Genomic DNA, 115343 nt, shown 5'->3' on the forward strand with positions numbered 1-115343 from the left:
GCAGTGGAACCAAGGGGTCTTCGGCGGCGACGTCTTCGCGATGCCCCAGGGGTCCGGCCCGATGGGCTACTACTACCGCAAGGACCTCTTCGAGCGCTGGGACGTCGAAGTCCCGCGCACCTGGGACGAGTTCCGACAAGCCGCCGTCAAGATCAAGAAGCGCGGCGGCGGTTCCCACATCACGTCGTTCCCGCCGAGGAACGCCATGTGGTACGCGGCTTTCCCATGGCAGCGCGGTGCGCAGTGGATACGGTCCGAGGGCGACACCTGGCTGGTGGACATCAACAGCAAGGTCTCGCTCGAAGTCGCCGACTACTGGGACGGGTTGATACGGGACGGCCTGGTCAAGGTCATGCCCGACACCCAGAGCGGCTGGTACCGGGCCCTGCAGACGGGCCAGTTGGCCAGCTGGCCCGGAGCCCAGTGGGGCGACGCCCTGCTGCGCGGCAACACCCCTGAGACGAAGGGGAAGTGGCGTGTGACGACGCTCCCGCAGTGGGAGGAGGGCGAGTCCGCCTCCGCCAACTGGGGCGGTTCCTCCACGGCGATTCTCCAGGGCACCCGGCATCCCGCCGAGGCCATCGAGTTCGCGCACTGGCTCAACACCGACCCCGAGAGCATCGACCTGCTCGTCGCCGCGGGATACGGCTGGCCGGCCGCGCGCATCGATCTGGAGAATTCCGCGCTGGGCAAGGCGGACCCCTTCTTCGGCGGCCAGCGCTACAACGAGGTCTTCCAGGAGTCGGACAAGCATGTGGACACGTCCTGGAAGTGGGCGCCGACCACCATTCAGTCCTTCGAGCACGTCAAGGACGCCTTCGGCCGGGCGACGGCGGGGCACGGCACGCTCGTCGAGGCCCTCAACGATGTGCAGGGCCGGGTCCTGGACGACATGAAGGCCAAGGGACTCAAGGCGAGGAGCGCGTGATGCCGACGTCTTCCGACTCCACCGCAGCGGCCGCCGGGCCCGGCGCAGGCACCGGCCCGTCCGGCCCGTCCGGCGCCTCCGGCACGTCGCGCTCCGCAACCGGCGCACGGGCCTCCCGCCCCCGCCGCTCCTCCCGGCCCGACTCCGCCGCCTGGTTCTTCCTCGGCCCGTTCCTGGCGCTCTTCGTCTTCGCCTTCGTCCTGCCGATCGTCTACGCCGTGTACCAGAGTCTGCTGACGGTGGAGCGGCACGGGCCGCTCGGCCTCGGCGAACCCACGGTCGGCTTCGGGGGTCTGGAGAACTACGCACTCGCGCTCCAGCAGACCGACTTCATCGAAAGCTTCGGCCGGGTGCTGCTCTTCGGCGTCGTCCAGGTGCCGGTCATGCTGGTGCTGGCTCTCGTGCTGGCGCTGCTGCTCGACCAGCTCTCCCACCGCTGGGCAGGTCTGCTGCGGGCGTCCTACTTCCTCCCCTACGGCATCCCCGGTGTCATCGCCACGATTCTGTGGGGGTTCCTGTACGTCCCGGGCATCAGCCCCGTCACCGAGGCGCTCGGTGCGTCGTCGCCGGACTTCCTCGGCTACGACAACGTGCTGTGGTCGATCGCGAACATCGTCGTCTGGGAGTTCGCCGGCTACAACATGCTGATCATCGTCGCGCAGCTGAAATCCATTCCGCAGGAGCTGTACGAGGCTGCGAGGATCGACGGCGCCGGTCCCTGGCAGACGGCCCTGCGGATCAAGATTCCGATGGTGCGGCCGGCCCTGGTGCTCACCTGCGTCTTCTCCATCATCGGCACGATGCAGCTCTTCGCGGAGCCCCTCGTCATCCAGGTGCTCTCGCCGGCGGTTTCCAGCAGCTTCACTCCCAACCTCAGTGCCTACAACGACGCCTTCGCCAATGCCAACGTCTACCTGGCGGCCGCCAAGGCGGTACTGCTCGCCCTCGTCGCCTGCGCGTTGTCGTTCGGCTTCCTCACCCTCGTCACCCGCAAGGACAGGAGAAGGCGATGAGCGCGACCACAACTCCCGCCGGCCCCGGGCCCGAGAGCACCACCACGGGCGACGGGCCCGGCCCGGCCGCGGTGAACGCGCCCGCGGGTCCGCGCCGCATGCCCTCGCCCGGACGCATCCTGATGATCCTGGCGCTCGCCGCCGCCACCGGCTACTTCCTGCTGCCCGTCTACTGGCTCATCGTCGCCGCGACGAAGACCACCGGGAAGCTGTACGGCAGCAACGGGCTGTGGTTCGACAGCCCGCAACTGCTGGAGAACATCGGCAAGATCCTCACCTACGACGACCACATCTACCTCCAGTGGGTGCTCAACTCGCTGCTCTACGCGGGAGTCGGGGCGCTGCTGGCGACGGTGCTGGCGGCCGCGGCGGGCTTCGCGCTGGCCAAGTACCGCTTCCGCGGGCGGGAGGCGGTCTTCAGGTCCGTGCTCGCGGGCGTACTGCTGCCGCACACCGCGCTCGCCCTGCCCCTGTACCTGCTGTTCAACCAGATCGGGCTGACGAACACCTACTGGGCGGTGCTCATCCCCGGCGTCGTCAGTCCCTTCGGCGTCTATCTCTGCCGGATCTACGCCGAGTCGGCCGTCGACGACACCCTGCTGGAAGCGGCACGCGTGGACGGAGCGCGCGAGGGGCGGATCTTCTTCCAGCTCGTGCTGCGCCTGATGTCGCCGGCGCTGGTCACCGTCTTCCTCTTCCAGTTCGTCGGCATCTGGAACAACTACTTCCTGCCGCTGGTGATGCTCTCCGACGACCGGAAGTACCCGATCACGCTGGGTCTGACCACATGGCAGACCGCTGCGGAACGGCTTCCCGAACTGCTGCAGTACACGATCGGCGGCGCCTTCCTCTCGGTGATTCCGCTGGCCGCGGCCATGCTGGTCCTCCAGCGCTACTGGCGGACCGGTCTCACCGAGGGGAGCGTGAAGGGCTGACCACCACCACGCACGACAGGCCCGGGCCCGCCCGGTCCGCACCTGACGGACCGGGCGGCGCGCCGGGCACGCTCAACCGCACCATCTGGAGCACCACTTGAAGATCACCCGAGTCGAAACCTTCGCCGTGCTGCCGCGCTGGCTCTTCTGCCGCATCGAGACCGACGACGGCCTCGTCGGCTGGGGCGAGCCCGTCGTGGAGGGCCGGGCGGACACCGTACGCACCGCCGTCCACGAGCTCGCCGACCAGTTCCTGATCGGCGCGGACCCCTCCCGCATCGAGGACTTGTGGCAGGTCATGACGAAGGGCTCCTTCTACCGTGGCGGCCCCGTCCTCTCCAGTGCGGTCGCAGGCATCGACCAGGCGCTGTGGGACATCGCGGGCAAGGCGCTCGGCGCCCCCGTGCACCGGCTGCTGGGCGGCCCGGTGCGCGAGCGCGCCCGCGCCTACTGCTGGGTGGGCGGCGACGAGCCGGCGGCCGTGCGGGAGCAGGTCGCCGCACAGGTCGAGGCCGGGTTCACCGCGGTGAAGATGAACGCCTCCGGGCGGATGAGCCGCCTGCCCACCGTCTCGGAGCTGAACGACGTCGCGGCGCGGGCGGAGGCCGCGCGCGAAGTCCTCGGGCCCGAACGGGACTTCGCGATCGACTTCCACGGCCGATTCTCGACGGCCGGGGCGGTCAGGGCCGCCGGCGTGCTCGAACCGTACGCGCCCATGTTCGTCGAGGAGCCCGTGCTGCCCGAGTACACGCATCTGATCGGGCGGGTGACCGGCTCGACGGCGCTGCCCGTCGCCACGGGTGAGCGGCTCTTCTCCCGCACGGACGTGCTGCCCGCGCTCCAGGCGGGGATCGCCGTGCTCCAGCCGGACCTCTCCCACGCCGGCGGCATCTCGGAGTGCCGCCGCATCGCGGCGCTCGCCGAGACCTTCGACGTGGCCGTCGCACCGCACTGCCCGCTGGGGCCGCTGGCTCTCGCCGCGTCCCTCCAACTCGCTTTCTGCACACCGAACTTCCTCATCCAGGAGCAGTCCATCGGCATCCACTACAACGCGGACGCCGAACTCCTCGACTACGTCGCCGACCGGTCCGTCTTCCGCTTCGACGAGGGCCATCTGCTGCGGCCGACGGCCCCGGGGCTCGGCGTGGAGATCGACGAGCAGGCCGTGCGGGACGCGGACGGCAGCGCGAAGAGCTGGCACAACCCGCTCTGGCGGTACGGGGACGGCGCGTTCGCCGAGTGGTGACCCGCGCCGCTTCTCCCGGGACCGGGCCGGGCAGAACGGACGGACGCCCGGGCGGCATGGCCCGGGCGGCATGGCCCGGGCGGCATGGCCCGGGCGGCGGCTCCGGCGCGCGAGGTGTCACCCTCGTCCGGAGCGAGGAGTCACCCTCGTCCGGAGCCGCCGGCCTGCCGCAGCGTCAGCATCCCGTCCCGACCGGTCTCGACCCGCACTCCGAACTGACCGCTCACCCTGTCGAGGACGGCACGCAGCCACTCGGCGTCCTCGGGCGCCGCCCGCGACAGCCGCATGCGCCGTGCCCGGAAGGGCGCCATGCGCAGGACCGTCAGTCTGCCCGTGTCGGCCTCGACCGAGGCCAGATAGAGCAGCCGCAGATCGTCGCGGTACTCCTCGTGGCCCTCGACGCCTTCGTAGTCGTCGATGAAGTCGCCGCAGCCGTAGAGCACGAGCTTGCCCCGGTAGAGCTCGATGGGCCGAGGGTGGTGCGAGGAGTGTCCGTGGACGATGTCCACGCCGCCGCCGTCGATGAGTGCGCGTGCGAAGACGGTCTGGTTCCGGGGCACGTCGTATCCCCAGTTCGAGCCCCAGTGGACGGAGGCGACCACGATGTCGCCCGGACGTCTCGACTCCCGCATGCTGCCGGAGATGAGGGCGGCCGCGTTGCGGGTGGTCAGGTCCAGGAGGTTCACGCCGGAGCGGTTCGGGAGTGCGGCCCAGTCCAGGGGGATGCCGCTGGAGGGCGTCCCCATCGACAGGACGACCACGCGCCGTCTCCCTCCGTCGAGCGGCACCACTGCCGGCTCGCGCGCCCCTGCCGTGTCCCGGCCCGCGCCCGCGGTGCGCAGGCCCGCTCCGGCGAGTGAGTCCAGGGTCTCCTCGAGGCCGGACCGTCCGAAGTCCAGCACATGGTTGTTCGCGAGCACGCACACATCGGGCCGCGCGGCGGTGAGGCAGCCGAGGTTGGCGGGGTTCATCCGGTAGTGGACGCCCTTGAAGCGGTCGAAGTCGTCGTGCCGTGTCACGCTCGTCTCGAGGTTGATCACACGGACGTCGGGCGCGGCCTCGTCCAGCACGTCCAGGGCGTCCCCCCAGGGCCAGGAGAAGCCGACCGGGGCGGGGATGCTCCCGTTGACCGCCTCCGCCAGCTCGACGTAGGCCCGCGCGTCCCGCATGAATCCCTCGCGCAGCTCAGGGGCGCCCGGGTGCGGAAGGATCTGGTCGACGCCGCGACCGGGCATGACGTCACCGCACAGGGACAAAGTGACCGATTCGCCGCTCATCACCGCAATATTTCATGCCGGGACGAGCAGGGCCGCGAGCTCCGCCCCGTGGTCCCGGCCGCGCACGGTCCCCGCGGAGATGCCGGCGCTGTACAGGCACGACGGCGTCTACCGCGGAGGGGACGGGCACGGCACACCCCGGCGCGGGCAGGCGAGGACCGCCCGTACGAGGAAGCGGCCGTGAGCCGTGTAGTAGCCGACGTAAGCGTCCGCTCCGCGGCGGAGCGCGTCGCGGGCGCGGTTCATGTGCCGCGGGACCTGGAGCGCGGTGTCCCGCGGCGGGGACTCCGTGAGTTCTTTCTCCAGCCAGTCCGCCGCGCCCGTGGCCTCCGTGAAGGTGCCGTCCATCATCGAACGCGGCTTGCGGAACCACATGTTCAGCTCGATCGGCGGCGTAGGGGACTCCGGATCGCGGGCCTCCCCGTCGCTCGGTCTCTCGTGGCCGGTGTAGCTGAAGGCATGCCAGTGGGTGTTCATCGTCCGTGTCCTCCGGGGCCCGCGCTCCTCCGGGGCCGCACGTGGGGCCCGCGGTGCGCGCATCGTGCTCCCCCGGCGCGGCCGCGCTCCCGTCGACCCGCCCGCGCGCGGCCGGGCGGTCACGCGATGGAGTGGAGGCGGGGGACGCACTCGCGTGACCGACGGGCGGGCGGGCAGACTGGCAGGGCCGGTGGCCGGCCTGGCGGGGAGGCCGGCCTGCGGATTAGTCAGCTGCGGCTAAAGACCGACTGCCGCCGCACGCCACGTCCTAGCGTGACGAGCCCGATCCACCACCAGAGGATTCAGATGATGCGTGCCGGTCGACCCCGTGTAGCCCTCACTGCCCTGCTCGTGGCGAGTTCACTGTCCCTGGCCGGATGCGGCATGGACAACGGCGGCTCGGCTTCCACGAAACCCGCCGGCGAGGCCGCGGCCGGCGACGAGAAGACGGACGACGAGAAGAAGGCACCGGAGAAGGACGCACCGGAAGGTGTCGCCCCGGGTGAGAAGAACCCGAACGGCACCCCGGCGGAGCTGCAGTTCACGAGCCGGACGATCGACGGGAAGGCCTTCAAGGGCGCCTCGCTGGCGGACAAGCCCGCCGTGCTGTGGTTCTGGGCGCCGTGGTGCGGGACGTGCCAGGGGCAGGCGGCGCAGACGGCGAAGCTCGCCGAGAAGTACAAGGGCAAGGTCAACTTCATCGGTGTGGCCGGCCTCGACAAGACCGAACCCATCAAGGGCTTCGTGAAGACGCAGAAGGTCGGCAACTTCCCGCACCTGAACGACCAGAAGGGCGCCGTCTGGAAGAAGTTCGGGATCACGCAGCAGAGTTCGTACGTCATGCTCGACAAGAACGGCAAGGCCGTCGAGCAGAACGCGGCGACCACCCCCGGCCAGCTGACCGAGCAGGTCGCCGGGCTCGCCGGCTGACCGGCCGGGAAGGCCCATGGACGACCTGCCCCTCGCGCTGGCGCTGACCGCGGGCATGCTCGCCGCGGTCAACCCCTGCGGCTTCGCGCTGCTGCCCGCGTATCTGTCGCTGCTGGTGCTCGGTGAGGACTCCCCCTCGCGGGGCGCCGCCGTGGGGCGGGCCCTGGCGGCGACCGCCGCGATGACGCTGGGATTCGCGGCGGTCTTCGGGCTGTTCGGCCTGGTCGTCGCCCCTCTGGCGGGCCAGGTGCAGCAGCATCTGCCCTGGTTCACCGTGGTGTTCGGGCTGCTCCTCGCGTGCGCCGGGGTGTGGCTCCTGGCCGGGCGGCAGCTTCCCGCGCTCCTGCCCCGCATCCGCCGCGCGCCCGGAGTCACCCGCTCCGTGCCGTCGATGGCGCTGTTCGGAGGGGCGTACGCCGTCGCCTCCCTCGGCTGCACGATCGCGCCGTTCCTCGCGGCCGTCGTCTCGGCGTTCCAGAGCGGCTCGACGGCAGGCGGTCTGCTGCTGTTCGGTGCGTACACGGCCGGGATGGGTGCGGTGGTCGGCACGGCCGCGCTCGCCGTGGCCCTGGCGCGGACCTCCGCACTCGGCCGTCTGCGGCGCATGGGCGCCGCCGCCTCCCGCGTGGGCGGGGGCCTGCTCGTACTCGCGGGCGCCTACACGGCGTACTACGGCTGGTACGAGATCCGGTCCCTGAGCGGAGGCGCGACGAGCGATCCCGTCATCGAGACGGCGAGCACGGTGCAGCGGACGATCTCGGCGGGCCTGGAGTGGACGGGACTCCCGGTCGTGGCGGCCGCCTTCGTGGTGCTGCTGACGGTCGCGGTGGTGCGGGTGAGGGGCCGGGGCCGTCGGTCCGCGGTGGAGAGCCGGCGCGAGGGGGAGGCCGACCGGGAGCACGTCGCCGGGTGAGGCGGGCGGCGGTTTCCGCCACGGCGGGCCCGTCGCCGCACTCCACGTGCGTCGCCCCCGCTTCCCGGCCCGGCCGGGCACCGACGGCAGCCCGGCCCGGCACCGACGGCACTTCCCCGACGTTGCGCACCCGAACAAGGGGGCCGATGTCGAGACGTCCGCGCCCCGGCACCAGACTGTGCAGGACAGCGCTGTCTCCCCTCCCCCGTCCGGGTCTGCCGCCCGGCACCTCGCGGGAGAGGTGCGGCGCCCAGGCGTACGCGTTCTGCCGCGAACGCCGCAGAGCGCGGCGGCCCGCCGCGGACCGCCAGCGGAGAGCCCTCGACCACGGAGAGAGTCAATGAACGATTTCGGCACGGGCTTCGAGAAGACCGTCGGCATGGAGTTCCCCGAGATCACGGCCGACAGGACCGTCGTCACCTGTGAGATCACCCCTGAACTCCTCCAGGCCTACGGCATCGTCCACGGCGGCGTGTACTGCTCGCTGGTCGAGACGGCTGCCAGCATCGGCGCCGCGGTCTGGTACGGCGACCGGGGCAACGTCGTGGGCGTCGCGAACCACACCAACTTCCTGCGGGCCATACGCTCCGGCACGGTCACGGCCACGGCGACGCCGATCCACCGCGGCCGCACCCAGCAGCTGTGGCTCGTCACCGTCACGGACGACGCGGGCCGCGACATCGCACGCGGTGAGGTGCGTCTGACCAACCTGCCCTCGGACGGTGGCGGTTCGCAGGGCACCGGAGCCGAGGAGGAGCCGCAGCGGCAGCCCGAGGGCGCCTGACGGCGCGAGCGGGGGCGGGAGTTCGCGCCCCCGTCCTCCCCCGGACCGCCTGCCCGGCCTCGTCGTGACGTGCCGGGCGGGCGGGCGGGCGGTGGAGGAACGGTCAGGCGTGCAGCAGCTCGCCCGGCACCGCATCCGGATCGTTGCGCACCTCCGCCGGGTTGGACTCCCGCAGGGCCCAGGTGCAGCAGAAGGTGACCAGGCCCATGGCCGCCACGAAGACCGACACCAGCGTGGTCGAGCCGGTCTCGGCTATGAGGGCGGTCATGACGAGCGGCGTCGCGCCGCTGACCGTGATGGCCGCAAGCTGGTAGGCCAGGGAGGCGCCGGAGAAGCGGATCTTGGGCGCGAACATCTCCCCGATGTAGGCGGCGGCCGGCCCGTATGTCATGGACTGGAAGATGCTGCCCACGGCCAGCGCGACGAAGAACAGCAGAAGGCTCTTGGTGTCGACGAGCCAGAAGTAGGGGAAGGCCCACACGATCAGCGCGGCCGAACCGACGAGGATCATGGGACGGCGGCCCATGCGGTCGGACGCGGCGCCCGACCAGAGGATCACGCCCGCCCCGAGCAGCGAGGAGAGCAGCGAGACCGAGAGCAGCGACTCGTGGCTCATGCCCAGTTCCTCGGTCGCGTAGCTGAGGACGCCCGCGATGCTGATGTAGAAGAGGCAGTTGGTCGCGGCGAGCATCCCGCAGGCGAGGAGGATCTTGCGCCAGTCCTTGCGGACGGCCTCACTGAGCGGAGCACGGGCGACCTTCTCCTGCTTGCTCCTGGAGGCCTCCTGCAGCGCGCGGAACTCCGGGCTGTCCTCGACCTTCGTCTGGATGTACAGCACCACCGGGAAGAGCAGCGCGGAGAAGAAGAACGGGATGCGCCAGCCCCAGGTCATGAACGCCGACTCCGACATGACGGCGGTCGACGCCAGGAAGGCCACGTTGCCGAGGATGACGCCGAAGGGCACGCCCATCTGCCCGAAGGTGCCGGCGAATCCCCTGCGTTTCGGGCTCGTCGACTCCGTCAGCAGCAGCACGATGCCGCCCCACTGCCCTCCGCACGCCAGCCCCTGGATGAAGCGGAGGGTCACCAGGAGTATCGGCGCGAGTATCCCGATGCTCCCGGCACTTGGCAGGCATCCGATCAGGAAGGTCGCCAGGCCCATGCCCAGCAGGCAGGCGACGACCATGGGCTTGCGGCCGTAGCGGTCACCGAAGTGTCCCGCGAGGATGCCGCCCAGCGGCCGCGCGATGAAGCCCGCCCAGAAGGTGCTGAAGGAGAGCAGCGTTCCCGTGAGCGGCGAGCTGGAGGGGAAGAAGACGTGGGGGAAGACCAGCGCGGCCGCCGTGCCGTAGAGGAAGAAGTCGTACCACTCGATCGAGCTGCCGATCAGCCCCGCGGCGAGCAGCTTGCGATGGCCCTCGGGTTGGGTTCCGGGCTGCGCCGCCGCTGCCGCATCCTCGCTCGGTTCCGCCGTTTCAGTCATGGCTCTCCCTTGGCGGTGGACTGCAACTGATCGCCGTAAGCTGACGTCATGTTCAACTTCTGGGCGAAGCTTCGGTGAAGGCCATTGCGGTGTCAACAGCCGGGACACGACCGTCTGCGCTGCGAGGACGCCCATCGAGGACGCAGCGGCGCCCCGACGACCGTGCGGCGGCGGGCCGTTGGGCAGCGGGTCGGAGCCGGCGACTCCGGCCGCTGCGCGGCGGGAGGTGCGGATGACGCCTCACCGTCACGCAACCGGGCGGGGCCGGCGACAACTTGGGGGCAGCAGCGAGTCGGGGGCCGGCAGCGGGCGGATGACAGTGGCGAGTTGAGCCGGCCGGCTCAGGAATGCCCGGGGAACCTCAGGCCGTTGGCCCAGATCCTGGTCACCGTGTAGACGACCTTCTCGAAGTCGACCGGCTCCTGAGCACCCCCGGTCGCGGCGAAGAGCCCGAAGGCGACGCGGCTGACCATGCTCGACAACGCCCGCGAGGCCAGCATCGGATCGAGGTCGGCATCGGCGAAGCCACGCTTTTGCAGATCGGCGATGCCGCGGGCGTTGCGGTGGATGAACGCCTCACTGCGGCGCCGGCGCAACTCGCGGAAGACGGGGTCGATGTTGGCCACCTGCTCCAGCAGCGCCATCAGCTTCGCGTTGCGACGGTAGGCCTCCAGATAGGCCCGGTTGCTCGCTTCGAGGACGGCGTAGGGGTCGTCGGTGTCCGGCACCCGGTCCATGCCGGGGTGCAGCATGTCCTGCTGGGCGACCTCGAGGACCGCGGCGAAGATCTCTTCCTTGTTCTTGAAGTACGTGTAGAAGGAGCCCGTCGAGCACTTGGCCTCTTTGGTGATGTCCGTCAGGCGGGCATCCAGGTAGCCGGAGCGTTCGAAGACCTTGCGTGCGGCGGCTATCAGTTCCGACCTCCGGCGGGCGCCGCGCTCGGTGGCGGGCGTCTCGCGCAACAGGGCCGGGTTCACCATCGACGGCAGCGGCGGACCGTCCCAGTCGTCGAACGCGGTGAATGCCATGGGCAACTTATACCTGAACTCGGCTTCACCTCCAACTTCGTTCCAGCCGACCGCCGCGGCCTCCCGCGGGCCGCCACCGATGGCGGCTGACCTGCCCTTCCCCATCCGGCAAAGCGGCATCCCCACGGCCGTGACACCCACCAATACCTGCCAGTAGCCTTCTTGCCGGACCACCCAGCGGGCAGGAGAACAGCCGTGCCAGAAAAGACCAGTTGCGCAGAGGCCTTCTTCGAGCAGGTGGCGGAGGACCGGTACGTGCCGACCGAGAACACCCGCGGCCCCTGGTCCGCGGACAGCCAGCACGCCGGGCCGCCAGCGGCACTGCTGGGCCGCGCCGTGCGGACGCGTCCGGGCGCCCGCGAGGACATGCGGCTGGCCCGGATCACCTTCGAGATCACAAGTCCCGTGCCGCTGAAGCCTTTGACGGTGACCACGCAGGTGCTGCGCGAGGGACGCAGCGTGGAACTGGTCGAGGCCTCGCTCACGCCCGAGGGCGGCAAGGAGGTCATGCGCGCACGGGCGCTGCGCATCCGCACCGAACCCGGCTCGGTTCCCCAGGAGACCCCGGGGCCGGAGGTGCCCGGACCCGCGAGCGGGCAGCCCGAGCCGTTCTTCCCCGTCCCGTGGGACGTCGGCTACCACACGGCCATGGAGTCCCGCTTCGCGCACGGCTCTTTCCTCGGGAACGGGCCCGCGGCCTGCTGGCTGCGGATGCGAATCCCCCTGGTGGACGGCGAGAAGACGGCGCCGCTGGATCGCGTGCTGGTGGCGGCGGACTCCGGCAACGGCGTGAGCAACGTGCTGGACTTCTCCCAACACCTCTTCGTCAATCCCGACTTGACCGTGCATCTGCACCGTCACCCGGCCGGGGAATGGGTCTGCGTCGACGCACGTACGAGCATCGACGCGGCCGGCGTCGGCATGACGGAATCCGCACTCCACGACGAGCAGGGACCGATCGGCCGGGGCGTGCAGAGCCTCTTCGTCGCCTCCCGGCCCTGAAGCCCCTCCCCCGCCGCCGGCCGCAGTCCGTTCGTCGTACACCGCTGCCCGCCTGCGGGCAGCGGGCTCGCGCATGCCACCGGCGGACCGCCGCCGCCGTGCCGGACAATGCGGGTATGCGGATCTCGGCGAGAGCGGACTATGCGGTGCGTGCCGCGCTGGAACTGGCGGCCGCGGGTGACGAACACCCCGTCAAGGCCGAGAAGATCGCGGAGGCCCAGGGCGTCCCCCGCAAGTTCCTCGAGGGCATCCTCAACGACATGCGCAGAGGCGGACTCGTCGTCAGCCGCCGCGGCGGCCGGGGCGGCTACAACCTGGGCGCTCCCGCCGAGACGATCACCATCGCCGATGTGATCCGCGTCGTGGACGGGCCGCTGGTCTCCGTGCGCGGTGAGCGCCCGCCCGCACTCTCCTACACCGGCCCGGCCGAGTCGCTGCTGCCCCTGTGGATCGCGGTGCGCGCCAACGTGCGCGCGATCCTCGGCGAGGTCACGCTCGCCGACGTCGCGCGCTCCGAGCTTCCCGAGCGCGTCAGCAGGCTCGCGGAAAAGCCCGAGTCGTGGACCAACCCCTGAGCCTGCGCGACGTTCCGACCGTGCACGACTCCTGATCGTGTCCGCGTGACGAGACACCCTTGACCCTCTCTCGGACCGTCGGGCAGATTTCTCTACCTAAGCGGTAGGAATACTAGGGATCTCGAAGATCGGGGCAGCATGCGTACGCTCATCCTGTTGGCACTGGCGGGCCTGGGTGCCCAACTGGTCGACGGCAGCCTGGGAATGGCCTATGGCGTCACGTCGACGACATTGCTGCTCGCCGTGGGTACCAACCCGGCGGCCGCGTCGGCCACGGTGCACCTGGCCGAGATCGGCACAACACTCGTCTCCGGTGCCTCGCACTGGCGCTTCGGCAACGTCGACTGGCGCGTCGTGGCGAAGATCGGTGTGCCCGGCGCGGTGGGCGCGTTCGCCGGTGCCACGGTGCTCTCCAGCCTCTCCACCGCCGTCGCCGAGCCCGTCATGTCGCTCATCCTGCTCGCGCTGGGCGTCTACCTGCTCGGGCGTTTCACCTTCGTCGGCTTCTCCTCCCGCAATCTGGGCAAGCCGCTGCGCAAGCGTTTCCTCTCCCCACTGGGCCTGGTCGCCGGATTCGTCGACGCCACCGGCGGAGGCGGCTGGGGGCCGGTCGGCACTCCGGCCATCCTCGCCAGCGGACGGCTGGAGCCGCGCAAGGTGATCGGCTCCATCGACACCAGCGAGTTCCTCGTCACCGTCGCGGCGAGCATCGGCTTCCTGGCGGGGCTCGGCTCCGGGGGCGTCAACTGGTCATGGGCGGCGGCCCTTCTGGTGGGCGGTGTGATAGCTGCACCGCTCGCGGCATGGCTGGTACGGCATGTTCCGCCGCGCGTCCTCGGGTCCGCCGTCGGCGGCATCATCGTCCTCACCAACGTCCGCACTCTGCTGAACGGCGACTGGGTGAGCGCCGGCGGCACGGTGAAGACGGCCGTGTACGTGGTGCTGTACGCGCTCTGGGCCGCAGCACTCGCCCACTCGGTGCGGGAGCACCGCCGCAACGTCGCACGTGAGCGGGACGACGAAGAAGAAGCAGCAGCAGCGACGGACGCCACCGCGAAGGAGGGCGCGCCCTCGGCGTGACCCGCGGAGCCGGTGCCCGGGTCGGCCGGCCCGGGCACCGGCGTCACCGCACACCGGCCCGGCCGTGTGCCCGAGCGGCTGAGGGGCTCGCAGGCCAAGGCGAGTTGGGGTTCGAATCCCGCCACGGTCTCCATGTGATGCCTCAGGTTCCATGCGGTGTCTCAGGACATCGGAAACCCCGGTGGGCGGACGGGCCCGGGCGGGCCTTTTCGGTGACCGTCCGGGCGAGGTGTGCACCGATCGGGTGACCGGGAGGAATACATCCGGCGGCCCCCGCGGCTTCCCCGGCATGACGACGAACGAACGCTCAAGGCACACCAGGCGGTTCGGCCGGATCGGTCTGTGGAGCACCGCACTGGCCTCCGCGAGTCCGTCGCGGCGCACGGAGATCGAGGAAGCGGCGGCGGAACTCGAGGAGTTGGGCTACGGCACCCTCTGGATCGGCGGCAGTCCCGGCGTGGACCGGGCCGAGCCCCTCCTGGCGGCGACCTCACGCATCACCGTCGGCACCAGCATCATGAGTATCTGGCAGCACAGGGCGGAGGACGTCGCGGCGCAGCATGCCCGGCTCAACTCGGCGCACGGCGGGCGCTTCGTGCTCGGTCTGGGCGTCAGCCACGCCGAGGCGGCGCAGGACGACACCACACGGGAGGAGCTGCGCCGGCGCCCGTACAGCGCGATGCGCGGATATCTCGACGAACTGGACGCCGCGCCGCAGCCCGTGCCGCCGCAGGAGCGCGCTCTCGCCGCCCTGGGTCCGAGGATGCTGGAGCTCTCGCGGGACCGTGCACTGGGGGCGCTGCCGTACCTGGTGACAGCCGAGCACACCGCCCGGGCCCGCGAGGTCCTCGGTGCGGACGCGCTGCTCGCCCCCGAGCTCAAGGTCGTCCTCGGCTCCGATGAGGAGCGGGCCCGCGCCACTGCCCGTGACTACCTCAGGCGCTACCTGGCTTTGGCCAACTACCGCAACAGCTGGCTGCGGATGGGCTTCGGCGAGGACGACCTCGCGGACGGCGGCAGCGACCGCCTGCTGGACGCGGTGTACGCCTTCGGCGACGCGGACGCCGTGCGGGAGCGGGTCGGCTCGTTCCTCGACGCCGGCGCAGATCATGTGGCGCTGCAGGTCGTCACCGAGGACTTGTCGAGCGTGCTGCCGCTCCCCCAGTGGCGCGCGCTCGCGGAGGCGCTGCTGCCGGGCTGACGTCCCGTCGCGTCCACGGGCGGCGGGCGGCTTCTGGCCGCGGCGTGTGAGCTGTCCGCGTCGCGGTCGGCAGGGCACTGGTCGCGTCGGCACGACGGGCAGAGCGCGTGCGCATACGAAGGGAACGCTCCGGGCAGAGCCCCGTCTCGCTCCGAGTGGGGCCGCTCAAGGAGGCGCAGTCGGGGGCCGGTTGACCCCGCATGTCCGTCCCCTGGACGCTTGCCCTATGAGCGACGGACCGGCCGCGAAGGTGCCCGGGCGCGTTCCGCGGGTGTGGGGAGCACGCGAGGAGGAGATCCGGGGGACGTACCCGTGCGACAGTCTGCTCGCCGAGCCGAAGGAGCACTGGTTCCGCGCCGTCACGGTCGCCGCGGACCGCGCCACCGTCTTCCGCTGGCTCTGCCAGCTCAGCATCGCTCCCTACAGCTACGACCTGCTGGACAACTCCGGCCGCCGCAGCCCGCGCCGGCTCACGCCCGGCGCCGGGAACCTCAGGACGGGGCAGCGGGTGATGACCATATTCCGGCTCGCGTCCTTCGCCGAGGACGAGCACATGACGCTGCTGATGGACGACCCCGGAGGGCTGCGGCTCTTCGGTGCCTTCGCCGTCACCTACGCGGTGACCGGCGAACGGGAGGGCGCCACCAGGCTGTTGGCGAAGCTGGTGGTGGGCGACGAGGAAGGCGTGCTCGGACGGATGCGCCGGCCCCTCCTGGCGTGGGGCGACCTGCTCATGATGCGCAGGCAGCTGCTGACGCTGAAGGAGCTGGCGGAGGGGCGCTGACCGCGGTCGGGCGCCGCACCGGACGCCCGGGCGCCGCACGGTGCGCCGCGCCGGTGCGTGCCGGTGCCCCTGGTCCGCGGCTCAGTCGCCCGACGTCCCGCCTTCCGCATCGCCCTTGAGGCCGCTCTTCGCGTCGTCCTTGAGGCCGTCGTTCGCGTCGCCCTTGAGGCCGCCCTTCACGCCGGCCGGGGATGCCAGGATCGAGTGCCGGCGGCCGTAGAAGAGGTAGATCAGCAGGCCCAGCACCAGCCACACCCCGAAACGCAGCCAGGTGAAGACGTCGAGGTTGGCCATCAGATACAGGCACGCGGCAGCCGTGATCACAGGCAGCACCGGCGAGAACGGCACGCGGAAGGGCCGATCGATGCCGGGGTTGCGGCGGCGCAGCACGGGCACCGCCAGTGCCACGATGAGGAAGCCGGACAGGGCGCCGATGCTGACCATGTCCGCGAGTTCGGCGATCGGGACGAACCCGGCGAGGAGCATGATCAGTACGGCGATCGCGATCGTCATCCGGTGCGGGGTGCGCCACCGCGGATGCACTTCGGAGAACTGGCGCGGCAGCAGACCGTCGCGGCTCATCGCGAAGCCGATGCGGCCGAGGGTGACGAGTTCCACCATCATCACCGACGTCAGGCCGGTGATGGCGCCCAGCCCCACGAGCGCCCCGACCCAGGGCGCCCCGGCCGACTGGAACGCCGCCGCGATGGGCGCGCCCTCGTCGATCTTCCGGTAGTCGACGACGGCGGTGAGCACCAGCGCCACCGCGACATAGAGCACGGTGCAGATCGCGAGGCTGCCGAGCAGCCCCCGGGGAAGGTCCCGCTTGGGCTCCTTGGTCTCCTCGCCGAGGTTGGCCAGCGCCTCGAACCCGGTGTAGGCGAAGAAGACGACAGCCGCGGCCGTCAGGACGCCCCCGAACCCGAAGGCGGACTGCTCCAGACCCGCCACGGCCTGGATCAGCGGCTGGTCGACGATGCCGGCGGCGGACTCGGCGGGCTGGGCCGGGGGTACGAACGGGACGAGGTTGGCTCCGCGGGCGAAGAAGAGGCCGGCGACGACGATCAGCACGCACACGGAGACCTTGATCACGACAAGTGCGTTCGTGAGCCGCGAGGACTCGCGGATGCCCGCGACCGCGACGGCGGTGAGGACCGCGATGATCAGCACCGCGCCTATGTTGACCGTGGCCTGCTCGCCGAACCACTCCGCCGGCAGGTCCAGCAGGTTGGCGACGTAGCCGGACCAGCTGCGGGAGACGACCGCGGCACCGAGCGCGAATTCGAGCAGCAGGTCCCAGCCGATGATCCAGGCGAACACTTCTCCCATGGCGGAGAAGGCGTACGTGTAGGCGCTGCCCGCGGTCGGCACCGCGGAGGCGAGCTCGGCGTAGCACAGCGCCGCCAGGGCCGCGACCACGCCCGCGACCACGAAGGAGATGACGACCGCGGGGCCCGCGTGCTGTTTCGCCTCGACCCCGACGAGCGTGAAGATGCCGGTGCCGATGATGACTCCGACTCCGAACCCCGCCAGGGACATCGCGGACAGCCGGCGTTTCAGAGTGTTCTGCCGGGTTCGGTCGAGGACGTGCTCGACGGGCATCTTGCGGAGGACGTTCATGAGGGGACTCGCTCTGTGGGGTGCAGGGGCCGTCGTGCCGGTGACCGGGACAGCGCGGTCGGCCGACCGTCAACCCTGTCATGCGCCGCTTCCCCTCGTGAACCCGGGAGCGATCACGCAGTGCCCGGCCTCACACGACGACGGATGCGCCCAGAGCCGCGGGCGGTACAGCGGACCGGAGACGTCGAGTTGAGCACACATACTCATGCCCGAGGGCCGCCGCGTACGGAAGAGTGCCGGGACGTGAGGGCCAGCCGAGTCCTCCGCCACCGCAGTGCTGCGGCAAACAGGCAGCCCCGTCACGGGGGGCGGGGCTGCCACTCACGCGGGCGGCCCGCACCGTCTTCGTACGGGCTTCGAAGTCCGGGCCTTCCCGCCTGCCTCAGAAGCGTCCGACCGCGACGAACACACAGAGCGCCAGGATGACGAGATTCGCGGCGACGTTCACGGCTTCCCGCCAACCGCGTCCGGCGGCACGGTCGGCTCGCAGCAGTGAGCCGTGGCTCGTCACAGCTCCCACCATCACGAGCGCCAGGCCCACCGCGGCCAACGGCGTCAGCTGCGGAGCCACGCCCGTCAGGCGGGGCAGCAACAGGCCTGCCACGGCGAGCAGTTCGCACACGGCCGTCGTCTTGATCACGGCGGGCGGGAACGGCGCCACGCCGGTCTGTCCCGTGGCGATCAGCCGGTCCTTTCTCATGCTGACCTTCAGGGACCCGGACACGAGGAAGAGGACTGCCAGCAGGATCTGCGCGGTCCACAGGGCGGCATTCATGGTGAGGCTCCAGGTCGGGAATCAGACGTCACCCACCACGACGGGACGGCGTACCGGGATGTGACATCCGCGGGCCGCGACGCCGGCGCCGGGCCCTGAGCCCCGGGCGGGTTCCGTCAGTCGCGCCGCTTCCCCGAACCGGCGCTTGCGGTGCCGGACTCGGCGTTGCCGGTCTTCTCCCGTGCCGTCTGCCTCTCCCTCAGCAGATCCGCCGTGTGCAGGCACCAGTCCCGGTGGCCCTCTTCGAACGCGAGGCCGCGCATGCAGGTCAGATACGGTCCGATCCGTGCGCCGCGGCGCAGGAACGCCTCCTCGTCCGCACCGCCGCGCATCCGCCGCAGCAGCTCGCCGAAGAGCTCGATCCTCCCTTCGGCCGCGGCTGCGCGCTCTTCGAGCTGATCGATGACGGGCCCCGCCTCGACGCGGTCGACCGCCTGGACCTTCACGAGCAGATCGTCGCGGATGAACGAGGGCTTCGACGCGGCGGAGACGAAGCCCTCCAGTTCTGCCAGACCTGCGTCGGAGACCCGGAAGAGGCGCTTGTTGGGCCGGGTCTCCTGGACCACCTGCCGCCCCGTGACCAGCCCCTCCTTCTCCAGCTTGGCCAGCTCCGCGTACAGCTGCTGCGGCAGTGCGTGCCAGAAGTTCGCGACGCCGACGCCGAACGCCTTGGCCAACTGGTATCCGCTGTACTCCCCGTCCAGCAGGGCCGCCAGCACCGCGTGCCTCAGGGCCATCGGTCCGCCCCCTTCCCGCTCGTCGTCCGCTCGTGCATCATACTCAAGGAATTGATTAGTCAGATCCTTGAGTAAGTCAGAAAGCCGCAATCCTGCGTACGCAAGTTGTGCGAACGAGCAGGAGGAGCCGGGGAGGGCCATGGATACCGCCGCACGCTTCCGCGCCGCCGTCGAGACGCGCGACCGGACCGCGCTGGAGGACCTGTTCACCGAAGACATCCGCTTCTACAGCCCGGTGAAGTTCACGCCCTTCGAGGGCAGGCCGATGGTGATGGGGCTTTTCGACGTCCTGCTGCGCACCTTCGAGGACTTCCGCTACGTCGGAGAGTTCGAGGGCACGGCGGAGACGGGCACCGAAGGCGCCGATGCCCCCGCGGCGGTCCTCGTCTTCCGCGCCACCGTGCAGGGCAAGCAGATCCACGGCATCGACATGCTCCACTTCGACGAGGCCGGCCGCGTAAAGGAGTTCACCGTCATGGTCCGGCCGCAGTCCGCCGTGCAGGCACTCGGTGAGGCGGTGCTCGCGGGGCTGGTCGCCGACGGTCTCGTCCCCAAGCCCGCGTGACGGGGCCCCGGTCCGGGGCCGGCACCTCTTCACCGTGAGGCGGGAGGCGCTCACCGAGAAGGCCGAGAAGGCCCGGACGGCACCACGCAGGGAGATGCGGGCGTCGCGGTCGTGGGCGACGAGGCCGGTGACCATGAGGGGCAGCAGAGCGACCGTGCTTGCGACGGCGCCGCCGGGAGCGGGACGGGGTCCTCGGACCGCGTCAGGGCCAGCCCCCGCCCCGGCCGCCCCGCTTCACCCCTTGCGCCCCTGCGGGGTGAAGTTCATCAGCCACGACACCGTGCGGCTGATGTCCGTGGAGGTGAGGATGCCGACGGCTCTTCCTCCCTCCACCACCACGATCCGGTTGCGCGGACCGGGCTCCATGCGCGGCACGAGGTCGGCCAGCGGGTCCTGCGGGGCCACGACGGTGACGTCCGTGAGCGGCACCATCACCTCGTCCACCGGCACTTCCTCGGCGCGGTCCCACGGCACCTTCCTGGCGTCGTCAAGCGTCAGCAGCCCCGCGGGGACGCCGCCGTCCTGGACGACGGGGAACGCGGAGTGCCGGTAGCGGAAGGACGGACCGGAGAGGAAGTCGGCCACCGACAGCCCGGACGGCGCGGTGACCGGGTCGCGTGTCATGGCGTCCTGCACCGGGACACCGGACAGCACGCTCCGCAGCTGTGCCTGCCGCCCCTCGGCGGTCGCGGCCGCGATGACGAACCAGCCGACGATCGCCAGCCACAGCCCGCCGAAGAAGCCGCTGCTGAGGAAGAAGACGACCCCCGCCGCCACGAGGAGCCAGCCGAACACCCGCCCTGCCGCCGTCGCCCCGACGGTCGCCTTCAGCCGGTCCCCGGTGCGCCACCACAGGAAGGCGCGCAGCAGCCGTCCTCCGTCGAGGGGAGCGGCGGGAATGGTGTTGAAGACGGCGAGGAGCACGTTGATGGCGCCCAGCCAGGCCACCGACTCCACCACGAGCCCGGGAGCGGAGCCGAGGTGGAGCAGCCAGGCCAGCAGCACGAAGAGGCCGCCCAGCACCAGGCTGACGAGCGGCCCGATGCCGGCGATGCGCAGTTCCGCGGCGGGGTCGGCCGCCTCCGACTTCAGGCGGGCCGCGCCGCCGAGCAGCCACAGGACGATGTCGTCCACGTCTACGCCGTTGCGGCGGGCCACGACGGCGTGGGCGAGTTCGTGAGCGAGGAGCGAGGCGAAGAAGACGACCGCCGCGAGCAACCCGGCGGCCCAGTACGCGGCCACGGGACTGTTCGGATACGCAGCGGCGAGGCGCCCCCGGGCCAGGCCGAAGGCGATGAGGCCGAAGATGAGCAGCACGCTCCAGTGGACACCGATCCGGACACCGGCGATCCGTCCCAGTACGAAGGTCGCCCGCACGTCTTTCTCCCCTGCTCGAAGACTCTCCGAACAGACAGCCGTTCCACCTCGGCGGCCGCCTTGAACCGCCGATGGGCCGTCGGTGTGGCGCTGCCGCGGCGGCGGTGTGCCGCGGGTGTGCCGTTCCGGAACCGAAGCCCTTATCGGAGGGCTCGTCGCCCGTCCCACCCGCCGGCTCGCTGCCTGAGCGGGCCCGCCCGTGGGTATCCGCACCACAGCTACGGCTGAAGCGATGTGGCCGTGCTCCATCGTCCGCGGCCCCGGACGGCGCCGACCATGTGTGCGGGTGGCGAGGAGCCGTTGCGGCGGCCCGCGACCGCCCCGGCCGAAACCTTCAGCACCGACGACGGCCCGGCGATGCCGGACCGGCTCCGTTGCACGGCCCCCGCCGCCCAGGACGAGGAGAGAACGCATGGCAGCGATCACCTTCGAAGAGCTCCAAGTGCCCGTACCAGGGGGCCACTTGACCGTGCTGCGCTGGCCGGCGACCGTACGGCGGCCCGAGGATGCCGGTCCCGCACCCACCATTCTGGCCCTGCACGGGATCACCTCGAACGCCCTGTCGTGGGCGGGCGTCGCGCATCACCTCGCGGGCCGCGTCACGCTCGTCGCTCCCGACCTGCGCGGCCGCGCGGGGAGCAACAGCCTGCCCGGCCCGTACGGGATCGCGGTCCACGCCGACGACGCCGTGGCGCTCTGCCGCGCGCTCGGCCTGGAGAAGGTCGTCCTCGCGGGTCATTCGATGGGCGCGTTCGTCGCGGCGGTCGCCGCCGTGCGGCACCCGGAGTGCTTCCGTTCGCTCCTCCTCGTCGACGGCGGAGTCGGCTTCCCGGTGCCGGACGGTCTGACGCCCGACCAACTGGTCACCGCCGTGATCGGCCCCGCGATGGAGCGGCTGAAGACGACGTTCCCCGACCGCGACGCCTACCGCGCCTTCTGGCGCGGCCATCCCGCGTTCGCCTCCTCCTGGGAGCCGTGGACCGAGGCCCACATCCAGCGCGATCTGGTGGGCACGGAGCCGGAGTTGCGCTCCTCGTGCCGGATCGACGCCGTGCGCACGGACGGCGCGGACGCGCTCGGTGAAGCGACCACGGCAGCGGTGCACCGCCTCACCCTTCCCACCGAGATGCTCTGGGCGGAGCGCGGTCTCCTCGACGAACCCCAAGGCCTCTACGACGACGGGCGGTTGAAAGCGGCCGGCATCGGCGACACGATGATCCGTACGCGCATGGTTCCCGGCACGAACCACTACACCCTGCTGCTGGGCGACGAGGGCGCCGGCACGGTCGCCGGCAGCCTCCTCGCGGCGACAGAAGCGCCACGGGCGGAGCGCTCGTAGGGGCTCGTAGGCAGCTCCGGGAACGGAAAGCGGGGTGCGATGAGCGAGATCGTGTTGATGTCGGATCCCAGGGTCGCGGCCGTCGCCGTCGAGGAGTGCGGCGAGCCTCTGGCAGACTGCCGCCGCGCGCTCCGCGTCGACGGACGCCGCTCCGACTCCGAGGGCAACTGGGCACATCTGCGGGCAGGGGTGCTCGAACGGCTCGTCCGTGCACAGGAGTTGCTCCCGGACGACTGGCAGTGGCTTCTGGTGGAGGGGCATCGCCCTCCCGCCCTGCAACGGAGCATCTTCGACGGGTATGCGGCTTCGCTGCGGAAGCTGCGTCCCGAAGCACCGGAGGCCGCCCTCAGGAAGGCGACGACGCGCTGGGTCGCCCCGATGGAGACCGCCGGTCATGTCGCCGGGGCCGCCGTCGATCTCACCGTCTGCACCCGGGACGGAACCGAAGTCGACATGGGCTGCCCCGAGGCGGCCACGCCGGAGGAGAGCGGCGGCGCCTGCTACACGCAGGCACCGGGCCTCCCCGCGCATGCGCGGCGAAACCGTGCGGTGATGATCGAGGCCCTCGAAGCGGTGGGCATGGTCAACTACCCCACCGAATGGTGGCATTGGTCGTACGGTGACCGGTACTGGGCTTTCGTGACAGAGGCTTCTGGTGCTTTCTACGGTCCGTGCGACCTCGGCTGAGAAGCTCGACCGCGCCGGGACGGCGGGCACCCGCACCGGTGAGGACGCGAACACGTCCGGCACGTGCGGCAGTCAGGGCAGCAGGCTGTGTTCCGATTTCACCCCCGGCAGCCCGGGGGAACGGGCGATTTCCTGCTCGGCCGCATCGATGATCGCCAGAATGGCCGCGGACGCCTCGGCCGGCCGCCCGCCCGCGACGGCTTCCGCGAGTGCCCGGTGGGCCGGGAGCGAGGCCTCGACGGCGCCCGGCGTCAGAGAACTCACGGCGAAGCTGTGTGCCAGGGCGACTTCGAGCGCGCGCCCCAGCGAGCCGAGGAGCCGGTTGCCGCTGGCGTCCAGCAGCGCCCGGTGGAAGGCCATGTCGGCCTCGACGAACTCCTCGGAGCCCGGGTGCGCGGCGGCGGCCTCCATCGCGTCCAGCGCCTCCGACATGGCACGTATGTGTCCGGGGCCGGCACGCCCTGCCGCGAGCCGGGCGGCCTCGGGTTCGACGGCACGCCGCAGTTCGCCGGTGTCGCGCAGCAACTGCACCGGCCCACAGGCCTGTTGCCATTGCAGCAGGTCGCGGTCGAGATGATCCCAGTGGCTGCTGGGCAGTACGTGCGTGCCGGTGCGGGGGCGGGTGCGCAGCATCCCCTTGGCGGCGAGGACCTTGACCGCCTCGCGCAGCGCGCCACGGCTCACGCCGAGTTCGGCGGCGAGCGTGTCCTCGACGGGCAGCGGCCGGTCCGGGGCGAGCTGACCTTTCACGATGCGCCGGCCGAGCTCGTCGACGACTCTCTGGTGCTTGGTCCGGTACCGCTCCACGATCTTTGTTCACCCCCTGGACGCGTCCACCGAATCATTCGATGATTGCCGCCACATTACCCGCCGCCCCCCCCGACCGGCACGAAAGAGACGTTCCCCATGACGCACACCGACGACCGAAGCGGCACCGGCAGCTCTGCCGCAGGCCCCTTCCCTCTGAACACCCGCAACCTCCCGCCACCCGAAGTGCGCGAGATGCCGCCGCCTCCACGCAAGACGTGGAAGATCATCGGGCCAGGCATCGTCGGCGCGGGTGTGGGGCTGGCCTCCGGCGAGTTCATCCTCTGGCCGTACATCGCCTCGCAGGTCGGCCTCGTCTTCCTGTGGGGTGCCGTCGTCGGCGTCGTCACCCAGTGGTTCCTGAACATGGAGATCGAGCGCTACACGCTCGCCACCGGTGAGACCGCGATGACGGGCTTCAACCGGTACTGGCGGCACTGGGGCGCGGTGATGGCGCTGCTGACGTATGCGTCGAACCTCTGGCCGGGCTGGGTCACCAGTTCCGCCACGATGGCCTCGTACGTCTTCGGCGGCAATCCCGCCTACATAGCGATCGCCCTGCTGCTGGCCATCGGCGCGATCCTCACGCTCGCCCCGGTCGTCTACACCGCTCTGGAAGGCCTGCTGTTCGTGAAGGTCGCGGTGATCGGCGGCTTCTTCGCCCTGGCGGTCATCTTCGCCGTGAAGGCGTCCAGCTGGGCGGACCTGCCGCAGGGCGCCACCCACGTCGGCCAGTTCCCCACCGACCTCGGCGTGGCCGTGCTCATGGGCGCAGTCGCCTACGCGGGAGCGGGCGGCGGACAGAACCTCTGCCAGAGCAACTGGATCCGCGACAAGGGCTTCGGCATGGGCCACTACGTGCCGCGGCTGGTCAGCCCCGTGACGGGCAAGAGCGAGGAGGACGCCGCAGCCACCACCGGGTACGTCTTCGTTCCCGACGAGGAGAACATGGCGCGGTGGAAGCGCTGGTGGCGGTTCGCGAACATGGAGCAGGCCGTGACCTTCGGCGCGGTCACCGTGCTGACGATCGTGCTCTCCTCGCTCCTCGCCCACTCCACGCTCTTCGGAACGGAGGGCCTGGCCAACGACATCAGCTTCCTGCAGAAGGAGGGCGAAGCCCTCCAGGCTCAGGTCGGCGACTGGTTCGGCGTCCTGTTCTGGCTGATCGGCGCGTTCTCGCTGTTCACCGCGGCGACGGGCATCGTCGACTACACCAGCAGGCTCGCCTCCGACGTCCTGAAGTCGACCTACATGCGCAACTCCCGGCTCTCCGAGAGCCGGCTGTACTTCTACCTGGTGTGGGCGATCGTCGCCGTCGGCATCTTCGTCCTGCTGACGGTGACCGACCAGCCGCTGGTGCTGCTGGTGATCTCCGCCTGCGTGGCCGGAATGATGATGTTCGTATACGCCGGTCTGCTGCTCTACATGAACCGCAAGGCACTGCCGGGGCCACTCAAGGTGCGCGGTGTCCGTGTCGCCGCGCTCATCTGGGTCATCGTGCTCTTCGGTGTGCTGTCGGTCCTGACGGTGCGGCAGCAGATCATGGACATCTTCGGCTGACGCGTCGCCCGGGCCGCCTGGGCGGCCGGCCAGGTGGCCGGCGGCCCGGGCGGGCGGGGCGCACGGACGGCGAACCCCCGGGTGTCCTTCTCCCGGGGGTGTCGATGACCGGGTGGGCCGAGGGCCGGGCACGGCCCGCGGCCCGGAGCCCGGACCCGGACCCGGACCCGGAACCTCGGTGTCCCAACCTCCGCGAATGCTCGCGCAGTTCACCGCAAGCGCTGAGGCCGCGTCACCTGTGGGCCTACAGTGACCCGCATGTCAGACGCCTCGTTCCCCGCCGACGCCGATGTGGCGGGGATCGGCACGCGGATGCTTCACCTGCGTGTGCAACGCGGCCTGACGCAGACGGAGTTGGCGGGCGACCGGTTCACCCGGGCATATGTGTCGTCGATCGAGGGCGGCAAGCGCACCCCCTCACCGGCAGCGGCCGCGTATTTCGCCGTCCGGCTCGGCACCGACCTCGAAGACCTCTGTTTCGGCTACCCCCCGGGCAGGCGCCGCGCCTTACGGGCCGAGGCCGCCGAGGCACGCGTCGCCCTGTCCGGCGGCGACACGGAACTGGCGTCCTCGGTCTACGAGGCTCTGGCCGCGGAGGCGGAGAGGCATCGGGACCGGACGCTGCGGGCGCTCGGCCGGTACGGGCTCGGGCTCGTGGCCCGCCACCGGGGAGACCCCGCCGCGGGCGGCGCACTGTTCGACGAGGCCTACGCACTGCTGCACGACCAGGCTCTCGCCGAGCGGCTTCCGGCGCTGATGGGCCGCCTGTGGGCTCTGTTCGCCGCCGGGTCCATCGATGACGCGCTCACACTCGTCGAGGAACACCTGCGCGAGGCCGTACGGACCTGCGAACCGACGGCGGAGTTCGCCCTCCTCGCGGCGTGCGGCCTCCCCCATGTGGAGCGTGGCGACCTGAGGCGCGCCGGGGCCGTCACCGACGCGGCGCTGGAGCGTGCCGCGGACGTGAGCGCGCCAGATGTCCTCGCCCAGGGCTACTACCACATCAACCGGGTTCTCGTGGCGCAGGGAAGGTACGACGAGGCGGAACAGACGATCGTGCGTGCCACGGCCCTGTACGAGCAACTGCGTCTGCGCACGGAAGTGGGCACGTGCCGGTTCGCCCACGGTTTCCTCACCGCGCGCCGTGGCCGGCTCGCGGAGGCCGAAGGGCAGTTGCGCGAGGCCCGGGGCATCCTGCGCGGGACCGGCGCCGTCCAGCGACGCATCAACGCCACCGCGGAACTGGCAGACGTCGTACGGAAGTCGGGGCGGCCCGGGGAGGCCGCCGAACTCGTCGGCGAATGCCGCTCCGCCCTGGCGCCCAGCCGCCAGGATCCCGAGCAGGCCGCCGAACTGGACCGCATCGAGGCACGGATCGCCGTCGACCGGGGTGACGCCGCTGCCGCCGAGGCCCTCTTCCGCTCCGCCATCGAGCGCTACCTGGAGGTGGGTGCCACGCTCGAAGCCATCGGGACGTGCCGGCTTCTCGGCGACCAGCTGCTGCGGAGGGGGCGCACGCAAGAGGCAGCCGCGGTCTACCGGCGCGGACTGGCGGCCCTGGAAGGCGTGTGAGAACGGCTGCTTCGGGCCCTGCCGTCCCGGGGCCGCCGCTCACCGGCCACTTGGCCGGAACGTCAACTTCCTTACCGCACACGGCTCTTGACGCCCTCTGTGGCGGCCTCCACACTTCTCGGCAGCAGGGTAACAGCTTCCATAACCCTTGTTGACAACTGCGGTGCGCCCCCTGTCCCGGCGCTGTGTCCTCGACCCCGCTCGACGAGGAGCAGCGGAGCCCGAGGCGACGGCGCGCCGGGTCAACTCGACGGAAAGCAACTTCAGTTGTTGCCCCGTGTACCACCTGACCAGTCGCACACCTGCGTGCCGCCCCACGCCCTGCCCAGGGCAGAGCACGCAGCAGCCCGGTCCGCACACGTCCGAGATCCGGTTCAGGAAAGGTCTGGTGCACTTCCATGCGAACTGTCACGCGCCGTCTGAGCGCACTCGTCCCGGCTGTCACGCTGCTGGCGGGCATGCAGATGGCCGGCTCCCCCGCCCACAGTGCGACACCCCCCTCCGCCGACGTCCGGCTGGCCGCCTCCGGGACAGCGATCCCGGGCAGCTGGATCGTCACCCTCAAGGACGGCACCCGATCGACGAGTTCCGTCGCGGATGAACTGACCAAGCGCGGCGACGGCCGTCTCTCGCACGTCTACGGTGACGTGCTGAACGGCTTCTCCGCGAAGATGACCAAGGCGCAGGCGCAGAAGCTGGCCGCCGACCCCCGGGTCGCTCTCGTGGAGCAGGACTCCAAGGTCACGGTCAGCGACACCCAGCCCGACGCCACGTGGGGCATCGACCGGATCGACCAGCGGGACCTTCCGCTGAGCGGCACGTACACCTACAACACGACGGCTTCGGGCGTGAACGTCTACGTCATCGACACCGGAGTGCGCACCTCGCACAGCGAGTTCGGCGGCCGGGCGTCCATCGGCACCGACACCGTCGGCGACGGCCAGAACGGAAACGACTGCAACGGGCACGGCACTCACGTCGCGGGCACCGCCGCCGGTGCCACGTACGGCGTGGCGAAGGACGCCTCCGTCGTCGGCGTCCGCGTCCTGAACTGCAACGGTTCCGGCAGCACCTCCGGTGTGATCGCGGGCGTCGACTGGGTCACCGCCAACGCCGCCAAGCCCGCCGTCGCGAACATGAGCCTCGGCGGCGGCGCCAGCGACACACTCGACGCCGCCGTGCGCAACTCCGTCGCCTCCGGCGTCACTTATGCCCTCGCAGCCGGCAACGGCAACTTCCTCGGCATGCCCCAGGACGCATGCACCGTCAGCCCCGCCCGTGTGACCGAGGCGATCACGGTCGGCGCCACGGACAGCTCGGACACCCGCGCGTACTTCTCCAACTACGGCACCTGCGTCGACCTGTTCGCCCCCGGCGTGGACGTGACGTCCGCATGGAAGGACAGCGACACCTCCACGAACACCATCAGCGGCACCTCCATGGCCTCGCCGCACACGGCCGGCGTCGCCGCCCTCTACCTGGCCGACCACCCGGACGCCTCCCCCGCCGAGGTCCGGGACGCCCTCGTGGACAACGCCACGAACGACAAGGTCCAGGACCCGATGGCCGGTTCGCCGAACAAGCTCCTGCACAGCTTGTTCTGACCCGGCAGGTCCGGTGGCGGGAAGCCTCCCGCCTCCTCGCCCCGGGCCGACAGCTCCGGCCCGGCGCCGCGCAGCCTGAGCTGTGCCCGCCGGGCCGGGACCCACGCACGACGGCTCGCATCGCCAGACCCGTCGGGCGCGCCCCTCCGCGCCCGACGGGGCCACCCCCTGCTCCCGACCCAGGAGTTGCCATGCGACTTCGTACACTCCGAAAACGATCCTCGCCCTGCCTTCGGCGGGCGGTAGCCCCAACCTGCGCCGCCCTCCTGGCGCTCGCACTCGCGGCGCCGCTGACCGCCACCACAACCGCCAGTGCCTCTCCCCCGGACCGGCCGTCGAGCGCGACAGTCGACGAGGACATCAGGCAGTACGAGATCCACGGACCGTCCACCCCCGCCGACCGCAGCGCGCTCGCCGCCACCGGGGTCCCGGTGGACGAGGTCCGCGACCACTCCGTCGTCGTCAGTGCCGACCCGGCGCAGGCCCGCAGCCTGCGCAAGCTCGGACACACGCTGAAGAAGCTGAGCGGGCCCCCGGCGCGCACCGGCGAACAGGCCCGCAAGCCAGGGGACTTCCCGCCCTCCGACTCCGGCTACCACAACTACGCCGAGGCGATGGCGGAGATCGACCAGCGCATCGCGCAGCATCCGTCCATCATGAGCAAGCAGGTCATCGGCAAGTCCTACGAGGGCCGGGACATCATCGCCGTCAAGATCAGCGACAACGTCGGCACCGACGAGGACGAGCCCGAAGTCCTCTTCACCCACCACCAGCACGCCCGCGAGCACCTCACCGTCGAGATGGCGCTGTACCTGCTGCGCGAGTTCGGCGAGGACTACGCGACGGACTCCCGGATCGCCGACGCCGTCAACGGCCGCGAGATCTGGATCGTGCCCGACCTCAACCCGGACGGTGGCGAGTACGACATCGAATCCGGCTCGTACCGCAGCTGGCGAAAGAACCGGCAGCCCAACTCCGGCTCCAGCTCGGTGGGTACGGACCTGAACCGCAACTGGGCCTACAAGTTCGGCTGCTGCGGCGGCTCTTCGGGCAGCCCGAGCTCCGAGACCTACCGGGGGCCGGCCGCCGAGTCCGCGCCCGAGGTGCAGGTCGTCGCCGACTTCGCACGCTCCCGGGTGGTCGGCGGCGAGCAGCAGATCAGGGCGGCCATCGACTTCCACACCTACAGCGAACTGGTGCTGTGGCCCTACGGGTACACCTACGACGACACCGCCGAAGGTCTCACCCAGGACGACCGCGACGCCTTCGCCGCCGTCGGCGAGAAGATGGCCGCCAGCAACGGCTACACCCCCGAGCAGTCCAGCGACCTCTACATCACGGACGGGTCGGTCGACGACTGGCTGTGGGGCGACCAGAAGATCTTCGGCTACACCTACGAGATGTATCCGAAGAGCTTCCTGGAGGGCGGCTTCTACCCGCCCGACGACGTCATCGAGCGCGAGACGAGCCGCAACCGGGACGCGGTGCTCCAGCTGATCGAGAACGCCGACTGCATGTACCGCTCCATCGGCAAGGAAGCGGAGTACTGCGCGGAGGCGTGACGACCGGAGGGCGGGGAGGCGGGGGCGCGAAGCGCCGCTCCCCACTTTCCCGCCCGACTCCGGACCTCACGGTGCTGCTCCCACCGGTACCGCTTCCGCTCCTCCGGCCGCCCTGGCGCGCGCCGAACTGGTCGGAAGCAGGGCGCGCTGCGCCGGGCGGCCTGCGGATGATCTGCCAGGAGGAGGGACTGGACGATGTGGCGTGAGAATGGGATGCAATGCAAGTCGGGGCTGCCGCACGTGAGTTGCGGCAGCCCCGCACGTCACGGACGGATCAGTCGAACGCGGCGACCGCCATCCCGATGAATCCGGCCCAGGCCGTCGGCGTGACAGCGAGGACCGGCCCGGCGGCGACCTTCGAGTCCCGGATGTGCACCCCGGCTGCGGTGGCTGCGACCTCCACGCACTCCCCGCCGCCACCATCGCTGTAACTGCTCTTGAACCAGGCCGACTCCGGAACGACCGACCCAGGATTCTTGATGCTCATCCCACTCCCAGCAGATCTTCGATGAAAGCCAGGGACTCGCACGGGGTGAGCCCCTGTGACCGCAGGATGCTATAGCGCGATTCCAGCTCATGGACCTTCCGATGGCCCGTGTACATCCGACTGTCCTCCTGCACCTCGGTGTACGCAATCCGCTCACCCTCGGCGGTCTCGATCAAGGTGAACGGTCCGCCCATCGCTGCGTGGTCCTCCCGGTCGGTGGGCATGACCTGGACCTCCACATTGCGCTGCTGCCCCATCAGCAGAATCTGCTCCAACTGCCCCCGCAGTACGCCACGGCCGCCCATCGGTTTCCGGAGTACCACTTCCTCGATCATGAAGCTCAGCAGTGGTGCCGGCTTGCGGGTGAAGATGTCCTGACGGGCCATCCGCGCCGCCAGCCGCTGATCGATGACCTCCTCGTCCAGCATGGGCCGACGCATCCGGAAGACGGCTCCGGCGTACTCGGCGGTCTGCAACAACCCCGGAACGGCATGGTTCGCATACACGCACAGGCCGATCGCCTTGGCCTCCAGCCGCGCCATGTCCCGGAAGAACGCCGGATATTGGGCTCGCGCGACTTCTTCCTTGAGCGCCCTGAGCACGCCCCCGGCCCCCAACACCTCGTCCGCGCTGTCGATGAACCGCGGGGGCGGAATGCGCCGTCCCTGCTCGAACGACGCGATCGACTGCGGCGCATAGCCCGTCCGCTTCCCGAACTCCGGCCGGTCCAGGCCTGCCTGGGTACGCAACAACTTCAACTGCCGCCCGAACGCCACCAATACGCCCATGCCCGGCTCATCCTCGAGCCCCGTACCGGCGTCTCGCGACCCACCCTGACCCTGTGTCATGTGCACCCCCGCTGCGTCGACGAGCACTCCCCGGTGCCAACGCCGCCCCCACCAGGTCCGTCACGCCACCGACCGCGTACAACGACCGCGCCGGCGCGTACAACGGCCCCTTGCGCTCACCAATGCACGGCCGCGTGTGAGAGCGCCCCATCAGGGTTCGTGGGTGGGCCCAGCCTGTCCGGTGGGTGGTGAAGTGAACGCGCTGGGCGCCTGCCACGCAGGGAAGCTCTCCCTACGGACGCGATTCGGGAGGGTCGACCGACGGGCGGAAGAACAGCCATTGACCCTGGGTCCCGAACGTCTGCCGGTGGTATCCGATCTCCTCGGCGATCCGATCCGCGTCCTTGTCTCGCAGCTTCGTGTATTTATGCGGGTTCAAGCCGATGTGGCCGCGCCGGCTGGGAGTCCCCGAACGCAGGTCCGTAAGAAAGACCTCTACCTGCTCCTCGTAGGAGTGCTTCCGCATCTTCCAGCCCTCCAAGAAGGTGAAGAAGAGCGACAGGACGAACATGACGCCTACGGCGCCAAGCACCCACCAACCCCAACCGCCGAACTCACCCCCCGGCGGTGCTGCGATCACCACTGCGTTCCCCAAAGATGATGGCACGTGACCCCCAAGATGGACTCGACTCCTTCGCAGCTGCATCCACTGCACCGTCACACTCCCGCGCCAGCGTCATCCGAACGTTTCCCTGATGTCCTCCCGGATCTGCTGAGCAGCCTGAAGTTCCTTCTCCGGGGGCGGCTCGGGAGGGGCAGTGAAGGAGACGCCGGCGGCGAACACCGTTGCCAGTTCGAGGAATTCGTCGCCGTGGTCCAAGTCCTCTGTCGCGAAGGAAATGGAAACGGCTTCGGGACTGTGAGGGAAGGCAAGCTGGAAAGTGACTGTACGCACTTGCGACAGCGTGTCTTCCTCAATGCCGAACACCATCCCCGGGACGCTCATTTCGTGACCGGCGACGATGACGGCTGCCACTCCCGCAGGGAGCTCCACCAGTCCCTGGTGCGTGCCCTTGGGAGGAGGGTCCTGAGATTCAAGGACGCTGAGCGGGTACAGGTGCGGGTCGCTTGGAGGACGTGGCACCACTGCGATCTGGCAGACGCCGGAGACCAGTTCATCGTCATCAGTGCGCAGCAGGAATGAACTGAAGTGCACGACTCCGTCGTCGGCGAGCTTGGCGAGTGAGGCTTCGAAACTGAGGGCGGTGACTGCCACTTGCTCGGGCGTTGCGGAAGGATGGAGCTCGGAAAGATCGGCAACGACCTGATCGAACCGCTCCTCCGGGGGCTGTGCGAAGTCGACCGGGCGAAACCCCTCGGGTATCCGGTACCAGAGAGGGATGGACTCGGGGGCGAGTCCGGCGCTTTCCGTGGGAGCAGCCGTCACAGGGCCCTCGCAATGGAAGAGATCTTACTCAACGGACCCCCTGCTGCCATTCCTCCGCCCACAAGAGCGTTGTTCGCAAGGGTACCCTTAGTTGCGGCATCCGCTGTGCTGTCGCTGGAATCCCACAGAGTCGCCGCTGTAGGTGCGCCGAGCCCTCCCGTCACCACAGCCTGGGTGACATCGGCAGCGGTACCAGCCGCTGCACGGGAGGCACCCATCGCAGCTGCTCCCTTCTCCACCGTGAGCTGGAACACCGGATTCAATGGGTCCGCCGCTTTGGAATACTCCTTGAAGTGAGCGGCACCATTCCGTACCGCATGCACCACACGGGAAGCACCGGTGGCCCCCTTCGCGGCTTCGCCCGCCTCCACGATCCCTCGGACGTTCTTCATCCCCGTGCCCACCAGCTTCGCGGCGTTGGCACCACGGCCGGTGGCAATTGCCGCCTTGGCGCCTTTGACAGCGGGGCCCACACCCGGAACGGCCCCCAGCACGTCTCCGCCAAGGGTGGCCCACTCGCCCATGTTCTTGGATGTGGGCGGCCACATGTCCTTGCCGCTCTTGGCGTACTGGTAGGCATGCTGTCCAGCCGCGGCCAGGCTCAGGCCGATCGCAACCGGCGCGAGGACCGGCACGAAGATGGCGGCAATGCCTGCGATCGTGGCCGCGACCGTAAGCACATCGCCGCCGTGCTTGTCCCACCAGTCCGAGACCTTGGACCAGAACCCTCCGTCCGGGGCGTGGTCCTCGGCGTGCTTGCGTATCTGGTCCGCATGATCCTGAGCGGTATCGGAGTGGCTGCGCTCCAACTTCTCCGCCGCGTCGATGAGTTCCTGGAGTTCCGTCTGGGCACGGTCCAATCGGCTCCACGCCGACTGGACTTCGCTGTTGGCGGCATCAAGACGATGCTGTGCGCTGTCGAGTTCACCCTTGCTACTGAAGCTCTGCCCGGCAAGCTGGAGGTCGGGGTTCTTCCGCGCCGCGTCGTACTTCGACTGCGCAGCCTTCATCTGTTGCCGCGCCTTCTTCGCGTCCGCCTCGTAGTGCGCCGCCTTCGTCTTCATCCCGTCGAGCGAGTCGCTCCAGGACTGGATCTCCTTACTGGCTCCTTGCAGGGAATCCTTCGCGTCCGCAAGGTACTTGGGGAGATCGGCGATCTTGTCGACGAAGTTCTCCTGGGCCTTGCCCTTCCAGTGCGAGCTTTCTTTCGTCAAGGAATCCAGCAGGTCATGGGTTTCCTTGAGGGTCTTGGCCGTCCCCTTGAGGTGCGTCGCGAGATTGGTCGCCAAACGCGGGTGTCCCGGTGTGGGGTTCCAACCCAATCCGCTCCAGTCGTCCGCCATTATCGCCCCCGTGTAGATTGCGTAAGACTCTTGTGGATCTCTGATTCAGTTTTCTCGTAGTTCTTCAGAATCGCATCGATACCCTCCTCCAGGATCTCAATGCGCTTCTTCGTCTCGTTCAGCCCGTGCTCCCAGTCGTCCTCGAAGTCATCGCAGGCACTGTCGAGCGAACGCTTGCCCAGGTTTTTGGGTCCTGTGTCCTTCATGCGTCGCAAGGACTCCTCAAGCCGGTCCTTGCTCTCGGCCAACTTCTTCTTGAGTTGGCGCAGTTCAGACAGATCAACTTGAAAGTCAGCTTGTGCCACACTTCTCCCCGTTCCGTGTGCTTTAGAGTTTCTTACACCCCGGTGGCACCTCGGTGGCCCTCATTCCCGGAGTCATCGCGAATCTTTTTGCTCATCACTGAAATCCTCCGATCGGAGGAAGAGCCAATTCCCCTTGGTCCCGAACGTCTGCCGGTAGTATCCGGCTTCATCGGCAATCCGATCCGCGTCTTCGTCCGTCAGTTTGGTGTACTTGACCGGATTCATACGGATGTGGCCGCGAACAGTGACAGCCCCGCTTCGAAGATCCTTGAGGAAGACCTCCACCTGGTCCTCGTAGGAAAGCTTTCGAATCTTCCAGCCCTCAAAGAACTTGACAAAGACCGCCACGATCCACAGGGCGCCGACGGCGCCGAGAGCCCACCAACCCCAACCGCCGAATTCACCCCCCGCTACTGCGATCACCACTGCTGTCTCCACGGACGGTGCCATGCGAACTCCCAAGGCAGAGGACTGGACGACCCAGGACGCAGGAACGGTCGAGCAGCTCAGAAGAGGGCGTCATCGCGCCCTCGTACATGGCCGCGCGGCCGGCCCCGTTCGCGCAGCGTCATACAGCATGTCGGCGACCGAACCCCCGTCCCCGTGGTCGCGGCTGCAACTTCATCAATCTCAGCCAACTCTGACCGTATCCCAGTCCCTTGGGAACCTGCACGACCGGGGCAGCGCTTCGCCTGAGGGCAGGCGAGGGTGGACCGTGCGGCCGGAGAAGTCGGCAGAGGAAGGGCGTCGGGACCGTGCGGCTCAGTCGAGCTCGCCGACCGCCATCGCGAGGAACCCGGCCCAGGCCTCGGGAGCTACGGCGAGCACGGGTCCGGCCGGGATCTTCGAGTCCCGGACGCACACCGACTCGGGGACAGCGGCGATCTCCACGCACTCGCCGCCGTTGCCTGTGCTGTAACTGCTTTTGAACCAGGCCGACTCGGGCACGATCGGTCCACTGAGTTGAACAGTCATCTCTCCCCCAGCAGCTTCTCGATGAACAGCGACGACTCACGCGGGGTGAGTGCCTGTGACCGAAGAATGCCATAACAGGCTTCGAGTTCCCGGACCCGTGACCGTGCGGTGTACAGACGACTGTCGCCTTGCACCTCTGCGTAGCCGATCCGGTGGCCCTGGGCCGAATCGATCAATGTGAACGGGCCGCTCAGGGCGGCGTGTTCTTCGCGGTCGATCGGCATGACCTGGATCTCTACGTTGCGCTCCTGGCCAATCAGCAGAAGTTGCTCCCACTGCTCACGCAGCACCTGGGCAGCCCCCGATCGGTCGGCGCAGCGCAACTTCCTCGATGATGAAACTCAACAGCGGGGCGGGACGTCGACGATAGACCTCGTGCCGAGCCATACGAGCTGCCAGTCGTTGCTCGATCACGTCATCTTCAAGCAGCGGCCGCTGCAGGCGGAAGCCTGCACGCGCGTATTCCTCGGTCTGCAACAGGCCCGGAATCGCATAGAGGGCGTACACACAGACTGACTCCGCTTGCGCCTCCAACCGCGCCGCGTCCCGGAAGAACGCCGGGTACTGGGCCCGCGCGACCTCCTCCTTCAGTGCGGCAACACGCCCCCGGCGCCGAGCACTTCGTCCGCGCGGTCGATGAAGCGGGGCGGGGGAATCCGCCTGCCCTGCTCGAAGGAGGCGACCGACTGCGGCGCGTAACCCGTGCGCCTGCCGAACTCCGCCCGGTCCAGGCCCGCTCGGGTCCTCAGGAGCTTCAACTGCCGTCCGACGGCGACCACTCCCCCGCCCAACGCCGTGCCGCCCGCCGCCGTCACGCCGCCCACCACGTACAACGCCCCGCACCTGCGCGTACAACAGCCGGCTCGCAGCGCGTCACCACTGGTCACGCTACGCCACCGGCGAGAGCGTTACGGCCATGACCGATGAGACAGTCCCGTCATTCCGTGCAGCACAAGTCCCGGCCCTCGTGGGCCACTTCACGATGCGGTTCAGTTCCACGCCGCGCGGTGCGAGGCTCGCCCGCCGGCTGGCCGGGAACCGGCTGGAGACGTGGGGCATCCCGTACGACAGCACCGCGCACGACGAGCTCGTACTCGTCGTCGACGAACTCGCGGCCAACGCGGTCCAGCACGGCCGGGTCTCCGGGGGTGACTTCCGTCTGACGCTGACGGCGCTCGGGAGCACGGTGCGCGTCGAAGTCACCGACGCCCGCGCCGAGAGCGTGCCGGTGACGGCCGTTCCCTCCGGGGACCGCGAGGGCGGCAGAGGGCTGTTGCTCGTTGCCGCGCTCGCTGCCCGCTGGGGCTGGCGTCCGCGCCGCGAAGGGCCGGGAAAGACCGTATGGGCGGAGTACGGCCTACGAGACATCGAACTGCCGTCCCTCGACCTGCCGGAGTTGGCGGGTGACGAATTCGAGGACACCCTGCGAGGCATGGGCTCGTGACGACGGCAGTGCAAACCGCTGCCCAGTCCGAGGGGGCCGGGCCGCATCGTGAGCGGCCCGGCCCCGGTTCTCTTTGCTCAGACCCCCGCCGCCTGCGGGCGCGCGCCGGAGCCTGCGGACGAACCCGCGTCCTCCAGCGCCCGGAGGATGTTCTCCACGCTCTGCTTCGCGTCGCCGAAGAGCATGCTGGTGTTCTCGCGGAAGAACAGCGGGTTCTGGACTCCCGCGTATCCGGAGGCCATTGACCGCTTGAAGACGATGACGTTCTCCGCCTCCCAGGCGTGCAGCACCGGCATGCCCGCGATCGGGCTGGTGGGGTCCTCGGCCGCGGCCGGGTTGACGGTGTCGTTGGCGCCGATCACCAACACGACGGACGTGTGCTCGAAGTCGTCGTTGATCTCGTCCAGTTCGAGCACGACGTCGTAGGGCACCTTCGCCTCGGCCAGCAGGACGTTCATGTGTCCCGGCAGGCGACCGGCGACCGGGTGGATGCCGAAGCGGACCTCGACGCCGCGTTCGCGCAGCGTGCGGGTCAACTCCGCCACGGGGTGCTGGGCCTGGGCGACGGCCATGCCGTATCCGGGCGTGATGATCACGGAGCTTGCGGCGCCGAGGAGTTCGGCGGCCTCCTCCGCGCTCGTCTCGCGGTGCTCGCCCTGCTCGGCGTCCTCGCCGGCGGGCGCCTCGATGCCGAACCCGCCTGCGATCACCGAGATGAACGAGCGGTTCATGCCCTTGCACATGATGTACGACAGGTACGCACCGGAGGAGCCGACGAGCGCACCGGTGACGATGAGGAGGTTGCTGTTGAGGAGGAAACCGGCGGCGGCCGCGGCCCATCCCGAGTAGCTGTTGAGCATCGAGACCACGACCGGCATGTCGCCGCCGCCGATGGCGGCGACGAGGTGCAGGCCGAGGGCGAGCGCCAGCACGGTCACGGCGATCATCAGGCCCAGGCTCGGGGCGATGGTGAACCAGACCGTCAGGACCAGGAACCCGGCGAGCGCACCGAGGTTGAGCACGTTCTTTCCCGGCAGCATCAGCGGCTGGGACTTGATGCGTGCGGACAGCTTGAGGAACGCGACGACCGAGCCGGTGAAGGTGACGGCGCCGATGAAGATTCCGATGAACACCTCGGCGTGGTGGATTCCGAGCAGTTCGGCGGGGACGACGTGCTGGGCGTCGCCCTTCGCCTCGACCTCGAAGTAGCTGTTCCAGCCGACCAGCACCGCGGCGACGCCGACGAAGCTGTGCAGGATCGCGATGAGTTCGGGCATCTCGGTCATCGCCACGAGACGCGCGCGCCACAAGCCCGCCGCGGCGCCGATCGCCATGGCGACCAGGATCAGGATGGTGGCGGTGGCGGAGATCTCCCGCGCGGCGAGAACCACGGTGGCGAGCAGCGCCATCGCCATGCCGGCGATCCCGAAGCCGATCCCGGCACGTGCCGTGCGGTGCTGCGAGAGCCCGGCCAGGCTGAGGATGAACAGAAGGGCCGCTACGAGATCCGCGGCCTGTGCAGACGTGGTGGCAGTCATGGGGCCTCAGCCTTTCGAGAACATGCCGAGCATGCGGCGGGTCACGGAGAAGCCTCCGAAGATGTTGATGCTGGTGAGCAGGATCGCCACGAACGACAGGACCGTGACGACCGGCCCGACGTGGCCGATCTGCAGCAGCGCCCCGACGACGACGATGCCGGAGATGGCGTTGGTCACCGACATCAGCGGTGTGTGCAGGGCGTGGTGGACCTTGCCGATGACGTAGAAGCCGATGACCACGGCCAGGGCGAACACGGTGAAGTTCTCGGCAAGTTGCCTCGGCGAGAAGGCGATCAGCGCGAACACGGCGGCCATTCCGGCGCCGACGAGGCCGTACCGTGCCGAAGGTGTCAGCCGCGGCTTCTTCTCCTCCTCGGCCGGTTTCGTCTCCTCGGCCGGCTTGGCGGCCGGAGCCGCGGACACCTGCACCGGCGGGGGCGGCCAGGTCTTCTCGCCGTCCCGCACGACGGTGACGGACCGCTGCACGACGTCGCCGAAGTCCAGCGTCAGCTGCCCGTCCTTCTCCGGCGTGAGCAGCTTCAGCAGGTTGACGAGGTTGGTTCCGTAGAGCTGCGACGCCTGGGTGGGCAGGCGCCCGGCAAGGTCGGTGTAGCCGATGATCGTGACGCCGTTGTCGGTGACGACGGCCTTGCCGGCGACCGAACCGTCGACGTTGCCGCCCTGGGAGGCGGCCATGTCGACGATGACGCTGCCGCGCTTCATGCTCGCCACGTCCTCCGCGGTGATGAGCCGCGGTGCCGGCTTGCCGGGGATCAGCGCCGTGGTGACGATGATGTCGACCTCGGCGGCCTGTTCGCTGTAGATCTCCGCGGCACGCCGGTTGTACGCGTCGGAGGTCTGCTTGGCGTATCCGTCGGTCGACGCCTCCTGCTCGACGTCGACGGCGAGGTACTCACCGCCGAGCGAGCGGACCTGGTCGGCGACCTCCGGGCGCGGGTCGGTGGCCCGCACGACGGCGCCGAGGCTGCTGGCCGCGCCGATCGCGGCGAGGCCCGCCACGCCCGCGCCGGCCACGAGCACCCTTGCCGGGGGGACCTTGCCCGCCGCGGTGACCTGCCCGGTGAAGAACCGCCCGAAGACGTGCGCCGCCTCGATGACGGCCCGGTATCCGGCGATGTTGGCCATGGAGCTGAGCACGTCCATGGACTGCGCCCGCGAGATCCGCGGCACCGCGTCCATGGACAACGCGGTCAGGGACCGCTGCGCGAGGTCGTCCAGGAGCTCCGGGTTGAGGCCGGGTGCGAGCATGCCGATGAGCGTCGCGTCGTCCCGCAGCCGCCCGATCTCCTGCCGCGAGGGTTCGTTGATCTTCAGGACGACGTCCGCCTGCCAGGCGTCGCCGATGGTCGCGCCCGCTTCGGTGTACTGCTCGTCGGAGAACCCCGAGGCCGCGCCGGCTCCCGCTTCGACGACGGTTTCATAGCCGAGTTTCGCGATCTTCCGGACGCTGTCGGGTGTGGCCGCGACCCGGGTCTCTCCGGCTTTCGACTCGGCGGGGACGCCGATCTGCTGCGGATGTGAATCTGACATCGATCTCCCTTTGCGGGGTGTTGGGCGGCTGCGCCGTCCGTTGCGCTGCGGGGCCGGACGGCAGCGAGGGGACTGCTGCGGGGCTGCTTATTTAATGCCAGGGTGACGGGCCCTGTGCAGGGACTTTGCCGATGTGAGTTCTCCGTGGCCCACCCGCGGTGGCGGGTGCTCGTCCGGCTCGGCCTCGGGTGGAAGGGCGAACGGACGGCAGCGGAGCAGCGGCTGATATGAGGATGCGCGTTGCCGCGGCGCGTAAACGGAGCCTGTCACGGGGTGGACCACCCACGGGACGCAGGGGGGAAAGCCGCCCGCCGGAGAGAAATCCGCGGGCGCCGGCCGGGAAGGGACCGACGCCGGCGGGCGCAAGATCTGTGTCCGAGGGGGGACTTGAACCCCCACGCCCGATAAAGGGCACTAGCACCTCAAGCTAGCGCGTCTGCCATTCCGCCACCCGGACAAGGGTCGTCGCCCGGCTCTGCCGTGGCGACGCGGACAACCATACCAAGCTCCGGCAGCGGTCTTCACCTCGGTGATCCCCGGTGAGCGGGCGGCCCGACCGGGGTGGTGCCGGTCCGCCCGCCGCGGCGGCAGGCCCGCCCGCAGTCCGGTGAGGGCCTGGGGTGCGGCGCCGCGGCGGCGGGGCCGGGTGCCCGCCGGGTGGGCGGGCCCGGGTGTGGGGCTGTGAGGACCTGTCGGTGTCCGGGGTGGGAGTGAACAGGGTGAGGGTGTGGTGCCCATCGTTCTTCTCCGCTCTCGTTGCACATACGGGGCGGGTCGCTGAAGCCGGCGTGAACTTATTACTGGACAGTAGCCAGTTGGCGCGTGCCTTTACACCCGCCCCCGCCCAGATATGCGGAACGTCACGTCGTCCCGCGCAGCTCACGCCGGCCCGGTCAGCTCACGCCAGCCGGTCGAGCACGAGCCGCGCCGTCCCGGTCGGGGTCTCGCCGACCCGCACACCCGCCGCCTCCAGCGCCTCCTTCTTCGCCTGGGCGGTGCCCGACGAACCGGAGACGATGGCGCCCGCGTGCCCCATGGTCTTGCCCTCGGGAGCGGTGAAGCCCGCGACGTAACCGATGACGGGCTTCGTGACGTTCTCCTTGATGAAGTCCGCCGCACGCTCCTCCGCGTCGCCGCCGATCTCGCCGATCATCACGATCAGGTCCGTCTCCGGGTCCTCCTCGAAGGCCGCGAGGCAGTCGATGTGCGTGGTGCCGATGACGGGGTCGCCGCCGATGCCGACACAGCTGGAGAAGCCGATCTCCCGCAGTTCGTACATGAGTTGGTAGGTGAGCGTTCCGGACTTGGAGACCAGGCCGATACGGCCGGGCTCCGGTGCGATGTCGGCGGGGATGATGCCCGCGTTGGACTGCCCGGGGCTGATGAGACCGGGACAGTTGGGGCCGATGATGCGCGTGCCGCGCTCCTGCGCGTATGCGCGGAAGGCGACCGCGTCGTGGACAGGGATGCCCTCGGTGATGGCGACGGCGAGCGGGATGCCCGCGTCCGCCGCCTCCACAACGGCCGCCTGGGAGAAGGCAGGTGGCACGAAGAGGACCGACACGTCGGCGCCCGTCGCCTCCCGCGCCTCCGCGACCGAGCCGAAGACGGGCACGGAACGCCCGTCCACGTCGACGTCCTGACCGGCCTTGCGGGGATTCACGCCGCCGACGATGTCGGTGCCGGACGCGAGCATGCGGCGCGTGTGCTTCATGCCCTCCGAGCCGGTCATGCCCTGGACGATGACCTTGCTCTCCTTGCTGAGGAAGATCGCCATGGTCTCCCGCCTCCCTACGCGGCCGCAGCCGCGGCCGTGGCCAGCTCGGCGGCCCGCTGCGCGGCGCCGTCCATGGTGGTCCGCTGCTCCAGCAGCGGATGGGGGTTCGCCTCGAGGATCTCGCGTCCGCGCACGGCGTTGTTGCCGTCGAGCCGTACGACGAGCGGCTTGGTCAGCCGTATCTGCCCGAGGGCCTGGGTGATGCCGTCGGCCACCGCGTCGCACGCGGTGATGCCGCCGAAGACGTTGACGAGGATGGACTTCACGGACGGATCGCCGAGGACGACGGACAGGCCGTCGGCCATGACCTGCGCGGAGGCGCCGCCTCCGATGTCGAGGAAGTTCGCGGGCCTCGCACCGCAGCCGGCGACGACGTCGAGGGTCGACATCACGAGCCCCGCGCCGTTGCCGATGACTCCGACCTCGCCGTCCAGCTTGACGTAGTTGAGGCCCTTCTCGGCGGCCTGCGCCTCCAGCGCGTCCTGGCCGCCGGCCTCGCCACTGTGGCCCTGCTCGCCCCAACGTGCCTGCCGGAAGCGGGCGTTGTCGTCGAGGGTGACCTTGCCGTCGAGCGCGACGATCTCGCCGTCGGCCGTGCGGACAAGGGGGTTGACCTCCACGAGGAGCGCGTCCTCGGACTGGAGGATCTGCCACAGCTTGCGCAGCACGGGCGCCACGTTCACCGGCAGTGCCGCGGCCGCCACGATCTCCGCGGCCTTCTCGTCGGTCACGCCCTCCGCAGGATCGACGGGGACCCGTGCAACGGCCTCGGGCCTCGCCTCGGCCACTTCCTCGATCTCCATGCCGCCCTCGGCGGACGCGATGGCGATGAAGCATCCCTGTGCACGGTCCAGGACGAAGGAGACGTAGTACTCCTTCTCGACCTTCAACGGCTGGGCGAGCATCACCTTGTGCACGGTGTGGCCCTTGATGTCCATGCCCAGGATCTGACGTGCCGTGATCTCCGCGGCGGCGGCGTCGGCCGCGAGCTTCACGCCGCCGGCCTTGCCCCTTCCTCCGGTTTTGACCTGCGCCTTGACCACGACGCCGTGCTGATCGGCGTCGAGCTTCACCGCCGCTTCGCGGGCCGCGCTGCCCGTCTCCGCGACCGCCGCTTCCGGTACCAAAACGCCGTAGTGCTCGAAGAGTTCCCTCGCCTGGTGCTCGAAAAGGTCCACATGTGCTCCCTGGTCGATCTTCGAAACGATCGGTGCACGCCCCCTGGACATCGCTCTCTCGATGCGGGATAACAAGGTTCATACAGTATTCGTCGACTGTATGCAATCTGCTCTGACCGGAGCTCGCACCCGACGAAGGGACTCGTGATCCATGCCCGACGACAGCCAGGAAAGCCGCGGGAGCCCGGACCTGATATCCGGCGGACACCTGGTCACCAAGGCGCTGAAGGCGGAGGGCGTGGAGGTCATCCACACGCTTTGCGGCGGCACGGCCGGAAGGCCGAGTACAGCGAGGAGCGGGAGCGGGTCGGCAACACCCTCGGCGACGTTCCCTGCGAGGAGTTCGCACGGCTCGGCGGCCACGGCGAAGTGGTGCGCGAGCCCTCCGAGCTCAGGCCGGCGCCGGAGCGCGCACGCGAATCCGGCGAGCCCTCGCTGGTCAACGTGGTGGATCGACCCCGGTGCGTACGCCCCCGGAACCATGAACCAGACGATGTACAAGTGAGGTGACTGCGGTGACCGATGTGACGGATATCAGTCATGCCACCGGCCCGACAACGGTGACGGAGAAGGCACTCGACGGGATTCGGATACTGGACATGACACACGTCCAGTCCGGGCCCTCTGCCACTCAGCTCCTCGCCTGGCTCGGCGCCGACGTGATCAAACTCGAGGCGACCTCGGGCGACATCACCCGCAAGCAGCTGCGGGACCTGCCGGACGCCGACTCGCTCTACTTCACGATGCTCAACTGCAACAAGCGCAGCATCACGCTCAACACCAAGAGCGACCGCGGCAAAGAGCTGCTGACGGAGCTCATCCGGCGCAGCGACGTCCTCGTGGAGAACTTCGGCCCCGGAGCGGTGGACCGGATGGGCTTCACCTGGGACCGCATCAAGCAGATCAACCCGAAGCTGATCTACGCGTCCATCAAGGGCTTCGGTGAGGGCCCGTACACCAGCTTCAAGGCGTACGAGGTCGTCGCCCAGGCGATGGGCGGCTCGATGTCGACGACCGGGTTCGAGGACGGGCCGCCGCTGGCGACCGGGGCGCAGATCGGCGACTCGGGCACCGGCGTGCACACCGTCGCCGCGATCCTCGCCGCGCTGCTCCAGCGCGAGCGCACGGGCCGGGGACAGCGCGTCAACGTGGCCATGCAGCACTCGGTGCTCAACCTGTGCCGTGTGAAGCTGCGCGACCAGCAGCGGCTCGCACACGGTCCGCTCGGCGAGTACCCGAACGAGGACTTCGGTGACGAGGTGCCGCGTTCGGGCAACGCCTCCGGCGGCGGACAGCCCGGCTGGGCGGTCAAGTGCGCGCCGGGCGGCCCCAACGACTACGTGTACGTGATCGTGCAGCCCGTCGGCTGGGAGCCGCTGACGAAGCTCATCGGCCGTCCCGAACTCGCCGAGGATCCGGACTGGAACACCCCGGAGGCACGGCTCCCGAAGCTGAACAAGATGTTCCAGATGATCGAGGAGTGGTCGTCCACGCTGCCCAAGTGGGAGGTGCTGGGCGCCCTCAACGCCCACAACATCCCCTGCGGGCCGATCCTCTCGACGAAGGAGATCGTCGAGGACGAGTCCCTGGCCGCCAACGGGATGATCGTCGAGGTCGATCACCCCGAGCGCGGTTCGTTCACCACCGTGGGCTCCCCGATGAAGCTCTCCGACTCCCCGGTGGAAATCACCTCCTCGCCGCTGCTGGGCGAACACAACGAGGAGGTCTACATAGGCGAGCTGGGCCTGAACGAGGAAGAACTGGCGCTGCTCAAGACGAACGGAGTGATCTGACCGATGGCGCAGGGTAAGAACGACGGCCTCGCCACGCCGGACAAGGAAGCGGTACGGGCGGTACTGGATGCCGCCCGCGCCGAGGGGCGCACGTCGCTGACAGCTCCTGAGGGCAAGCGCGTAGCGGACGCCTACGGCATCCCGGTGCCGGACGAGGGACTGGCGGAATCCGCCGACGAGGCGGTGCAGCTGGCCGACAGGCTCGGCTTCCCCGTCGTCATGAAGATCGTCTCGCCGGACATCCTGCACAAGACCGACGCGGGCGGCGTACGCGTCGGGGTGTCCTCCTCCGCCGAGGTGCGCAGCGCCTACACGGAGATCGTCGGCAACGCCCGCAAGTACGACGCGAACGCGAACGTGCTCGGCGTGCAGGTGCAGCAGATGGCGAAGCCCGGGCAGGAGGTGCTGGTCGGCACTGTCACCGACCCCACCTTCGGCAAGGTCGTCGCCTTCGGTCTGGGCGGTGTGCTGGTGGAGGTCCTCAAGGACGTCACCTTCCGCCTGGCGCCGGCGTCCCGCGAGGACGCGGAGTCGATGCTCGACGGCATCGGGGCCTCCGAGGTCCTCAAGGGAGTACGCGGCAGTGACCCGGTCGACCGCGAGGCGCTGACGCAGGTGATCACCTCCGTCTCGCAACTCGCCCACGACTTCCCGGAGTTGGTGGAGGTCGACCTGAACCCGGTCTTCGCCTCGCCCGACGGCGCGATGGCGGCGGACATCCGCATCCTCCTCTCCGAGGGGCAGCCCGCGGAGCGGCGGCGCTACTCGCCGGAGGAGATCCGCACCTCGATGAAGCGGCTCATGCAGCCGTCGTCGGTCGCGGTGATCGGCGCCTCCAACGAGCAGGGCAAGATCGGCAATTCGGTCATGCGCAACCTCGTCGACGGCGGTTTCCCCGGGGAGATCCACCCCGTCAACCCCAAGGCCGACGAGATCCTGGGTCGCAAGGCGTACAAGTCGGTCGCCGACATCCCCGGCGACGTCGACGTGGCGGTCTTCGCCGTGCCGGCGAAGTTCGTGCCGGACACCCTGGAGGCCGTCGGCGCGAAGGGGATTCCCAACGCCGTGCTGATTCCGTCCGGTTTCGCCGAGACGGGTGAAGTGGAGCTCCAGGAGAAGATCGTCGCCATCGGCGAGAAGCACGGTGTGCGGCTGCTGGGCCCGAACATCTACGGCTACTACTCGACGTGGCACGACCTGTGCGCCACGTTCTGCACGCCGTACGACGTCAAGGGCGGTGTGGCGCTCACCTCCCAGTCCGGCGGCATCGGCATGGCCATCCTCGGCTTCGCGCGCAGCACCAGCACCGGTGTCTCCGCGATCGTGGGGCTCGGCAACAAGTCCGACCTCGACGAGGACGATCTGCTCACCTACTTCGCGGACGACCCGAACACGAAGTGCATCGCGATGCACCTCGAAGACCTCAAGGACGGGCGGGCGTTCGTCGAAGCGGCACGGGCGACCGTGCCGAAGAAACCGGTCGTCGTGCTCAAGGCGGGCCGCACCAGTGCGGGCGCCAAGGCCGCGGGCTCGCACACGGGCGCGCTCGCGGGCGACGACGCCGTCTACGACGACGTCCTGCGGCAGGCCGGCGTCATCAGGGCGCCGGGCCTGAACGAAATGCTGGAGTACGCGCGGGCGTTGCCCGTGCTGCCCACCCCCCAGGGCGACAACACCGTGATCATCACCGGCGCCGGCGGTTCGGGCGTGCTGCTCTCGGACGCCATCGTCGACAACGGAATGTCGCTCATGGAGATCCCGCCGGACCTGGACAAGGCCTTCCGTGCCTTCATCCCGCCGTTCGGCGCCGCGGGCAACCCGGTGGACATCACCGGCGGTGAGCCGCCCTCCACGTACGAGGCCACGATCCGGCTCGGACTGGAGGACCCCCGCATCCACTCTCTCGTGCTCGGCTATTGGCACACGATCGTCACTCCGCCGATGGTGTTCGCGGAGCTGACGGCCAGGGTCGTGGCCGAGGCGCGGGAGAAGGGCATCGAGAAGCCGGTGGTGGCGTCCCTCGCGGGCGACACCGAGGTCGAGGAGGCGAGCCAGTACCTCTTCGAGCGCGGCGTGGTCGCCTACCCGTACACGACGGAGAAGCCGGTCGCGGTGCTGGGCGCCAAGTACCGGTGGGCCCGGGCGGCGGGCCTGCTGCGGTGACACCGCACGTGACACCACGTGTGACACCGCGCAGGGGACGACAAGAGCGACACAACTGACGAGCCGCAGATGCCGTGGGCTTCCCACGTGAGGGCGGATCCACCTCCCTCCGCCGCTACGGCGGGAAGCCCCGGCAGGGCTCCGGCGGAACCGCGGCCGCCGGAGTCCCCACACCCGCAGGACGAGCTGAAAGGCAGGACGCAGCACCAGAGCAAGAGATCGGGACAGGGGGCGCTGGCCAGACTCTCTCCACGCAAGGGGTGCAGAACATGACAACAACGGAAGCACCGTCGGCCCTCCCATACAGGGAGGTGACCGACAAGAACGGTCGGACCTACCGGATAGGCGAGACCGACATCGACATCATGGGGCGGCACCGCCGTTGGATGGTCATCCTCCCGTGGGTCGGAATGATGGGCATCTCCTCGGCGGAGTACGCGTTCGCGTCGGCCGAGGAAACGCTCCACACCGCGCACGGCTGGAACAGTGCGCACATCTTCTGGATGATGGGAATCTGGGTCCTCTTCCAGGGAGGCGTGGCCTTCCCGGTCGGCAAGCTGCGCGAGTCGGGCCGCTTCCCCGCACGGCAGGCGATGATGTGGGGTGCCCTGGGCACCTTCATCGGCTATCTGGCGCTCGCCTACTCGCCGAACGTCATCATGGCCTACATCGGCTTCAGTGTCTTCAGTGGCATGGGCGCCGGTGCGGTCTACGCGACCTGTGTGAACATGGTCGGCAAGTGGTATCCGGAACGGAAGGGCGGCAAGACCGGCTTCGTCAACGGCGGTTTCGCCTACGGCTCGGTGCCGTTCGTGTTCATCTTCACCGGCTTCATGGACGTCGGCAACTTCCGCTGGGTGCTGATCACTGTCGGCATCTTCCTGGCAGCCGTGGTCGCCGTCGCCGGCTCCTTCTTCAAGGACCCGCCGAAGAACTGGTGGCCTCCGCACGTCGACCCGCTCAAGGAGCCGGACGACCCGCGCGCACGCCGCGCGCTGAAGATGAACCCGCCCGCGGTGAAGCAGTACTCCGCCAAGGAAGCGTTCCAGACCGGACGGGTGCCGCTGATGTGGTTCTGTCTGCTGTGCACGTCCGGTGTGAACATCTTCGGTATCGCCTTCCAGGTGCCCTTCGGCAACGAGATGGGTTTCGCGGGCGGCATCGTCGCCACGGCCATGTCGCTGAAGGCCATCGTCAACGGCACCGGGCGTGGCGTCATCGGGTGGCTGTCCGACCGGTACGGCCGCAAGCAGTGCCTGATCTTCGTCTGCGCTGTGCTGGGGCTGTCGCAGTTCGGCATCCTGCTGTCCGGTGAGGCGAAGTCGATGCCGCTGTTCCTGCTCTGCTCGATGATCTCCGGCTTCGGCGGCGGCGCGATCTTCCCGATGTTCGCGGCGATGACGGCGGACTACTTCGGTGAGAACAACAACGCCACCAACTACGGCATGGTCTACAGCTCCAAGCTGCTGTCCGGCATAGCCGGCGCGGGCCTGGGCTCGATGGTCGTGAGCTCGTGGGGCTACGGCGGCGCGTTCTGGCTCGCCGGCGGCACGTCGCTGTTCGCCGGCGTCGTGGCGCTGTTCCTGACCCAGCCGGGACGGCCCAAGAAGTCAGTGATCACGCCCAATCCGCAGCCGATCGGCGGTGAGTGAGGAAGAGGAAACGGAGGACGACAGATCCGGCAGCTGCCGGGCCGCCCGCATCCCGCGGGTGGCCCGGCAGTTGTTCGTTCTCGCGTCCGTCCGTGCGCCCGCCGCTTTCGCCTTCATCTGGCTCAACACCCGTGCGGGCAGAGCGTCTTCGCAGAACGGCAGCCCGCAAGCGGACCGGTCCCGGGCAAGACGGTGGGACGGCCGTTCACCAGGTCTGCCACCCGTACTGGCGGGGGGCGTACGGGTGCGGAGAGTGGACGGTCCGTGTGGCGTTCGTGACGATGCGTGAGTACGAGATCTGCGAGGTACGGAAGCACGAGAGGACGGCCGGGCATGACGGACGGCACGGACGGTGCGGGCTGGGCGAACGTCACCGGGGCGGGCGGCGCGCCGATCGGCTGCGAACCCGAAACGTCGGACAGCTTGAAGGCGTTCGGCGAAGTCCTCAAGGCCTTCCGCAAACGGAAGGGGCTGACGCAGGAGGAGTTCGCGCCACGCGTGTGCTACGGACCCCAGACAGTCGCCTCGGTCGAACAGGGACGGCGGTTCCCGCAGCCGGAGTTCGTGGAACGCGCGGAGGAGGTGCTGGACGCGTTCGGGGCACTGCGCGGCGCGGCGCGGCACCTCTCGCGTCAGCCGGGACTGGCGAGCTGGTTCCGGCAATGGGCACGGCTCGAAGCCGAGGCGATCACGCTCAACACCTACGAATGCCGCCTGATTCCAGGGCTGTTGCAGACGGAAGCGTATGCGCGGACGCTGTACGCCAATCACCTTCCCCCGCTTAATGACGAGCAGATCGAGGCCCTGTGGGCAGCACGGGCAGATCGGCAACGCCTATTGAGAGAGCGGCCGAACACGGCCTACAGCTTCATCCTGGAAGAGCATCTATTTCTTCGCCACACGGGCGGAACGGCGGTAACACGGGAACTCATCGACCACGTACTGGAGATCGCGGAACTGCGCAACGTGGAGATCCAGCTGATGCCCGTCCAGCGGGAGAACCACGCGGGGCTGCACGGTCCAATGCAGCTGCTGGAGACTCCGGAACATAAGTGCTTCGGCTACAGCGAGGGGCAGGAGACCGGCCACTTCGTCTCCGACCCGAAAGTGGTCAGCATTCACCAGATGCGGTATGCCAGGATGCGCTCGCAGGCACTCCCCCTTGAAGACTCCCTGAGCCTGCTGACGCGAATGCGAGGAGCACTATGAGCGCCAGCGAACTGGTTTGGTTCAAGAGCAGCTACAGCAGCAGCTCCAGCGGCGACTGCGTCGAAGTCGCCCTCTCCTGGCACAAGTCCAGCTACAGCAGCCCCTCCGGCGACGACTGCGTGGAAGTCGCCTCCTGCCCGGACACCGTCCACGTGCGCGACTCCAAGAACGCCCAGGGCCCGCAGCTCGCCCTCTCCCCCACCGCCTGGGCGGGCTTCGTCTCGTACGCGTCCCGGGCCTGAGCCCCAGGACGGACGTTCAGCGACAACGGCGCCGGGCCGCTTCCCTCCCCCGCATGCGCGTGGGAGGGAAGCGGCCCGGCGCCGTCGCACGTGTCAGCGTGAACTGCCGCGCAGCGAGCGCAGATGGGACGCCGAGCGGCGGGCCGTCCTGAGGGAGTCCTCCGGCTGGTCGTGCTCCACCAGCCAGTTGTGCTTCTTCCCGCCGGGCGTGCGGCCGACCTTCGTCAGGAAGCGCCGGTAGTCGATGTCGCCGTCGCCGACGTCCACCATCCGGTAGCCGTCGTCGGACGTCTCGTCGTGCTCGCCGTCCTTGACGTGGAAGAGCGGGTAGCGCTCCGGCTGCGCGAGGACGTAGTCGACGGGCTCGAAGGGCGCAGGGGTGCCGTCCGGGCGGACGCTGAAGCGGTACTGGCCGGCGTACGCCCAGTAGATGTCCATCTCCAGGTACACCAGCTCCGGGTCGGTCTCGGCGAGCAGCACGTCGTACAGGCGCACGTCGGGGCGGTCCTCGGCGAAGCCGAACTCCATCTGGTGGTTGTGCTGGTAGAACTTCAGTCCGCGTTTGCGGGCGGCGGCCCCGTACCGGTTGAAGTCCTCCGCCGCGCGCTTCCACGCGTCGACGGTGCGGCCGTACCGGTCCGGGCTGGCGGCGGTGCCGACATGGGGCAGACCGAGCGCGGCGGCGTCGTCGAGGACCTTCTCCAGCTGGGTGTCGAAGGTGTAGTCGTCCGGGTTGCCGGAGTAGTAGCCGACATGGCTGCCGATGCCGCGCAGCCCGTACTCCCGCAGCAGCTTGCGCAGTTCGGCGAGGGAGATGTCCCCGGTCCCCTGGCTGTAGCCGGCGAACTCGACCTGTTCGTAGCTGTAGCGGGACAGTTCCTCGAAGACGGCGGCGAAACCGAGCGAGGCGACCTTGTCGCGCAGGGTGTAGAGCTGGATACCCAGTCGGCCCTTGGGCACCAGCGGGCCGCAGCGGCCGTGCGCCGCCGCCTCGGTTCCGTCGGCGGCGTGTGCCGTGCCGGCGGCGCTGCCCAGCAGGGAGGCCGCGGCGGCGCCTGCGGCGACACCGAGGAAGCCGCGGCGGCGCAGTCGCATGGACAGTTCGGGGTCGGGGGTGTTCGTCGTACGTCTCATGTGGGCTCTCCCAGAGCGAGGTTGACGAGCAGGGACTTGACGTCGGTGGCGGGCAGCGGACCGGCACCCTCCGCCACGCCGGGGCGTGAGCAGATGAAGACGGGCCCTTCGTCGCTGCGTCCGGGAAGCCGGCCGTGGCTGCCGCGCACCGGTGAGGGGTCGAGGGGCACGACCGCCATGCGGTAGCGCATGCCGGTCTTCTTGCGGGCGAGTGCGGTCGCGGCGCGCACTCGCACGTACGGGTCGAGCGGGTCCATGAACAGCTCGGCCGGGTCGTAGCCCGGCTTGCGGTGGATCTCGACCAGCCGGGCGAAGTCGGGGGCGCGGGCGTCGTCGAGCCAGTAGTAGTAGGTGAACCAGGCGCGGGGCTCCGCGACGGCGACGAGCTCACCGGAGCGGGGATGGTCCAGGTGGTGCGCCTTCTTGCCGCGCTCGTCGAGGAGTTCGGCGACGCCCTCCAGGGACTCGACCACCTCGCGGGCCGCCTCCAGGTCGGCGGCGGGGTCGCGGACGTAGATGTGGGCGAGCTGATGGTCGACGACGGCGAAGGCACGCGAAGTGGTGGGGTCCAGGTACTCCATGCCGTCCTGGGTGTGCACTTCGAGCAGGCCCGCGCGGCGCAGCGCACGGTTGATGTCGACGGTGCGGTCGACGCGCGTGATGCCGTACTCGGAGAGCGCGACGACGGTGCGTCCCTCGGCGTCCGCGTCGTCCAGCAACGGGGCGAGCACGGCGTCGAGTTCGGCGGCGGCGCGGTGGGAGCGGGGGTCGTCGGGACCGTAGCGCTGAAGGTCGTAGTCGAGGTGCGGGACGTAGCACAGGGCGAGATCGGGCCGGCGGGTGCGCAGCAGGTACCGGGTCGCGTCGGTGATCCAGCGGGAGGAGACGAGGTCCGCGCCGGGGCCCCAGAAGTGGAAGAGGGGGAACGTGCCGAGTTCGCCGGTGAGTTCGTCGTGGAGTTCCGGCGGCCGGGTGTAGCAGTCGGGTTCCTTGCGTCCGTCGGCGTAGTAGACGGGGCGCGGGGTGACCGTCCAGTCGGTGCCCGCTCCCATGGCGTACCACCAGCAGACGTTGGCGACGGTGTAGCCGGGGTGCCGGGCGCGGGCGGCGTCCCACAGTCTCTCCCCGGAGACGAGGGCGTTGTGCTGGCGCCACAGCAGCACCTCGCCCAGTTCGCGGAAGTACCAGCCGTTGCCGACGATTCCGTGCTCCTGCGGGGTGAGGCCCGTGAGGAACGTGGACTGCGCGGCGCAGGTGACGGCCGGCAGCACCGTGCCCAGCGGCCGGTAGCTGCCTTCACCGGCCATCGCCTTCAACCGCGGCATGTGGGCGAGGAGTTGCGGGGTCAGGCCGACGACGTCCAGGACGAGCAGCGGAGTCGGTGCCTGTGAGGACCCCCGGGGGCGGGAGGAGGACGGCGGGCCTTGCCGGGGCTCTTTCACGGCAGCTCCTTCAGGCCGAGGGCGGTCAGCATCTCCCGGGCCACGTCGAGTTCGGCCGCGATCCCGTCGGCCAGCTGGGCGCGGCTGCGCGGCCGCAGACCGTGCGGGAGGGCCTGCCAGGTGTAGGTCTCCACCTCGAGGTGGTGTGTCAGCGGCGCGGCCCCGCCGACGAGCCGGGCCAGCGCCGCCTCCAGCACGCCGAGGGTGGAGGTCAGCGGCGGCTGCGGCGGCGCGTGGAGCGGTACGTGGAAGTGCGAGCGCCAGGGGACGGATCCGGGCAGGGCCCCGGCGCGCAGGGCCTCGCCGAGGTCGTCGGTGCCGCGGACCCCGGCGGGGGTGAGGGCGCGCGTCTGGTGGAGGAAGCGGGGTTCGTCGAATGCCGCGAGGGCGGCCAGAGCCCCGTCGACCGCGGGGCGTTCGGCGTGGAGCGCGGCGGAGAGCTGGCTCTTCACGACGGGCACGTGCGCTGCGCTCAGGGCGTCCAGCGCGCGGCCGGGGTCCTCGAACTGGGTGGCCAGATGGCAGGTGTCGACGCACACGCCGATGCGGTGCGCGGGAGGGGCGTCCGCGCCGGCGAGCACCTCCAGCGCGTCGGCCGTGGTCTCCACGGTGCAGCCCGGCTCGGGTTCCAGGCCGACGCGGATGCTGCGTCCGGTCGTCTCCTCCAGCGCGTCGAGGCGTGCGGCGAGCACGCCGAGGGCGGAGAGCGCAGCGCGGCGCCGCTCGGGTGTGAACCCTTCGCGCCAGGCCAGCGGCAGGGTCGAGACGGTGCCTGCGTCGGCGTCCTCGGGGAGCAACGCAGTCAGGAGCCGGGCCAGTTCGGTGGTGTGCTCCAGCCGTTCGGGTTCGGTCCAGTCGGGCCTGTAGACGCGGTACTTGACCCGTTCGGCGCCGAACCCCTGGTAGGGGAATCCGTTGAGGGTGACGACTTCGAGGCCGCGGTGGTCGAGTTCGGCGCGCAGCGCTCTGACGGCCGCGGGGTCGGCGGTGAGTCTGCGTACGGCGTCGCGGGCCAGCCACAGGCCGATGCCGAGGCGGTCGCGGTGCAGGCGGCGGCGCACGGGTTCGGCGTGTTCGCGCAGCTGGTCCATCACGCCGTCGAGATCCTCGGCGGCGTGCACGTTGGTGCAGTAGGCGAGGTGGACGGTCGAGCCGTCGGGGTGTTTGAAGCGCATGGCAGTCCGCCTCTCAATTCCCGCCGCGAAGAATGGAGTTGCCTTCGTGCGTGGCCGGTCCGGAGCCGGAGGCCGCCTCGAGGTCGAGCCGGCCGCTCTGCCCGTAGAAGGCGACGGGGTTGCGCCACAGCACCTTGTCGACCTCGTCGTCGCTGAAGCCGGCGTCGAGCATGGCGTCGCCCACGGCGCGGGTCTTGAGCGGGTCGCTGCGGCCCCAGTCGGCGGCGGAGTTGACCAGGACGCGGTCCGTGCCGTGCAGTCGCAGCAGCCGCACCATGCGGATCTCGTCCATCTTGGTGTCGGGGTAGATGGAGAAGCCCAACCAGCAGCCGGACGAGGCCGCTTCGTCCACCGTCGCCTCGTTCAGGTGGTCGAGCACGACACGCTCCGGCGGCAGGGCGGACTCGCCGAGCACGTCGAGCGTGCGCCGCAGTCCCGCGGCCTTGTCGCGGTGCGGGGTGTGCACGAGGGCGGGCAGGCCGTGGTCGGCGGCGAGTTGGAGCTGTGCGGCCAGCGCGGTGTCCTCGGCGGACGTCATCGAGTCGTAGCCGATCTCGCCCACGGCGACGACGCCGTCCTTGACGAGGTAGCGGGGCAGTTCGTCGAGGACGGGCACGCAGCGGGGGTCGCCGGCCTCCTTGGGGTTGAGGGCGATGGTGCAGTGGTGGGCGATGCCGTGCTGGGCGGCCCGGAAGGGCTCCCAGCCCAGGAGGGAGTCGAAGTAGTCGTAGAAGGACTGGGGCGAAGTGCGGGGCTGGCCCAGCCAGAAGGACGGTTCGACGAGGGCGCGCACGCCCGCCTCGTACATGGCGGTGTAGTCGTCGGTGGTCCGCGAGGTCATATGGATGTGCGGGTCGAAGATGCGCATCAGATCTCCTCGGGCGGGTGCGCGGGGGCGGGGTCCTCCGGTGCTCCGGCGGTGGCGGGCGGGCCGTCGCCCGGCGGGCCCGTCAGGGCGAGGGCGCGGTGCAGGTCCGCCGGTACGGGGCGGCCGGCGGCGGTGCGTTCATGGGCGAAGTCGCTGAGCATCCGGGCCAGTTCGGCGTCGCCGCGTGCTCGGCGTGCCAGGCCGGCGACCGCGTCGAGGGGGACCGAGGTGAACAGGCACTTCAGCACCGCGTGCCGCCAGCCGTGGGGGTCGAGATGTGCTGCCGCGTACGGGCCGACGGCGGCGGCGACGAGGGTGGTGTCGTTGGCGCGCAGCGCGTCCTCGACCAGCGGCAGCGCCTCCGGCGCGGCACCCGCGGGCAGAAGGGGCAACGCGCGCAGCACGGCGGCGCGTTCGGCGGCCGTGCCCTGCCGGTACAGACGGGTGAGGGTGTCCGTGCCGGCGTCCGCCGCGTGCAGGAGGAGGACGCGGGCGTCGCCTGCGGCGGTGCGTCCGCAGTGGCGTCCCGCGGAGGAGAAGTGCAGCTCCCAGGTGGCGTTCCCGGGTGCGCGCCCCGCCTCGGCCGGTGCCTCGGCTGCGTCGGCGAGCGCCTCTGCCAGCCAGGCGCGGCCGGTGGCGTCCAGTTGGTGCTCCAGCCGCTCCCGGATGTCCTGGAGCGTGGGGTGTTCGTGCGCGTCGGGAAGCCGGGGTGGAGCGGGGGGAGGGGGGTCGTGAGGGATGCGGGCGTTCAGCATGGTGCGGCTCCTCTCTCCGTCTCGGGCAGGGGCCGTTCCGCCGCTCCCCCGGGGCCGGCCGGGCCGCCGCCGCGGGCCGCCCGGGCCTCGGCCTGCCGGAGGAAGCGGATGGCGTCGCGGGCGCAGTCGGGCCCGGCGTGCGAGTGGCGGGGCAGTTCGACGGTGACGAGCCCCCCGTAGCGCGCCTCGCGCAGCGCGGCGAGGACCGGCGGCACGTCCAACTCGCCTTCACCGAACGGGAGATGTTCGTGGACACCCCGCCGCATGTCCTCGATCTGCACATGCCTCAGCCAGGGCGCCGCGGCCCGGACGCACTCGTGCGGCGGCTCGGGCTCCAGGCACAGGCAGTGCCCGACGTCCAGGGTCACACCGAGGCCTTCGGGCTCGCCGAGGCTGGAGCGCAGCCGGTGGAATGCCGCCAAGTCGTCCAGCAGATGCCCCGGTTCGGGCTCGACCGCCAGTGCCACGCCCGCGGCCTGCGCTGCCGCGAGCAGCGCGCCGACGCCGTCCACGAAGCGGGGCCAGCCGGTGTGCGCGTCCACGCCGTCCGGCAGTGTGCCGCTGAAGAAGTGCAGGGCGTGCGCGCCGAGATCGGCGGCGACACGTACGGCCTTCAGCAGCAACTCCAGGCGCGCGGCCCGCGCTTCGGGATCGGGGTCCAGGAGGGTGGGGTGGTGCTTGCGGCGCGGGTCGAGCACGTAGCGGGCCCCGGTCTCGACGGTCGCGGACAGCCCGTGCCGCCTCAGCGTCCTGCCCACGGCGGCCGTCCGCCGAGCCAGGTCCGGTGCGAGCGGGTCGAGATGCATGTGGTCGAGAGTGAGTCCCACGCCGTCGTAGCCGAGGTCCGCGAGGAGAGCGAGGGCGTCCGCGAGCCTCAGATCGGCGAGGCCGTTGGTGCCGTACGCGTAGCGCAGGCCGGAGCTTCGCTGCTGCCGGGCGGTCCCGGTTCCTGTCCCGGCTGGGGTCCCGCTCATGTGGGGCTGACCTTCCGTGAGACCCGCGCCGCCGACGGCAGCAGGGCGAGCACCAGGGCCGCCGCGCCGGGCCGCCCCGCACGCGCGCCCAGCGCCGCCTGGAGCGGGATCGTGGCGCGTATCCCGCCTCCGACGGCGCGCTGAAGCAGCGGCGGCGAGGGGTTGAGGACCGCATGGGCGAGGGGGCGGGCGGCGGTGACCGCATAGGCTGCGGCCATCACGGCACGGGCCCGGCCCGTCGTCCTGCCGCGCGCGGGCCCGAGGGCTCCGCCGGCGACGGCGGCGACCGCTCCGACGGCGCCCAGCGCGGCGAGGGGCACCGCCGGTGACGCGCCGAGCGTCTCCCGGCGCGAGAGAGCGGTCACGGCGAAGGTGTGGGCCGCGAGCAGTCCGGCGGCCCGCAGCACCTCCCCCGTGCGCCCTCGCGTGCCGGGGTGCGCGGCGTTGGCCGCAGTGGTGGGCACGGTGATGGTCGCACTGGTGGGCACGGTGGCCGCCGCGCCCATGACGAGGTCGAGTCCGCGGGCGGCCGACATCGCGGCCGGACCGAACGGCGTGTGCTTGAGCCGCAGGTCGTAGGCCCAGACCGTGCCGGCGAGCGCGGTGGCCGTGAGCAGTGCTCCGCGGCCCGCCGCGGCGGCCAGGCCCAGTCCCGCGGCCGTCAGCGCCACCCCGGCCGCCAGTGCCCGTGCGGGGGTGATGCGTCCGGACGGGAGCGGGCGCCCGGGGCGTTCGACCGCGTCGATGTGCCGGTCCGAGTAGTCGTTGAGAGCCATGCCGGCCTCGTACAGGAACAGCGACGAGCCGGCCGCCAGGACCGTACCGCGGTTCGGCCGGTGTCCGGCTGCCGCGGCGCCCGCGATCGCGTCGCCGGGAACCGTGAACAGGGCCGATACGCGCAGCAGTTCGGCCCAGGCGGCAGCGGCGGAGCCACCGCGCCCGGGCGGCGCCGCTCGGCCCGTCGCGCCTCCGCCCGTCGTGCGTCCACGCGTCCCGTGTCCAGGCGTCCCGCGCCCGCCGCTCACGCGGCCGCCCGCAACCGGCCGGCCAGGGCAAGCAGTTCGTGCCACTGACCCGGCAGATCGGCCGGGCCGCTGTCGGGGTCCTTGAAGTAGAACCCGAGCCCGTCCACCGCTCCCTCGACGCCGGCCTCGTGGGCGCGCGCCACAATGCGCGCGAGGTCGAGGACGAGGGGTGCCGCGAGCGCCGAGTCGCAGCCCTGCCAGACGGTCTGGAGGATCATGCGGGAGCCGAGGAAGCCGTCGAAGGCGACGTGGTCCCACGCCGTCTTCCAGTCCCCCAGCGCCGGGACGTCGTCGATGTGCAGCTGCCCCTCCGGAAGTCCGCCCAGATTGTCGGCGAGAACGCGCTCCTTGCCGGCGTTCTTCGCGGCGGCGGCACCGGGATCGGCCAGGGCGGCGCCGTCGCCCCCGCCGAGGAGGTTGGTGCCCGACCACGCGCGCACCGGCAGCGCGCGCTGCGCGAACATCGGCGCGAGCACGGAACGCAGCAGCGTCTGACCGGTCTTGCCGTCGCGGCCCGCGTGCGGCAGCCCGCGGCGGCGGGCTTCCCCCCGCAGCCGTGGATGGTGCAGGCCCGTGGACGGCGTGAAGTTCACATACGGGCAGCCGGCGCGGAGCGCGGCGGCCGCGTAGCGGGAGCTGGGCGGCAGCGCGGGGTCGTCGCTGCCGGAACTGCCTTCCGTGGAGGCCACGTTGACGACGACCGTGCGGGCGAGGGCGTTCTCGCGGGTGAAGGCCGTGATGTCGGCGGCGAAGGCTTCGATCAGTTCGTCCTCGCCGCGCGGGTCCTCCCCCTCGGCGCCGGAGGGCCTGAGGGGACCGCCGGTGGGGGGACCGCCGGGACGTATGCAGGCGTCGGCTGCGGCGAGCCCGTCGTGCACGGCCGCGGGGAGGCCGTGCGGGAGGACCCCGCCCGCGACGAGCTGTTCGGCGCGCTTGGGCAGCGGGCACGACGTGGTGTCGTGGCCGCCGAAGACCAGCCGCCCCAGCGGGGGCAGGCCGCTTCCGGCGAAGGCTGCGGTCTCGGTGACCATGCCTGTGGGCGGGTGCATTCCGGAGGCGAGAGCGGCGCAGCCCGCGACGGCGGTCGTGGCGACGGAGCCGCGTGCTCCGATGAGCCACACGCCGGTGCGGGCGCCGTCCGGGGTGACGTCGGGCTGGGTCGGGTTGTCTTCGGTCACGGCCTGCCTCCGCTGTGAGGGGGTGTACGGGTGGACCGGGTCTCGCGGTGTCGCGGGTGGTGCGGGTGTCGCGCGGGTGTGTCGTGGTGAGGGGGTGCCGAACAGGGCCGCGCGGCCCCGGAGTTGCACCGGAACTGCACGGCCGGGACCGTGACGCCGCACGGGCGGGAACCGTCACCGGACCCGGCCGGGCTGAGCTCGGGCCCGTTGCCGGTGCCGTACCGGTGCCGTACCGGTGCCGTACCGGTGCCGTACCGGTGCCGTACCGGTGCCGTACCGGTGCCGTTCCGGTTCGGTTCGGTTCGGTGCGGTTCGGTGATGTGCCCGGTGCGGCTCCCGGGCCGGGTGCCGCACCGCTCACGGCTGGGGCGGCGGGGAGGAGTCGGCGTTCTCCTCGCCCGCCGCCTGCCGGTGCCCGCGGCCCCCCTCGGACCGGCGGACACCGTGTTGACGGACCGCCGGCTGCGGTCCGTCATCCGGCGTGTGCCGGACGGCGGTTCACGTCGGGGTCACCTTCGGGCGCGGCCCCGCCCGCCGCCGGGCGGCTGGGCGCGGCCGGGCCCCCGGCTCAGTGCCGTCCTCCCTGCCGGCTCGTGCCGCCCGCCGCGGGTTCCAGTTGGCGCAGCCTGATGTCGCGGAAGGCCACTTCGTCGTCGTCACCGTGGTTCTGCAGGCCGATGTGGCCGTCGGTGAGGCTGCGGGCGGGGTCGGTGTTGGTGAAGTCGTTGATGCGGGTGCCGTTGAGCCAGACCTGGAGTCGTTCGCCCTCGACGCGGATCTCGTAGGTGTTCCACTCCCCCGGCGGGTTGAGCGCCGCGTCACGGGCCTCCAGGTCGGCCGACTGGAATCCGTAGACCGAACCGGTCGTCTTCTCCGGCACGTCCGTCGCGTCGATCTGGATCTCGTAACCCTTGTCGACCGCGGACCACGGGTCGTCGGAGGCCGGGAAGCCCACGAAGACACCGGAGTTGTCGTCCCCGGCCATCTTCCAGTCGAACTTCAGGGAATAGCTGCCCTTCAGCTCCGTCCCGTGCCACAACAGGCCCATTCCGCCGACGGTGTTGAGCGTTCCGTCTCCGCTCTCCTCGAAGTGTCCGGGCCCGGCCTGCTTCCACTCGCCCAGCCCGGTGCCGCTGTCGTAGACGGCCCTGTAGCCGTTCTCCGGACGGCAGTCGGCCTGCGCGGCGCCGGTCGCCCACCGCACGCCGCCGAGCAGATGCGTGCGGAAGGCGTCGTCCGCGAAGGACTCCTTGGTGTGCCCGCCGCCGGTGTAGAAGGCCCGGCCGCCGCCGTACTCGTGGCACCAGGCGATGGGGTGGTCGCCGCCCATGTTGCCGCCCGTGTACGAGCCCTCGTCAAGGGCCGCGAGGACGTGGACGTCCTCACGCGGGTTGGAGCGGTAGTTGTACCACTCGTCGGTGCGCTCCCAGGCCGTGCCCAGATGGGCGGTGGCGGGGTTTGCCCTGTCCTCGACGTCGACCGTGGCGGGCTGGATCTGCGGGTGCGAGTCGAACCAGGCGCCCACGAGCCCCCCGTACCACGGCCAGTCGTACTCCGTGTCGGCCGCGGCGTGCACGCCGACGTAACCTCCTCCGTCCGCGATGTAGCCCTCGAACGCGGCCTGTTGTGACTTGTCGAGTACGTCGCCCGTCGTCGAGAGAAAGACCACCGCGTCATAGGCGGCGAGGCGTCCCGGGGTGAAGACGCGCGCGTCCTCCGTGGCGTCGACCGTGAAGCCGTGCTGTTCACCAAGGTTCCGCAGCGCCTCGATCCCGTCGGGTATGGAGTCGTGGCGGAAGCCGGCCGTGCGGGAGAAGACCAGCACGGATTCGCCGTCGCGCGGCGGCTTCTGCGGCGCCGCAGCCTGCACCGGCACCGCTGCCGACGCGGCCAGCAGCAGCGCCGAGGCCGCGGTGACGGCGGCACGAGCGGTGCGTGTTCCGCGTGTTCCGCGTGTTCCGCGTGTTCCGCGTGTTCCGCCTGTTCCGCACGTTCGGTGTGATCTGCGTGTTCGTGTTCGTTTCATCTGCTCTCCTCCTCTCAACCGGTGGTGACCTTGAAGCTGTCCAGGTCGAACAGGTCGCCCGCGCCGCCCTTGAAGACCAGGAAGAGCTTCCCGGTGCCCTGCGGTGCGTTCTCGACGGCGGTGGTCACATCCCGCCAGCCGTCTCCGGTGCCGGCCTCTGCCGTGCCGAGCAGGGTGCCGTCCGGCGCTCCCGCCCGCACCTCGACGGCGCCGCCCGCGCTGCCGCCGCCCTTGACGCGGGCGGACAACTCCGTGACGTGCTCGGTGACATACGGGTCGAAGGCGATCCACTGGCCGTTCTCCACTCCGGTCACCGCACGTCCGCCTTCGGCGCCTTCCGCGTCGGCGACGGTGACGCCGTCGGCCGAGGAGGTGAAGTGCTCGGCCTGCCGGTGCTCGGGCTGGAGGATGCTCTGGTCGTGACCGGTCAGCGGGTCCTGGCCGCCGCCTCCGCCGTCGGTGTACTTCGCGTCGAAGACCCCGAAGATGTCGGCGTTCGGGTCGTGTTCGCCGTCCGCGCTGGTCTTGATGGTGCCGGAGCAGCCCTTGGCCGAGGTGATCGGATGGCCGTGGCTGTCGTGGCCGAGCACGTAACTGACCTCGACCTTGGAGCAGTCGATCTCGCCGTCCTCCGGGTCGGTCACCTCGACCTTGAAGGGCACCTCGTCACCGAAGCCGAACGGCTGCCCGTCGGCGGGCAGTTGCAGCTCCACGGTCGGCGCGGTGTTCCCCACGGTGACGATGACGCTCGCGCTTCCGGTGCGGCCGCCGGGGTCGGTGGCGGTCACCGTCGCGGAGTACGTGCCGTTCTCGGTGTAGGTGTGCGTCGGGTCCGCCTCGTCGGAAGTGCCGCCGTCACCGAAGTCCCAGCTGAAGCTGAGCTCGTCCCCGTCGGCGTCGCTGCTGCCCTCGGAGGAGAAGGCGACTTCCAGCGGCGCCTGTCCGCTGGTCCTGTCCGACGTGGCCTCCGCGACGGGACTGTGGCCGTCGGTGGCGTTCTCGATGCGGTACACCGCCGAGTTCTCGTCGCCGTTGAAGAAGCCGGTGCCGTAGTCGAGCACGTACAGCGCTCCGTCCGGGCCGAACTCCATGTCCATCACCTGCGTCCCGGCCCAGGGGAAGTCGTTGATGGAGGTGACGGTGCCGTCCTTCTGCTGCTCGATCCGCTTGAGCCACTGCCGCCCGAACTCGCCGGCGAAGAAGTCCCCGTCGTACTCCTTCGGGAACTTCACATCCGAGTCGAGGTTCTTGTCGTAGCGGTAGACGGGGCCGCCCATGGGCGACTCGGAACCGTCGCCGAACTCCGGCACGGACGCGCCGTCGTAGGGGATCCAGGCCGCCTGCGCGGGCGGCAGCTCGGTGAGGCCGGTGTTGTTGGGCGAGTCGTTCTTCGGGGCGTCGCAGTCGAACTTCTCGCCGGACTCGCCGCTGCCGAAGTCGTAGTCGGTGAAGGCATCGTTGTCGCCGGTGCAGTACGGCCAGCCGTAGTTCCCCGCCTCGGTGACGCGCGCGAACTCCACCTGCCCTGCGGGACCACGGGCCGGGTCGGCAGTGCCGGCGTCGGGACCGTAGTCGCCGACGTAGACGATGCCCGTGGGCTTGTCGACGCTCATGCGGAACGGGTTGCGGAAGCCCATCGCGAAGATCTCGGGGCGCGTCTTCTCGGTGCCCGGCTCGAAGAGGTTGCCGTCCGGGATGTCGTAGGAGCCGTCGTCCTTCACCTTGATGCGGAGGATCTTGCCGCGCAGGTCGTTGGTGTTGCCGGAGCTGCGCTGGGCGTCGAACGCCGGGTTGCGGTCGGCCCGTTCGTCGATCGGTGTGTAGCCGTCGGACTGGAACGGGTTGGTGTCGTCGCCGGTGGACAGCAGCAGGTTGCCGTCGTTGTCGAAGGCGATGTCGCCGCCGACGTGGCAGCACAGGCCACGGCTGGCGGGTACTTCGAGGATCGTCTTCTCGCTGTCCATGTCGAGGGTGCCGTCCTCGGACAGCACGTAGCGGGAGAGCCGGTTGACGCCGTCGAAGGGCTTGAAGTCGTCCGGGTTGCCCGTCTCGGGAGCGTCGCCCTCGGGGGTGTTCAGGGGCGGCGCGTAGTAGAGGTAGACGAAGCGGTTGTCGGCGAAGTCCGGGTCGGCGCCGATGCCTTGGAGCCCTTCCTCGTCGTGGCTGTAGACGGGGATCTGCCCGGCCACCTTCGTGGAACCACCCGCGTCGGTGAGGCGCAGCGTGCCGTCGCGCGAGGTGTGCAGCACGGACCGGTCCGGCAGCACCGTGAAGGTCATGGGCTCGCCGGTCTCGGCAACTCCCTTGGCGAGAGTGACCTGTTGGAAGTCGGCGGCCTCGGGCTTGGCGTCCGCACCGTGGGGCGGTGCCGCCGAGGCCGGTGCGGCGCCGAGTGTGAGGCCGCCGGCGACCAGGACGCCGGAGACGAGAAGGGCGATGCGGGAGCGGAACACGCCGCGCCTCCGCCGGGTGCGGGGCGGCGAGTGACGCTGTCGTGGGTGTCTGTCAGGTCCGGAGGGCAGGAATGGGAAACGGGTGATCCTGTGCACGCGACTCCTCCTGAGAGGGAGAACGGTTGGTGACGTGGGTGTCGTTGACCGCTTGAGCTGGCACAGGCGCGCGCCGTCGCGCCGCAGTGGTGGTTGTCCGGGCAGGACCGTGGTGTTCGGTGATGCGTCGGAGTCGGGGGCTTACGGGAAGGTGCGGGAGCCGTACGAACTACGAGGGGGAACGCGGCTCATGTCCGTTGCACCACAGGACGGTAGCCATCTTCGTCCCATTCGGAAACCCCTTTGGCAACGGATAAGTTGGCTTCATCCACGATGTGGACAAAGTGTGAGGGGGCGTGAACGGGCGGGCAGTGACGCCCCGTTGAGACCTGCGGCGAGATGGGACGCCGGGACCGCGTGGCCCCTCGCATCCCCTGAACCAGGTCGCCGGCTCGTGCTCGCGAGCCTGCGAGCCGTGTACGGGCGCCGGCGGTGGGCAGCCGGAGTGACGTTCCGTGACCACGCGTGAGTTCAGAGTGCGCAGCACGCGGCGCGGAACTCGCGAGGGCGGCCGGATGGCGGACTGCATGGCCGGGGACACGTCCGCCGACGAAGGGCACGACTCCGCGAACAGCTGTGCCGACCGGAGACTTCGGACAGCCCCAAGGCCTTCGGCGAAGTACTGAAGCCGTTCCGCAAGCGGGCGAGGCTCTGTCAGGAGGAGTTCCGCCTCTGGTGCGCTATTCACAGCCGACCGTCGCCTCGGTCGAGCAGGGCCGGCGCTTTCCGCAGCCGGAGTTCGTGGAACGCACCGAAGAGGTGCTGGACGCGTTCGGAACCCTGCGGGGCGCAGCCCGGCACCTCTCCCGGCAGCCGGGCCTGGCGAGCTGGTTCCGGCAGGTGGAACTATGCAGCCACAGGTCTTCATGGGAGCGAAGACCCACACCTCAGAGACGCAGCAAGTCCCTGAAGCGAATCAACCATTCACAAGCTCACGGTGAATCCTGGAAGGTCATACTCTGCGAAAGCTTCAACACTCAACACGGGTGAGTCGTCGATCAACTGCGCGCCACACATATAGCGTGGCCCCGGCGCCCGCATGTACAAGACGTCGGCATCCCGAAACGCATCCTCCGTCCGGCACAGAATTGCCGCGTCTGCCGCCTTATAGCTGACCATTGTGTATCGATGGCGGCCGATTGGTGTCTCCGCTATCGCCTTCAAGTCCACGTCATCACCCCCCTCCAGGGAGACGAATACATGTCGCAATTCTGACCAGTCGATCTTGCTGGGGAGCCAGGGAAGTGAGTCCAAGTACCGGTGGAAGGCCACCGAATAGTGACTTTCCACCACGTAACTTTCATGACTGGCCATCCATTCCTGGATGTGGGGATGCTCCGTGTATGACACAGCCAAAATCCTATGTATGAGGGAAATGCTCGAGCGCTGCATAGTAAGCATCGGAAGGGTCAGATGAACGAATCACATTCGCCCCATACTCCCATCCATCGCTCCGCTTTGGGCCGTTCTTGACCCACCAGTTTACGTGGAACCCCTTGTCGGGATCCTTTGGGTCAAGATCAATTCTCCATCCCCTCATGCCGTCCGGGCTTTGCATGCCCGTCACCCGGCCTTTGTGCGGGCCAATCTCTTGAACGAACGGAACTGCGTCATCACCTAGACCAGCGCGCGCACGGGCAGCCGCCCGTGCGTCATTCAAATTGTCGAAGTGCGCCACCTGTTCTTTGCACCCCGCCAGCCCCAGCGGGTCCGCCCACGTGTGCGGGTTGTGCACGTACGTGACCGGGTTGGGGGCCGGGTCGAGGCCCAGGGGGTCCTGGGAGAGGTAGCGGGCCGTGGTGGGGTCGTAGTGGCGGTGGAAGTTGTAGTGCAGGCCCGTCTCCGGGTCGGCGTACTGGCCGGGGAAACGCAGCGGTGTGTAGGCCGTGGCGTCCGCGTTCCACGTCGTCGTGCCCCACAGGGTGCTGCGCGTGCGCCAGGCGATGCCGCCGCTCTCGTCGAGGAGCTCGGACGGGGCACCCACCAGGTCCGTGGCGATCGCGAAGAACCGCGAGTCGATCTCGGCCTGGGTCGTCTCGTTCGTGATGCGCTCGGTCTGCGTCAACGGCCGCAGACCGTCGTGGTCCCAGGTGAGGGTGACGGGATCGGGCAGGTTCGGAGCGGTGCTCGTCTGCTCGACCAGTGTGGTGCCGTCCCAGGTGAAGTCGACCTGCTCCAGCACCTGCTCGCCGTCACCGTGACCGTCGCCGCCGCCGAGCCGCTGCTTGGCGATACGCCGGCCCAGCGGGTCGTACAGGTACCGCCACCGCGTGCCGTCCGGCGTCGTCACCGACGTCAGACGGTCCTCGCCGTCCCACGAATAGCGCCAGGTGTCCGGCTTCTTCGACAGCCGCGACTTCTGCCGCAGCACCGCACGCCCCGCCTCGTCGTACTCGTAGCGGATCGACCCCGCCGTCAGCAGCTTCGTACCGCTGTAGCTGCGCTCACCCCGCGCGTCCGAACCGGCGTGGCCCCGTCCAGGGCGACACCCCACCCAGGGGCACCCAAGTCGCTCGCCAGTGCTCCTCGCCGCTTCTTCAGCCGCCTCGACAAGTCGTCGGGACCTTAAGGGCTCTGCAGTATCGGCAACTCACTGGCGCTACTGGGCTTTCCTCGACGATGCCCAGAGGGCGACCACAGAGAGCCTGCGCGTCATCACTGAGGGGGCGGGCATCCTGGTCACACACACGCTAGTCACGAGGATCATCCAAAGCCAGGCATCGACCGAGGCAAAGCATCGGGGACTTCCACGGGAGGCGAAACCGAGCCGCCAGCTCTGGAGACGAGGATCGCGCATACCTCAAGAACACCTTGGAGCATTTCACGGAATGCGAAGTTGTTCGTCCTTCGCACAGCACTCGAAAGCGAAGACGTGAACTCAGAGAATTTCGCAGCGTCGATGTGACACTCGTCTTCAATGATGGGTTCGACGCCTGACTCCACTCCCAGGACCTGCGAGACGAGCTCGACCTGCCCCACGAAAATCTTGCCCACCTGATTGGCAGGATTCCACACATCTTTTCCGGAAATAGTCACGTAGCAGCTCACGAAGCCCACCTTACTCGAACTTCCGTGCCGGGGTTATTCGCCTTCCACTGCCCGATTGCCTGCTCCACAGCTGCCTTGAACTCTGGGGTCGCCCCGGGGGTGGTGAAGTCCATGCCGAGTTTGGCATTCTGCCACCCTTCCAGGTGTGCCCGGGCCTCCACATATGAGTCAAGCTTCTTGAATACGTGCTTCTCGACCCATCGTTCCGTGTTGATACGCGGGTCCTGACCGGTAGCCTGCTTCTCCTCCCACAGAGTGTCCCCCTCCACCCGGTCGATGTCCGTGACCGTTTTCGACCAGTCGTTGGGATCGTCAACTACGTAGTTTGTGTCACCGTCGACGGGCGGCCTCTCCCTGTTGGTCATCCCGTCGGCCGGGTCGCACTTAGCGAGCCCCAACGGATCTGCCCAGGCAAGCGGATTCTGGACCCAGGCCATCGGATTCGGTGCCGGTCCGAGCCCGATTGGATCAGCGCTCATGTAACGGGCAGTTGCTGGGTCGTAGTGGCGGTTCAGGTTGTAGTTGAGTCCAGTCTCCGGGTCGGCGTACTGGCCGGGGTGGCGCAGCGGCGTGTGAGCGGTGGCGCCATGAGCAACTGCTGTGGTGCCCCATAGGGTGCTGCGTGTGCGCCATGCCAGCTCGCCTCGCGCGGAGACGAGTTCCTTGGGCGTACCGACAAGGTCGGTGACGATCGCGAAGAAACGCGTGTCGACGGCTTGTTGGGTGTCAGGGTCGTAAGCCCGCTCCGCTTGGGCGAGTGGGGTAAGTCCGTTGTACTCCCAGGTAAGCGCTACCGACCGCGTCGCCCCCACGGCCGTGGCCTGCTCAAGAAGCTGGTTTCCGTCCCAGGTGAACACAGTCTCCTCGACCACTCGGCCGTTGGTGTCAAGCCTCTGTTTGGCACTGCGGCGACCCAAGGGGTCGTAGCGATAGGTCCAGATGGTGCCGTCGGGCGTAGTACACGAGGTCAGCCGGTCCTCGGCGTCCCAGACGTAGCGCCACACATCAGGTTTGCGGGAGAGGCGGGCCTTTCGACGCTCGATGACCCGACCGGCTTCGTCGTGGACGTATGTCCAGCGCCCGGCCCTGGCCAGGCGCATGCCGGCGTACTCTCGAGCGCCAGCGGCTTCCTCGCTGTGTGCATGAGGCCAAGTCGCGTGCGTGATGTTGCCAGCGACGTCGTAAGTGTAGGTCTCAGTCCAATTCTCTCCGGTCACCTGAGTGATACGCCCGAGGCGGTCGAGGCGGAAGCGACGGGCGCCGTTGAGGTAGTCGGTGAGGCTGGCAAGGTGGCCGTCGGCGCGGTACTCGTAGTTGCGCTGCTGCACAGTTCCTAGACCAGAGCCATCGACGACCGAGTCGGACGTCACAATCTGGCCGATGAGACGCCCAGTCGTGTCCCAAGAGTTCGCCCAGGTCACTGCATCGTCCAGGCGGCGTTCGACCTCACGGCCCGCGGCGTCGAAGGCAGAGGCGAGTGTGTGCCCTTCCAGGTCGATGCCCACTCTGTTGCCTGCCGGGTCGTACGCGTAGGCCGTGACGGTCCCGGCCGGTGTAGTGCGGCGAATGGTGCGTCCGAGCTCATCGCGGTCGAAATTGAGGACCCGGCCCTCGTACATCTCCGTGCGGAGACGCCCCATTCGGTCGCGCTGGAGAACCAGTTCCGATTCCGATGTGGCGGCGGAGAGCAGGCGCCCGGCCGGGTCATAGGTGTACGCGGTCTCGTCGCCGTCGACATTCTTGCTCGTAATGCGACCTAGCTCGTCACGCTTGTACCTGACGGACTGCCCCAGCATGTTGGACCGCATGCTCAGACGGCCTGCGTCATCGTGCCAGTAGTGCAGGGAGCGGCCGTCAAAGTCGGCTTCGCCGACAACCAGACCGGTGGGGTCGTACTCATATTCCCAGGTCAGGCCTTGGGGGTTGGTGACCCGTCGCAACCGCAGTTCGGTGTCGTAAGTGAAGACGTGCCGGGAGCCGTCAGGCTCGGTGCGGGCTGCCAGGAGGTCGAAGTGTGTGTACTCGTACTTCGTGACGCTGCCGACCTGGTCGGTGTACAGGAGAAGGTTGCCTTCACCGTCCCACTCCCAGCTTTCCGTTGCGCCGCACGGACGTGTGCGGCGAGCTAGCTTCCCTCCAGTCGTCCAAGTCAGTTCCGTGGTGTTACCCAGCGCATCAGTCACGGCAACAGGCCGGCCGAACGCATCACGACGGTAGACGGTTGCGGCTCCGAGAGGGTCGACCACCCTCCTCGGCAGACCCGCAGAGTTGCACTCCACCCACGTGACTTGGCCGAGCGGATCCGTGACCGAGGCCAAGCGGCCATGACTGTCGTACGCCAGGGCGGTGGTGGTGCCGTCCGGACGGACGGTGCCGACAAGTCGGCCGGCCTCGTCGTAGGAGCGTTGGGTGACGGCGCCGTCCGGGTCACGTAGTTCGACGAGGTTGCCCTGCTCGTCGTATGCCACGGAGGCTGTGGTGCCATCCGGTCGTTCAACTTCAAACAGGCGGCCCACGTCGTCATAGCGGTAGGCCACCGTCGCGCCGAGCGGATCCGTCACCGTCAGCGGCCGGTGCTCGTCGTCGTACGTCGTGCGGGTGGTGCGGCCGGCGCGGTCGGTCTCGGCGACGATCCGCAGCTGGGCGTCGACGGTGAACAGGGAGGTGTGGCCGAGGGAGTCGGTGACCCGGGTCGTGGTGCATCCGGGTTCGCTGCTGTCCAGGCCGTACTCGAAGCGGGACTTGAGGTGTCCGGCTTCGCCCTCGTGGTGGATGCAGCGGTCCTCGTCGTCGTAGACGTACGAGAACGAACTGTCGTTGCTGTCGGTCCACTTGACGATGCGGCCGCGTTCGTCCACCTCGTAGCGGGTGGCACGGTCCTCGGAGTCGGCCACGGAGGTGAGGAAGCCGCGCTCGCCGTAGGCGTAGGAACGCAGCCGCACCGGCCCCTCGGGGGTGCTCAGCGACAGCGCCGTGATGCGTCCCGCGTCGCAGGTGAACAGCAGCTCGTAGCCGCCGGAGTGGGTCATGGAGTGCGGCTGTCCCAGGTCCCACTCGACGGAGATCCAGTTGCCCTGCGCGTCGGAGACGGAAGCGAGCCTGGCGATGCCGTCCCCGCCCGGTTCCACACCGGCGGGCGCTTCGAAGGTGCGGGTGATCCGCTCGACCGGGTCGTGGAGGATGTACGAGCCGTCCGGGTGACGCTCCAGCGTCCACGGCACTCCCTTGACCGGAGTGACGGGCAGGTCCGGCGCCGGATGCGGATAGGCGCGCACGCTGCCGTCGGCGGCGACGTGCACGACACCTTCGGCGTCGGCCTCCAGGCGCTCGTCGATGGTGGAGGCCCAAGCCGGCCCGAACCAGCCGCCGTTGCGGTAGGCGGACTCGAAGGTGCGGTTGAAGGCGAACGGGAAGGTGCCCGGCAGGCTGACGTCGGTCTGCGGCAGGACCATCCGCCCGGTGGCCATGTCCACGGGCTCGTTGCGCAGCACCTTGCACTTCAGGTCCCGCGCGAGGTCGCTGATGCGCTCCTTGACCGACTTGCGGGCGGCCTGCTTCGCGCCCTGCTCGGCGGCTTCCTTGCCGCCGGCCTTCAGGGCGCCCTTGAGGCCTCCCTTGGCGGCGCCGCCGGCGCCCTTGCCGCCGATGAGGTCGACGGCGACTTTCCCGATGGCCTCGGCGGGGTCGCTCCAGTTCTGGTTCTTGACGATGCCGACGAGGCGTTCGGGGTGGGCGACGGTGGAGGCCAGGCCGGTGGCGACGCCGTTGACGTTCTGCATGTACTGGCCGGGGTGGGTCAGGTTGTACGGATCCTGGGGGTTGAGCATCCGTACCAGGCCGACCGTCTCGCCCAGGCCCTTCAGCGCCCCACCGACCAAGTGCACGCTGTTGAGCGCCATGCCCTCGGACATGGATTTGAAGGCCAGCTTGGCCATGTCCCAGGCGCCGGGCAGCTTCGGGGCCTGCTCGACGAGCCCCTTCATGGCGTCCTTCGCGCGGCGCGCGGCATCGTCGCGCTGATGCCTGGCCTCGCCGACCATGTGCTGGGCCCGGTCCAGTCCGGCCTTGCCCGGGTCCTGGAACGGCGGCGGCTTCGGGCCGGCGTCCTGACCGGAGTCGTTCTTGCGGTTCCACTCGTCGGCCTTGGCGTTGTAGTCGTCAACTGCCTTGTCGGAGGCGGCCTTCGATTTCTTGTACAGGGCGATGGCCTCCTTGGCCTCGCCCTGAGCCCACTGCACGGTGGACGCGTACTGGACCATCTGCTTCGCGGCGGCCTCGCACGCGTCGGCTGCCTGCAGCCAGAACTTCGGCTGCGGCTGGAACTCGGAGCGGAACGCCTCCCCGGCCTCGCCTTCCCAGCCGTGCACGTCCAGGCGCTTGAGGCCGGTGCCGAGCTTGTCGAACGCCTTGTAGAAGTCCCGCAGATGCTCGGCCCGGTCGGTCAGCTTCTCCACGTCGCCGTGGATGATCTCCTTCGGGTCCTCCGTCTCCCCCAGCTGCCGCTCGGCGACGTCGGCACCGAGCTTGTCCGCCGTCCACTCGCCGGCGTCCCGTACGCCCTCGGCCGCGCCTTCCAGCCCCACGCTCTCAAGGCCGTCGGCGGCCTTGCCGCCGGCCCACTCGACTCCGTCGCCGACCGCTTCGAACGCGTCCCCCAGACCCACAGGTCAATTCCCCCCGTTGCCCCTGCCATTGCCCTGGCCGCCCTGCTCCTGCTCCGGCGGCCCGTCCCACTGCCAGTCCGACTCGTCCCACCGGTCCGGGCCGGCCACGTCCTGCCACGGGGAGTTCCCGAAGTCGTCCCCGACCTGCTCCCACTGGTCGCCCATCTCGCCCAGGTCCGGCACCGAGGTGTCCACCTCCGGCACGCGCGGCTTCACGCCGTCCCACACCTCGCCCCAGGACTTCTCGCCCGCCTTGTCCCCCTCGGCGACGCCCTGTTGCGGGTTGTACGAGCCTGCGGTGACGACGACCTCCTTGAGGGTGTCGTTCACGTACTGCTCCTGCTCGTGGTACAGACCGGCGGACAGGTCCAGCTTCTCCGCGATGTCGTTCAGGTGCTGCATCTTCTCGTGGATCGCCATTCCCCACAGGCCGCAGAACTGGCCGAACACGTCGGCCAGTTCACCGTTGCCCATCTCCATGCCGGACATCATCAGGAACTGGAAACCCTGGCCCTGCTGCGCGGTGATGGAGAAGAAGCCGGTCTCCTCCAGTTCCGCCGTCGCAGCCTTCAGGCCCTGCTCGACCTGCTTCGCCGCCGCGGGATCGAACTTGTAACCGCCGCTCACGCCGCCCCCTCCGCCTCCTCGGTCACGGCCACCTCGTCGGGCACGATCCCCTTCGCCGGCGGCAGCAGGAACGCGCCCTCACTGCCCACATCGACCGCAATACCGCAGGGGACGCCGACCTCGGCCAGGGTCTCGTCCAGCAGCCGGGCCCCGTAGACCCGCCGGAACTCCCACTCCCCGCCTTCGCCCCGCCCCTGCGCGAACGCAGTCAGCGTGTCGGTGTCGGTGAACGCGTAGATCCACCGCAGACCGCCCTGGTCCCCGGCGAGAATCCCGCCGTCCCGGATCGGGACGAGCACCAGCGATCTGCGGAACTCCCCCAGCACGGCGCGCACTTGCTCTTGCGCCTCATCGAGGTTCCCGCCGTCCTCGAACTCCTCCGTAAGCATCACACCCCCGCTCGCTCAGGCATTCCGACCCTAGGGGAGAGAGCGCACCCGCGACAGATCCTCCACCGGCACCCACCTCGGCGTCGCACCGGCACCCACCACGGCGTTGCACCGGATCCGGCCGGGCACCGGTACGAGGACCGGCCGGCCGCGGACCGCGCGCGGAACTCCCCCACGGCGGCGGCCACTTCGGCGCTGCGACCCGGCCCCCGTGCGGCGCTCCCGCGCCTCCCCCACGTCTGAACGACTGCCCGGGCACGTCCCGCGGACAGTTCCGTCACCGTACACAGCGCGGGCGGTGCGCCGCCGGTGAGGACGGCGGGAAGAGGCCGTGATCACATCCGCGTCCGGCCTGCCGCCGGGCGGAGCCGCGCCGGAGCACGACACCCGCCCCGGGTCGGCGGATCCGGGGCGGGCGTCGATCGCCGAAGGCGAAGTGGTGTGTCAGATCCCGCAGCTGGGGGCCGACCAGAAGCGGCCGTCGCCTCCCGCGACGTGGGTGTGGTCGTCGTGGCCCGGGTAGCCGGGGCCGAGGATCTCGGTGAAGCCGTGGTTGCGGGCCGCCTGGGCCAGGCCGCAGAAGCCCTGGGAACCCGCGCCCAGGTCGGCTGCGTGACCGTACATGTGGCGGCTGTTGGCCGCGCCGCCGACCGCGCTGTTGCAGGCGACGCTGCGGAAGCCGCCGTTGACGGTGATCGGCCTGTCGCCCATGGCGTGCCGCATGGCCTGGAGCTTCCACATGGTGACCAGGGCGTTGGCGCGGGCGGTCGCCGCGCCGACCTTGCCGCCGGACCAGTCGGAGTTGCAGTTGTTCAGCTCGTCGTAGCTGAAGTTGACCGGTGTGCAGTCGTCGTCCTGCAGCTCGTAGATCTTGTTGAAGGTCTGGGCGCCCGCGACTCCGTCGGCGGAGAGGCCGTACGCCGACTGGAAGCGCTGCACCGCGGCTTTGGTGGCGGGGCCGAACTGGCCGTCGATGGCCAACTGGCTGCCGGAGCCCGGGTATCCGGCGACGCGGATCTGCAGCTGCCGCACGGCTTCGCCGGACGCGCCCTCGCTGAGCGTTCCGCTCCAGGTGTAGCAGGCGTCGGCTGTCGCTGCGGCTGCCGGCGCGGAGCTTGCCACCGCGGGCACCGCCGCGGGGGCGGCGAGTGCCAGGCCCGCACCGGTCAGAACCGCGACCAGCGCTCTGACAGAACGTGAAGTCATGGGAGACGTTGCCTTCCTGGGTTGGGTTTGCCGGGCTGAAGAGGCTGACAGTCGCGCCAATCGCCGTTCGCGTCAAGAACAGACAAATACTCGGCAGAATTCATGAAAATCCTGCTGAAAGGCGGCAGTTGCGCGGCTGCCGCTTCCCCTTTCGGCGCCGCCCGTACGCGGACGGGGCGTACGGGCCGGAGCGGTGGACAGCGGTTATGACGTTCCGTGACCTTGCGCGGCTTCTCAGTGCGCGGCGAACCGAAGTGAGCGAGGAGCGGAGGGAGATGACGGACGTAACGGCGGGCGGGGATGAGGACCGGACACCGGTGCCCCGACTCGTCCTCTCCCCCGTGGCCCGGTCCGTCGTCCCGTACGCGGCGCAGGGCTGACGCGCGCAGGGCTGACGCCCGGGCGAAACCGCACCCCCGGGCAGGCGGCTTGGGTTGCCCGGGGGCGCGGCGGTGGGGGGTGGTGGTCCGGCGGCAACCGGCCCGGCCCGGCGCCCCGTTCAGCTGCTGAACGCCGCGTCGAAGGAGGAGGACGGGGGGTCGTAGTCGTAGGCCTTGAGCCGGCGCAGGGCCTCCGGCGCTCCCGCCAGCCGGTCCATGCCGGCGTCCTCCCACTCGACGGAGACGGGCCCGTCGTAGCCAATAAAGTGCAGCATCCTGAACACGTCCTCCCAGGCCACGTCGCCGTGCCCGGCGGAGACGAAGTCCCAGCCGCGCCGCGGGTCGCCCCACGGCAGGTGGGAGCCGAGCCGCCCGTTGCGCCCGTCGAGTCGCTTGCGGGCCTCCTTGCAGTCGACGTGGTAGATCCGCTCCCGGTAGTCGTAGAGGAATCCGGTCGGGTCCAGGTCCTGCCACACGAAGTGGCTGGGGTCGAAGTTGAGTCCGAACGCCGGGCGGTGGCCGATGGCTTCCAGCGCACGGTGCGTCGTCCAGTAGTCGTATGCGATCTCGCTCGGGTGCACCTCGTGCGCGAAACGCACGCCCTCGGCGTCGAAGACGTCCAGGATCGGATGCCACCGCTGCGCGAAGTCCTCGTAGCCGCGGTCGACCATGTGCGGCGGGACCGGCGGGAACATGGCGACCAGATGCCAGATGGAGGACCCGGTGAAGCCGACGACGGTGCGCACTCCGAGCGCGGCCGCGGCTCGCGCGGTGTCCTTCATCTCCGCCGCGGCGCGCTGCCGCACGCCCTCGGGGTCACCGTCGCCCCAGATGCGGGCGGGCAGGATGGCCTGGTGCCGCTCGTCGATGGGATCGTCGCAGACGGCCTGCCCCACAAGGTGATTGGAGATCGCCCAGCACGTCAGGCCGTACTTCTCCAGCAGGGCATGCCGTCCCTCGACGTAGTCGGGTTCGGCGAGCGCGCGGTCGACTTCGAAGTGGTCGCCCCAGCAGGCGAGTTCGAGTCCGTCGTAGCCGAAGTCGCGGGCGTGCCGGCAGACTTCCTCCAGCGGCAGGTCCGCCCACTGGCCGGTGAAGAGGGTGAACTGTCGGGGCATTGGCGCAGCCTCCTGATCCGTGCTGGGCTGGGTGATCCGGTCCGGTCCGCCGGACGTGGCCGGCCTCGTCAGCCGGCGTCGACGGTGACGTAGGTGCTCTGCTTCGCCGCGCTCTCCTCGACGGCGGCCAGGACCCGCTGGACCTGGAGCCCGTCGGCGAAGGACGGTTCGGCATCGGTGCCGGTGGCGATCGCGTACAGCAGATCGCGCGCCTGGTGCACGAAGGTGTGCTCGTAGCCCAGGCCGTGCCCCGGCGGCCACCACGCCTCCAGATAGGGGTGCTCGCCCTCGGTGACGAGGATGCGCCGGAACCCTGATTCGGACGCGGTGTCGGTGTGGTCGTGGAAGTGGAGTTCGTTGAGGCGTTCCAGATCGAACTCGAGTGAGCCGAGGGTCCCGTTGAGCTCGACGCGCAGCGCGTTCTTGCGTCCGGAGGCGACGCGGCTGACCTCGAAGGACGCCAACGCCCCCGATTGCAGGCGCCCGTTGAAGATGGCCGCGTCGTCGACCGTGACTGGCCCGAGCTTGCCGCCGGGTTCCTCGCCGGGCAGCGGACGCTCCGTCACGAAAGTCTCCGTCTGCGCGGAGATCCCGGCTATGGGTGAGCCCGCCAGGTGCTGTGCGATGTCGACGGCGTGCGCGCCGAGGTCCCCCAGCGCGCCGGAGCCGGCGGCCTCCTTGCGCAGCCGCCACGCCAGCGGGAAGGCCGGGTCGACGAGCCAGTCCTGCAGGTAGTGCACGCGCACGTGCCGCAGTTCGCCCAGCCGGCCCTGCGCGACCATGCGCCGGGCGAAGGCGAGTGCGGGCGTGCGGCGGTAGTTGAAGCCGACCATCGTCAACTGGCCCCGCTCGCGGGCCGCTTGCGCCGCGGTGGCCATCGCTTCGGCCTCGGCGACCGAGTTGGCGAGGGGCTTCTCGCACAGCACGTGCTTGCCGGCCTCCAGTGCGGCGACGGCGATCTCGGCATGGCTCTCACCCGGTGTGCAGATGTCGACGAGCTGGATGTCGCTGCGCGCGATCAGCTCCCGCCAGTCGGTCTCGGCCGCCGCCCAGCCGAGCTTCCCCGCCGCCGCGCGCACGGCCTCCGGGTCCCGTCCGCACACGGCGGTCATGGCGGGCGCGAGCGGCAGGTCGAAGACCCGGCCGACGGTGCGCCACCCCTGGGAGTGGGCGGCTCCCATGAAGGCGTAGCCGACCATGCCCACGCCGAGCGGTGGCGCCGATCCGCCCTGTTCGGGGCGGGCGGGCGCGGGTGCGGGCGCTGTGTCGTCGGACATGGGGCTCCTCCCTGTCGGGGATACGAGTGGGGGGTGGGGCACGGCCCTGGCGTGGTGCGCGGCGCGGTGCGGTGCCCGAAGCGGGTCCCGTCGCCTGTGCGGCTCGTCCGGTGCGGCCCGGTGCGGGAAGGCGCGCCCGGTGACGGGACCCGGGCCGGGCCTACTTGAAGCCCGTCGGCAGGTATTCGTCGACGTTGGACTTCGTGACGACGGCCGAGTAGAGCGTGATGGACGCGGGGATCTCGAATTCGGCGAGACCGCCGACCCCCTTGCCCTGACCCAGCGCGCGTGCGAGGTCGATCGCCGAGGCCGCCATCGTCGGCGGATAGAGAACGGTGGCCTTGATGACGCTGTTGTCGGCCTTGATGGTCTCCATCACGCGCCGTGATCCGGCGCCGCCGACCATGAGGAAGTCGTCGCGGCCGGCCTGCTTGATGGCCCGCTCGGCGCCCACTCCCTGATCGTCGTCGTGGTTCCACAGCGCGTCGAACTTCGGTTCGGCACGCAGCAGTTGCGCCATCTTCGACTGACCGGACTCCACGGTGAACTCGGCGGCCTGCCGCGCGACCTTCTCGATGTTCGGATAGTTCTTCAGGGCGTCGTCGAAGCCCTTCGTGCGCTCCCGGGTCAGCTCCAGGTTGTCGATGCCCGCGAGTTCCACGACCTTCGCGTTCTTCTTGTCCTTGAGCTTCTCCCCGATGTACCGGCCGGCGTTGAGCCCCATGCCGTAGTTGTCGCCGCCGATCCAGCACCGGTAGGCCTGCTGCGAGGCGAAGACCCGGTCGAGGTTGACGACGGGGATGCCCGCACGCATCGCCTTGAGACCGACCTGCGTGAGCGCCTTCCCGTCGGCGGGAAGGATGACGAGGACGTCGACCTTCTTGTTGATCAGCGTCTCGATCTGCCCCACCTGCTGGGCGTTGTCGTTGGACCCCTCGGTGGCCTCCAGGGTGACGTCCTTGTACTTCTTCGCCCGCTCCTTGGCCTGCTCGTTGATGGCGTTGAGCCAGCCGTGATCGGCCTGCGGCCCGGCGAAGCCGATCGTGACCCGCTTGCCGGGCTTGTCGTCGGCGACGTTCGCCTGCCCGGCCTCCGCGTCCTTGTCGTCGTTGCTCTGGTTGCTGGTGCATCCGGCGGAGAGGAAGGCGGCACCGGCGGCGGCGCCGAAGAGGATGTTCCTGCGGGAGGCACCGAGCGCACGGGACGAGGACGAGCGTGAAGGGGCCTCGGAACGGGGCGAGTTGGGTACGGGGTTCTGCGGATTCGGGTTCTCGGGCGATTCGGTCATGACGTCTTCCGACCCTTCTGGACCAGGACTGCGGCGACGATGATCGCTCCCTTGGCGATCTGCTGGACGTCCGTCTGGAGGTTGTTGAGAGCGAACAGGTTGGTGATCGTGGTGAAGACGAGCACTCCGAGCACGGAGCCGGTGATGGTGCCGCGGCCTCCGCTCAGCAGGGTGCCGCCGATGATCGCGGCGGCGATGGCGTCGAGTTCGTAGAGGTTGCCGTTGGTGTTCTGGCCCGAGCCGGTCAGGACGATGAGCATGAACGCGGCGATGCCGCAGCACAGGCCGGAGAGCAGGTACAGCAGCAGCCGCTGCCGCCGCACGGCGATGCCGGCCAGGCGCGAGGCCTCGGCGTTGCCGCCGACGGCGACGGTGCGCCGTCCGAACGTGGTGCGCCCCAGGACGAGCCAGCCCAGCACCGCGACAGCGGCGAAGACCAGGACAAGTGGCGGCACGCCCAGCACGTAGCTGTCGGAGACGCCGAGGTCGAGAACGGACTCCACCGTCACCACCTGCGTCTTGCCGTCGCTGATCAGCAGCGCGAGCCCCCGGGCGGAGGCGAGCATGGCCAGGGTCGCGATGAAGGGCACCATCGGCCCGTAGGCGATGAGCACGCCGTTGACGAGCCCGCAGCCCAGCCCCACGCACAGCGCGCACAGCAGCACGCCGCCCAGCCCGAACTCCTGCGTGGCCACGGTCGTCGCCCACACGGACGCGAGCGCCACGATCGCTCCGACGGACAGGTCGATGCCGCCGCCGATGATCACGAAGGTCACGCCCACGGTGACGACCCCGATGACCGAGGACTGGGTGAGGATCAGCTGAAGGTTGTCGCCGGTCAGGAACTGCTCCGGCTTGGTGAACGCGCCGACGACGACCAGCGCGAGAAGCACCCCGGCGAGTGAGAGGTGACGCAGCCCCGAACGGGGTGCGCTGATGCCGCGCCGGGACGGCGGCGCGGACGGCTGCGACGCGGGCTCCTTGACCGCCTCGGCACCGGTTGGGCTCAGCACGACGGGCTCCCTTCCATGACGAGGTCGAGCACCCGGTGCTCGTCGAGCTCCCGGGCGGGTGCGGTGTGCACGACGCGGCCCTCCCTCAGCACCAGCAGCCGGTCGGCCAGGCCGAGCACTTCGGGCAGTTCGCTGGAGACGAGCAGGACGGCGACGCCGGAGTCGGCGAGCCGGCGGATGACGGTGTACAGCTCGGCGCGTGCCCCCACGTCGACGCCGCGGGTGGGCTCGTCCAGCAGCAGCACCCGGCACTCGCGCAGCAGCCAGCGGGCGAGGACGACCTTCTGCTGGTTGCCGCCGGAGAGGGTGCGAACGGCCCTGTCGGGATCGTCGGGGTGCAGGGCGAGACCGCGGGTGCGGGCGCGGGTCTCGGCCCGCTCGCGGGAACGGTCGAGCCAGCCGCCGGTGGAGAAGCGGGGCAGCGCCGAGACGGAGACGTTGCTGGAGACGGGCTCCAGCATCAACAGCGCCTGGGACTTGCGCTCTTCGGGCGCCAGACCGATGCCCGCCCGTACCGCCGCGGTGACGTCGCCGGGACGCAGCGGCCTGCCGTCGACGAGGACGCGTCCTGCGGTGGGCCGGCGGGCCCCGGCGATGGTCTCCAGGATCTCCGAGCGCCCGGAGCCGACGAGCCCCGCGAGGCCGGTGATCTCACCGGCGCGCAGTTCGAGGTCGAGCGGCGCGAACTCCCCCTTCCGCGCGAGGCCTTCGGCGCGCAGCACGGGCGGCGGAGGCGCGGCGTGGAGGACGCGGTCCTCCAACGGCTCGGTGGAAGCGGGGCGTTCGGGGAAGGCGTACTGGACCTCGCGGCCGGTCATCAGGGCGACGAACTCCCGTGTCTCGGTGGTGCGGGCCGGCAGTCCGCGGGCGGCGACGCGGCCGTCCTTGAGCACGGAGACGCGGTCACCGATGCGCCGTATCTCTTCCAGACGGTGGGAGATGTAGACGACGGCGACACCGTCCGCCGTCAGCGCGGCGACGATGCGGAAGAGGTTGGAGACCTCGTCCGGGTCGAGCGCGGCGGAGGGCTCGTCCATGACGATGAGGCGCACGTCGTGCGAGAGGGCGCGGGCCATGGAGACGATCTGCTGCGCGGCGGCAGGCAGTGCGCCGACGGTCACGTCCGGGTCGATCTCGGGATGCCCGAGGCGGCGCAGGAGCGAGGCTGCGCGGGTCCGGGCGTCGCGTGCGCGGATGAAGCCGCGGGCGGACACCTCGTTGCCGAGGAAGATGTTCTCGGTGACCGACAGGTGCTCCACCAGGTCGAGTTCCTGGTAGATGGTGGCGATGCCGAGCCGCATGGCGGCCATCGGCGTGGGCAGCCGTACGGGCTCGCCCTGCCAGTGGATGTCTCCCTCGTCAGGCTGGTGGGCGCCTGCCAGGACCTTGATCAGGGTGGATTTGCCCGCGCCGTTCTGCCCGAGCAGGCAGTGCACTTCGCCGGCCTGTACGTCCAGGTCGACGCCGTCCAGCGCCCTCACGCCGGGGAAGGTCTTGGTGATGCGGGACATCGTCAGCAGTGGAGCCTGTGGAACATCTGGAGCCATGGCGGGCCTCCGTGCGTACTGCGTACGGGCAGGCGGAACCGTGCTCGGTGCCGTGTTGCGGGACTGTGGTGCCGGCGGTGCTGTGTGCGGCGTGGTGCCGGTGCCGTGATGCGGTTGCCGTGGTGCGGGGCGTGCGCGCGCTGTACGACGGGGCCTTGCGGGCGGGCCGGGAGCCTGGCGCGAGCCGGGCCCCGGGAGCCGGGTCAGGCCGGTGAGAAGAGGTGGTCGCTGATGAGGCGGGCGGCTCCGGTCACGCCGGCGACGGGGCCCAACTCGCCCAGGACGATGGGTAGATTGCCGGTCGCCAGTGGCAGCGACTGGCGGTAGACCTGTGTGCGGATGCTGGCGAGCAGGGTGTGCCCGAGTCCGGTCACGCCGCCGCCGATGACGACGAGTCCGGGGTTGAAGAAGCTGACGAGGCCGGCGATGACCTGTCCGACCCGGGCGCCGCCCTCGCGGATGAGGTCCAGGGACGTGCCGTCGCCCGCGGCGGCCGCGTTGGCGACGTCCTCGGCGCCAAGCCGCCCCGCGGCCTCGAGCCGGGCCGACAGTTCGGCCGACACCCCGTCGCGCGCGGCGGCCTCCGCGTCACGTGCGAGGGCGGCTCCTCCGAAGTACGCCTCGAGACAGCCGCGGTTGCCGCAGGGGCAGGGGCGGCCCTCCAACTCGACCTGTATGTGCCCGATGTCTCCGGCGCTTCCCGTGGTGCCGCGGTGCACCTCACCGCCGGCCACGACGCCGCAACCGATGCCGGTGCCGATCTTCACGCAGAAGAAGTCCCGTACGGAGCGGGCGACTCCGGCCTGCATCTCGCCCATGGCCATCAGGTTCACGTCGTTGTCGACCATGACCGGGCAGCCGAGTTCCTGGCTGAGGGCCTCCCGAACGGGGAAGCCGTCCCAGCCGGGCATGATCGGCGGAGCCACCGGGACACCCTCCGGGAAGCGCACCGGTCCGGGGACGCCGATCCCCGCGCCGGCGAAGCCGTCGGCGACGCCCGAGTCACGGAGCTTGCCGACCAGCGCGAGCACCTCGTCGAAGACGGCGACAGGGCCCTCACGCACGTCCATCGGCTGATTGACGTGCCCCAGGATCTCCAACTCGGGGTTGGTCACCGCCACATCGACGGACGTGGCGCCGATGTCGACGCCGAGGAACCGGAGTTCGGGGGCGAGCCGGACGTTGTGCGAGCGGCGGCCGCCACGGGAGGCGGCGAGCCCGTCGGCGACGACGAGCCCGGTCTCCAGCAGCCGGTCGATCTCCACGGCGAGCTTGGAACGGGAGAGGTCGACGTGGTCGCCCAGTTCGGCGCGGGAGTTCGGACCGCCGTCACGCAGCAGGCGGAGCAGTCGCGCCTGGTGCGCGTTCGCGGGCCGAGCTGTCATGCGCCTCACCGCCACCCTCCCTCCCCTGACAACCGTCAGCCGGCTCTGGGAAGCCACCCGGCCGGCGGTCAGGGTGCAATGCTCAACTCCCCTGCACGCGGCCGGACTTCTCGTCGACCTCTCCCGCGGAAGCGTGGGTCGCTCCCCGGGGATTGACTGGGAACGTACCAGCGCTCTGCGCGCTGGGGAAGAAGTTCTGCACAAACCCCTTCGACTTTTTCCATGCACTGGACAAAGGTTCAGACATCCGTGCACGGAGGGGAAGGAGTTACCGGTCCCGGGGCCGGGGCGGGCCCGGGGACCGGAGCGCGTGGCGCACGAAGTTCACGCACAACGGCGCCCCGGCTCCTCGGCCAAGCCGGGGAGCCGGAACGTGCGGGAGCCGAAAGGCCGGAACAGGGCGCGAAGTTGAAACCAGGTGCGGACAGCGGGCGCAGAGGCGTCAGCCGCGTTCGCGCTCGTGGTACGAGCGGCGCGTGTGCTCGGTGTGCTGCCGCATGATCTCGGCGGCGCGCTGCTCGTCCCCGTCGGTGATGGCGCTGATCAGCTCGCGGTGCTCGATCCAGGACTGCGCACCGCGCTGCCGCGCGACCGGCGTGTAGTACCAGCGCACCCGGCGGTCGACCTGCCGGGCGAGTTCGGCGAGGACGGCGTTGCCGGCCAGCGCCATCACGCGGGCGTGAAAGGCCGCGTTCGCCTCCACGACCGTCTCCACCTCCGCACCGCCGACGGCCGCCTCACCGCGGGCGCACAGGTCCTCCAGCTCCGCGACGCCGCCGGCGTCCGCGTTCGCGGCGGCGAGCCGGGCGGCCTCGGCCTCCAGCAGCGTGCGCACGGTCAGCAGCTGGTCGGCCTCCTCCTCCGTCGGCTCGTGCACGAACGCCCCCTGTGCGGGACGCAGGTCCACCCATCCGTCCGTGTTCAGCCGCTGCAGCGCCTCCCGTACGGGCTGCCGGGAGACTCCGAGATGCTGGGCGAGCTCGCTCTCGACAAGGTGCTGCCCGGGCCTGAGCGAGCGGGTGGTGATGAGCTCCAGCAGCGCTTCGTAGACCCGCTCGCGGAGCGGGCCCGGCCGCTCCAGCTTGGGCATGGTGCCTTCCGGCAGTCCGGCGGACAACATTCGGCGACTCCTGACCTTCGGGGGCCCTGGACCCTGAAAGATGAGAGAACCGTCAACGACGGGAACCCTGAAACTCTTGGCTATTGAATACAGTCTACGGAGTGCAGTGGCTCTGCGGCGTGCGCAGGGGCCATCTTCTGCTCACTGTGACACGTCACACCCCGCATTCCGGACACGAGCCCGGATCCCGAACGCCCGTGCCCCAACCGGATATTGGCGAGCGTCCCGCCCCTCCCCGTGCCACTCTCTGCTCCCATGGAGCGCGACTGGACACCCGACGAACTGGCCCACGCGGGCCCCGAGCACCTCGACCCCGGCTTCGTCAGCCGCTTCGACCGCAAACAGGGGCACCCCGACGCCGCCGGAGACCTCGACCTGCTCCGCGCGCACGGGCTCTCGGCCGACTCCGTCGTCGTCGATCTCGGCGCGGGCACCGGCCAGTTCGCCGTCCCGGCGGCACGGACCTTCGGGCGCGTCGTCGCCGTGGAGGTCTCCCCCGCTATGCGCGACGTGCTGCGTGAGCGTGCCGCCGCGGAAGGGCTGGCCACCCTGGAATGCGTGCGGGGCGGCTTCCTGACCTACGAGCACTCCGGTCCGCCGGCCGACGCGGTGTTCACCCGGCACGCGCTGCATCAGCTGCCCGACTTCTGGAAAGTGCTGGCGCTGCGCCGCATCGCGGGAATGCTGAGACCCGGCGGCATCCTCCGCCTGCACGACCTGGTCTACGACGTCCCCGCGCAGGAGATCGAGGCGTTCGTGGAGAGCTGGCTGGAAGGCGCCCCGGAGGACCCGGCCACGGGGTACACCCGCGAGGACCTCGCGGAACACATCCGCACCGAACACAGCACGTTCCGGTGGCTGCTCGAGCCGATGCTCGCCGCCACGGGTTTCGAGATCGCCGACGCCTCCTTCCGCGGCTCCGTCTACGCCTCGTACACCTGCGTACGACGATGAGGGGAACCGGGCCCCGCCGAGGCGTGGAACCGGAGCCCGGCAGAACCTGCGGAACCGGAAGAAGAACCGGAAGAAGAGGAGAAGGGGCCTTCAGATGGAGCTGACCGTGCTCGGGGGCTGCGGAGCGTGGCCGACGAGCACGCAGGGATGCAGCGGCTACCTGGTCACCTGTGAGGGCTTCCGGCTGCTCATCGATCCGGGGTACGCCACGCTGCCGGCGCTCCTGAGGCACACCGGAGCGGAGCAGATCGACGCGGTCCTCGTCAGCCACGGACATCCGGACCACTGCGCGGACCTCAACCCGCTGCTGCGCGCACGGGCCCTCGGCGGCGCCTCTCCGGCACCGCTCCCCCTGTACGCGCTGCCCGGCGCCCTCTCCGCGGTGCTCGCCCTCGACCGGCACGGCATGCTCTGCGACGCCTGGTCTCTGCACGAGTTCACCGCCGGGGCACGCTTCGAGATCGGCCCCTTCGGGGTCGCCACCGTGCTGCTTCCGCACTTCGTGCCGAATGCGGGCATCCGCCTCACCGGTCCGCGGGGCACCGTCCTCGCCTACACCGGTGACACCGGTCCGAGCCCTCAGGTGCCGCTCCTCGCCCAGGGGGCCGACGTCTTCCTCTCCGAGGCCACATACCCCGAAACCGTCCCGCCCGAGGACGCGGAGCATCTGCTCAGTGCCCGTCTGGCGGGCCGGTACGCGCAGCAGGCGGGCGCCGCCGGGCTCCTGCTGACCCATCTGTGGCCCGGCACTCCGCACGAGGAGGCGTTGCGAGCGGCCCGCACCGCCTTCACCGGGCCGCTCGCCGTCGCCATCCCCGGCACGACCGTGCGTGTCGGCGCGGCGGACCCATGACACGTGCCTGCGGGCGGGCCCGGTCGCGGTGAGCCGCCGCCCCGCATACACGGGGCCCTCCGCCGTCCGCGGCACGTCGTGCGGTGCACATCGGCGCGGTGCAGCGGCCGGGCCACATACAGTCGACGAAATCTGCCGCGGCTATGGTCATCTCCCGTTCAAATACCTACAGTTCGTCGCCATGGCACTCGGGTTTCTTGATCGCTCCCGCACCGTGGCACCGCCCGGCTGGAGCCGCTGGCTGATCCCCCCGGCCGCGCTGTCGGTCCACCTCTCGATCGGCCAGGCCTATGCGTGGAGCGTCTTCAAACCCGCGCTCGAGTCGTCCATGGGCCTGTCCGGGACGGCCAGCGCCCTCCCCTTCCAGCTGGGCATCGTCATGCTCGGCCTCTCCGCGGCTTTCGGCGGCACCCTCGTGGAGCGCAACGGGCCGCGCTGGGCGATGGCCGTCTCACTGCTGTGCTTCTGCTCGGGCTTCCTGATCTCCGCGCTGGGCGCCGCCACCGGGCAGTACTGGCTGGTGGTCTTCGGCTACGGGTTCGTCGGCGGCATCGGCCTCGGCATCGGCTACATCTCCCCCGTCTCCACGCTCATCAAGTGGTTCCCCGACCGTCCCGGCATGGCGACCGGCATCGCCATCATGGGGTTCGGCGGCGGGGCGCTCATCGCCTCTCCCTGGTCCGCGCAGATGCTGGAGAGCTTCGGCAGCGACAAGGGCGGGGTCGCCTCGGCCTTCCTCGTTCACGGCCTGGTCTACGCGGTCTTCATGTCGCTGGGGGTGCTGCTGGTCCGCGTGCCGGCCGAGGGCTGGCAGCCGCCCGGCGGGAAGCCGCCGCAGGAGCAGCTGGCGAGCAAGCCGCTGGTGACCACAGCGAACGTCTCCGCGCGCAACGCCGTGCGCACACCCCAGTTCTGGTGCCTGTGGGTCGTTCTGACGATGAACGTGACGGCCGGGATCGGCATCCTGGAGAAGGCCGCGCCGATGATCGGCGACTTCTTCGCCGACACCTCCACCCCCGTCTCGGCCTCCGCCGCGGCCGGCTTCGTCGCCCTGCTCTCGCTCGCCAACATGGGCGGGCGCTTCCTGTGGTCGACGACGTCCGACGTCATCGGCCGCAAGAACATGTACCGCTGCTACCTCGGCGTGGGCGCGCTGATGTACCTGGGGATCGTGCTGCTCGGCGACTCCTCCAAGCCGCTGTTCATCGGGTGCGCCCTCGTGATCATCTCCTTCTACGGCGGTGGCTTCGCGACCGTGCCTGCCTATCTGAAGGACCTGTTCGGCACCTACCAGGTGGGCGCCATCCACGGGCGGCTGCTGACCGCGTGGTCCACGGCGGGCGTGCTCGGCCCGCTCATCGTCAACTGGGTCGCCGACTCGCAGGAGGCGGCGGGCCGCTCCGGGCCGGGCCTCTACGGGCTAGCCCTGTCCATCATGATCGGGCTGCTGGCCGTCGGGTTCATCGCGAACGAGCTGATCCGGCCGGTGAATTCGAAGTTCCACGAGCCCGCGCCGGCGACCGCCGCAGGTCCCGCCGGCGACGAAGAGCACAGGGAGGCGACGGGGCGATGAGCACCGGCGAGAACAGCACACCCGACGCACCGGCGGCCGCCGGCGGACCCCCGGCGGCACTGTTCGCGCTCGCCTGGCTGTGGGTCGGCGTGCCGATGGCGTACGGACTCTACGAACTGCTCCTCAAGGCCGTGCAACTCTTCACCGGCGGCTGACGGGTTCCTTCGGGGCCGCTGCGAAGGGATAATTCGGACGCAATCATGTGCGGCGCAATCGCCGCACATGTATTGTCCGTTCGCGAGTGTATACAATATTCTGTCGACTATCTCAGGTTCCATCCCACGCTCGGTCCCCTCAACCGAACGGAGAGCGGATATGAAAGTTGCAGTCGTCGGCGCCGGAGCAATCGGTGCGTATGTCGGAGCAGCGCTGCACAGGGCGGGCGCCGACGTACACCTCATAGCCCGTGGACCTCACCTGGCCGCCATGAAGGAGAACGGCGTCCAGGTCCTCAGCCCGCGCGGTGACTTCACCGCACGGGTGCACGCCACGGACGACCCGTCCACCATCGGTCCGGTCGACTACGTCTTCCTGGGGCTGAAGGCCAACTCCTACGCGGCGTGCGGGCCGCTGGTCCACCCCCTGCTGGGCGAGAAGACGGCCGTCGTGGCCGCGCAGAACGGCATTCCCTGGTGGTACTTCCACGGTCTGGAAGGCCCCTACAAGGGCAGGCGCATCGAGAGCGTCGACCCCGACGGCGCCGTCAGTGCCGTACTGCCGCCCGAACGTGCCATCGGCTGCGTCGTCTACGCCGCGACACAGCTCAAGGGCCCCGGCGTCGTACAGCACATGGAAGGCACCCGCTTCTCCATCGGCGAGCCGGACACCACCGACTCCGCGCGCTGCGAGGAGTTCAGCGAAGCCATGAAGACCGGGGGCCTCAAGTGCCCCGTCGAGGCGGACATCCGGAACGACATCTGGATCAAGCTGCTCGGGAACATCGCGTTCAATCCGCTCAGCGCACTCTCCCGGGCGACCATGGCGCAGATCTGCCGCCACCAGGACACACGGGCCCTGGTCGCGACGATGATGCGCGAGACGCTCGCGGTGGCCGAGGCCGTCGGCTGCCACCCCGAGATCTCCGTCGAGAAGCGACTGGCCGGAGCCGAACGCGTCGGCGAGCACAAGACCTCCACCCTCCAGGACCTGGAGAGCGGCAAGCCCATGGAGCTGGATGTGCTCCTGGCCGCCGTGGTCGAGCTCGCCGCGCTGACCGGCACACGCGTTCCGAAGCTCTGCGCCATTCACGCCGTCACCGACCTGCTGGCACAGACCGTAAGGAGCGCAGCATGAGGCAACGCGAGCGGGGGAGACCGACGAAGGAGCACCCCAGCCTGACAATCCGGTGACGCACGGAAACCCCGGCGTCAAAGACCGATTCGGCCATCAACACAGCGACGGCAACACAGCCGGCGCTTGACGGGCGACGGTGCGTCCCGGCCGGCCCCCACCCCGTGGGGCCGGCCGGGACGCACCGCCCTCAGGAATCACGACAGGACGGACCGCATGGGACGGGTCACTGAGCGACGGCGTGTGCTGCGCATCCGCGACGGTGCGGTCAGCACCCGCCCGGACACCCTTGTCGCCGAGGAGCCGCTGGAGATCCGGCTGAACGGCAAGCCGCTTGCCATCACCATGCGCACCCCCGGTGACGACTTCGCGCTGGCCACTGGCTTCCTCGTCAGCGAGGGCGTGCTCGGCGCGGCCGAGGAACTCGCGAACATCGTCTACTGCACGGGCGCCACCGACGTGGGGGACCCGCCAGCGGTAGCGGGGCGAGGCTCCAACACCTACAACGTGGTCGACGTGCGCCTGGCGCCCGGAGTGCCGCTCCCGGACATCGCCCTGGAGCGGAACGTCTACACCACCTCGTCGTGCGGTCTGTGCGGCAAGGCCAGCCTCGACGCGGTCCGTACGACCGCCCGCTGGGGCATCGAGAACCCGGAGGACCCGGACGACCCCGCCGGGCCGCGGGTCCGCCTCGAACCCTCCGTGCTCTCCTCGCTGCCCGACACGCTGCGCGCGTCGCAGCGGGTCTTCGAACGCACCGGCGGACTCCACGCCGCCGCCCTCTTCACCTCCGACGGCGAACTCCTCGACGTACGGGAGGACGTGGGCCGCCACAACGCCGTCGACAAGCTCGTGGGACGGGCACTCCAGCAGGGCGGGCTCCCCCTGCGCGACGCCGTGCTGATGGTCTCGGGACGTGCGTCCTTCGAGCTGGCGCAGAAGGCGGTGATGGCGGGCATCCCCGTGCTCGCCGCCGTCTCGGCGCCCTCGTCACTGGCGGTTGATCTGGCCGCGGAGACGGGGCTGACGCTGGTCGGCTTCCTCCGCGGATCCTCCATGAACGTGTATGCAGGTGAGCACCGGCTCGCCCTGCGCACAACGGCCGGCCGGGCCTGACGGCCTCGCCTGCTGCACGGGATAGGGGCTCGGTCGGCGGGAGGCGCCCCCTGCGCCGGCCGGGCCCTTCCCCATGTCTGGCCCTTCCCCATGTCTAGGCCTTCCCGCGGGCGGCTGCTCTGCGCGTGCGCGTCCGTGTCTCCCCGAGTCTCCAGCCCCTGGTCTCCAGTCCGGGTCTCCGAGTCCGACAGCGCTCCTCGGCGCGCCCGTAGGCGCATTGTTCACTTCCGTCCCGACGCGGCCTCCGGCGCACCACAGGATCTGTGACGGGTGCAGCTCGGTGCGGCCCACCTCTCGGCAGCCTGTTGCACCTGCAGAAGTCAGTTGTGACGGGCGAGCTTGACCGCGGAAACGAGCAGGATCACGGCCAGCAACGGAATGAGCACCAAGTCCGGGAACACGCCCAGGAGCAGACCTCCCAGCACCGCTCCGGCGACGGAGCCCGCGGCCATGACAAGCGTGAAGCGGCGGTTCGCGCCGAGCACCGCGAAACTGCCGTCACGGCTGTAACGGGCGAACGCCACCAGCATCGTCGGGAACGACACCAGCAGCGAAAGACTTCCCGCAGTCTTGATGTCCTCCCCGAACAGCAGCACGATCGTCGGGATCAGCAGCTCGCCTCCGGCCACGCCCATGATCGCCGCTACCACCCCGATGCCGAACCCGGCTATGACCCCGCAAGGCACCTGCGCCCCCTGCGGCAGTCCGAGCGCCCCCAGGGTGGTGGCCTGAGTCACCACCACCAGGGCGATCGCCATGAGCACCAGCAGAGCCGCCAGCACTTTGTAGAGGGTGGCGGTGCGCATGCGCACCGCCCAGGTCGCTCCGGCCCAGGCACCCAGCAGACTGCCGGCCAGCAGGTTGACCGCTATGGGCCAGCGCGCGGCCACCTCACCGGCCGGGACCGCTGCCAGCCGGGCGGGCAGCGCGACCAGAACCACGACCAGGCTCATCGCCTTGTTCAGGATGACGGCTGAGAGCGCGGCGAACCCGAAGAGGCCGATCAGCAACGGCAGGCGGAACTCCGCCCCGCCCAACCCGATCATCCCGCCCACGACTCCGATGGCCGCTCCCGCACCGAACACCACGGGTGCTGAGCGCGTCGAGCGAAGAGGAACGAGGTTCTGATCAGTGGCCATGACCGGCATCCTCGCTGGTTGCCCAGCGTGCCCGCTAGGGCACGGACCCCACCTTCAAAGATCAGATGCCCACTCAGGATTCGGCTCCCGGACCTGCAAGCATCGGCATCGGCGCCCGATAGTTCCCCGCGCTGCCACGCCCTTCTTGCCGCACCCGGGCCTCAAGGGGAGAACTGCGGGGTTGTCCAGATGCGACGGGGTGTCTTTGAGTTGGATTGCATTTGCTGCATGACTGCTTCTGATGTCTTGCGGATGCGAGATTGTGCGCTTAGCTTTCCCGGCATGCAGAGCTACACGATCGGCCAGGCGGCTCGTCTGCTCGGGGTGAGCCCTGACACGGCCCGGCGCTGGGCCGACGCCGGCAGAGTCGCGACGCACCGCGACGAGGGGGGCCGCCGCCTCGTCGACGGAGAGGCTCTGGCCGCCTTCTCCGTCGAGGTGGGCCAGGGCGGTCTCGACGAGGACGAGGCGTCCTGCACCTCGGCACGCAACGCTTTCCCCGGCATCGTGACCGCCGTCAAGATCGGCGATGTCGCGGCGCAGGTCGAGATCCAGGCCGGTCCACACCGTCTGGTGTCCCTGTTGACGCGGGAGGCCGTAGAGGAGCTGGGCCTGGAGGTCGGCATGCGGGCCACCGCCAGAGTGAAGTCGACAAACGTGCACATCGACCGCACCTGAGCACACCGTCCCCGAACCCCGTGCCGCCACGGCCTGCCTGCCCGCCGGCTTCCGCCCCTCCCCTGCTCCCGTCCCCCTCACCGTTCAAGGAGCCTCGACTTCATGTCTTCCACGGCCACTTGGCGGCGTGCCGCCGCCGCGATCACCACCGCCTCCCTTCTCATACCGCTGACCGCCTGCGGCAGTGGCGAGAAGGACAGTGGCAGCTCGAGCAATGCCTCGAAGGCCGACCTGACGGTCCTGACCGCCTCCTCACTGACCGACGTCTTCAGGACCGCCCGGAAGTCCTACGAGAAGGAACACCCCGGTACGAAGCTGAAGTTCTCCTTCGCCGCCTCCCAGGAACTCGCCGCCCAGGTCAAGCAGGGAGCCCCCGCCGACGCACTGGTCACCGCCGACACCAAGACCATGGACGGGCTGAAGTCCGACGCCGGCACACCGACGGTCATCGCGAAGAACCGGCTGGTCATCGCCACCCGCAAGGGCAACCCGCAGAAGGTGCAGAACCTCAAGGACCTCGCCGACCCGAAAGTGAAGGTCGTACTCGCCGCTCCCGAGGTCCCTGTCGGCCGCTACAGCCGGCAGGTCCTGGACGAGCAGAAGACCGACGTGAAGCCCGTCTCCCACGAACCCAACGTCCGTGCCGTCCTGAGTAAGGTCGAACTCGGAGAAGCGGACGCGGGCATCGTCTACAAGACCGACGCCGCGACCGTTCCCGGCAAGGTCGACGCCGTCGAGATCCCCGACGACGAGAACGCCGTCGCCTCCTACCCGGCCGCCACCCTGAAGTCGTCGAAGAACTCGAAGGCGGCCGCCGCCTTCGTGAAGTGGCTGACCACCCCGGAGGCGCAGAAGCTCCTCCACGACGCCGGCTTCCAGAAGCCATAGCCCTCTGTCCTCAAGAAGGGCTGGCCGGCGAAAGCACGGACGGCCCCTCGCCCTCCGCACTCGCCGGCTTCAGCCCCGACCTGTCTCTGGATCACCGATGAGTCACCCTCGCACCCACTCACCCGGCGCCCGCACCCCCACCGCTCTCGCGGTGCCGGCGTTGCTGGCCATCGCGTTCCTGCTGCTGCCGCTGATCGGCATCCTTGCCCGGACCGAGTGGCACCAGCTCGGCTCGCATCTGACCGCCCCCGAAGTCACCGAGGCGCTGCGGCTGTCCCTGCTGGTGTCCTTCTGGGCGCTCGGGCTCTCCCTCGTCCTGGGCGTACCGCTGGCCTGGCTGCTGGCCCGCGTCCGCTTCCCCGGCAAGGCTCTGGTGCGCTCGCTGGTGCTGCTGCCGATGGTGCTGCCGCCGACCGTCGGCGGCGTCGCGCTGCTGCTGGGATTCGGGCGTCGCGGCCTCCTCGGGCCGTGGCTGGAAGGCGAGTTGGGCATCGTCCTGCCGTTCCACACCTCGGGCGCCGTCGTCGCCGCGACCTTCGTCGCCATGCCGTTCCTTGTCATCAGCCTCGAAGGCACCCTCGCGGGGCTCCGTCCGAGCTACGAGGAGACCGCCGCGTCCCTCGGAGCGTCCCCGGCACGGGTGTTCTTCACCGTCACCCTGCCCCTCGTCGCCCCGGGACTGGCAGCGGGGGCTGCCCTCACCTGGGCCAGGGCGCTCGGTGAATTCGGCGCCACCATCACCTTCGCGGGGAACCTCCCAGGAACCACCCAGACTCTCCCGCTGGATGTCTACCTGCTCCTCCAGGAGGAGCCTGAGGCCGCCACCTCCGTTTCCCTGCTGCTGCTCGCCGTCGCCACAGCTGTCCTCGTCGCCCTGCGCGGACGCTGGACAGGCGCCACCGCTGCCCGGCGCGTGAACTCGAACGACCGGCCGGCAGACGAGAACCCGGCCGAGGACGCAACCGTCGCGCCGGTCGCCGCCACGGCGGCACCCTCGACCCCGCAGCAGCAGTCGTCCCTCCACGCGAAGATAACCGGCTTCAACGACGTCACCCTCGACGCCCCCGGTGGCACCACCGTCGCCGTCGTCGGACCCAACGGGGCGGGCAAGTCGACCCTTCTGCGCGCACTCCTCGGACTCACCCCACGGGCCCACGCCCGACTGCGCCTCGGCGACACCGACGTTACGAACCTGCCGCCGCACCGCCGCGGCGTGGCCTGGGTGCCCCAGGACGGCGCTCTCTTCCCGCACCTCACCGCGATCGCCAACACCGCCTACGGACTGCGGACTCAAGGCGTGGGCCGCTCAGAGGCCCGCCGCACGGCGCAGGACTGGCTCGACCGGCTCGGCGTGGGGCACCTCGCCCGGCGCAAACCGGCCCAGCTCTCCGGCGGGCAGGCCCAACGCATCGCGCTGGCACGGGCGTTGGCCGCCCGCCCGCGACTGCTCCTCCTCGACGAACCCCTCGCCGCCCTCGACCAGACCACGCGCGCCCGGGTGCGCCACACGCTGCGCACACATCTCGAAAGCTTCGGCGGAGTCTGCCTGCTCGTCACCCACGACCCCGTCGAAGCCATCTCCCTCGGCGACCGCGTGCTCGTCCTCGACGACGGACGGACCCTTCAGTACGACACGCCCGGCGAAGTCTCGCGGCACCCGCGCTCCCCGTGGGTGGCCCGGATGCTCGGCCGCAACGCCTGGCCCTGCACGGCCAGTTCGGACGGAACGCTCTCCCTCACCGGCGGAGGCACCCTCGTCGTCGCCGATCCCGCGACGGCGTCTACGAACGCCCTGGCGGTCATCGCTCCCGAGGCCGTCTCCCTGCACCGCGAACGGCCCGCCGGCAGCCCCCGCAACAACTGGCCGGGAACAGTCCGGGAGATCACCGCCCTCGGGAGCCGCCTCCGTGTCGTCATCACCTCCGACCAGGTCCCCGACCTCGTCGCCGAGATCACCCCGCAGGCCGCGAGCGAACTCCGACTCGCGGACGGCACCACCGTGTGGACCAGCGTCAAGGCCACCGAGGTCACCCTGGTCACCCTCTAGAGATCCATCCGGCAAGCAAGCTCTGCAGCACTACCTCAAGGAGGGGATCACGACTCCGGACCGGATGGGAACGTCGGACTGCGCGGCCCGTCCCCTCCTCACCGCGATTTGTGTATCGCGACTACCCTTCACGAGATGCAGACCGAAGCGGGTGTCGTTCTGGCGGGCGGGCGTTCATCGCGGATGGGCGAGCCGAAGGCCGGATTGGAGTGGCACGGTTCCACGTTGCTGTATCGGACGTGCGCGCTGCTGGGCCGCGTGATCGACGGTCCGCTGGTGGTGGTCGCTGCGCCCGGGCAAGTCTTGCCGGGCCTGCCGTCGGGGGCCGAGGTGGTCGAAGATCCGGTCGAAGGCCTCGGGCCGATGCAAGGTATCGCGGCGGGTCTGGCGGCGCTGACCGGACGGGCAGAGGTCGCCTTCGCCTGCTCGACGGATGCGCCGTTCCTGCATCCGGCGTTCGTGCGCCGTGTGCTGCGGGGTGCGGAGGAGACGGGCGCGGACATGGTGTTGCCGGTGGCGCGGGGGTTCCGGCAGCCGCTCGCGGCTGGATACCGGACCTCGCTGTCCGGTCTCGTCACAAAGCTCATCGGGGAGGGCGACCTGCGACCCGGGATGCTGTTCAAGCACTGCGACGTCGCCCAACTCGACGACGCGGAACTGCTGGCGGACAGCGCTTTGGCCCGTCTCGACCCCGAGCTGGAATCGGTGGTCAACGTCAACACGCCGGAGGACTACGCCGAGGCGCGGAGCCGCCCGGCGCCCGAGGTCACGATCGAGCGATTCGGCGCGCTGGCCCGCAATGCCGGGCATCGACCGCGCACCGGCCGGGCTGCGACGTTGGGAGAGGCCGCCGAGTTGGCCGGGCTGACGCTGGACCGGCATGTGGTCGCCGCGGTGAACGGTGATCAGGTCACGCGTGATCCGTTGTTGCCCCTCGTGGCGGGTGATTCGGTGGCGTTCCTGTCTGCGGACGCCGGCGGCTGATCGTGTCGCAACCGCCCTGATGGGCCTAGAGTCGTGGTATGGCACCAGGTGGCTTCTTCGGGCAAGCACTGATCGTCGACGTCGGCGACGACGCAGCAACGGCCGCGGTGTGCGAGCTGGACGAGCAGGTGTTGCGCGCTTACCTCGGCGGCGCCGGACTGGGCACGTGGCTGCTGCACCGGTTCGCGCCGCCGCGGGTCGATCCGCTGGCGCCGGAAGCACCGTTGGCGTTCGTGTTCTCTTCCTTGGTCGGAACGCCGCTGACCACCAGCGCCAAGTTCGCCGTGGTGGCCAAGTCCCCGTTGACCGGGTTGCTGACCGACGCGCTGGCGTCCAGCCAGTTCGCCATCGCCGGCAAGCTGACCGGACACGACGCCCTCGTCGTCCGCGGACGCGCGGCGCAGTTGTCCGTACTGCTGATCGACGGTGACGGAGTCCGACTCGAACCGGCGCCGGAACTGGCCGGGTTGCCCGCGGCCGAGGCCGAGACGCGTGCCCGGCAGCGGTTCGGGCGCGGATGGCGCACGGCGGCGATCGGGCCGGCCGGCGAGCGCCAAGTCCGCTACGCGACGGTCAGCCACGACGGCCGGCACGCCGGACGCGGTGGCCTCGGGGCCGTGCTGGGCGCCAAGAACATCAAGGCCGTCCTGGTCCGGGCCACGACCAAAGTGGCCGTCGCGGACCAGGCCGCGGTGCTGGCCGCATCCAAGGACCTGCGACGGCGCAGTTTCGGCCCCGCCACGGCCAAGTACCGGGAACTGGGCACGCTGGCGAACCTGCTGGCGTTCAACGCGGTCAGCACGCTGCCGACCCGCAACTTCACCGCGGCCAGCTTCGAAGGCGCGCCGAGACTGGCCGCCGAGGAGCTGCACGAGATGCGCGGCGTGGCCCGCAACAGCTGCGCGTCCTGCTCGATCGGGTGCGAGCACATCTACTCCCGCAAAGGCGGCGGCAGCCAGCGGATGGAGTACGAGAACGTATTCGCGCTCGGCCCGCTGTGCGGCGTCTCGGATCCCGACGATGTGTTCGCCGCCAGCGCGAAGTGCGACGAACTGGGCCTGGACACGATCTCGGCCGGCGGCACCATCGCATGGGCCATGGAGTGCGTCGAACGCGGCCTGATCGACGAGCCCTGGCTGAAATTCGGCGACGGTCGCGTTCTGCTACGGGCGCTCGAGGCGATAGGCGCCCGCTCGCCCGGTCTTGGGGAGCTGCTGGCCCAGGGGTCATGGCGGGCCGCCGCAATCGTCGGGCAGGGCTCGATCGACTTCGCCCCCCAGGTCAAGGGCCTGGAGCTGCCGGGCTACGAGCCACGTAGTCTCCAGTCGATGGCGCTGGGCCTGGCGGTGAACTCGCGCGGCGCCGACCACAACCGCTCCGGTGCCTACGAAGCCGACCTCTCCGGCGAGGTGAACCGCTTCCGTGGCGGCGCCGCCCACGTGAGCGCGGCCATCGGCACGGAGGACCGGGCCGCGGTGATGGACTCGATGATCCTGTGCAAGTTCCTGCGAGGGGTGTTCGAGGATCCGTTCACCGAATGGGCAACGCTGTTGTCTCTGGTGACCGGATGGGCGGTGGACGCAGATGAGCTGCGCGGCACGGCCGCGCGGATCGTGCGTGCCAAGCGGGCCTTCAACCAGCGCGAGGGCGCCACTGCGGCGGACGACACCCTCCCGGCCCGCATGCTGGAGACGCCCTTGCCGATGGCATCCGGTCGCACCGCGACGTTGACCGCCCAGCAGCTGCAGACCATGGTCGACGGTTACTACGTGGCTCGCGGGCTCGATGAGGAGGGGCGGGTACGCGAGAGCGACCTTCCCGATCTTCTTTTCGACCACTAGCTGTATGGGGTATGTTGTATACAGCTTTTTTGTATACAACATACGCTCGCTTGTGACGGAGGTCAGTGATGACGGTAGTCGACGAGCCGGACACCGCTGTGCGCACGGTCACCACGACGATCGACGGCCACTCCGTGACGGTGCCCGAGGGAACGAGCATCTACACCGCGGCCCAGCAAGTCGGCGTCGACATCCCCGTGTTGTGCCACAACGAACGCTACGACCCGGTCGGCGTCTGCCGGATGTGCGTGGTCGACACCGGCGGCCGTGCGTTCGCCGCCGCGTGCGTGCGCCCGTGCGAGGACGGCATGGAAGTGAAGACCAGCACGCCGGAGGTGGAACGCAGCCGTGCGACGTTGACCGAGTTGCTGCTGTCGGACCAGCCGGACCGCGCCGAGGACCCGAAGCAGACCACCACCGGCGACAACATGTTGCTGGAGCTGGCCGACGGCTTCGACCTCGCCAAGGAAACCACCGACCTGCCGTGCGGATCCGGCCGCGGCAAGGACTCGTCCAACCCGGTCATCAACGTCGACCACGACGCCTGCATCCTGTGCGACCGGTGCGTCCGGGCGTGCGACGACATCCAGGGCAACGACGTGATCGGCCGCTCCGGCAAGGGCTACTCGACGAAGATCGCGTTCGATCTCGACGACCCCATGGGCTCCAGCTCCTGTGTCACCTGCGGCGAGTGCGTGCAGGCATGCCCCACGGGCGCGCTGACCAACAAGCCGATCAACCTCATCCCGATCCAGCCCCGTGAGCAGCTGGACGCCGTCGACAGCGTCTGCCCCTACTGCGGCGTCGGCTGCGCGCTGACCTACTACGTCGACCGCGACCGCGGCGGCATCTCCTTCGCCGAAGGCCGCGACCAGCCGGGCTCGAAGAGCCGGCTGTGCGTCAAGGGGCGCTACGGCTGGGACTACGCCGCCTCGCCGCAGCGGCTCACCGTGCCGCTCATCCGCGTCGACTCGTCGTACCCGAAGGGCCCGCTGTCCGCGGACGTGCGCGGTGACGCCGACAACGACCGCGGGCGCTCCGGAGGTGGCGGGAACCGCAGCGGCGGCGGCCGGAAGCAGAAGCGCGGCCGCGACGGCCGGCGCAAGCCCGGTGGCTTCGTCGACTACGAGGAGGTTCTGCCGCACTTCCGGGAAGCCACGTGGGAGGAGGCGCTCGACCTCGTCGCACGGCGACTCAAGGAGATCCACGCGAGCGGCGGTCCGGGCGCGATCGCCGGGTTCGGCTCGGCGAAGTGCTCCAACGAGGAGGCATACCTCTTCCAGAAGCTGATCCGTGCCGGATTCAGGACGAACAACATCGACCACTGCACGCGGCTGTGCCACGCTTCCTCGGTCGCCGCGCTGTTCGAGGGTGTCGGCTCCGGCGCGGTGTCCACGACCTACGGCGACGTGGCCAACGCGGACATCGTGATCATCACCGGCTCCAACCCGACAGCGAACCACCCGGTCGCCAGCTCGTTCTTCAAGCAGGCCCGCCGACGCGGCACCAAGATCGTCTATGTGGACCCGCGGGCCAGCACGGTCGCCGAACACGCCGACTACCACTGCCAGGTCAAGCCCGGCACGGACGTGGCGTTCTACAACTCGATCATGCACGAGGTGATCCGGCTCGGCCTGATCGACCGGGAGTTCATCGCCGAGCGCGTGTCCAACTACGACGAGCTGGCACGCACGGTCGCCGACTACCCACCGGAGCGCGCTGCGCAGATCACCGGCGTGGACGCGGACCTGATCCGCACCGTCGCCCGCGAGTGGGGCGAAGCCGGCGCCGGCGTCATCTACTGGGGAATGGGCATCTCCCAGCACACCACGGGCACCGACAACGCCCGCTGCCTGATCGCGCTTTGTTCCATCACCGGCAACGTCGGCCGGCCCGGCACCGGTCTGCATCCGTTGCGCGGCCAGAACAACGTGCAAGGCGCGTCCGACGCCGGTCTGATCCCGATGTTCTACCCGGACTACCAGGGCGTCGACCTCGATGGCACCCGCGAACGGTTCGAGCAGGCATGGGGCACGACGCTCGACCCGAACCGGGGCCTCACCGTCACCGAGATCATCGGTTCGGTGCTCGAACCCGATGGCGTACGCGGGATGTACATGCTCGGGGAGAACCCGTTCCTGTCCGACCCGAACATCAACAAGGTCCGAAAGGCCCTGGCGGCGCTGGACTTCCTGGTCGTGCAGGACATCTTCCTCACGGAGACCGCCGAGTTCGCCGACGTCATCCTGCCTGCCTCGTCCTATCTGGAAAAGGACGGAAGCTACACCAACACCGACCGGCGCGTGCAGCTGGGCCGCAAGGTCATGGATCCGCCCGGTCAGGCCCGGGTGGACTGGGAAATCGTGCAGGACATCGCCCAGCGGATCGGTCTGGACTGGAACTACTGCTCACCGAGCGAGATCTTCGACGAGATGGTCGCACTGATGCCCTCGTACAAGAACCTCGCCCACGACAACCTCGGTCTGTCCGGGAAGCTCTATCCGAACGACGACCCGGAGCACAGCGACGGCACCGTGGTGCTGTTCGACGAGCGGTTCAACACCGACGACGGACTGGCGCACCTGGTCGCCGCGCAGTGGTTGCCCGCCAAGGAACTCCCTGACGCGGAATACCCGCTGGTGCTCAACACCGGCCGATTGCTCGAGCACTGGCACACCGGATCGATGACACGGAGGTCGTTCGCGCTGGACTCGATCTCACCGATCCCGGAGGTGTACATGCACCCGAAGGATGCCGCCGACCGCGGATTGGCCCACGGTGAGCTGGCCCAGGTGCGATCGCGGCGGGGCGTGATCGAACTGCAGGTCCGGGTCTCTCACCGCGAGCAACTGGGGAACTGTTTCATCCCGTTCCACTTCCGTGAAGCGGCGGCGAACCTGCTGACCATCGACGAGACCGACCCGTACGGCAAGATCCCCGAGTTCAAGTTCTGCGCGATCCAGGTCGAGGCCCTGGATGCGGTGGACACGGAATCCGTCTCAGCGGCAGGAGTGGCGGAATGACCTTCAGTCCAGAACGGGTTCCCGGTGTGGAGGCGCGGGCGGGCAAGTTCCCGGGCCCGTCGCTGATTCCAGCGCTGAACGCGATCCAGGCTCGGCTGGGCTGGCTGCCACGGGAGGAACTGGAGGAGCTGGCCCGCGAAGTCCGCCGACCGCGGTACGAGATCGAGGGCCTGATCTCCTTCTACCCGCACTTCCGCACCACACCGCCGAAGCCGGTGCAGGTCAGTGTGTGCCACGATCTGTCGTGCTGGCTGCGCTCGGGTGCGGACCGGATCGCGGAGATCAAACAGCAGTACGGCGAGGACACCGATGTCGAGCTGACCCAGGTCTCGTGTCTGGGCCGGTGCGACGTCGCGCCTGCGGCTGCGGTGAACGAGCACCCGGCACCCGTGTCCGAGGTGGACACTCTGGTCACCGCCGCCCGCGGTGCCGGAGTCGGGCACGCGACGGCATCGCGCCGCGACGAACCGTGGCCCAACGACCCGTACCCGGCCGGATCGGAAGTGGCCGGCCGCTACCGGTCGTTGCGGGCATTGCTGGCGGGCGAGATCAGCACCGAGTCCGTCGTGGCGACGCTGAACGATTCAGGGCTGCGCGGCATGGGCGGTGCCGGGTTCCCGACCGGGAAGAAGTGGGGCCTGGTCGCGGAGGCCGAACCCGGCACGGTGAAGTACGCCATCTGCAACGCCGACGAGTCCGAACCGGGCACCTTCAAAGACCGCCAGATCCTCGCTGACCAGCCGCACCTGGTGCTGGAAGGGCTGCTGCTGGGCATGGTGGCGGTCGGCGCCGAGCAGGGCTGGGTGTTCATCCGGCACGAGTACGGACCCGAGGAACATGTCCTGCGCGAAGAGATCGTCGCGCTGCGGGACGCCGGAGTGATCGGGACCGACGCGTGCGGCAGCGGGCGCACTCTGGAACTGGACATCTTCGTCTCCCCCGGCGGATACATCCTCGGCGAGGAGACGGCACTGCTGGAGTGCATGGAGGGCCACCGCGGCGAACCCCGCAACAAGCCGCCGTTCCCTGGCAACTACGGCCTGCACGGCCGCCCGACGCTGATCAATTCCGTGGAGACCTTCGCCGACGTACCGGTGATCCTGCAACGGGGCGCGCAGTGGTGGCGCTCGCAGGGCATCGAGGAGTCGGTCGGCTGGAAATTCTTCGCCGTCTCCGGGCACGTGAGCAACCCGGGCGTGTACTGCGTGCCGATGGGCACGACTGTGCGGGAGTTGATCGACACCGCCGGTGGTGTGCTCGACGACGCACCGGTCGGTGCGGTCCAGCCCGGCGGGGCGTCGTCCAACTTCATCAGCCCCGACCAGCTCGACCTGCGGCTGGACTTCGGCACGCTGGCCGAGGCCGGCACGATGCTCGGGTCCGGCGCCCTTGTGGTGCTGGCCGAGGGCACCGACCTGCTGGCCGCGGCGACGAACGTGCTGCGGTTCTTCCGCAACGAGTCGTGCGGCAAGTGTGTGCCGTGCCGGGTCGGTTCCACGAAGGCGCACACGTTGCTTCGCGGCGTGCTCGACTCGGGATCCACTTTGGACGATGCTGGGCGCGGGAAGATCCTGCAGCTGGAAGAGGCCATGCGGAAGACGTCGATCTGTGGGCTCGGCCAAGTGGCGCTCGGGCCGGTGGTGTCCGTGCTGGGCTTGGACAAGGGTGGTGCCGTGGCGCGCCCGCAGCCGAGGCCCGAAGGGTCGAAGGACCAGCCGCCCCGGTGAGCGGACGCGAGTTCTTCACCACCCGCACCGTCGCCGAGGCACTCGCCGGTTTCCGGCCTGCGCATCGCACCGCGATCGAAAGTGTGCCGTTGTCGGCGGCGCTGCACCGCGTGCCCGCCGCCGAAGTCCCGTCGCCACACTCCCTGCCGGGCTTCACCCGGTCCACTGTGGACGGCTTCGCGGTCCGGGCGGCAGACACCTATGGCGCGTCGGACGGCCTGCCCTCGTATCTCGACTTGCTTGGAGCGGTCGACATGGGCGCGGCGCCCACGGTGTCCGTGCGGCCGGGCGGCTGCGTGGCGATGCCGACCGGCGGTTCGCTGCCCGATGGGGCGGACGCGGTGGTGATGGTCGAGTACACCGCTGAGACCATGCCCGGCACGATCGAGGTCACGCGGCCGGTCGCGCCGGGCGGCGGGATCGTGCGCGCCGACGACGACGTGGCCACCGGCGCACCGCTGGTCCCGGCCGGACGGCCGTTGCGTGCACCGGACTTGGGGCTACTGGCCGCCGCCGGAGTGGTGTCGGTTCCCGTGCACGCGCGGCCCCGGGTCGTGATCATCTCCACAGGCGACGAGGTCGTCCCGCCCGAGACCACTTCGCTGGCCGCGGGCCAGGTCCGCGATGCCACCGCGTCGGCGTTGGCGGGCCTCGTACTCGACTCCGGTGGTGAACCCGTCGTTGCCGGCATCGTCTCGGACGAACCCGGCGCGCTGAAGGCCAAGCTGACCACGGTGCTTCCCGAGGCGGATCTGGTGGTCGTCTCGGCCGGATCCTCGGTCGGTGCACGGGACGAGACCATGGGGGCCGTCGCCGCGCTGGGAGACGTCTGGTGCCACGGACTCGCGATCAAGCCCGGGAAACCGACGCTGCTGGCCGAATGCGGCGGCATCCCGGTGATCGGCCTGCCGGGCAACCCGTTGTCCGCGCTGGTGGTGTTCGGGCAGATCGGGATTCCCGTGCTGTGGCGGCTCAGCGGCTGCGAGACCCCACCGGCCCGGCCGACCGCGAGGGCCCGGCTGTCGCGAGACCTGGCCTCGGCGGCCGGGCGACTCGACGTGGTCCAGGTGCAGGTCCGCGACGGCGTCGCGGAACCGCTGTTCGGGCCGTCGGCGCTGCTTTCGGTGCACACCCGCGCGGACGGGTACGTGATCATTCCCGAACCGGCCACCGGGCTCGACGACGGAGTCGACGTCGATGTAAGCCTTTACGCATGAACAGCCCCTTCGTCTCCGACGTGCCCGCCGCCCAGGCCCATGCCGCCTGGCGGGAGGCACGGGCCGCCACCGGCTGCCCGGCCCGGGTCGAAGCAGTCCGGGTCCCCGTCGGCGCTGCGGTCGGCCGGGTCACCGCGGAACCGGTGTGGGCCCGCAGGTCCTCACCGGCGTTCGACTCGTCCGGGATGGACGGCATCGCCGTGCGCGCCGCGGACACGGTGGGCGCCTCCGAGACCACGCCGGTGGTCGTGGCTGACTTCGAAGTCGTCGACACCGGCGATCCGCTGTCGCCCACGTATGACGCGGTAATCATGCGTGAACATGTCCACCACACTCCCGACGGCGCAGAACTGCGCGCCGCGGTGCCGCCCTACCAGCACGTGCGCTCCATTGGCGAGGACATCAGCGCCGCCGAACTGCTGCTGCCCGAAGGCCACCGACTGCGCCCGGTGGATGTCGCCGCCTGTGCCGCGGCCGGACTTACGGAGCTGTCCGTCCGGCGGGCGCCGCTTGTCGTGATCATCCCTACCGGCGACGAAATCCGGCCCATCGGAACTGAGCTGCGGCCCGGGGAGATCGCGGACACCAACTCCTTGATGCTGGCCGCGCAGGCCCGTGAAGCCGGTTGCGACGCCCGGGTGACCGACATCGTCGTCGACGACCCGGCGGCCATCACCGCCGTCGTGCGCGCGGCCGCGGGCGAAGCCGACCTGGTCGTGCTCATCGCGGGATCCAGCGCGGGCCGCGACGACTACACCGCACGGGTCGTTGCCGAAGCAGGAAGCGTTGCTGTGCATGGCGTGGCCGTGCGTCCCGGACACCCGGTGGTACTCGGGACGGTCACGGGTGACCCGGCCAAGCCGGTTCTCGGCATCCCCGGTTACCCCGTCTCCGCGGCGCTCACCTTCGACATCTTCGCCGCTCCGCTGCTGGCAGAACTCGAAGGCGCCGCGCCCCGCGAGCGGCCCTCGACGACAGCCCGGCTCGCCCGGAAACTGCCGTCGGTGGTCGGGATGGACGACTGGGTCCGCGTCCGGCTCGGCCGTGTGCAGGACGACATCGTCGCGACGCCACTGCCCCGCGGCGCAGGCGTGCTCACCTCACTCGTGCGCGCCGATGGCCTCCTCGTCGTCCCGGCGGGCGTCGAAGGACACCACGGCGGCACCGAAGTCCGGGTGGAACTCCTGCGCGGGCTCGCCGAGATCGACCGGACCATCGTCGCGATCGGCTCGCACGACCTCGTGCTCGACCTCGCGGCCTCGGCGTTGCGCGCCACCGATCCCCTGGTGACGCTCGCCTCCTCCAACGTCGGTTCCCTCGGCGGACTGGTCGCACTGCGCGACGGGCTCTGCCACCTCGCCGGCTCACACCTGCTCGACCCGGCCACGGGCGAGTACACGTTGCCCTACGTCGACAAGCTCCTCGGCGCCGACGCCGCGGTGATCCGGCTCGTGCACCGGGATCAAGGGCTCATCGTCGCTCCCGGGAATCCCATGGGCCTCAAGGGGATCGACGACCTGTCCCGGCCCGGTGTGCGCTACGTCAACCGCCAACGCGGCGCCGGAACCCGTGCCCTGCTCGACTACGAACTGTCCCACCGCGAGATCGACCCCGGCGCCGTCCCCGGCTACGACCGCGAGGAACACACCCACCTCGCCGTGGCCGCCGCGGTGGCGGCCGGCCGTGCGGACACCGGTCTGGGCATCCTGGCCGCAGCCCGCGCGTTCGGCCTCGACTTCGTGCCTGTCGCGCAGGAACCCTACGATCTGGTGCTTCGCTCGGACGACGTGTCGCATGAACTGCTCGCACCCCTGTGGGAGCTGCTCGACAGCCCGCACTTCCGGGCCCGCGTCGAAGACCTCGGCGGCTACTCCTGCGCCGAGACCGGCAAACGCATCCGCTGACTCTCGCGGCCCGCTGTTTTTGGGCTGGTCGCGCCGAACTGCGCCGCGATGACGGGCAGTTGCGGCTGGAGGTGGACGGCGAAAGGGTGCCGCACCGGACGTGCCGGGTTCGGTGAACGTCACCTCCCGTTCGGCGTGCACCTGGGCCAGAGGGTGGACAGCCGGGCGCACCTCACCGGCGCCCTGGACGAGGTGCGCGTCATCGCCGGGGGCCGCTCAGTGCTGGACCTGCCGCTGGAGTGGGCCGGCCCGGCCCGGTGACGTCGGGCCGTTCCCATGCCCTGAGCCGTTCCCGTTCGCTGAGCGGTTCACCTTCGCCGGGGTTCACCGTCATCGGGCGGTTCACCTTCGCCGAGCGCTCCCCGCGGTCACCTTCCGGGCCGTCGGCGGCCCTCCCGCCGCCACGGTGCGGGTGGTGCCTTCGGTGGCGCTCGCCTCCGGTGCCTTCGCGGCCCAGCGCCGGGAGAGGAACGCGCAGACGATGAGCTGCATCTGGTGGAAGAGCATCAGCGGCAGCACCGCGAGACTCGCCTGCGCTCCGAACAGCACGCTGGCCATGGGCAGTCCGGCCGCGAGCGACTTGTTGGACCCGGCGAAGACGGTGACGACGCGGTCGGCACGCGTGAAGCCGAGCCGGTACGCCCCGTACCACGTCAGCGTCAGCATCAGTGCGAGCAGCGCGGCCTCCACCCCGAGCAGCGCCACAAGCCGCAGCGGCGTGATCCGGCCCCAGATTCCCTCGATCATGCCCTGGCTGAAGGCCGTGTAGACGACGAGCAGCACCGCTCCCCGGTCGACGAAACCGAGGATGCGGTGATGCCGGGTGAGGAAGCCGCCGATCCAACGGCGCAGCAGCTGCCCGGCCACGAACGGCGCGAGCAGCTGGCAGACGATCCCGAGGATCCCTTCGGCGCCGAGCGCCGCGTGCCCGCCGATGAGCCAGGCCGCGAGCAGCGGCGTGGCCACCATCCCGAGCAGGCTGGAGTAGGTGCCCGCGCAGATCGCCGCGGGCACGTTGCCCCGCGCCACGGAGGTGAAGGCGATCGACGACTGGACGGTCGAGGGGACCAGGCACAGGAAGAGCAGCCCGGCCTGGAGCCCCGGTGTGAGCACGTACGGGACGAGCGCCCGTGTGGCCAGCCCGATCAGTGGGAAGACAGCGAACGTACAGAAGAGAACGAGCACTTGGAGCCGCCAGTGCCGCAGGCCCTCGAAGGCTTCCCGCGTGGAGAGGCGGGCGCCGTAGAGGAAGAAGATCAGTCCGACGGCCGCCTTGGTGCCCCACCCGAGACCGGTGGCCACTTCCCCGCTCGCCGGGAGGAACACGGCGAGCAGGACGGTGCCCAGTAGCAGAGCGATGTACGGGTCGGCCAGATGTGCCAGTCGGCGCATGTCTCCCTCGGTGCGGTGCTGTTGACTCTCGTGGAACAAGGGCAAGGGCCGGGTTCCACGAAGGGTGCCGTTGAATGTCCTCCGGACCATTCTCTCGCGGGGCCCGCGGCTGCTTTACTCGGGGAGGTTCGGTGCAGAAAACTCGTACGATCTGCAACAACCCGACGACGCCCTTCCGATGTGCCCCGATATGACGGACTGACCGGATTCGGGGACTCTCCCCACCAGCTTTTTGATCGGATACGGTCACCGCGCGCTGTGCTTTTTTTCACAGCTGTGCACTGCACGTCGAGGAGCATTCCCATTGCGCGAGTTCACGGTCCCGGCTCTGGCGCCCACACCGCAGGTTGGCGGGCTGGCTGACACTGTTTTCGACCATGCCACGGAAGACCCGGACAGGGTCGCACTGTCCCGCAAGGACGCCGCGGGCGAGTGGCAGGACGTGACCGCCGCCGAGTTCCGTGACCAGGTCATGGCCATGGCCAAGGGGTTGCTGGCGGAGGGCATCCGCTTCGGTGACCGGGTCGCCATCATGTCCCGCACGCGCTACGAGTGGACGCTGCTCGACTTCGCGCTGTGGACCATCGGCGCGCATGTGGTGCCCATCTACCCGACCTCCTCGGCCGAGCAGGTCTGCTGGATGATGCACGACTCCGAGGTCACGGCGGCCATCGTCGAGCACGAGGACCACGCGATGACGGTCGGCTCCGTCATCGACCGTCTGCCGCAGCTCAAGCGGCTGTGGCAGCTGGACGCCCAGGCCGAGAAGGAACTCATGGCGGCCGGCGCCCACTTGGAGGACGACATCGTCCACCGGCACCGGCTCGCGGTCACGCCGGACTCCACGGCCACCATCATCTACACCTCGGGCACGACGGGCCGCCCCAAGGGCTGTGTGCTCACACACGCCAACTTCATCGCGGACGCCACCGCCATGCAGGGCAGGTACCAGCACGTATTCAGCCACAAGCCGAGCGAACCGCCGTCCCTGCTGCTCTTCCTGCCGCTCGCCCACGTCTTCGGGCGCATGGTGCAACTGGTGTGCATACGGTCCAAGGTGCGGCTGGGCCACCAGCCGGTGATGGCCGCCGAGGCGCTGCTGCCGGACCTGAGGACGTTCAAACCGACGTTCATGCTGGCGGTGCCGTACCTCTTCGAGAAGATCTTCCAGTCCGCCCGCCGCAAGGCCGAACTGGAGGGAAAACTCGGCCCGTTCGAGAAGGCCGTGGAAGTAGCGGTCCGCTACGCCGAGGCGATGGAGAACAAGGCGTTCCGCAGCGGCCCCGGCCCGAGCGCGTCGCTGCGCCTGAAGCACCAGGTCTTCGACACCCTCGTCTACAGCAAGATGCGGGAGGCCATGGGCGGTCTGTGCCGCGGCGCCATCTCCGGCGGCAGCGCCATGGAGCGGCGCCTCGGGCTCTTCTTCGAGGGCGTCGGCATGCGCATCTACGAGGGCTACGGGCTGACCGAGACGAGCGCGGGCGCCACCTGCAACCCGCCGGAGCGCATCCGCTTCGGCACCGTCGGGCACCCCGTGCCCGGCACGACGGTGCACATCGCCGACGACGGCGAGATCTGGCTGCGCGGACCCCAGATCTTCCAGGGCTATCTCAACAACCCCAAGGGCACCGACGAGGCCCTGCACGACGGCTGGCTGGCGACGGGCGACCTCGGCGCGCTGGACGAGGACGGCTATCTCACCATCACCGGGCGGAAGAAGGAGATCCTGGTCACCTCCGGCGGCAAGAGCGTCTCGCCCGGTGTCCTGGAGGAACGGGTGCGCGCGCACCCTCTGGTGGCGCAGTGCATCGTGGTCGGCAACGACCGTCCGTACGTCTCGGCGCTGGTCACCCTCGACCCGGACGCCGTCTCCCACTGGCTCCAGATGCGCGAGAAGCCGGAGCTGAAGCCGACGGAACTGGTGCGCGACCCGGACCTGGAGACGGAGGTGCGGCGGGCCGTCGTGGCCGCCAACACCCAGGTGTCACAGGCCGAGTCGATACGTACGTTCCGCATACTCGCGGCGCAGTTCACCGAGGAGGCGGGCTACGTGACCCCCTCGCTGAAGCTGAAGCGGAAGGCGATCGAGTCCGCGTACGCCGTGGAGATCGAGGCGCTTTACCACCAGTGACGTGAGCGCCGCCGTCACGGGAGCGCAGCCGTCGTGCGGCGTTCCTCGGAACGATGTGCCGCGGAACACCGGGCAACGGGCCTTCGCCGGCGACCTGCTCCCGGCCGGTGCACCGCCCGGGGCCGAGGAATGCCGCGATTCCCCTGATCGTTGAGGGGTACCGAAGTGGAACAGTTCGTCGACATGTGAGGACCGATCGTTCGTGAGCAGCGTTCCCACCATCACCCTCAACAACGGCAGCGTCATGCCTCAGCTGGGCTTCGGCGTCTGGCAGGTGCCGGACGACGAGGCGGCCCGCGCCGTGAGCACCGCCATCGAGGCGGGCTACCGCAGCATCGACACGGCCGCCATCTACGAGAACGAGCGGGGAACGGGCAGCGGCCTTGCCTCTTCGGGCGTGCCGCGCGAGGAACTCTTCGTCACCACCAAGCTGTGGAACTCCGAGCAGGGCTACGACTCCACGCTGCGCGCGTTCGACGCGTCCCTGGACAGGCTCGGCCTGGAGTACGTGGACCTGTACCTCATCCACTGGCCCGTGCCGGAGGCCGACAAGTACGTCGACACGTGGAAGGCCTTCGAGAAGATCAACTCTGAGGGCCGCGCCAAGGCCGTCGGCGTCTCGAACTTCAAGCCGTCCCACCTGCGGCGGCTGCTGGAGGAGACCGGCACGGTGCCCGCCCTCAACCAGATCGAGCTGCACCCGCACCTCCAGCAGGGCGAGTCGCGCGCCTTCCACGCCGAGCACGGCATCGCGACGGAGGCGTGGTCGCCGCTCGGGCAGGGCAAGGACCTGCTGGAGGAGCCCGCGCTGAAGTCGCTGGCCGGCAAGTACGGCAAGTCGCCCGCGCAGGTCGTGCTGCGGTGGCACCTGCAGACGGGCAACGTGGTGATCCCCAAGTCGGTGACGCCGGCCCGCATCAGGGAGAACATCGACGTCTTCGACTTCGAGCTCGACACCTCCGAGATGGAGGAGATCGCCAAGCTCAACTCGGACTCCCGTCTCGGCCCCGACCCCGACACCATGAACTTCATGGGCTGAGCGACGGCACGGCGCGCGGAGGGCCCGGGTTTGCCTTCCCGCCCGTCCGGCGCCGGCGTCCCCGCCGGGTTCCGCACCGCGCGCGGCCGGACCTCTGCGGCCGCGCGCGGTCGTGTGTGTTCGTACATGGGCGCGCGATCGTGCGTGATCCCGTGCACGCGGCGGAGACAGGACCAATCCGCCGGGCGGTCCGCCACGAAGGCTCTGTGAGCAGATCTCCCGGGAGGAAACATGGGCTCGACCGCACGGCGCCCCGCACACAGAAGCTCGCGCCCGGCAGCGCGGGGCGGCGCGGCGCGACCCGCGCCGCCCGCATGCGTGCGCGAATCGGGGGGAGGTGCCGGGGCGTGAACGAAACCGTGCAGATCGCGGACCCGGGCGGCACGGCTCCGCCCGACCTGGCCCAGCTGCTCTCCCAGGTGGCACGCGGGGACCAGGACGCCTTCGCCGACGTCTACGACCGCATCGCAGGCCCCGTCCTGGGCCTCGTCCGGAGCGTGCTGCGCGACCCCGCGCAGTCCGAGGAGGTCACGCAGGAAGTGCTGGTGGAGGTGTGGCGCACCGCGGCGCACTTCCGTCCCGAGAAGGGCAGCGCGATGTCGTGGGTGCTGACGTTCGCGCACCGGCGCGCCGTGGACCGGGTGCGCTCGGCGCAGGCCTCGGCGGACCGAGAGCACCGTGCGGCCATGCTGAACCGCACGCCCGCGTTCGACGAGGTCACCGAGGCGGTGGAGGCCCGGCTGGAGCGTGAGCAGGTACGCCGCTGCATGCGCACCCTGACCGAACTCCAGCGCCAGTCGGTGACCCTGGCCTACTACAGGGGGCTGACGTACAGGGAGGTCGCCGAGCTCCTCGCCCAGCCACTGGGCACCGTGAAGACCCGGCTGCGCGACGGTCTGATCCGGCTGCGCGACTGCCTGGGGGTGACGGCGTGACGGACGACGGCGTGCCGGACGGCGCCACGACCGGCGACGGCGGGGCAGGGCCCGAACTGCACACGCTGACCGGCGCGTACGCCGTGCACGCACTGCCCGCCGCGGAGCGCGAGACGTTCGAACGCCACCTGGCCGCCTGCCCCTCCTGCGAACAGGAGGTCGCCGAACTGCGGGCCACCGCGGGCCGGTTGGGCCTGGCCGTCTCCGAGGCCACCTCGCCGCAGATGCGGGAGAGCGTGCTGCGGCAGATCGCCGACGTACGGCAGGAGCCCCCGAGGGTCACGGGAGATCCCGGCCCGGGCCGCGGTGCGCGCGGGCGGAGGCGCTCGGGCGGGAGCGGCAGGCTGCGCTCCCTGCCGCGCTTCGCGCTCGCGGCGTGCCTGGCGGCGGTCACGGCCGTCTCCGGCGTTGCCGCGGTGTGGCAGTACGGGGCGGCACAGGACGCACGCGAGCAGGCGGAGCAGTCACGTCAGCGCGAGGCGGAGCTGGCGCGGGTGCTGGCGGCGCCGGACGCGAGGACGACCGGGGGCAGCGAACTGCCGGGCGGGGCGTCGGGCAGCGTCGTCGTCTCCCGCGACCGGGACCGTGCCGCCTTCCTCGCCTCCGGGCTGGCCGAGCCCCCCGCCGGCAAGGTGTACCAACTGTGGTTCGCCGACGGGCAGAAGATGCGCTCGGCGGGGCTGGTGGACTCTCCCGGTGACAGCAAGGCCGTCCTGATGGAGGGCAAGGTGGGCCGGGCGTCCGCGATGGGCGTCACCGTCGAGCCGGCGGGCGGCTCGCCGCAGCCGACGACCGAGCCGCTGGCCCTGATGAAGCTGCCCCGGGGGTAGACCTGTCGGGGCGGGCCGGGGTCCCGGAGGTGCCGGCCTCCGCCCCGGCTCAGCCCCGCCCCGGCTCAGCCCCGCTTGGGCGGCAGTGGGAAGAAGCCGCTGGTGCGGGCCGCGTACTCCGCGTATCCGGCGCGCCGCGCCATCTGCTGCTCCAGCAGCCGCTTTCCGCTGCCCTTCGTCAGCAGCAGGCTCATCACCACGGGGGAGACCAGCGTCGCCGCCGCGACGGCGAGGTCCGCGCACGCCGTCAGATACAGGCCCCACCACACGAGGAAGTCGCCGAAGTAGTTGGGGTGCCGCGTGTAGCGCCACAGCCCGCGGTCCATGATCCGGGCGCCCGTGCGGTCGCGGGCGTCCGGATCGGCCTTGAAGCGGGCGAGCTGGGCGTCCCCGACGGCCTCGAAGAGGAACCCGGCCAGCCACACCGCCACCGCCGCCGCCAGCAGCGCCGCCTCGGCGGCGGACACCGGCCCCGGCGCGTACTGGGAGGCCTGTACGGGCAGGGAGACGAGCCACACCAGCGCGCCCTGCAGCAGATACACGGTGCGCAGCGCGTACAGCCGCGGGTTGCCGGGGGCCCGCGCCAGCAGGCGCTCGTAGCGCGGGTCCTCGCCGTGGCCGCGTCCGCGCCGCGCGATGTGCCCGGCCAGCCGCAGGCCCCACGCGGCGGTCAGCAGCGTGACGAGCAGCCGCCGCCCGTCGTCGCCGTGGCCGGCGGAGAGCGCGAAGGAGACCGCGGCGACGGCGGTGAAGCCCAGCCCCCAGGCCACGTCGACGATGCGGTGCACGCCCTTCGCCAGGGCGACGGCGAAGGTCACGAGCATCACCGCGAGGGCGGCACCGGCACACGCGGCGAGGCCGGTCCCGAAGGCGCCCCAGGGGTAGCCGTTCACCGGCCGCCCCCGGACATTCCGCTGCGGCCCTCCGCGTCGGGACGGACGGCCAGGATCTGGTCCACGCCCATGCGTCCCTCCTCGAAGGCGAGCATTCCGCCCACCAGATAAAGGCGCCACACGCGCGCCGCCTCCTCACCGACCAGCGCCGTCACCTCGGTCCAGCGCTCCTCGAGGGTGCGGCGCCAGGCTGCGATCGTACGGACGTAGTCCTCGCGGAGTGATTCCACGCCACGCACCTCCAGCCCCGCGCGTTCCAGCAGCGAGACCGTCTCGCCGAGCGGACGCATGTGCATGTCCGGGGCGATGTAGGTCTCGATGAAGGCGCCTCCTCCGGGCGCGTTCCGGCCGCGGGACATCTGCTGGATGAGCAGCCGTCCGCGGGGCCGCAGCCGCTCGTGCAGCGATGCCGCGAACGCCGGGTATTCGGCGTCGCCGACGTGCTCCCCCATTTCGATGGAGCTGACGGCGTCGTAGGTGCCCGGCTCGATGTCGCGGTAGTCCCGCAACTGCACGTCGACCAGGTCCTCCAGCCCCTCCTCCCGGACGCGGCGGGTGACGGCCGCCGCCTGCTCACGCGCCAGGGTGACGGCCGTGACCTTGGCCTTGTAGTGCCGTGCGGCGTGCAGGGTGAGCGACCCCCATCCGCAGCCGACGTCGAGGAAGCGGGCACCGGGGTGCAGATCCAGCTTGCGGCACACGAGTTCGAGCTTGTCGTGCTGGGCGTCGGCCAGGGAGTAGGCCCGGTCCCCGGGGCGGCGCCAGTAGCCGCAGGAGTACGCCATCGACTCGTCCAGGAGCAGGGCGTAGAAGTCGTTGGAGAAGTCGTAGTGGTGGCTGACGGCCTCCCGGTCGCGGTCACGGCTGTGCAGCCGCCCCCTGGGACGGGACCGCAGTGCGGGCACCGGCGGACGCGGCCCGACCGCGCCCAGCCCCAGCAGCACCCGGAACGCGCGGGCCGCGGCACGCGGAGTGGGCCGGGGCGGGCGCAGACCGCCGGCGCGGGCGGCGCGCCACACGGTGCGCAGCGCTTCGGCGAGATCGCCCTCGACGTCGAAGTCCTCGGTGATGTACGCCTCGGCCACGCCGAGTTCGCCGGGCTGCCACAGCAGCCGGCGCAGCGCGCGCCGGGAGCGCAGCACCAGCACGGGCGCGTCCTCGGCCGAGTCGCCGGGGGCCGTCTCGCTGCCGTCCCAGGCGCGCAGCCGCACGGGGAGCGGACTGCCGGCGAACTCCTTGAGCAGGGGCGTGAGTCGCTGTGCGGCACCGCCTGGCTTCATGCGTGGTTCTCCTTGTTCTTCTCGGACCCGCCGGGACGGGCGGGGTCTCCCGGCCGGGTCAGCAGCAGCTGCCCGACGTCCAGGTATCCGGCGCGGAACCCCGCCTCGGAGTAGGCCAGATAGAACGTCCACATCCGCCGGAACGTCGCGTCGAAACCGAGCGCGACGGCCTCGGGGGCGCCTTCGGTGAAGCGTTCGCGCCACAGGCGCAGCGTCTCCGCGTAGTGCGGCCCGAACAGCTCCCGGTGGGTCACCCGCAGCGCGGTGGCCTCCCGGGTGGTGCGGTCGATGGCGTCGAGGGAGGGCAGCAGCCCGCCGGGGAAGATGTACTTCTGGATCCACGTGTAGGTGTTCCTGGTGGCCAGCATCCGTTCGTGCGGCATGGTGATGGCCTGAAGGGCCGCGCGGCCGCCGGGCGCCAGGAGCCGGTCCACGCAGCGGAAGTAGCCCGCCCAGAACTCAGCTCCGACCGCTTCGATCATCTCGACGCTGACGACGGCGTCGTACGTGCCGGTCAGCTGCCGGTAGTCGCGCAGCAGCAGCGTCACACGCTCCTCGTGCCCGGCTGCGCGCACGCGCTCGCGGGCCAGCTTCAGCTGCTCCTCGGAGAGGGTGGCCGTGACGACCCGGGCGCCGCGGTCGGCGGCGCGCAGCGCCAGCTCGCCCCAACCGGTTCCTATCTCCAGCAGGCGTGTGCCGGGGCCCACTTCGGCCATGTCGAGCAGCCGGTCGATCTTGCGTCGCTGCGCGGCCGCGAGGTCGGGCCACTGCGCGGGAAGACCGTCGAAGAGCGCGGAGGAGTAGGTGAGGGTGTCGTCGAGGAAGAGGGCGAACAGCTCGTTGGACAGGTCGTAGTGATGGTGGATGTTCTCGCGCGAGTGGTCCTCGGTGTTGCGTCCGCTCGCCGGCTGCCGCGCCGCCCACAGGGCGCGGAGCCGCTGTAGACGCTCCGGCACGAGCGCGGTGACGTTCTCGGCGAGGACGGTGAGCACCCCCGCCAGATCGGGCGCGTCCCACTCCCCCGCCATGTACGACTCGCCGAAGCCGATCAGACCGGACCGTCCGATCCTCGCGAAGAACGCCTCGGGGTCGTGGAGTTCGAGCAGCGGCCCGCCCCGGCCGAGGTCCTCTCCGTCGTCGGTGCGTACTCGCAGGGGCAGACGTTCCAGGGCGCGCCGCACCAGGCGCGCGGCGAGGGCTGTGCGCAGGGGCGCGCGCTGTGGAGCGCGGGCCACGTCGGGCCAGCGGGCGGGGTCGACCGCCGCGCGGCGTTCGGACTCGGACGGCATGTGCAGGCTCACTCCAGACCCTCCTGGATCCGGTGTCGGGGACGGGGACGCACGGGCAGGCCGCGCAGATACAGGCGGATGCCGTGCAGCCGGATGGCGGCGGTCACGGCGGCCGTGGGCCAGGGGTGGCGCAGCGCGGCCCGCAGCACTCCCGCGGTGGTCGCGGGGCGGCGCCGTCCGCGCAGGGTCGCGGTGAAGGGACTCCCGCCGGCGCGCTCCAGCCGGACGGACAGGCTCAGCGCGGTGCCGGGGCACGGCAGCCGCATCCGGTAGGCGCCGTCGACCGGGAAGAACGGCGAGACGTAGAACTCCTTGCCGGTGGTGGCCGATCCGGTCTCGTCGGTGTGCAGGAGGTAGCAGTGCCGCTCGCCGTAGGTGTTGTGCACCTCGGCGACCACGCAGGTCTGTTCGCCGTCGCGGTCGTGGCACCAGTAGAGGGTGAGCGGGTTGAAGACGTGCCCGAGGACGCGGGCGTTGGCGAGCATCAGCACCTGCCCGGCGGGCGGGCCGAAGCCCCTGGCGGCGAGGAACCGTTCCAGCCCGGCACGGATCGTCGGCGCGGTGCCGCCGAAGTGGTCGCGGCTCTCGAAGCGGGCGAGGGGACGCAGCACGCGGGGCAGCCGCGGCAGAAGGTCCACGTCGACGAGCCACATGTACGTGCGGTGCCGGACGGTGTGGCGCAGCGGCCGGGTCCGCACATGCGTCACCAGGCACTCGTACAGGGCCGGTTCGCCGGTGCCCGCCCGGTGCGTTGGCGCCTCTCGTGGCCCGGCGGTCACCATCGCACCCCCAGTGCGGCGGCCGCGTCGACGCCCGAGCGGCAGCCGTCCTCGTGGAAGCCCCAGCCGTGGTAGGCGCCCGCGAACGCCGTTACCGCGGAGGCGAGTTCGGGCAGCCGCTGCTGGGCGGCGACCGACTCCGGCGTGTAGACGGGGTGTTCGTAGACCATCGTGGCCAGCACGGAACCGGCCTCCACGCGGTCCCCTGCCCCGAGTGTGACGAGGAAGTCCTCCGGTGCGTCGAGCCGTTGCAGCCGGTTCATGTCGTAGGTGATGCGCACGGACGCGGCGTCGGTGCGGCAGGAAGGCATCAGGTAGTTCCAGGACGCGCGGGCCGCCCCCGCACGCGGCAGCACCGACCTGTCGGTGTGCATCTGCGTGGGGTTGCGCGAGTAGCGGAAGGCGCCGAGCACTTCACTCTCCGCCCGGGTGGGTTCCTCCAGCAGCCTCAGTGCCGTGTCGGCGTGCGTGGCCAGCACGACGGCGTCGTACTCATGTGCCGTTCCGTCCTCGGTGACGATCTCGGCACGGTCGCCGGGGCGCCGCACCGTGCGTACGGGTGTCGCGGTGTGAACTGCCGCCACCTGCTTGGCGATCCGCTCGACGTATTCGCGTGAGCCGCCGGCGACCGTCCGCCACTGCGGCGATCCCCTGACGCTGAGCATGCCGTGGTGCTGGAGGAAGCGGAACAGGTAGGCGGCCGGGTAGCGCAGCGCCGTCGTCGAGTCGCAGGACCACACGGCGGAGACGAGCGGCGTCATGAAGTGCGTGACGAAATAAGGGGAGTAGCGGCCGCGGACAAGGAACTCCCCCAGCGTGAGGGCACCTTGGTATCGCTCGTCGCCCGCGCCGCTCCTGCCGTCGGTCTCCTCCAGCAGGTTCCGCGCCTGCCGGTGGAAGCGCGGGACCTCGGCGACCATGCGCAGGAAACGGGGCCGCGCGAGGCTGCGGGGCTGTGCGAACACACCGCGTGCACCCCGGGCACCCGCGTACTCCAGGCCGCAGCCCTCGCACCGCACGGACATGCTCATCTCGGACGGCTGCGTCCGCACGCCGAGTTCGCGGAAGAGCCGCAGCAGCATCGGGTAGGTGCGCTCGTTGTGCACGATGAAGCCGGAGTCGATCCGCTGGAGCCGGCCGTTCGCCGACGGGACGTCGTGGGTGTGGGCGTGACCGCCGAGCCGGCCGTCCGCCTCGTACAGGGACACCGAGTCCGACTGCTGGAGCACGTAGGCGGCTGTCAGGCCTGCCACGCCACTGCCGACAACGGCCACCCGGCGCCGCCTGCCACTGCCACTGCGCTCTGCCATGCCGCTCCTTCCGTACGGGGGCGAACACTGCCCTCTTGGACCGCATTCGGAGCCGGAAGGGTGGTGGCTTGGTCGCGGAGCTGACTTTCTTCCGCCCAGCCTGAACTGCAACTTTTCCCTTCCTCGGACCAATCCCGCCGCACCGGTACGCCGAATCCGGGATGTGAACACGGACCGAGAAGCGATCCCGGAGACGAAGCGACGCACGCCCCCTACAACCGAGAGCGACGGCCGGAGCGGGCCTCGCCTGCTGCTCGCCGGAGCAGGCATGCTCAGCGGTCTCCTGGCCG

Annotated in this window: 97 protein-coding genes, 2 tRNA genes and 4 pseudogenes (2 of these 103 cut by a window edge); 49 read left to right on the forward strand and 54 right to left on the reverse strand. The window is 70.1% G+C overall.

The window, feature by feature from the left end; all coding sequences use genetic code 11:
* From EV375_RS26190 to dgoD, 4 genes are all read left to right on the forward strand, one after another.
* Nucleotides 1–928, forward strand: the 3' portion of a protein-coding gene (locus tag EV375_RS26190; RefSeq protein WP_130302407.1) for an extracellular solute-binding protein. Its footprint begins 398 nt before the window's first position; 928 of the gene's 1326 nt are visible here — the last part of the coding sequence; its start codon lies off the left edge, out of view; its stop codon occupies nt 926–928.
* Nucleotides 928–1941: a carbohydrate ABC transporter permease gene (locus tag EV375_RS26195; protein ID WP_130302408.1), complete on the forward strand. Its 1014-nt coding sequence runs from the start codon at nt 928–930 to the stop codon at nt 1939–1941. The genes EV375_RS26190 and EV375_RS26195 overlap by 1 nt, the downstream gene beginning before the upstream one ends.
* Nucleotides 1938–2876, forward strand: a complete 939-nt coding sequence (locus tag EV375_RS26200; protein WP_486588818.1) for a carbohydrate ABC transporter permease — start codon at nt 1938–1940, stop codon at nt 2874–2876. The genes EV375_RS26195 and EV375_RS26200 overlap by 4 nt, the downstream gene beginning before the upstream one ends.
* Before the next feature lie 97 nt (nt 2877–2973).
* A complete protein-coding gene (gene dgoD, locus EV375_RS26205) occupies nt 2974–4122 on the forward strand; it encodes a galactonate dehydratase (RefSeq protein ID WP_130302409.1) in 1149 nt (382 codons plus the stop codon).
* Between the two features lie 140 nt (nt 4123–4262).
* On the opposite strand, the gene EV375_RS26210 is transcribed toward dgoD, so the two are convergent.
* Nucleotides 4263–5399, reverse strand: a complete 1137-nt coding sequence (locus EV375_RS26210; RefSeq protein WP_130302410.1) for a CapA family protein — start codon at nt 5397–5399, stop codon at nt 4263–4265.
* A gap of 108 nt (nt 5400–5507) precedes the next feature.
* A complete protein-coding gene (locus EV375_RS26215; RefSeq protein WP_130302411.1) occupies nt 5508–5876 on the reverse strand; it encodes a hypothetical protein in 369 nt (122 codons plus the stop codon).
* Between the two features lie 351 nt (nt 5877–6227).
* On the opposite strand from EV375_RS26215, the gene EV375_RS26220 reads away from it, so the two are divergent.
* From EV375_RS26220 to EV375_RS26230, 3 genes are all read left to right on the forward strand, one after another.
* The gene (locus EV375_RS26220; RefSeq protein WP_486588819.1) at nt 6228–6806 is read left to right on the forward strand and encodes a redoxin family protein; all 579 of its coding nucleotides are present in this window, start codon (nt 6228–6230) and stop codon (nt 6804–6806) included.
* A gap of 16 nt (nt 6807–6822) precedes the next feature.
* Nucleotides 6823–7719, forward strand: a complete 897-nt coding sequence (locus EV375_RS26225; protein WP_130302412.1) for a cytochrome c biogenesis CcdA family protein — start codon at nt 6823–6825, stop codon at nt 7717–7719.
* 340 nt (nt 7720–8059) lie between these two features.
* A complete protein-coding gene (locus tag EV375_RS26230; protein ID WP_130302413.1) occupies nt 8060–8503 on the forward strand; it encodes a PaaI family thioesterase in 444 nt (147 codons plus the stop codon).
* A gap of 103 nt (nt 8504–8606) precedes the next feature.
* Here the strand turns inward: EV375_RS26230 and EV375_RS26235 are convergent, their stop codons facing one another.
* Both EV375_RS26235 and EV375_RS26240 read right to left on the reverse strand, forming a co-directional pair.
* Complete coding sequence (locus EV375_RS26235; protein ID WP_130302414.1) at nt 8607–9986, reverse strand: MFS transporter; 1380 nt, start codon at nt 9984–9986, stop codon at nt 8607–8609.
* 341 nt (nt 9987–10327) lie between these two features.
* On the reverse strand, nt 10328–11014 hold the full coding sequence (locus tag EV375_RS26240) for a TetR/AcrR family transcriptional regulator (protein WP_130302415.1): 687 nt from the start codon (nt 11012–11014) through the stop codon (nt 10328–10330).
* Nucleotides 11015–11209: 195 nt separating this feature from the next.
* On the opposite strand from EV375_RS26240, the gene EV375_RS26245 reads away from it, so the two are divergent.
* From EV375_RS26245 to EV375_RS26270, 6 genes are all read left to right on the forward strand, one after another.
* Complete coding sequence (locus EV375_RS26245) at nt 11210–12016, forward strand: thioesterase family protein (protein ID WP_130302416.1); 807 nt, start codon at nt 11210–11212, stop codon at nt 12014–12016.
* A gap of 116 nt (nt 12017–12132) precedes the next feature.
* The gene (locus tag EV375_RS26250) at nt 12133–12591 is read left to right on the forward strand and encodes an Rrf2 family transcriptional regulator (RefSeq protein ID WP_130302417.1); all 459 of its coding nucleotides are present in this window, start codon (nt 12133–12135) and stop codon (nt 12589–12591) included.
* A gap of 138 nt (nt 12592–12729) precedes the next feature.
* A complete protein-coding gene (locus tag EV375_RS26255) occupies nt 12730–13671 on the forward strand; it encodes a sulfite exporter TauE/SafE family protein (RefSeq protein ID WP_130302418.1) in 942 nt (313 codons plus the stop codon).
* Nucleotides 13672–13731: 60 nt separating this feature from the next.
* Nucleotides 13732–13804, forward strand: a tRNA-Gly gene (locus EV375_RS26260).
* Nucleotides 13805–13960: 156 nt separating this feature from the next.
* Entirely contained in the window at nt 13961–14872 is a 912-nt protein-coding gene (locus tag EV375_RS26265; RefSeq protein ID WP_130302419.1) for an LLM class F420-dependent oxidoreductase, read from the forward strand.
* Nucleotides 14873–15098: 226 nt separating this feature from the next.
* The gene (locus EV375_RS26270; RefSeq protein WP_130302420.1) at nt 15099–15656 is read left to right on the forward strand and encodes a hypothetical protein; all 558 of its coding nucleotides are present in this window, start codon (nt 15099–15101) and stop codon (nt 15654–15656) included.
* Between the two features lie 81 nt (nt 15657–15737).
* On the opposite strand, the gene EV375_RS26275 is transcribed toward EV375_RS26270, so the two are convergent.
* From EV375_RS26275 to EV375_RS26285, 3 genes are all read right to left on the reverse strand, one after another.
* Nucleotides 15738–17276, reverse strand: coding sequence for an amino acid permease (locus EV375_RS26275; protein ID WP_130302421.1), 1539 nt, complete (start codon nt 17274–17276; stop codon nt 15738–15740).
* Nucleotides 17277–17658: 382 nt separating this feature from the next.
* Nucleotides 17659–18051 carry a DoxX family protein gene (locus EV375_RS26280; protein WP_130302422.1) on the reverse strand — a complete coding sequence of 131 codons (393 nt, stop codon included), beginning with the start codon at nt 18049–18051 and terminating at the stop codon, nt 17659–17661.
* Between the two features lie 116 nt (nt 18052–18167).
* Entirely contained in the window at nt 18168–18788 is a 621-nt protein-coding gene (locus EV375_RS26285) for a PadR family transcriptional regulator (RefSeq protein WP_130302423.1), read from the reverse strand.
* Nucleotides 18789–18927: 139 nt separating this feature from the next.
* Between EV375_RS26285 and EV375_RS26290 the strand changes: the two genes are divergently transcribed.
* Nucleotides 18928–19353, forward strand: a complete 426-nt coding sequence (locus tag EV375_RS26290; protein WP_130302424.1) for a nuclear transport factor 2 family protein — start codon at nt 18928–18930, stop codon at nt 19351–19353.
* A 234-nt stretch (nt 19354–19587) separates the two neighbouring features.
* On the opposite strand, the gene EV375_RS26295 is transcribed toward EV375_RS26290, so the two are convergent.
* A complete protein-coding gene (locus EV375_RS26295) occupies nt 19588–20730 on the reverse strand; it encodes a site-2 protease family protein (RefSeq protein ID WP_130302425.1) in 1143 nt (380 codons plus the stop codon).
* A 412-nt stretch (nt 20731–21142) separates the two neighbouring features.
* Between EV375_RS26295 and EV375_RS26300 the strand changes: the two genes are divergently transcribed.
* Both EV375_RS26300 and EV375_RS26305 read left to right on the forward strand, forming a co-directional pair.
* Nucleotides 21143–22069 carry an alpha/beta fold hydrolase gene (locus EV375_RS26300; protein ID WP_130302426.1) on the forward strand — a complete coding sequence of 309 codons (927 nt, stop codon included), beginning with the start codon at nt 21143–21145 and terminating at the stop codon, nt 22067–22069.
* Nucleotides 22070–22108: 39 nt separating this feature from the next.
* On the forward strand, nt 22109–22756 hold the full coding sequence (locus EV375_RS26305) for a M15 family metallopeptidase (protein ID WP_130302427.1): 648 nt from the start codon (nt 22109–22111) through the stop codon (nt 22754–22756).
* A 72-nt stretch (nt 22757–22828) separates the two neighbouring features.
* Here EV375_RS26305 and EV375_RS26310 read toward each other — a convergent pair whose 3' ends face one another.
* Nucleotides 22829–23563, reverse strand: a complete 735-nt coding sequence (locus tag EV375_RS26310) for a FadR/GntR family transcriptional regulator (protein ID WP_486588820.1) — start codon at nt 23561–23563, stop codon at nt 22829–22831.
* A gap of 99 nt (nt 23564–23662) precedes the next feature.
* Here EV375_RS26310 and EV375_RS26315 point away from each other — a divergent pair, with 99 nt between their 5' ends.
* The 4 genes from EV375_RS26315 to EV375_RS26330 all read left to right on the forward strand — a co-directional run bounded on the left by EV375_RS26315 (nt 23663) and on the right by EV375_RS26330 (nt 29861).
* The gene (locus EV375_RS26315) at nt 23663–25123 is read left to right on the forward strand and encodes an Nramp family divalent metal transporter (RefSeq protein WP_207228470.1); all 1461 of its coding nucleotides are present in this window, start codon (nt 23663–23665) and stop codon (nt 25121–25123) included.
* Between the two features lie 258 nt (nt 25124–25381).
* A complete protein-coding gene (locus tag EV375_RS26320; RefSeq protein WP_130302428.1) occupies nt 25382–26695 on the forward strand; it encodes a helix-turn-helix domain-containing protein in 1314 nt (437 codons plus the stop codon).
* 398 nt (nt 26696–27093) lie between these two features.
* Nucleotides 27094–28299, forward strand: a complete 1206-nt coding sequence (locus EV375_RS26325; protein WP_130302429.1) for a S8 family peptidase — start codon at nt 27094–27096, stop codon at nt 28297–28299.
* A 191-nt stretch (nt 28300–28490) separates the two neighbouring features.
* Complete coding sequence (locus EV375_RS26330; protein ID WP_130302430.1) at nt 28491–29861, forward strand: M14 family metallopeptidase; 1371 nt, start codon at nt 28491–28493, stop codon at nt 29859–29861.
* Nucleotides 29862–30135: 274 nt separating this feature from the next.
* On the opposite strand, the gene EV375_RS26335 is transcribed toward EV375_RS26330, so the two are convergent.
* From EV375_RS26335 to EV375_RS26375, 9 genes and pseudogenes are all read right to left on the reverse strand, one after another.
* Nucleotides 30136–30348 (reverse strand): DUF397 domain-containing protein, encoded by a 213-nt coding sequence (locus EV375_RS26335; protein ID WP_130302431.1) that lies wholly within the window; start codon nt 30346–30348, stop codon nt 30136–30138.
* Nucleotides 30345–31196: a Scr1 family TA system antitoxin-like transcriptional regulator gene (locus EV375_RS26340; RefSeq protein WP_130302432.1), complete on the reverse strand. Its 852-nt coding sequence runs from the start codon at nt 31194–31196 to the stop codon at nt 30345–30347. The genes EV375_RS26335 and EV375_RS26340 overlap by 4 nt, the downstream gene beginning before the upstream one ends.
* A gap of 232 nt (nt 31197–31428) precedes the next feature.
* Entirely contained in the window at nt 31429–31728 is a 300-nt protein-coding gene (locus EV375_RS26345) for a hypothetical protein (protein WP_130302433.1), read from the reverse strand.
* Nucleotides 31729–31872: 144 nt separating this feature from the next.
* Complete coding sequence (locus EV375_RS26350) at nt 31873–32583, reverse strand: hypothetical protein (RefSeq protein WP_130302434.1); 711 nt, start codon at nt 32581–32583, stop codon at nt 31873–31875.
* Nucleotides 32580–33926: a putative T7SS-secreted protein gene (locus EV375_RS26355; protein WP_130302435.1), complete on the reverse strand. Its 1347-nt coding sequence runs from the start codon at nt 33924–33926 to the stop codon at nt 32580–32582. Before EV375_RS26355 ends, EV375_RS26350 begins: the two co-directional genes overlap by 4 nt.
* Nucleotides 33926–34231, reverse strand: coding sequence for a hypothetical protein (locus EV375_RS26360; RefSeq protein ID WP_130302436.1), 306 nt, complete (start codon nt 34229–34231; stop codon nt 33926–33928). Before EV375_RS26360 ends, EV375_RS26355 begins: the two co-directional genes overlap by 1 nt.
* Nucleotides 34232–34303: 72 nt before the next feature.
* Nucleotides 34304–34657 (reverse strand): hypothetical protein, encoded by a 354-nt coding sequence (locus EV375_RS26365; RefSeq protein ID WP_130302437.1) that lies wholly within the window; start codon nt 34655–34657, stop codon nt 34304–34306.
* Between the two features lie 336 nt (nt 34658–34993).
* Nucleotides 34994–35206 carry a DUF397 domain-containing protein gene (locus EV375_RS26370; RefSeq protein WP_130302438.1) on the reverse strand — a complete coding sequence of 71 codons (213 nt, stop codon included), beginning with the start codon at nt 35204–35206 and terminating at the stop codon, nt 34994–34996.
* Nucleotides 35203–36030 (reverse strand): annotated as a pseudogene (locus tag EV375_RS26375) (helix-turn-helix domain-containing protein). Before EV375_RS26375 ends, EV375_RS26370 begins: the two are co-directional and overlap by 4 nt.
* Nucleotides 36031–36122: 92 nt before the next feature.
* On the opposite strand from EV375_RS26375, the gene EV375_RS26380 reads away from it, so the two are divergent.
* Complete coding sequence (locus EV375_RS26380; RefSeq protein WP_130302439.1) at nt 36123–36650, forward strand: ATP-binding protein; 528 nt, start codon at nt 36123–36125, stop codon at nt 36648–36650.
* Between the two features lie 77 nt (nt 36651–36727).
* Here EV375_RS26380 and pntB read toward each other — a convergent pair whose 3' ends face one another.
* The 5 genes from pntB to sucC form a co-directional block, all read right to left on the reverse strand.
* Nucleotides 36728–38188 carry a Re/Si-specific NAD(P)(+) transhydrogenase subunit beta gene (pntB, locus tag EV375_RS26385; protein ID WP_130302440.1) on the reverse strand — a complete coding sequence of 487 codons (1461 nt, stop codon included), beginning with the start codon at nt 38186–38188 and terminating at the stop codon, nt 36728–36730.
* Between the two features lie 6 nt (nt 38189–38194).
* A complete protein-coding gene (locus EV375_RS26390; protein WP_130302441.1) occupies nt 38195–39739 on the reverse strand; it encodes a Re/Si-specific NAD(P)(+) transhydrogenase subunit alpha in 1545 nt (514 codons plus the stop codon).
* 372 nt (nt 39740–40111) lie between these two features.
* Nucleotides 40112–40196, reverse strand: a tRNA-Leu gene (locus tag EV375_RS26395).
* A 441-nt stretch (nt 40197–40637) separates the two neighbouring features.
* Nucleotides 40638–41516 (reverse strand): succinate--CoA ligase subunit alpha, encoded by an 879-nt coding sequence (gene sucD / locus EV375_RS26400; RefSeq protein ID WP_130302442.1) that lies wholly within the window; start codon nt 41514–41516, stop codon nt 40638–40640.
* 14 nt (nt 41517–41530) lie between these two features.
* Nucleotides 41531–42694, reverse strand: a complete 1164-nt coding sequence (gene sucC / locus EV375_RS26405; RefSeq protein ID WP_130302894.1) for an ADP-forming succinate--CoA ligase subunit beta — start codon at nt 42692–42694, stop codon at nt 41531–41533.
* A gap of 264 nt (nt 42695–42958) precedes the next feature.
* Here sucC and EV375_RS29990 point away from each other — a divergent pair.
* The 6 genes and pseudogenes from EV375_RS29990 to EV375_RS26435 form a co-directional block, all read left to right on the forward strand.
* A pseudogene (locus EV375_RS29990) lies at nt 42959–43199 on the forward strand (thiamine pyrophosphate-binding protein); the annotation flags it as partial.
* Nucleotides 43200–43254: 55 nt separating this feature from the next.
* Nucleotides 43255–44487, forward strand: coding sequence for a formyl-CoA transferase (gene frc / locus EV375_RS26415; RefSeq protein WP_130302895.1), 1233 nt, complete (start codon nt 43255–43257; stop codon nt 44485–44487).
* A gap of 3 nt (nt 44488–44490) precedes the next feature.
* Nucleotides 44491–46650, forward strand: coding sequence for an acetate--CoA ligase family protein (locus tag EV375_RS26420; protein ID WP_130302443.1), 2160 nt, complete (start codon nt 44491–44493; stop codon nt 46648–46650).
* Between the two features lie 269 nt (nt 46651–46919).
* The gene (locus EV375_RS26425; protein ID WP_130302444.1) at nt 46920–48302 is read left to right on the forward strand and encodes an OFA family MFS transporter; all 1383 of its coding nucleotides are present in this window, start codon (nt 46920–46922) and stop codon (nt 48300–48302) included.
* A gap of 333 nt (nt 48303–48635) precedes the next feature.
* On the forward strand, nt 48636–49511 hold the full coding sequence (locus tag EV375_RS26430; protein WP_130302445.1) for a Scr1 family TA system antitoxin-like transcriptional regulator: 876 nt from the start codon (nt 48636–48638) through the stop codon (nt 49509–49511).
* A complete protein-coding gene (locus tag EV375_RS26435) occupies nt 49508–49753 on the forward strand; it encodes a DUF397 domain-containing protein (RefSeq protein ID WP_130302446.1) in 246 nt (81 codons plus the stop codon). The genes EV375_RS26430 and EV375_RS26435 overlap by 4 nt, the downstream gene beginning before the upstream one ends.
* A gap of 93 nt (nt 49754–49846) precedes the next feature.
* On the opposite strand, the gene EV375_RS26440 is transcribed toward EV375_RS26435, so the two are convergent.
* The 10 genes from EV375_RS26440 to EV375_RS26485 form a co-directional block, all read right to left on the reverse strand.
* Entirely contained in the window at nt 49847–50887 is a 1041-nt protein-coding gene (locus tag EV375_RS26440) for a sugar phosphate isomerase/epimerase family protein (RefSeq protein WP_130302447.1), read from the reverse strand.
* Nucleotides 50884–52329 (reverse strand): alkaline phosphatase family protein, encoded by a 1446-nt coding sequence (locus EV375_RS26445; RefSeq protein WP_130302448.1) that lies wholly within the window; start codon nt 52327–52329, stop codon nt 50884–50886. The genes EV375_RS26440 and EV375_RS26445 overlap by 4 nt, the downstream gene beginning before the upstream one ends.
* Complete coding sequence (eboE, locus tag EV375_RS26450; RefSeq protein ID WP_130302449.1) at nt 52326–53504, reverse strand: metabolite traffic protein EboE; 1179 nt, start codon at nt 53502–53504, stop codon at nt 52326–52328. The genes EV375_RS26445 and eboE overlap by 4 nt, the downstream gene beginning before the upstream one ends.
* A 13-nt stretch (nt 53505–53517) precedes the next feature.
* A complete protein-coding gene (locus EV375_RS26455; RefSeq protein ID WP_130302450.1) occupies nt 53518–54372 on the reverse strand; it encodes a TatD family hydrolase in 855 nt (284 codons plus the stop codon).
* The gene (locus EV375_RS26460; RefSeq protein WP_207228473.1) at nt 54372–55127 is read right to left on the reverse strand and encodes an EboA domain-containing protein; all 756 of its coding nucleotides are present in this window, start codon (nt 55125–55127) and stop codon (nt 54372–54374) included. Before EV375_RS26460 ends, EV375_RS26455 begins: the two co-directional genes overlap by 1 nt.
* Nucleotides 55121–56101: a sugar phosphate isomerase/epimerase family protein gene (locus EV375_RS26465; RefSeq protein WP_130302451.1), complete on the reverse strand. Its 981-nt coding sequence runs from the start codon at nt 56099–56101 to the stop codon at nt 55121–55123. The genes EV375_RS26460 and EV375_RS26465 overlap by 7 nt, the downstream gene beginning before the upstream one ends.
* The gene (locus EV375_RS26470; protein ID WP_207228475.1) at nt 56098–57126 is read right to left on the reverse strand and encodes an SCO3242 family prenyltransferase; all 1029 of its coding nucleotides are present in this window, start codon (nt 57124–57126) and stop codon (nt 56098–56100) included. The genes EV375_RS26465 and EV375_RS26470 overlap by 4 nt, the downstream gene beginning before the upstream one ends.
* Nucleotides 57123–58304 (reverse strand): inositol-3-phosphate synthase, encoded by a 1182-nt coding sequence (locus EV375_RS26475; RefSeq protein WP_130302453.1) that lies wholly within the window; start codon nt 58302–58304, stop codon nt 57123–57125. The genes EV375_RS26470 and EV375_RS26475 overlap by 4 nt, the downstream gene beginning before the upstream one ends.
* 568 nt (nt 58305–58872) lie before the next feature.
* Nucleotides 58873–60330 carry a ThuA domain-containing protein gene (locus EV375_RS26480; protein ID WP_130302454.1) on the reverse strand — a complete coding sequence of 486 codons (1458 nt, stop codon included), beginning with the start codon at nt 60328–60330 and terminating at the stop codon, nt 58873–58875.
* Nucleotides 60331–60344: 14 nt separating this feature from the next.
* Nucleotides 60345–62768, reverse strand: a complete 2424-nt coding sequence (locus EV375_RS26485; protein WP_130302897.1) for a PQQ-dependent sugar dehydrogenase — start codon at nt 62766–62768, stop codon at nt 60345–60347.
* Between the two features lie 634 nt (nt 62769–63402).
* Here EV375_RS26485 and EV375_RS29995 point away from each other — a divergent pair.
* Nucleotides 63403–63719: pseudogene (locus tag EV375_RS29995) on the forward strand (helix-turn-helix domain-containing protein); the annotation flags it as partial.
* 84 nt (nt 63720–63803) lie between these two features.
* On the opposite strand, the gene EV375_RS26495 reads toward EV375_RS29995, so the two are convergent.
* The 14 genes and pseudogenes from EV375_RS26495 to EV375_RS26560 all read right to left on the reverse strand — a co-directional run bounded on the left by EV375_RS26495 (nt 63804) and on the right by EV375_RS26560 (nt 81941).
* Complete coding sequence (locus tag EV375_RS26495) at nt 63804–64229, reverse strand: hypothetical protein (RefSeq protein ID WP_130302455.1); 426 nt, start codon at nt 64227–64229, stop codon at nt 63804–63806.
* A gap of 334 nt (nt 64230–64563) precedes the next feature.
* A pseudogene (locus tag EV375_RS26500) lies at nt 64564–65349 on the reverse strand (RHS repeat-associated core domain-containing protein); the annotation flags it as partial.
* Between the two features lie 233 nt (nt 65350–65582).
* Nucleotides 65583–65927, reverse strand: coding sequence for a DUF6086 family protein (locus tag EV375_RS26505; protein WP_130302457.1), 345 nt, complete (start codon nt 65925–65927; stop codon nt 65583–65585).
* Nucleotides 65924–70591 (reverse strand): RHS repeat domain-containing protein, encoded by a 4668-nt coding sequence (locus EV375_RS26510; RefSeq protein ID WP_130302458.1) that lies wholly within the window; start codon nt 70589–70591, stop codon nt 65924–65926. The genes EV375_RS26505 and EV375_RS26510 overlap by 4 nt, the downstream gene beginning before the upstream one ends.
* Before the next feature lie 3 nt (nt 70592–70594).
* On the reverse strand, nt 70595–71218 hold the full coding sequence (locus tag EV375_RS26515; protein WP_130302459.1) for a hypothetical protein: 624 nt from the start codon (nt 71216–71218) through the stop codon (nt 70595–70597).
* A complete protein-coding gene (locus tag EV375_RS26520; protein ID WP_130302460.1) occupies nt 71215–71607 on the reverse strand; it encodes an SseB family protein in 393 nt (130 codons plus the stop codon). Before EV375_RS26520 ends, EV375_RS26515 begins: the two co-directional genes overlap by 4 nt.
* Before the next feature lie 444 nt (nt 71608–72051).
* Complete coding sequence (locus EV375_RS26525; RefSeq protein ID WP_130302461.1) at nt 72052–72813, reverse strand: D-Ala-D-Ala carboxypeptidase family metallohydrolase; 762 nt, start codon at nt 72811–72813, stop codon at nt 72052–72054.
* A 499-nt stretch (nt 72814–73312) separates the two neighbouring features.
* A complete protein-coding gene (locus EV375_RS26530) occupies nt 73313–74311 on the reverse strand; it encodes a sugar phosphate isomerase/epimerase family protein (protein ID WP_130302462.1) in 999 nt (332 codons plus the stop codon).
* Between the two features lie 68 nt (nt 74312–74379).
* Entirely contained in the window at nt 74380–75588 is a 1209-nt protein-coding gene (locus EV375_RS26535) for a Gfo/Idh/MocA family protein (RefSeq protein ID WP_130302463.1), read from the reverse strand.
* Nucleotides 75589–75748: 160 nt separating this feature from the next.
* Entirely contained in the window at nt 75749–76876 is a 1128-nt protein-coding gene (locus tag EV375_RS26540; RefSeq protein ID WP_130302464.1) for a substrate-binding domain-containing protein, read from the reverse strand.
* Nucleotides 76873–77889, reverse strand: a complete 1017-nt coding sequence (locus EV375_RS26545; protein ID WP_207228476.1) for an ABC transporter permease — start codon at nt 77887–77889, stop codon at nt 76873–76875. Before EV375_RS26545 ends, EV375_RS26540 begins: the two co-directional genes overlap by 4 nt.
* On the reverse strand, nt 77883–79436 hold the full coding sequence (locus EV375_RS26550; RefSeq protein WP_130302465.1) for a sugar ABC transporter ATP-binding protein: 1554 nt from the start codon (nt 79434–79436) through the stop codon (nt 77883–77885). Before EV375_RS26550 ends, EV375_RS26545 begins: the two co-directional genes overlap by 7 nt.
* 203 nt (nt 79437–79639) lie before the next feature.
* A complete protein-coding gene (locus EV375_RS26555) occupies nt 79640–80821 on the reverse strand; it encodes an ROK family transcriptional regulator (RefSeq protein WP_130302466.1) in 1182 nt (393 codons plus the stop codon).
* A 442-nt stretch (nt 80822–81263) separates the two neighbouring features.
* Nucleotides 81264–81941: a GntR family transcriptional regulator gene (locus tag EV375_RS26560; RefSeq protein WP_130302467.1), complete on the reverse strand. Its 678-nt coding sequence runs from the start codon at nt 81939–81941 to the stop codon at nt 81264–81266.
* 255 nt (nt 81942–82196) lie between these two features.
* On the opposite strand from EV375_RS26560, the gene EV375_RS26565 reads away from it, so the two are divergent.
* From EV375_RS26565 to fdhD, 6 genes are all read left to right on the forward strand, one after another.
* A complete protein-coding gene (locus EV375_RS26565) occupies nt 82197–82895 on the forward strand; it encodes a class I SAM-dependent methyltransferase (RefSeq protein WP_130302468.1) in 699 nt (232 codons plus the stop codon).
* A 94-nt stretch (nt 82896–82989) separates the two neighbouring features.
* Nucleotides 82990–83748: an MBL fold metallo-hydrolase gene (locus EV375_RS26570; protein ID WP_130302469.1), complete on the forward strand. Its 759-nt coding sequence runs from the start codon at nt 82990–82992 to the stop codon at nt 83746–83748.
* A gap of 181 nt (nt 83749–83929) precedes the next feature.
* Nucleotides 83930–85321: an OFA family MFS transporter gene (locus EV375_RS26575; protein WP_130302470.1), complete on the forward strand. Its 1392-nt coding sequence runs from the start codon at nt 83930–83932 to the stop codon at nt 85319–85321.
* Nucleotides 85318–85476 carry an MFS transporter small subunit gene (locus EV375_RS29285; protein WP_165434855.1) on the forward strand — a complete coding sequence of 53 codons (159 nt, stop codon included), beginning with the start codon at nt 85318–85320 and terminating at the stop codon, nt 85474–85476. Before EV375_RS26575 ends, EV375_RS29285 begins: the two co-directional genes overlap by 4 nt.
* Before the next feature lie 160 nt (nt 85477–85636).
* The gene (locus EV375_RS26580; protein WP_130302471.1) at nt 85637–86614 is read left to right on the forward strand and encodes a 2-dehydropantoate 2-reductase; all 978 of its coding nucleotides are present in this window, start codon (nt 85637–85639) and stop codon (nt 86612–86614) included.
* A 213-nt stretch (nt 86615–86827) separates the two neighbouring features.
* Nucleotides 86828–87727: a formate dehydrogenase accessory sulfurtransferase FdhD gene (gene fdhD / locus EV375_RS26585; protein ID WP_130302472.1), complete on the forward strand. Its 900-nt coding sequence runs from the start codon at nt 86828–86830 to the stop codon at nt 87725–87727.
* A 320-nt stretch (nt 87728–88047) separates the two neighbouring features.
* Here fdhD and EV375_RS26590 read toward each other — a convergent pair whose 3' ends face one another.
* On the reverse strand, nt 88048–88866 hold the full coding sequence (locus EV375_RS26590) for a sulfite exporter TauE/SafE family protein (protein WP_130302473.1): 819 nt from the start codon (nt 88864–88866) through the stop codon (nt 88048–88050).
* Between the two features lie 282 nt (nt 88867–89148).
* Between EV375_RS26590 and EV375_RS26595 the strand changes: the two genes are divergently transcribed.
* The 10 genes from EV375_RS26595 to EV375_RS26640 all read left to right on the forward strand — a co-directional run bounded on the left by EV375_RS26595 (nt 89149) and on the right by EV375_RS26640 (nt 103436).
* On the forward strand, nt 89149–89544 hold the full coding sequence (locus EV375_RS26595) for a helix-turn-helix transcriptional regulator (RefSeq protein WP_130302474.1): 396 nt from the start codon (nt 89149–89151) through the stop codon (nt 89542–89544).
* Between the two features lie 102 nt (nt 89545–89646).
* Nucleotides 89647–90432: a molybdate ABC transporter substrate-binding protein gene (modA, locus tag EV375_RS26600; RefSeq protein ID WP_130302475.1), complete on the forward strand. Its 786-nt coding sequence runs from the start codon at nt 89647–89649 to the stop codon at nt 90430–90432.
* A 97-nt stretch (nt 90433–90529) separates the two neighbouring features.
* Nucleotides 90530–92479 carry an ABC transporter permease gene (locus EV375_RS26605; protein ID WP_130302476.1) on the forward strand — a complete coding sequence of 650 codons (1950 nt, stop codon included), beginning with the start codon at nt 90530–90532 and terminating at the stop codon, nt 92477–92479.
* 135 nt (nt 92480–92614) lie between these two features.
* On the forward strand, nt 92615–93463 hold the full coding sequence (locus tag EV375_RS26610) for an NTP transferase domain-containing protein (RefSeq protein WP_130302477.1): 849 nt from the start codon (nt 92615–92617) through the stop codon (nt 93461–93463).
* Nucleotides 93464–93501: 38 nt separating this feature from the next.
* Nucleotides 93502–95304: an aldehyde ferredoxin oxidoreductase C-terminal domain-containing protein gene (locus EV375_RS26615; RefSeq protein WP_130302478.1), complete on the forward strand. Its 1803-nt coding sequence runs from the start codon at nt 93502–93504 to the stop codon at nt 95302–95304.
* A gap of 68 nt (nt 95305–95372) precedes the next feature.
* On the forward strand, nt 95373–98327 hold the full coding sequence (fdhF, locus tag EV375_RS26620; RefSeq protein ID WP_130302479.1) for a formate dehydrogenase subunit alpha: 2955 nt from the start codon (nt 95373–95375) through the stop codon (nt 98325–98327).
* A complete protein-coding gene (locus EV375_RS26625) occupies nt 98324–100054 on the forward strand; it encodes an NAD(P)H-dependent oxidoreductase subunit E (protein ID WP_130302480.1) in 1731 nt (576 codons plus the stop codon). Before fdhF ends, EV375_RS26625 begins: the two co-directional genes overlap by 4 nt.
* Nucleotides 100051–101271: a molybdopterin molybdotransferase MoeA gene (locus tag EV375_RS26630; protein WP_130302481.1), complete on the forward strand. Its 1221-nt coding sequence runs from the start codon at nt 100051–100053 to the stop codon at nt 101269–101271. The genes EV375_RS26625 and EV375_RS26630 overlap by 4 nt, the downstream gene beginning before the upstream one ends.
* Nucleotides 101268–103175, forward strand: a complete 1908-nt coding sequence (locus tag EV375_RS26635) for a molybdopterin biosynthesis protein (RefSeq protein WP_130302482.1) — start codon at nt 101268–101270, stop codon at nt 103173–103175. Before EV375_RS26630 ends, EV375_RS26635 begins: the two co-directional genes overlap by 4 nt.
* 48 nt (nt 103176–103223) lie before the next feature.
* Complete coding sequence (locus EV375_RS26640) at nt 103224–103436, forward strand: hypothetical protein (protein ID WP_486588821.1); 213 nt, start codon at nt 103224–103226, stop codon at nt 103434–103436.
* Between the two features lie 81 nt (nt 103437–103517).
* On the opposite strand, the gene EV375_RS26645 is transcribed toward EV375_RS26640, so the two are convergent.
* A complete protein-coding gene (locus EV375_RS26645) occupies nt 103518–104567 on the reverse strand; it encodes a bile acid:sodium symporter family protein (RefSeq protein ID WP_130302483.1) in 1050 nt (349 codons plus the stop codon).
* Nucleotides 104568–104871: 304 nt separating this feature from the next.
* Between EV375_RS26645 and EV375_RS26650 the strand changes: the two genes are divergently transcribed.
* The 4 genes from EV375_RS26650 to EV375_RS26665 all read left to right on the forward strand — a co-directional run bounded on the left by EV375_RS26650 (nt 104872) and on the right by EV375_RS26665 (nt 109502).
* Nucleotides 104872–106698, forward strand: coding sequence for an AMP-dependent synthetase/ligase (locus tag EV375_RS26650; RefSeq protein WP_130302484.1), 1827 nt, complete (start codon nt 104872–104874; stop codon nt 106696–106698).
* Between the two features lie 202 nt (nt 106699–106900).
* Nucleotides 106901–107737 carry an aldo/keto reductase gene (locus EV375_RS26655; protein ID WP_130302485.1) on the forward strand — a complete coding sequence of 279 codons (837 nt, stop codon included), beginning with the start codon at nt 106901–106903 and terminating at the stop codon, nt 107735–107737.
* 347 nt (nt 107738–108084) lie between these two features.
* Nucleotides 108085–108672, forward strand: a complete 588-nt coding sequence (locus EV375_RS26660) for a sigma-70 family RNA polymerase sigma factor (RefSeq protein ID WP_486588822.1) — start codon at nt 108085–108087, stop codon at nt 108670–108672.
* Entirely contained in the window at nt 108669–109502 is an 834-nt protein-coding gene (locus tag EV375_RS26665; protein ID WP_486588823.1) for an anti-sigma factor, read from the forward strand. Before EV375_RS26660 ends, EV375_RS26665 begins: the two co-directional genes overlap by 4 nt.
* Before the next feature lie 65 nt (nt 109503–109567).
* Here the strand turns inward: EV375_RS26665 and EV375_RS26670 are convergent, their stop codons facing one another.
* Genes EV375_RS26670 through EV375_RS26690 form a run of 5 tightly spaced genes read right to left on the reverse strand, consistent with a single transcriptional unit; the run spans nt 109568 to nt 115053 of the window.
* Nucleotides 109568–110395 carry a DUF1295 domain-containing protein gene (locus EV375_RS26670; RefSeq protein ID WP_130302486.1) on the reverse strand — a complete coding sequence of 276 codons (828 nt, stop codon included), beginning with the start codon at nt 110393–110395 and terminating at the stop codon, nt 109568–109570.
* On the reverse strand, nt 110392–111675 hold the full coding sequence (locus EV375_RS26675; RefSeq protein ID WP_130302487.1) for an SAM-dependent methyltransferase: 1284 nt from the start codon (nt 111673–111675) through the stop codon (nt 110392–110394). The genes EV375_RS26670 and EV375_RS26675 overlap by 4 nt, the downstream gene beginning before the upstream one ends.
* Nucleotides 111672–112964, reverse strand: coding sequence for an SAM-dependent methyltransferase (locus EV375_RS26680; protein WP_130302901.1), 1293 nt, complete (start codon nt 112962–112964; stop codon nt 111672–111674). The genes EV375_RS26675 and EV375_RS26680 overlap by 4 nt, the downstream gene beginning before the upstream one ends.
* Nucleotides 112965–112972: 8 nt before the next feature.
* Nucleotides 112973–113746: a DUF1365 domain-containing protein gene (locus EV375_RS26685; protein ID WP_130302488.1), complete on the reverse strand. Its 774-nt coding sequence runs from the start codon at nt 113744–113746 to the stop codon at nt 112973–112975.
* A complete protein-coding gene (locus EV375_RS26690) occupies nt 113740–115053 on the reverse strand; it encodes an FAD-dependent oxidoreductase (RefSeq protein ID WP_130302489.1) in 1314 nt (437 codons plus the stop codon). The genes EV375_RS26685 and EV375_RS26690 overlap by 7 nt, the downstream gene beginning before the upstream one ends.
* A gap of 268 nt (nt 115054–115321) precedes the next feature.
* Here EV375_RS26690 and EV375_RS26695 point away from each other — a divergent pair, with 268 nt between their 5' ends.
* Nucleotides 115322–115343, forward strand: the beginning of a protein-coding gene (locus EV375_RS26695; protein ID WP_130302490.1) for a molybdopterin-dependent oxidoreductase. Its footprint extends 1574 nt past the window's final position; 22 of the gene's 1596 nt are visible here — the first part of the coding sequence; the start codon lies at nt 115322–115324; its stop codon lies off the right edge, out of view.

The sequence above is a fragment of the Streptomyces sp. CNZ301 genome, assembly GCF_004217425.1.

Bases quoted from the DNA above. Each gene is read 5' to 3' on its own strand.
- EV375_RS26195 (WP_130302408.1), top strand. From the start codon at position 928: ATGCCGACGTCTTCCGACTCCACCGCAGCGGCCGCCGGGCCCGGCGCA.
- EV375_RS26200 (WP_486588818.1), top strand. From the start codon at position 1,938: ATGAGCGCGACCACAACTCCCGCCGGCCCCGGGCCCGAGAGCACCACC.
- EV375_RS26210 (WP_130302410.1), bottom strand. From the start codon at position 5,399: ATGAGCGGCGAATCGGTCACTTTGTCCCTGTGCGGTGACGTCATGCCC.
- EV375_RS26215 (WP_130302411.1), bottom strand. From the start codon at position 5,876: ATGAACACCCACTGGCATGCCTTCAGCTACACCGGCCACGAGAGACCG.
- EV375_RS26225 (WP_130302412.1), top strand. From the start codon at position 6,823: ATGGACGACCTGCCCCTCGCGCTGGCGCTGACCGCGGGCATGCTCGCC.
- EV375_RS26230 (WP_130302413.1), top strand. From the start codon at position 8,060: ATGAACGATTTCGGCACGGGCTTCGAGAAGACCGTCGGCATGGAGTTC.
- EV375_RS26235 (WP_130302414.1), bottom strand. From the start codon at position 9,986: ATGACTGAAACGGCGGAACCGAGCGAGGATGCGGCAGCGGCGGCGCAG.
- EV375_RS26240 (WP_130302415.1), bottom strand. From the start codon at position 11,014: ATGGCATTCACCGCGTTCGACGACTGGGACGGTCCGCCGCTGCCGTCG.
- EV375_RS26250 (WP_130302417.1), top strand. From the start codon at position 12,133: ATGCGGATCTCGGCGAGAGCGGACTATGCGGTGCGTGCCGCGCTGGAA.
- EV375_RS26255 (WP_130302418.1), top strand. From the start codon at position 12,730: ATGCGTACGCTCATCCTGTTGGCACTGGCGGGCCTGGGTGCCCAACTG.
- EV375_RS26265 (WP_130302419.1), top strand. From the start codon at position 13,961: ATGACGACGAACGAACGCTCAAGGCACACCAGGCGGTTCGGCCGGATC.
- EV375_RS26270 (WP_130302420.1), top strand. From the start codon at position 15,099: ATGAGCGACGGACCGGCCGCGAAGGTGCCCGGGCGCGTTCCGCGGGTG.
- EV375_RS26275 (WP_130302421.1), bottom strand. From the start codon at position 17,276: ATGAACGTCCTCCGCAAGATGCCCGTCGAGCACGTCCTCGACCGAACC.
- EV375_RS26280 (WP_130302422.1), bottom strand. From the start codon at position 18,051: ATGAATGCCGCCCTGTGGACCGCGCAGATCCTGCTGGCAGTCCTCTTC.
- EV375_RS26285 (WP_130302423.1), bottom strand. From the start codon at position 18,788: ATGGCCCTGAGGCACGCGGTGCTGGCGGCCCTGCTGGACGGGGAGTAC.
- EV375_RS26290 (WP_130302424.1), top strand. From the start codon at position 18,928: ATGGATACCGCCGCACGCTTCCGCGCCGCCGTCGAGACGCGCGACCGG.
- EV375_RS26300 (WP_130302426.1), top strand. From the start codon at position 21,143: ATGGCAGCGATCACCTTCGAAGAGCTCCAAGTGCCCGTACCAGGGGGC.
- EV375_RS26305 (WP_130302427.1), top strand. From the start codon at position 22,109: ATGAGCGAGATCGTGTTGATGTCGGATCCCAGGGTCGCGGCCGTCGCC.
- EV375_RS26315 (WP_207228470.1), top strand. From the start codon at position 23,663: ATGACGCACACCGACGACCGAAGCGGCACCGGCAGCTCTGCCGCAGGC.
- EV375_RS26320 (WP_130302428.1), top strand. From the start codon at position 25,382: ATGTCAGACGCCTCGTTCCCCGCCGACGCCGATGTGGCGGGGATCGGC.
- EV375_RS26325 (WP_130302429.1), top strand. From the start codon at position 27,094: ATGCGAACTGTCACGCGCCGTCTGAGCGCACTCGTCCCGGCTGTCACG.
- EV375_RS26330 (WP_130302430.1), top strand. From the start codon at position 28,491: ATGCGACTTCGTACACTCCGAAAACGATCCTCGCCCTGCCTTCGGCGG.
- EV375_RS26335 (WP_130302431.1), bottom strand. From the start codon at position 30,348: ATGAGCATCAAGAATCCTGGGTCGGTCGTTCCGGAGTCGGCCTGGTTC.
- EV375_RS26340 (WP_130302432.1), bottom strand. From the start codon at position 31,196: ATGACACAGGGTCAGGGTGGGTCGCGAGACGCCGGTACGGGGCTCGAG.
- EV375_RS26355 (WP_130302435.1), bottom strand. From the start codon at position 33,926: ATGGCGGACGACTGGAGCGGATTGGGTTGGAACCCCACACCGGGACAC.
- EV375_RS26370 (WP_130302438.1), bottom strand. From the start codon at position 35,206: ATGACTGTTCAACTCAGTGGACCGATCGTGCCCGAGTCGGCCTGGTTC.
- EV375_RS26380 (WP_130302439.1), top strand. From the start codon at position 36,123: ATGACCGATGAGACAGTCCCGTCATTCCGTGCAGCACAAGTCCCGGCC.
- pntB (WP_130302440.1), bottom strand. From the start codon at position 38,188: ATGACTGCCACCACGTCTGCACAGGCCGCGGATCTCGTAGCGGCCCTT.
- EV375_RS26390 (WP_130302441.1), bottom strand. From the start codon at position 39,739: ATGTCAGATTCACATCCGCAGCAGATCGGCGTCCCCGCCGAGTCGAAA.
- sucD (WP_130302442.1), bottom strand. From the start codon at position 41,516: ATGGCGATCTTCCTCAGCAAGGAGAGCAAGGTCATCGTCCAGGGCATG.
- EV375_RS26420 (WP_130302443.1), top strand. From the start codon at position 44,491: ATGGCGCAGGGTAAGAACGACGGCCTCGCCACGCCGGACAAGGAAGCG.
- EV375_RS26425 (WP_130302444.1), top strand. From the start codon at position 46,920: ATGACAACAACGGAAGCACCGTCGGCCCTCCCATACAGGGAGGTGACC.
- EV375_RS26430 (WP_130302445.1), top strand. From the start codon at position 48,636: ATGACGGACGGCACGGACGGTGCGGGCTGGGCGAACGTCACCGGGGCG.
- EV375_RS26435 (WP_130302446.1), top strand. From the start codon at position 49,508: ATGAGCGCCAGCGAACTGGTTTGGTTCAAGAGCAGCTACAGCAGCAGC.
- EV375_RS26440 (WP_130302447.1), bottom strand. From the start codon at position 50,887: ATGAGACGTACGACGAACACCCCCGACCCCGAACTGTCCATGCGACTG.
- eboE (WP_130302449.1), bottom strand. From the start codon at position 53,504: ATGCGCTTCAAACACCCCGACGGCTCGACCGTCCACCTCGCCTACTGC.
- EV375_RS26455 (WP_130302450.1), bottom strand. From the start codon at position 54,372: ATGCGCATCTTCGACCCGCACATCCATATGACCTCGCGGACCACCGAC.
- EV375_RS26460 (WP_207228473.1), bottom strand. From the start codon at position 55,127: ATGCTGAACGCCCGCATCCCTCACGACCCCCCTCCCCCCGCTCCACCC.
- EV375_RS26465 (WP_130302451.1), bottom strand. From the start codon at position 56,101: ATGAGCGGGACCCCAGCCGGGACAGGAACCGGGACCGCCCGGCAGCAG.
- EV375_RS26480 (WP_130302454.1), bottom strand. From the start codon at position 60,330: ATGAAACGAACACGAACACGCAGATCACACCGAACGTGCGGAACAGGC.
- EV375_RS26520 (WP_130302460.1), bottom strand. From the start codon at position 71,607: ATGCTTACGGAGGAGTTCGAGGACGGCGGGAACCTCGATGAGGCGCAA.
- EV375_RS26525 (WP_130302461.1), bottom strand. From the start codon at position 72,813: ATGACTTCACGTTCTGTCAGAGCGCTGGTCGCGGTTCTGACCGGTGCG.
- EV375_RS26530 (WP_130302462.1), bottom strand. From the start codon at position 74,311: ATGCCCCGACAGTTCACCCTCTTCACCGGCCAGTGGGCGGACCTGCCG.
- EV375_RS26535 (WP_130302463.1), bottom strand. From the start codon at position 75,588: ATGTCCGACGACACAGCGCCCGCACCCGCGCCCGCCCGCCCCGAACAG.
- EV375_RS26540 (WP_130302464.1), bottom strand. From the start codon at position 76,876: ATGACCGAATCGCCCGAGAACCCGAATCCGCAGAACCCCGTACCCAAC.
- EV375_RS26550 (WP_130302465.1), bottom strand. From the start codon at position 79,436: ATGGCTCCAGATGTTCCACAGGCTCCACTGCTGACGATGTCCCGCATC.
- EV375_RS26555 (WP_130302466.1), bottom strand. From the start codon at position 80,821: ATGACAGCTCGGCCCGCGAACGCGCACCAGGCGCGACTGCTCCGCCTG.
- EV375_RS26560 (WP_130302467.1), bottom strand. From the start codon at position 81,941: ATGTTGTCCGCCGGACTGCCGGAAGGCACCATGCCCAAGCTGGAGCGG.
- EV375_RS26565 (WP_130302468.1), top strand. From the start codon at position 82,197: ATGGAGCGCGACTGGACACCCGACGAACTGGCCCACGCGGGCCCCGAG.
- EV375_RS26570 (WP_130302469.1), top strand. From the start codon at position 82,990: ATGGAGCTGACCGTGCTCGGGGGCTGCGGAGCGTGGCCGACGAGCACG.
- EV375_RS26575 (WP_130302470.1), top strand. From the start codon at position 83,930: ATGGCACTCGGGTTTCTTGATCGCTCCCGCACCGTGGCACCGCCCGGC.
- EV375_RS29285 (WP_165434855.1), top strand. From the start codon at position 85,318: ATGAGCACCGGCGAGAACAGCACACCCGACGCACCGGCGGCCGCCGGC.
- EV375_RS26580 (WP_130302471.1), top strand. From the start codon at position 85,637: ATGAAAGTTGCAGTCGTCGGCGCCGGAGCAATCGGTGCGTATGTCGGA.
- fdhD (WP_130302472.1), top strand. From the start codon at position 86,828: ATGGGACGGGTCACTGAGCGACGGCGTGTGCTGCGCATCCGCGACGGT.
- EV375_RS26590 (WP_130302473.1), bottom strand. From the start codon at position 88,866: ATGGCCACTGATCAGAACCTCGTTCCTCTTCGCTCGACGCGCTCAGCA.
- EV375_RS26595 (WP_130302474.1), top strand. From the start codon at position 89,149: ATGCAGAGCTACACGATCGGCCAGGCGGCTCGTCTGCTCGGGGTGAGC.
- modA (WP_130302475.1), top strand. From the start codon at position 89,647: ATGTCTTCCACGGCCACTTGGCGGCGTGCCGCCGCCGCGATCACCACC.
- EV375_RS26605 (WP_130302476.1), top strand. From the start codon at position 90,530: ATGAGTCACCCTCGCACCCACTCACCCGGCGCCCGCACCCCCACCGCT.
- EV375_RS26610 (WP_130302477.1), top strand. From the start codon at position 92,615: ATGCAGACCGAAGCGGGTGTCGTTCTGGCGGGCGGGCGTTCATCGCGG.
- EV375_RS26615 (WP_130302478.1), top strand. From the start codon at position 93,502: ATGGCACCAGGTGGCTTCTTCGGGCAAGCACTGATCGTCGACGTCGGC.
- fdhF (WP_130302479.1), top strand. From the start codon at position 95,373: ATGACGGTAGTCGACGAGCCGGACACCGCTGTGCGCACGGTCACCACG.
- EV375_RS26625 (WP_130302480.1), top strand. From the start codon at position 98,324: ATGACCTTCAGTCCAGAACGGGTTCCCGGTGTGGAGGCGCGGGCGGGC.
- EV375_RS26635 (WP_130302482.1), top strand. From the start codon at position 101,268: ATGAACAGCCCCTTCGTCTCCGACGTGCCCGCCGCCCAGGCCCATGCC.
- EV375_RS26640 (WP_486588821.1), top strand. From the start codon at position 103,224: ATGACGGGCAGTTGCGGCTGGAGGTGGACGGCGAAAGGGTGCCGCACC.
- EV375_RS26645 (WP_130302483.1), bottom strand. From the start codon at position 104,567: ATGCGCCGACTGGCACATCTGGCCGACCCGTACATCGCTCTGCTACTG.
- EV375_RS26675 (WP_130302487.1), bottom strand. From the start codon at position 111,675: ATGAAGCCAGGCGGTGCCGCACAGCGACTCACGCCCCTGCTCAAGGAG.
- EV375_RS26680 (WP_130302901.1), bottom strand. From the start codon at position 112,964: ATGCCGTCCGAGTCCGAACGCCGCGCGGCGGTCGACCCCGCCCGCTGG.
- EV375_RS26685 (WP_130302488.1), bottom strand. From the start codon at position 113,746: ATGGTGACCGCCGGGCCACGAGAGGCGCCAACGCACCGGGCGGGCACC.
- EV375_RS26690 (WP_130302489.1), bottom strand. From the start codon at position 115,053: ATGGCAGAGCGCAGTGGCAGTGGCAGGCGGCGCCGGGTGGCCGTTGTC.